At 54.4% G+C, this 115094-nt stretch carries 104 protein-coding genes and 10 pseudogenes (2 of these 114 only partly in view); 66 read left to right on the top strand and 48 right to left on the bottom strand.

All coding sequences use genetic code 11. The annotated features are described in order from the left end of the window. Both ACEN9A_RS14885 and ACEN9A_RS14890 read right to left on the bottom strand, forming a co-directional pair. On the bottom strand, nucleotides 1-1766 hold the 5' portion of the coding sequence (locus ACEN9A_RS14885) for an adenylate/guanylate cyclase domain-containing protein (RefSeq protein WP_413386416.1). It extends 1684 nt beyond the left edge of the window; the window shows 1766 of its 3450 coding nt (coding positions 1-1766); its start codon is at nucleotides 1764-1766; its stop codon lies off the left edge, out of view. A gap of 444 nt (nucleotides 1767-2210) precedes the next feature. After that, a pseudogene (locus tag ACEN9A_RS14890) lies at nucleotides 2211-2791 on the bottom strand (reverse transcriptase domain-containing protein); the annotation flags it as partial. A gap of 122 nt (nucleotides 2792-2913) precedes the next feature. Here ACEN9A_RS14890 and ACEN9A_RS14895 point away from each other — a divergent pair. Both ACEN9A_RS14895 and tnpB (ACEN9A_RS14900) read left to right on the top strand, forming a co-directional pair. Then, complete coding sequence (locus tag ACEN9A_RS14895; RefSeq protein WP_413386418.1) at nucleotides 2914-3099, top strand: transposase; 186 nt, start codon at nucleotides 2914-2916, stop codon at nucleotides 3097-3099. Between the two features lie 136 nt (nucleotides 3100-3235). Beyond that, nucleotides 3236-3898, top strand: a complete 663-nt coding sequence (tnpB, locus tag ACEN9A_RS14900; RefSeq protein WP_413386420.1) for an IS66 family insertion sequence element accessory protein TnpB — start codon at nucleotides 3236-3238, stop codon at nucleotides 3896-3898. Nucleotides 3899-3983: 85 nt separating this feature from the next. Here tnpB (ACEN9A_RS14900) and ACEN9A_RS14905 read toward each other — a convergent pair whose 3' ends face one another. The 13 genes and pseudogenes from ACEN9A_RS14905 to ACEN9A_RS14965 form a co-directional block, all read right to left on the bottom strand. Continuing rightward, the gene (locus tag ACEN9A_RS14905; RefSeq protein WP_413386519.1) at nucleotides 3984-4751 is read right to left on the bottom strand and encodes a methyl-accepting chemotaxis protein; all 768 of its coding nucleotides are present in this window, start codon (nucleotides 4749-4751) and stop codon (nucleotides 3984-3986) included. Between the two features lie 90 nt (nucleotides 4752-4841). After that, a pseudogene (locus ACEN9A_RS14910) lies at nucleotides 4842-5930 on the bottom strand (HAMP domain-containing protein); the annotation flags it as partial. 207 nt (nucleotides 5931-6137) lie between these two features. Next, a complete protein-coding gene (locus ACEN9A_RS14915) occupies nucleotides 6138-7151 on the bottom strand; it encodes a GlxA family transcriptional regulator (RefSeq protein WP_413386422.1) in 1014 nt (337 codons plus the stop codon). 182 nt (nucleotides 7152-7333) lie between these two features. After that, nucleotides 7334-8824, bottom strand: coding sequence for an aldehyde dehydrogenase (locus ACEN9A_RS14920; protein WP_413386424.1), 1491 nt, complete (start codon nucleotides 8822-8824; stop codon nucleotides 7334-7336). A gap of 1 nt (nucleotide 8825) precedes the next feature. Then, complete coding sequence (locus ACEN9A_RS14925) at nucleotides 8826-9728, bottom strand: dihydrodipicolinate synthase family protein (RefSeq protein WP_413386426.1); 903 nt, start codon at nucleotides 9726-9728, stop codon at nucleotides 8826-8828. 161 nt (nucleotides 9729-9889) lie between these two features. Further along, nucleotides 9890-10744 (bottom strand): ABC transporter permease, encoded by an 855-nt coding sequence (locus tag ACEN9A_RS14930; RefSeq protein ID WP_413386428.1) that lies wholly within the window; start codon nucleotides 10742-10744, stop codon nucleotides 9890-9892. After that, on the bottom strand, nucleotides 10741-11589 hold the full coding sequence (locus tag ACEN9A_RS14935) for an ABC transporter permease (RefSeq protein ID WP_413386430.1): 849 nt from the start codon (nucleotides 11587-11589) through the stop codon (nucleotides 10741-10743). The genes ACEN9A_RS14930 and ACEN9A_RS14935 overlap by 4 nt, the downstream gene beginning before the upstream one ends. Then, nucleotides 11586-12704: a quaternary amine ABC transporter ATP-binding protein gene (locus tag ACEN9A_RS14940; RefSeq protein WP_413386432.1), complete on the bottom strand. Its 1119-nt coding sequence runs from the start codon at nucleotides 12702-12704 to the stop codon at nucleotides 11586-11588. The genes ACEN9A_RS14935 and ACEN9A_RS14940 overlap by 4 nt, the downstream gene beginning before the upstream one ends. A 68-nt stretch (nucleotides 12705-12772) precedes the next feature. Continuing rightward, complete coding sequence (locus ACEN9A_RS14945; protein WP_413386434.1) at nucleotides 12773-13624, bottom strand: glycine betaine ABC transporter substrate-binding protein; 852 nt, start codon at nucleotides 13622-13624, stop codon at nucleotides 12773-12775. Nucleotides 13625-13634: 10 nt separating this feature from the next. Next, nucleotides 13635-13868, bottom strand: coding sequence for a hypothetical protein (locus ACEN9A_RS14950; RefSeq protein ID WP_413386436.1), 234 nt, complete (start codon nucleotides 13866-13868; stop codon nucleotides 13635-13637). 51 nt (nucleotides 13869-13919) lie between these two features. Then, nucleotides 13920-15245 carry an NAD(P)/FAD-dependent oxidoreductase gene (locus ACEN9A_RS14955; protein ID WP_413386438.1) on the bottom strand — a complete coding sequence of 442 codons (1326 nt, stop codon included), beginning with the start codon at nucleotides 15243-15245 and terminating at the stop codon, nucleotides 13920-13922. Nucleotides 15246-15264: 19 nt separating this feature from the next. Beyond that, on the bottom strand, nucleotides 15265-16158 hold the full coding sequence (locus ACEN9A_RS14960) for a dihydrodipicolinate synthase family protein (RefSeq protein WP_413386440.1): 894 nt from the start codon (nucleotides 16156-16158) through the stop codon (nucleotides 15265-15267). Nucleotides 16159-16591: 433 nt separating this feature from the next. Beyond that, complete coding sequence (locus tag ACEN9A_RS14965) at nucleotides 16592-17581, bottom strand: LysR substrate-binding domain-containing protein (protein WP_413386442.1); 990 nt, start codon at nucleotides 17579-17581, stop codon at nucleotides 16592-16594. Nucleotides 17582-17819: 238 nt separating this feature from the next. Between ACEN9A_RS14965 and ACEN9A_RS14970 the strand changes: the two genes are divergently transcribed. From ACEN9A_RS14970 to ACEN9A_RS14990, 5 genes are all read left to right on the top strand, one after another. Then, nucleotides 17820-19055: an aromatic ring-hydroxylating oxygenase subunit alpha gene (locus ACEN9A_RS14970; protein ID WP_413386444.1), complete on the top strand. Its 1236-nt coding sequence runs from the start codon at nucleotides 17820-17822 to the stop codon at nucleotides 19053-19055. Nucleotides 19056-19170: 115 nt separating this feature from the next. Then, nucleotides 19171-20157, top strand: coding sequence for a GlxA family transcriptional regulator (locus ACEN9A_RS14975; RefSeq protein ID WP_413386446.1), 987 nt, complete (start codon nucleotides 19171-19173; stop codon nucleotides 20155-20157). Between the two features lie 295 nt (nucleotides 20158-20452). Then, entirely contained in the window at nucleotides 20453-20920 is a 468-nt protein-coding gene (locus ACEN9A_RS14980) for a dimethylsulfonioproprionate lyase family protein (RefSeq protein WP_413386448.1), read from the top strand. A gap of 21 nt (nucleotides 20921-20941) precedes the next feature. Then, nucleotides 20942-22045, top strand: coding sequence for an alcohol dehydrogenase family protein (locus ACEN9A_RS14985; RefSeq protein WP_413386450.1), 1104 nt, complete (start codon nucleotides 20942-20944; stop codon nucleotides 22043-22045). Beyond that, nucleotides 22042-23145, top strand: coding sequence for a mandelate racemase/muconate lactonizing enzyme family protein (locus ACEN9A_RS14990; protein ID WP_413386452.1), 1104 nt, complete (start codon nucleotides 22042-22044; stop codon nucleotides 23143-23145). Before ACEN9A_RS14985 ends, ACEN9A_RS14990 begins: the two co-directional genes overlap by 4 nt. 113 nt (nucleotides 23146-23258) lie before the next feature. Here ACEN9A_RS14990 and ACEN9A_RS14995 read toward each other — a convergent pair whose 3' ends face one another. Genes ACEN9A_RS14995 through ACEN9A_RS15005 form a run of 3 tightly spaced genes read right to left on the bottom strand, consistent with a single transcriptional unit; the run spans nucleotide 23259 to nucleotide 26536 of the window. Further along, nucleotides 23259-24131: a DMT family transporter gene (locus ACEN9A_RS14995; protein WP_413386454.1), complete on the bottom strand. Its 873-nt coding sequence runs from the start codon at nucleotides 24129-24131 to the stop codon at nucleotides 23259-23261. A 25-nt stretch (nucleotides 24132-24156) separates the two neighbouring features. Continuing rightward, nucleotides 24157-25134: a dipeptidase gene (locus tag ACEN9A_RS15000; protein ID WP_413386456.1), complete on the bottom strand. Its 978-nt coding sequence runs from the start codon at nucleotides 25132-25134 to the stop codon at nucleotides 24157-24159. A 58-nt stretch (nucleotides 25135-25192) separates the two neighbouring features. Continuing rightward, on the bottom strand, nucleotides 25193-26536 hold the full coding sequence (locus ACEN9A_RS15005; protein ID WP_413386458.1) for an MFS transporter: 1344 nt from the start codon (nucleotides 26534-26536) through the stop codon (nucleotides 25193-25195). A 254-nt stretch (nucleotides 26537-26790) separates the two neighbouring features. On the opposite strand from ACEN9A_RS15005, the gene ACEN9A_RS15010 reads away from it, so the two are divergent. Then, nucleotides 26791-27354 (top strand): LuxR C-terminal-related transcriptional regulator, encoded by a 564-nt coding sequence (locus ACEN9A_RS15010; protein WP_111455224.1) that lies wholly within the window; start codon nucleotides 26791-26793, stop codon nucleotides 27352-27354. Nucleotides 27355-27634: 280 nt separating this feature from the next. Here ACEN9A_RS15010 and ACEN9A_RS15015 read toward each other — a convergent pair. Further along, nucleotides 27635-28389 (bottom strand): annotated as a pseudogene (locus tag ACEN9A_RS15015) (SDR family NAD(P)-dependent oxidoreductase). Beyond that, nucleotides 28389-28796 carry a DoxX family protein gene (locus ACEN9A_RS15020; RefSeq protein ID WP_413386460.1) on the bottom strand — a complete coding sequence of 136 codons (408 nt, stop codon included), beginning with the start codon at nucleotides 28794-28796 and terminating at the stop codon, nucleotides 28389-28391. The pseudogene ACEN9A_RS15015 and the gene ACEN9A_RS15020 overlap by 1 nt, the downstream one beginning before the upstream one ends. A gap of 96 nt (nucleotides 28797-28892) precedes the next feature. Here ACEN9A_RS15020 and ACEN9A_RS15025 point away from each other — a divergent pair, with 96 nt between their 5' ends. Next, a complete protein-coding gene (locus ACEN9A_RS15025) occupies nucleotides 28893-29294 on the top strand; it encodes a winged helix-turn-helix transcriptional regulator (RefSeq protein ID WP_413386462.1) in 402 nt (133 codons plus the stop codon). Between the two features lie 106 nt (nucleotides 29295-29400). Here ACEN9A_RS15025 and ACEN9A_RS15030 read toward each other — a convergent pair whose 3' ends face one another. After that, nucleotides 29401-30021, bottom strand: coding sequence for a TetR/AcrR family transcriptional regulator (locus ACEN9A_RS15030; RefSeq protein WP_111455230.1), 621 nt, complete (start codon nucleotides 30019-30021; stop codon nucleotides 29401-29403). Nucleotides 30022-30156: 135 nt separating this feature from the next. Between ACEN9A_RS15030 and ACEN9A_RS15035 the strand changes: the two genes are divergently transcribed. Further along, on the top strand, nucleotides 30157-30597 hold the full coding sequence (locus ACEN9A_RS15035) for a hotdog fold domain-containing protein (RefSeq protein ID WP_057005557.1): 441 nt from the start codon (nucleotides 30157-30159) through the stop codon (nucleotides 30595-30597). A gap of 1083 nt (nucleotides 30598-31680) precedes the next feature. Here the strand turns inward: ACEN9A_RS15035 and ACEN9A_RS15040 are convergent. Further along, a complete protein-coding gene (locus tag ACEN9A_RS15040; RefSeq protein ID WP_413386465.1) occupies nucleotides 31681-32586 on the bottom strand; it encodes a LysR family transcriptional regulator in 906 nt (301 codons plus the stop codon). 88 nt (nucleotides 32587-32674) lie between these two features. Here ACEN9A_RS15040 and ACEN9A_RS15045 point away from each other — a divergent pair, with 88 nt between their 5' ends. The 10 genes and pseudogenes from ACEN9A_RS15045 to ACEN9A_RS15090 all read left to right on the top strand — a co-directional run. Further along, nucleotides 32675-33691, top strand: coding sequence for a zinc-dependent alcohol dehydrogenase family protein (locus ACEN9A_RS15045; protein ID WP_256597256.1), 1017 nt, complete (start codon nucleotides 32675-32677; stop codon nucleotides 33689-33691). Nucleotides 33692-33732: 41 nt separating this feature from the next. After that, a complete protein-coding gene (locus ACEN9A_RS15050; protein ID WP_111455233.1) occupies nucleotides 33733-34023 on the top strand; it encodes a DUF1330 domain-containing protein in 291 nt (96 codons plus the stop codon). Between the two features lie 512 nt (nucleotides 34024-34535). After that, nucleotides 34536-35285: a hypothetical protein gene (locus ACEN9A_RS15055; protein WP_413386468.1), complete on the top strand. Its 750-nt coding sequence runs from the start codon at nucleotides 34536-34538 to the stop codon at nucleotides 35283-35285. Nucleotides 35286-35404: 119 nt separating this feature from the next. After that, a complete protein-coding gene (locus tag ACEN9A_RS15060) occupies nucleotides 35405-35641 on the top strand; it encodes an AlpA family phage regulatory protein (RefSeq protein WP_413386470.1) in 237 nt (78 codons plus the stop codon). A 4-nt stretch (nucleotides 35642-35645) separates the two neighbouring features. Next, entirely contained in the window at nucleotides 35646-36488 is an 843-nt protein-coding gene (locus ACEN9A_RS15065) for a ParA family protein (RefSeq protein ID WP_413386521.1), read from the top strand. Between the two features lie 82 nt (nucleotides 36489-36570). Further along, nucleotides 36571-36780, top strand: coding sequence for a hypothetical protein (locus ACEN9A_RS15070; protein WP_413386472.1), 210 nt, complete (start codon nucleotides 36571-36573; stop codon nucleotides 36778-36780). Between the two features lie 14 nt (nucleotides 36781-36794). Beyond that, nucleotides 36795-38381: a ParB family protein gene (locus tag ACEN9A_RS15075; protein WP_413386474.1), complete on the top strand. Its 1587-nt coding sequence runs from the start codon at nucleotides 36795-36797 to the stop codon at nucleotides 38379-38381. Beyond that, nucleotides 38378-38926 carry a DUF2857 domain-containing protein gene (locus ACEN9A_RS15080; RefSeq protein WP_413386476.1) on the top strand — a complete coding sequence of 183 codons (549 nt, stop codon included), beginning with the start codon at nucleotides 38378-38380 and terminating at the stop codon, nucleotides 38924-38926. Before ACEN9A_RS15075 ends, ACEN9A_RS15080 begins: the two co-directional genes overlap by 4 nt. Then, nucleotides 38923-40113, top strand: a complete 1191-nt coding sequence (locus ACEN9A_RS15085) for an STY4528 family pathogenicity island replication protein (RefSeq protein ID WP_413386478.1) — start codon at nucleotides 38923-38925, stop codon at nucleotides 40111-40113. The genes ACEN9A_RS15080 and ACEN9A_RS15085 overlap by 4 nt, the downstream gene beginning before the upstream one ends. Before the next feature lie 241 nt (nucleotides 40114-40354). After that, nucleotides 40355-40591, top strand: a pseudogene (locus tag ACEN9A_RS15090) (AcaB family transcriptional regulator); the annotation flags it as partial. 395 nt (nucleotides 40592-40986) lie between these two features. Here ACEN9A_RS15090 and ACEN9A_RS15095 read toward each other — a convergent pair. The 7 genes from ACEN9A_RS15095 to ACEN9A_RS15125 all read right to left on the bottom strand — a co-directional run bounded on the left by ACEN9A_RS15095 (nucleotide 40987) and on the right by ACEN9A_RS15125 (nucleotide 51305). Continuing rightward, on the bottom strand, nucleotides 40987-42393 hold the full coding sequence (locus ACEN9A_RS15095; protein WP_413386480.1) for a carbohydrate porin: 1407 nt from the start codon (nucleotides 42391-42393) through the stop codon (nucleotides 40987-40989). Between the two features lie 62 nt (nucleotides 42394-42455). Next, complete coding sequence (locus ACEN9A_RS15100) at nucleotides 42456-43715, bottom strand: MFS transporter (RefSeq protein WP_413386482.1); 1260 nt, start codon at nucleotides 43713-43715, stop codon at nucleotides 42456-42458. Nucleotides 43716-43803: 88 nt separating this feature from the next. After that, the gene (locus tag ACEN9A_RS15105) at nucleotides 43804-45930 is read right to left on the bottom strand and encodes an alpha-galactosidase (RefSeq protein ID WP_413386484.1); all 2127 of its coding nucleotides are present in this window, start codon (nucleotides 45928-45930) and stop codon (nucleotides 43804-43806) included. Between the two features lie 1309 nt (nucleotides 45931-47239). Beyond that, a complete protein-coding gene (gene istB, locus ACEN9A_RS15110) occupies nucleotides 47240-48043 on the bottom strand; it encodes an IS21-like element helper ATPase IstB (RefSeq protein WP_413386486.1) in 804 nt (267 codons plus the stop codon). After that, nucleotides 48036-49535 carry an IS21-like element ISPpu27 family transposase gene (gene istA / locus ACEN9A_RS15115; protein WP_413386523.1) on the bottom strand — a complete coding sequence of 500 codons (1500 nt, stop codon included), beginning with the start codon at nucleotides 49533-49535 and terminating at the stop codon, nucleotides 48036-48038. The genes istB and istA overlap by 8 nt, the downstream gene beginning before the upstream one ends. A gap of 276 nt (nucleotides 49536-49811) precedes the next feature. Further along, entirely contained in the window at nucleotides 49812-49964 is a 153-nt protein-coding gene (gene tnpB / locus ACEN9A_RS15120) for an IS66 family insertion sequence element accessory protein TnpB (protein WP_413386488.1), read from the bottom strand. A 330-nt stretch (nucleotides 49965-50294) separates the two neighbouring features. Further along, nucleotides 50295-51305, bottom strand: a complete 1011-nt coding sequence (locus tag ACEN9A_RS15125; RefSeq protein ID WP_413386490.1) for a substrate-binding domain-containing protein — start codon at nucleotides 51303-51305, stop codon at nucleotides 50295-50297. 185 nt (nucleotides 51306-51490) lie between these two features. On the opposite strand from ACEN9A_RS15125, the gene ACEN9A_RS15130 reads away from it, so the two are divergent. Next, nucleotides 51491-51622 (top strand): hypothetical protein, encoded by a 132-nt coding sequence (locus ACEN9A_RS15130; RefSeq protein WP_413386492.1) that lies wholly within the window; start codon nucleotides 51491-51493, stop codon nucleotides 51620-51622. Nucleotides 51623-51846: 224 nt separating this feature from the next. Here ACEN9A_RS15130 and ACEN9A_RS15135 read toward each other — a convergent pair. The 4 genes and pseudogenes from ACEN9A_RS15135 to ACEN9A_RS15150 all read right to left on the bottom strand — a co-directional run bounded on the left by ACEN9A_RS15135 (nucleotide 51847) and on the right by ACEN9A_RS15150 (nucleotide 55658). After that, nucleotides 51847-53311 (bottom strand): annotated as a pseudogene (locus ACEN9A_RS15135) (glycoside hydrolase family 32 protein). Nucleotides 53312-53811: 500 nt separating this feature from the next. After that, nucleotides 53812-54003: a helix-turn-helix domain-containing protein gene (locus ACEN9A_RS15140; protein WP_413386494.1), complete on the bottom strand. Its 192-nt coding sequence runs from the start codon at nucleotides 54001-54003 to the stop codon at nucleotides 53812-53814. A 260-nt stretch (nucleotides 54004-54263) separates the two neighbouring features. Continuing rightward, nucleotides 54264-55310, bottom strand: a complete 1047-nt coding sequence (locus ACEN9A_RS15145; protein ID WP_413386496.1) for an aldose epimerase family protein — start codon at nucleotides 55308-55310, stop codon at nucleotides 54264-54266. A 168-nt stretch (nucleotides 55311-55478) separates the two neighbouring features. Continuing rightward, nucleotides 55479-55658: an IclR family transcriptional regulator domain-containing protein gene (locus tag ACEN9A_RS15150; protein WP_413386498.1), complete on the bottom strand. Its 180-nt coding sequence runs from the start codon at nucleotides 55656-55658 to the stop codon at nucleotides 55479-55481. Nucleotides 55659-56312: 654 nt separating this feature from the next. Here ACEN9A_RS15150 and ACEN9A_RS15155 point away from each other — a divergent pair. The 13 genes and pseudogenes from ACEN9A_RS15155 to ACEN9A_RS15215 all read left to right on the top strand — a co-directional run bounded on the left by ACEN9A_RS15155 (nucleotide 56313) and on the right by ACEN9A_RS15215 (nucleotide 69024). Beyond that, on the top strand, nucleotides 56313-56624 hold the full coding sequence (locus ACEN9A_RS15155) for a hypothetical protein (protein ID WP_413386500.1): 312 nt from the start codon (nucleotides 56313-56315) through the stop codon (nucleotides 56622-56624). A gap of 88 nt (nucleotides 56625-56712) precedes the next feature. Beyond that, on the top strand, nucleotides 56713-57483 hold the full coding sequence (locus ACEN9A_RS15160; protein WP_413386502.1) for an SDR family NAD(P)-dependent oxidoreductase: 771 nt from the start codon (nucleotides 56713-56715) through the stop codon (nucleotides 57481-57483). A 548-nt stretch (nucleotides 57484-58031) separates the two neighbouring features. Continuing rightward, on the top strand, nucleotides 58032-58892 hold the full coding sequence (locus ACEN9A_RS15165) for an SMP-30/gluconolactonase/LRE family protein (RefSeq protein WP_413386504.1): 861 nt from the start codon (nucleotides 58032-58034) through the stop codon (nucleotides 58890-58892). A gap of 204 nt (nucleotides 58893-59096) precedes the next feature. Next, nucleotides 59097-60112, top strand: a pseudogene (locus ACEN9A_RS15170) (IS3 family transposase). 278 nt (nucleotides 60113-60390) lie between these two features. Beyond that, nucleotides 60391-61167 carry an SDR family NAD(P)-dependent oxidoreductase gene (locus ACEN9A_RS15175; RefSeq protein WP_413386506.1) on the top strand — a complete coding sequence of 259 codons (777 nt, stop codon included), beginning with the start codon at nucleotides 60391-60393 and terminating at the stop codon, nucleotides 61165-61167. Between the two features lie 3 nt (nucleotides 61168-61170). Beyond that, nucleotides 61171-61872 (top strand): FadR/GntR family transcriptional regulator, encoded by a 702-nt coding sequence (locus ACEN9A_RS15180; RefSeq protein ID WP_413386508.1) that lies wholly within the window; start codon nucleotides 61171-61173, stop codon nucleotides 61870-61872. Between the two features lie 210 nt (nucleotides 61873-62082). Continuing rightward, nucleotides 62083-62859 carry an SDR family NAD(P)-dependent oxidoreductase gene (locus ACEN9A_RS15185; RefSeq protein WP_413386510.1) on the top strand — a complete coding sequence of 259 codons (777 nt, stop codon included), beginning with the start codon at nucleotides 62083-62085 and terminating at the stop codon, nucleotides 62857-62859. 45 nt (nucleotides 62860-62904) lie between these two features. After that, on the top strand, nucleotides 62905-64377 hold the full coding sequence (locus ACEN9A_RS15190; RefSeq protein WP_413386512.1) for an amino acid permease: 1473 nt from the start codon (nucleotides 62905-62907) through the stop codon (nucleotides 64375-64377). A gap of 161 nt (nucleotides 64378-64538) precedes the next feature. Continuing rightward, a pseudogene (locus ACEN9A_RS15195) lies at nucleotides 64539-64856 on the top strand (STY4528 family pathogenicity island replication protein); the annotation flags it as partial. Between the two features lie 241 nt (nucleotides 64857-65097). Then, nucleotides 65098-65853 (top strand): PFL_4669 family integrating conjugative element protein, encoded by a 756-nt coding sequence (locus ACEN9A_RS15200; protein ID WP_413387957.1) that lies wholly within the window; start codon nucleotides 65098-65100, stop codon nucleotides 65851-65853. Continuing rightward, nucleotides 65850-66368 carry a DUF3158 family protein gene (locus tag ACEN9A_RS15205; protein ID WP_413387955.1) on the top strand — a complete coding sequence of 173 codons (519 nt, stop codon included), beginning with the start codon at nucleotides 65850-65852 and terminating at the stop codon, nucleotides 66366-66368. The genes ACEN9A_RS15200 and ACEN9A_RS15205 overlap by 4 nt, the downstream gene beginning before the upstream one ends. Continuing rightward, a complete protein-coding gene (locus ACEN9A_RS15210) occupies nucleotides 66365-66835 on the top strand; it encodes a single-stranded DNA-binding protein (RefSeq protein WP_413387953.1) in 471 nt (156 codons plus the stop codon). The genes ACEN9A_RS15205 and ACEN9A_RS15210 overlap by 4 nt, the downstream gene beginning before the upstream one ends. A gap of 221 nt (nucleotides 66836-67056) precedes the next feature. Beyond that, nucleotides 67057-69024: a DNA topoisomerase III gene (locus ACEN9A_RS15215; protein WP_413387951.1), complete on the top strand. Its 1968-nt coding sequence runs from the start codon at nucleotides 67057-67059 to the stop codon at nucleotides 69022-69024. Between the two features lie 44 nt (nucleotides 69025-69068). Here ACEN9A_RS15215 and ACEN9A_RS15220 read toward each other — a convergent pair whose 3' ends face one another. After that, the gene (locus tag ACEN9A_RS15220; RefSeq protein WP_413387949.1) at nucleotides 69069-69326 is read right to left on the bottom strand and encodes a hypothetical protein; all 258 of its coding nucleotides are present in this window, start codon (nucleotides 69324-69326) and stop codon (nucleotides 69069-69071) included. Nucleotides 69327-69534: 208 nt separating this feature from the next. Between ACEN9A_RS15220 and ACEN9A_RS15225 the strand changes: the two genes are divergently transcribed. The 12 genes from ACEN9A_RS15225 (at nucleotide 69535) to ACEN9A_RS15280 (ending at nucleotide 79107) form a co-directional block, all read left to right on the top strand. Next, nucleotides 69535-69876 (top strand): helix-turn-helix domain-containing protein, encoded by a 342-nt coding sequence (locus ACEN9A_RS15225; protein ID WP_413387947.1) that lies wholly within the window; start codon nucleotides 69535-69537, stop codon nucleotides 69874-69876. Between the two features lie 901 nt (nucleotides 69877-70777). Then, nucleotides 70778-71359 carry an STY4534 family ICE replication protein gene (locus ACEN9A_RS15230; RefSeq protein ID WP_413387945.1) on the top strand — a complete coding sequence of 194 codons (582 nt, stop codon included), beginning with the start codon at nucleotides 70778-70780 and terminating at the stop codon, nucleotides 71357-71359. 70 nt (nucleotides 71360-71429) lie between these two features. Continuing rightward, nucleotides 71430-71687 carry a hypothetical protein gene (locus ACEN9A_RS15235; RefSeq protein ID WP_413387943.1) on the top strand — a complete coding sequence of 86 codons (258 nt, stop codon included), beginning with the start codon at nucleotides 71430-71432 and terminating at the stop codon, nucleotides 71685-71687. A 101-nt stretch (nucleotides 71688-71788) separates the two neighbouring features. Further along, the gene (radC, locus tag ACEN9A_RS15240; RefSeq protein ID WP_413387941.1) at nucleotides 71789-72283 is read left to right on the top strand and encodes a RadC family protein; all 495 of its coding nucleotides are present in this window, start codon (nucleotides 71789-71791) and stop codon (nucleotides 72281-72283) included. A 52-nt stretch (nucleotides 72284-72335) separates the two neighbouring features. Then, a complete protein-coding gene (locus tag ACEN9A_RS15245; RefSeq protein ID WP_413387939.1) occupies nucleotides 72336-73082 on the top strand; it encodes a DUF5983 family protein in 747 nt (248 codons plus the stop codon). A gap of 106 nt (nucleotides 73083-73188) precedes the next feature. Further along, on the top strand, nucleotides 73189-73731 hold the full coding sequence (gene pilL2 / locus ACEN9A_RS15250) for a PFGI-1 class ICE element type IV pilus protein PilL2 (RefSeq protein WP_413387937.1): 543 nt from the start codon (nucleotides 73189-73191) through the stop codon (nucleotides 73729-73731). After that, complete coding sequence (locus tag ACEN9A_RS15255) at nucleotides 73728-74399, top strand: chemotaxis protein (protein WP_413387935.1); 672 nt, start codon at nucleotides 73728-73730, stop codon at nucleotides 74397-74399. Before pilL2 ends, ACEN9A_RS15255 begins: the two co-directional genes overlap by 4 nt. 9 nt (nucleotides 74400-74408) lie before the next feature. After that, complete coding sequence (locus ACEN9A_RS15260) at nucleotides 74409-75128, top strand: TIGR03759 family integrating conjugative element protein (protein ID WP_413387932.1); 720 nt, start codon at nucleotides 74409-74411, stop codon at nucleotides 75126-75128. Beyond that, nucleotides 75110-75658 (top strand): lysozyme family protein, encoded by a 549-nt coding sequence (locus tag ACEN9A_RS15265; RefSeq protein WP_413387930.1) that lies wholly within the window; start codon nucleotides 75110-75112, stop codon nucleotides 75656-75658. The genes ACEN9A_RS15260 and ACEN9A_RS15265 overlap by 19 nt, the downstream gene beginning before the upstream one ends. After that, the gene (locus tag ACEN9A_RS15270; RefSeq protein ID WP_413387928.1) at nucleotides 75655-76170 is read left to right on the top strand and encodes an integrating conjugative element protein; all 516 of its coding nucleotides are present in this window, start codon (nucleotides 75655-75657) and stop codon (nucleotides 76168-76170) included. The genes ACEN9A_RS15265 and ACEN9A_RS15270 overlap by 4 nt, the downstream gene beginning before the upstream one ends. A 9-nt stretch (nucleotides 76171-76179) precedes the next feature. Then, a complete protein-coding gene (gene traD, locus ACEN9A_RS15275; RefSeq protein ID WP_413387925.1) occupies nucleotides 76180-78285 on the top strand; it encodes a type IV conjugative transfer system coupling protein TraD in 2106 nt (701 codons plus the stop codon). A 90-nt stretch (nucleotides 78286-78375) separates the two neighbouring features. Continuing rightward, complete coding sequence (locus tag ACEN9A_RS15280; protein WP_413387923.1) at nucleotides 78376-79107, top strand: TIGR03747 family integrating conjugative element membrane protein; 732 nt, start codon at nucleotides 78376-78378, stop codon at nucleotides 79105-79107. A gap of 267 nt (nucleotides 79108-79374) precedes the next feature. Here ACEN9A_RS15280 and ACEN9A_RS15285 read toward each other — a convergent pair whose 3' ends face one another. Then, nucleotides 79375-79746: a histone-like nucleoid-structuring protein, MvaT/MvaU family gene (locus ACEN9A_RS15285; RefSeq protein ID WP_413387921.1), complete on the bottom strand. Its 372-nt coding sequence runs from the start codon at nucleotides 79744-79746 to the stop codon at nucleotides 79375-79377. 307 nt (nucleotides 79747-80053) lie between these two features. On the opposite strand from ACEN9A_RS15285, the gene ACEN9A_RS15290 reads away from it, so the two are divergent. Genes ACEN9A_RS15290 through ACEN9A_RS15330 form a run of 9 tightly spaced genes read left to right on the top strand, consistent with a single transcriptional unit; the run spans nucleotide 80054 to nucleotide 87527 of the window. Beyond that, on the top strand, nucleotides 80054-80389 hold the full coding sequence (locus ACEN9A_RS15290; protein WP_413387919.1) for an integrative conjugative element protein, RAQPRD family: 336 nt from the start codon (nucleotides 80054-80056) through the stop codon (nucleotides 80387-80389). Continuing rightward, entirely contained in the window at nucleotides 80386-80625 is a 240-nt protein-coding gene (locus ACEN9A_RS15295; protein WP_413387917.1) for a TIGR03758 family integrating conjugative element protein, read from the top strand. Before ACEN9A_RS15290 ends, ACEN9A_RS15295 begins: the two co-directional genes overlap by 4 nt. A gap of 23 nt (nucleotides 80626-80648) precedes the next feature. Then, nucleotides 80649-81020: a TIGR03745 family integrating conjugative element membrane protein gene (locus tag ACEN9A_RS15300; protein WP_046509162.1), complete on the top strand. Its 372-nt coding sequence runs from the start codon at nucleotides 80649-80651 to the stop codon at nucleotides 81018-81020. Nucleotides 81021-81027: 7 nt separating this feature from the next. Further along, nucleotides 81028-81441 (top strand): TIGR03750 family conjugal transfer protein, encoded by a 414-nt coding sequence (locus ACEN9A_RS15305; RefSeq protein ID WP_413387914.1) that lies wholly within the window; start codon nucleotides 81028-81030, stop codon nucleotides 81439-81441. Then, entirely contained in the window at nucleotides 81438-82079 is a 642-nt protein-coding gene (locus ACEN9A_RS15310; RefSeq protein WP_413387912.1) for a PFL_4703 family integrating conjugative element protein, read from the top strand. The genes ACEN9A_RS15305 and ACEN9A_RS15310 overlap by 4 nt, the downstream gene beginning before the upstream one ends. Then, complete coding sequence (locus ACEN9A_RS15315) at nucleotides 82076-82888, top strand: TIGR03749 family integrating conjugative element protein (protein ID WP_413387910.1); 813 nt, start codon at nucleotides 82076-82078, stop codon at nucleotides 82886-82888. Before ACEN9A_RS15310 ends, ACEN9A_RS15315 begins: the two co-directional genes overlap by 4 nt. After that, nucleotides 82878-84395, top strand: a complete 1518-nt coding sequence (locus ACEN9A_RS15320) for a TIGR03752 family integrating conjugative element protein (protein ID WP_413387908.1) — start codon at nucleotides 82878-82880, stop codon at nucleotides 84393-84395. The genes ACEN9A_RS15315 and ACEN9A_RS15320 overlap by 11 nt, the downstream gene beginning before the upstream one ends. Further along, nucleotides 84358-84774, top strand: coding sequence for a TIGR03751 family conjugal transfer lipoprotein (locus ACEN9A_RS15325; RefSeq protein WP_413387906.1), 417 nt, complete (start codon nucleotides 84358-84360; stop codon nucleotides 84772-84774). The genes ACEN9A_RS15320 and ACEN9A_RS15325 overlap by 38 nt, the downstream gene beginning before the upstream one ends. Then, the gene (locus tag ACEN9A_RS15330; protein ID WP_413387904.1) at nucleotides 84774-87527 is read left to right on the top strand and encodes a conjugative transfer ATPase; all 2754 of its coding nucleotides are present in this window, start codon (nucleotides 84774-84776) and stop codon (nucleotides 87525-87527) included. Before ACEN9A_RS15325 ends, ACEN9A_RS15330 begins: the two co-directional genes overlap by 1 nt. A 41-nt stretch (nucleotides 87528-87568) precedes the next feature. Here ACEN9A_RS15330 and ACEN9A_RS15335 read toward each other — a convergent pair whose 3' ends face one another. After that, nucleotides 87569-87826: a LasR-specific antiactivator QslA gene (locus tag ACEN9A_RS15335; RefSeq protein WP_413387902.1), complete on the bottom strand. Its 258-nt coding sequence runs from the start codon at nucleotides 87824-87826 to the stop codon at nucleotides 87569-87571. Nucleotides 87827-87982: 156 nt separating this feature from the next. On the opposite strand from ACEN9A_RS15335, the gene ACEN9A_RS15340 reads away from it, so the two are divergent. The 5 genes from ACEN9A_RS15340 to ACEN9A_RS15360 all read left to right on the top strand — a co-directional run bounded on the left by ACEN9A_RS15340 (nucleotide 87983) and on the right by ACEN9A_RS15360 (nucleotide 92569). Further along, nucleotides 87983-88237, top strand: coding sequence for a helix-turn-helix domain-containing protein (locus tag ACEN9A_RS15340; RefSeq protein ID WP_413387900.1), 255 nt, complete (start codon nucleotides 87983-87985; stop codon nucleotides 88235-88237). A 117-nt stretch (nucleotides 88238-88354) separates the two neighbouring features. Next, complete coding sequence (locus ACEN9A_RS15345) at nucleotides 88355-89311, top strand: TIGR03756 family integrating conjugative element protein (RefSeq protein WP_413387898.1); 957 nt, start codon at nucleotides 88355-88357, stop codon at nucleotides 89309-89311. Then, complete coding sequence (locus ACEN9A_RS15350) at nucleotides 89308-90690, top strand: integrating conjugative element protein (protein ID WP_413387895.1); 1383 nt, start codon at nucleotides 89308-89310, stop codon at nucleotides 90688-90690. Before ACEN9A_RS15345 ends, ACEN9A_RS15350 begins: the two co-directional genes overlap by 4 nt. 3 nt (nucleotides 90691-90693) lie before the next feature. Beyond that, entirely contained in the window at nucleotides 90694-91002 is a 309-nt protein-coding gene (locus ACEN9A_RS15355; protein ID WP_413387893.1) for a hypothetical protein, read from the top strand. Between the two features lie 10 nt (nucleotides 91003-91012). Then, the gene (locus ACEN9A_RS15360) at nucleotides 91013-92569 is read left to right on the top strand and encodes a conjugal transfer protein TraG N-terminal domain-containing protein (protein WP_413387891.1); all 1557 of its coding nucleotides are present in this window, start codon (nucleotides 91013-91015) and stop codon (nucleotides 92567-92569) included. An 8-nt stretch (nucleotides 92570-92577) separates the two neighbouring features. Here the strand turns inward: ACEN9A_RS15360 and ACEN9A_RS15365 are convergent, their stop codons facing one another. Next, a complete protein-coding gene (locus ACEN9A_RS15365; RefSeq protein WP_413387889.1) occupies nucleotides 92578-92943 on the bottom strand; it encodes a DUF3742 family protein in 366 nt (121 codons plus the stop codon). Between the two features lie 457 nt (nucleotides 92944-93400). Between ACEN9A_RS15365 and ACEN9A_RS15370 the strand changes: the two genes are divergently transcribed. Together ACEN9A_RS15370 and ACEN9A_RS15375 are read left to right on the top strand one after the other, a co-directional pair. Then, on the top strand, nucleotides 93401-93730 hold the full coding sequence (locus tag ACEN9A_RS15370) for a hypothetical protein (RefSeq protein WP_413387887.1): 330 nt from the start codon (nucleotides 93401-93403) through the stop codon (nucleotides 93728-93730). Nucleotides 93731-93865: 135 nt separating this feature from the next. Next, a complete protein-coding gene (locus ACEN9A_RS15375) occupies nucleotides 93866-94828 on the top strand; it encodes an ArdC family protein (RefSeq protein WP_413387885.1) in 963 nt (320 codons plus the stop codon). A gap of 138 nt (nucleotides 94829-94966) precedes the next feature. On the opposite strand, the gene ACEN9A_RS15380 is transcribed toward ACEN9A_RS15375, so the two are convergent. After that, nucleotides 94967-95161, bottom strand: coding sequence for a DUF7740 domain-containing protein (locus ACEN9A_RS15380; protein ID WP_020300924.1), 195 nt, complete (start codon nucleotides 95159-95161; stop codon nucleotides 94967-94969). Between the two features lie 223 nt (nucleotides 95162-95384). Here ACEN9A_RS15380 and mobH point away from each other — a divergent pair, with 223 nt between their 5' ends. From mobH to ACEN9A_RS15395, 3 genes and pseudogenes are all read left to right on the top strand, one after another. After that, nucleotides 95385-97109: a MobH family relaxase gene (gene mobH, locus ACEN9A_RS15385; RefSeq protein ID WP_413387883.1), complete on the top strand. Its 1725-nt coding sequence runs from the start codon at nucleotides 95385-95387 to the stop codon at nucleotides 97107-97109. 15 nt (nucleotides 97110-97124) lie between these two features. Continuing rightward, nucleotides 97125-97974, top strand: a pseudogene (locus tag ACEN9A_RS15390) (amino acid permease); the annotation flags it as partial. A gap of 223 nt (nucleotides 97975-98197) precedes the next feature. Then, a pseudogene (locus ACEN9A_RS15395) lies at nucleotides 98198-99258 on the top strand (helicase/relaxase domain-containing protein); the annotation flags it as partial. Here the strand turns inward: ACEN9A_RS15395 and ACEN9A_RS15400 are convergent. The 7 genes from ACEN9A_RS15400 to ACEN9A_RS15430 form a co-directional block, all read right to left on the bottom strand. Further along, nucleotides 99255-100175, bottom strand: coding sequence for a hypothetical protein (locus ACEN9A_RS15400; RefSeq protein WP_413387881.1), 921 nt, complete (start codon nucleotides 100173-100175; stop codon nucleotides 99255-99257). The pseudogene ACEN9A_RS15395 and the gene ACEN9A_RS15400 sit on opposite strands and share 4 nt — an antisense overlap. Before the next feature lie 2 nt (nucleotides 100176-100177). Continuing rightward, nucleotides 100178-102184: an ORC-CDC6 family AAA ATPase gene (locus ACEN9A_RS15405; RefSeq protein ID WP_413387879.1), complete on the bottom strand. Its 2007-nt coding sequence runs from the start codon at nucleotides 102182-102184 to the stop codon at nucleotides 100178-100180. 3 nt (nucleotides 102185-102187) lie between these two features. Next, on the bottom strand, nucleotides 102188-103105 hold the full coding sequence (locus tag ACEN9A_RS15410; RefSeq protein ID WP_413387877.1) for a phosphoribosyltransferase-like protein: 918 nt from the start codon (nucleotides 103103-103105) through the stop codon (nucleotides 102188-102190). A gap of 126 nt (nucleotides 103106-103231) precedes the next feature. After that, complete coding sequence (locus ACEN9A_RS15415; protein ID WP_413387875.1) at nucleotides 103232-104215, bottom strand: hypothetical protein; 984 nt, start codon at nucleotides 104213-104215, stop codon at nucleotides 103232-103234. Nucleotides 104216-104276: 61 nt separating this feature from the next. Continuing rightward, the gene (locus tag ACEN9A_RS15420) at nucleotides 104277-105998 is read right to left on the bottom strand and encodes an ORC-CDC6 family AAA ATPase (protein ID WP_413387873.1); all 1722 of its coding nucleotides are present in this window, start codon (nucleotides 105996-105998) and stop codon (nucleotides 104277-104279) included. After that, complete coding sequence (locus tag ACEN9A_RS15425) at nucleotides 105998-107221, bottom strand: HsdM family class I SAM-dependent methyltransferase (RefSeq protein ID WP_413387871.1); 1224 nt, start codon at nucleotides 107219-107221, stop codon at nucleotides 105998-106000. The genes ACEN9A_RS15420 and ACEN9A_RS15425 overlap by 1 nt, the downstream gene beginning before the upstream one ends. 787 nt (nucleotides 107222-108008) lie before the next feature. Continuing rightward, a complete protein-coding gene (locus ACEN9A_RS15430) occupies nucleotides 108009-109766 on the bottom strand; it encodes a hypothetical protein (protein ID WP_413387869.1) in 1758 nt (585 codons plus the stop codon). 212 nt (nucleotides 109767-109978) lie between these two features. On the opposite strand from ACEN9A_RS15430, the pseudogene ACEN9A_RS15435 reads away from it, so the two are divergent. Continuing rightward, nucleotides 109979-110163: pseudogene (locus ACEN9A_RS15435) on the top strand (hypothetical protein); the annotation flags it as partial. A 35-nt stretch (nucleotides 110164-110198) separates the two neighbouring features. Here ACEN9A_RS15435 and ACEN9A_RS15440 read toward each other — a convergent pair. From ACEN9A_RS15440 to ACEN9A_RS15450, 3 genes are all read right to left on the bottom strand, one after another. Further along, nucleotides 110199-111311: an NAD(P)/FAD-dependent oxidoreductase gene (locus tag ACEN9A_RS15440; protein ID WP_413387867.1), complete on the bottom strand. Its 1113-nt coding sequence runs from the start codon at nucleotides 111309-111311 to the stop codon at nucleotides 110199-110201. A gap of 38 nt (nucleotides 111312-111349) precedes the next feature. After that, nucleotides 111350-113203: a LodA/GoxA family CTQ-dependent oxidase gene (locus ACEN9A_RS15445; RefSeq protein WP_413387865.1), complete on the bottom strand. Its 1854-nt coding sequence runs from the start codon at nucleotides 113201-113203 to the stop codon at nucleotides 111350-111352. A 1318-nt stretch (nucleotides 113204-114521) separates the two neighbouring features. After that, a protein-coding gene (locus ACEN9A_RS15450; protein ID WP_413387863.1) for a hypothetical protein crosses the window boundary here: on the bottom strand, nucleotides 114522-115094 show its end. The gene runs 963 nt beyond the window's last position; 573 of the gene's 1536 nt are visible here — the last part of the coding sequence; the start codon falls outside the window, past its right edge; it ends in the stop codon at nucleotides 114522-114524.

Raw genomic sequence — 115094 nt, forward strand, 5'->3', positions numbered from 1 at the left:
GCAGCGAGCACACCTTGCACGGTGGTGGGAATATGCAGCGCAAAAGGAGTTTGCTCGATCCGGTAACGGCCGGGTTCACCGAGCAGCGAGTTCTCCTCGACCAGCGTTTGCACCACTTCCTCCATGAAGAAAGGGTTGCCCTCCGTCTTCTCCAGGATGAGTTGTTTGAGGGGGACGAGGGTGGGATCGTCCCCTAGCAGGGCCGCGAGCAGTCCCTGGGCTTCGGCCGGGCCCAGCGGCTCGAGCCGAAGCTGACTGCAATGACCCGCGCGCGTCCACGCAGGCTGATACTCGGGCCGGTAGTTCACGAGGAGCAGGATCGGAGCACTCGCCACGCGGTCGATGAGGCACGCGAGGAATGCTTCGGTCTCGCGGTCCAGCCATTGCAAGTCCTCGAACAGCAGTTCGATCGGCTGATCGCGACTCTCGCGCGCCAGAAGTTGCGTGATCGCGTCGAAGATGCGATCGCGCCGGATCTGAGGATCCATTTCCGCGAGCGCCGAACTGCCTTCGCCAATTCCCAGCAGATAGAGCAGGTAGGGCACAAGATCCTCGAAGCTGCGCTCGAGCGTCAGAGTCTTGCCCATGACCTTTTCCCGGCACCGCCGCTCGTCGTCCAGCGCAGTGATCTGAAAATAGCTTTTCAGAAGCTCGATGAGCGGAAAATAGGCAAAGGCCTTGCCGTGCGACACCGAGAAAGTCTCCAGCACCAGACAGCCGCGCCGCGAGCTTTCCTTGAACTCATGGAACAGCCGCGACTTCCCGACCCCCGCCTCGCCTGCCACCGCGACAACCTGCCCGTGGCCCGCTTTGGCCTTATCGAGTGCCTGATGCAGGTGATCCAGTTCGAGCTGGCGGCCGACGAACCTGGCCAGCCCGCGATGTGCCGCCAGTTGCAGGCGCGTGCGCAGCGCGCCGAGACCCTGCACCTCATACACGACAAGCGGATCGGGAATGCCTTTGACTTGGGTGGCCCCCAGAGTCCTGAACTCGAAATAGCCCTCCGCCAGCTTGTGGGTGGACTCGCTCACCAGGATTGACGATGGCGCGGCGATTCCCTCCATCCGGGATGCAATGTGGATAGTGTGCCCGACCGGATCGTAATCGGTGTGTAAACTGTCCGTGCGGATCGAACGCACGACGACCTCTCCAGTATGGATGCCGACGCGGATTTGCAACGGAATGCCTTTCTCCAGACGAATGCAGTCGCCATGTCGGTGTATCGCCTCCTGCATCCGTAGCGCCGCATACAGCGCCCGCTGCGGATGGTCCTCATGGGCGATGGGGGCACCGAATAGCGCGAGGATGCCATCGCCCAGCGTCTTGGCCACGTAGCCTTCGTAGTAGTGGACGGCTTCCATCATCATCGCGACGACAGGCTCGATCAGGCGCTGGGCCTGTTCCGGATCGAGGTCGTGGATCAGCGCCGTAGAGCCAGCCATGTCGGCAAACAGCGCCGTGATGGTCTTGCGTTCTCCGGCGGTCTCGCCCCGGGCTTCCATGGCGGCCTGTTCGGCGCGGATGCGCTCGGCAAGGTAGTGGGGTGTGTAATGAATGGGTGCTGGAGAAGGCTCTGAAACAGGCCGGGGGCGCGGTAATGGCGCAGCAGACGCATCGGTTAGCGGTGCGCCGCATTCACTGCAAAATTTATCGGAAAGGCCCGCCTCGTGGCCACAGCGCGGACAACTGCAAGACAACCTGGCGCCGCACGCTTCACAGAAGCTGGCCCCGGAGGGATTCTCGAATCCGCAGTTTGCACAGCGCATACGACCTCCTTTCTTCTAATCGTTAGGCGCCGGATCCGCCTGGCGGCAAGACGCGATCGGATGAGGCGATCTCCCCTGTCGTCGATATCCGCGTGACACATCATCGTTGCGCGGGCTACGCAGCGCATAAACAGCTGCTATACATCCGCGACTCGGTTACCGAAAGTCGACAGGAATCCTGGTAGGCGGCCACGCCTCAACACACAACTTGGGTACGATTCAGGATGATCTCTGCATAAGTGATCCGCAAGTGGCAGTTGGTGTGTCTCACCGGCGCTATCCCCCATCAGTAACGGACCTTGAAGGTTGGCGCATCTTCTTGCCTGGTATGGCGCCGATCGTAAAGTTTGGTCCTGCCGATCGTTGAGCACTGTGGAGAGTGTTGTACGGATACCGTGGAAAGCACGAGTTGAGTCATTGAAAAATATTTTCTGGACGGAGTGGTTCGCCAGCCCGCTGATTGCGCACAAAAATGTTCACATCATCGGCATAACGCGCGAAGCAATGACCCAGCCGCTCCAGCTCGCGGTCGAGATGGTTGAGCAGGAAATTCGACAGCAACGGCGAGAGCGGGCCGCCTTGCGGCGCCCCTTCCTGCCGGCGGCTGGTGATCCCGCCCGGCATCACCCCGGCTTCGTGATAACGGCGGATTAACTTGAGTACCGATTGTCTTCGACGTGAAGCTGCACATGGGCCATCAGGATGTCGTGGTTGATTCGATCAAAGAACTTTTCCAGGTCAAGTTCCACACCCGCCTCCACATGGCCGCGTGCGGTTTCGATCGCTTGGTGAGCGCTTCTGCCCGGACGAAAACCGTAGCTGTAGCCCGAGAACAGCGGATCGAAGAGCTGCGTGAGCTGTTGCAGCAGTGCCCGTTGGATCAGGCGATCCACGACGCTGGGAATGCCCAAATGCCGGGTTCCGCCTTTGAGTTCGGGGATTTCGACGTCGTGTACACCTTGCGGGGGGTATTCGCCGGCCAGCAATCGGTTCTTGAGAATCGGCCAATACTGTTTCACGTAGCCGTCAACTCGTCGACCGTCAGTGTCCGTCCGGCGAAGTCATCTACCCAGCCCTGCAAAGCCAAGACATGGTGTGCACTTAAATTTAAGTGGGCACCGGTTCTAGCCTTTTAAGCGGGTATTTCATGCAGCCACAACGCCGTTCCTACTCCAAATCCTTCAAAGTCCAAGTCATTCAAGAGTGCACCCAGCCCGGCACCTCGATTGCCAGCGACGCGCTGAGCCATAGCCTCAACACGAACCTCGTCCACAAATGGATTCGGCTGCAAACGCAAAAAAACACGGAGCTGCAACCTGCTTCTATTCCGTGACCCATTAGCTAGCCGGAGAAAACTCGCAAGCTGCATCATCGAATATCTGCGTTGAAATCCAGCACCCGTGTGGCGCTGTCAAAGTGACGACCGATAACGCGGCCGCCTGCGCGACCTTCCTTCGAGATCTGTGGCAATGATTCGCATCGACGCCATCTGGCTCGCCACCGAACCCATGGACATGCGCGCCGATACTGAAACCGCGCTGGCGCGGGTGGTCATCGTGTTCGGTGCGGCGCAGCTGCACTGCGCTCATCTGTTTGCCAACCCCCGCGCCAATCGCATTAAAGTGCTGATGCACGACGGGTTCGGTATTTGGCTGGCGGCGCGCCGCCTGCATCAAGGCCAGTTCTTCTGGCCGGGTTCTCGACACGGCTCTCAGATGGAATTAGGTGCCGAACAACTGCATGCCCTGGTGCTGGGCTTGCCCTTGGCAAAGAGTCGGGCCAGGCAGTGCGATTTCCATCGTAGAACGCCTGTCATGACCAGGCGCACTGCAAGCCTGCTCAACCAAAGCGACCATATCATTGAGCATCGGGTTGGCGAACTACTGTATGAGGGCTGTCTCAAACCCGAACTGATGACGGAGTCGCGCCGGAATCCCGACCAACTGCAGCGCTGGGCGTCCAGACGAAACAGCTCTGCGCGGAGTGTAATGGGTCAGATGTTAAGTACTTCCCTCCTGATGTCGGCGAGGCCGCTTTGCCACGGCCCCACCAACTCGCCACTGGCCTCCTCACCGCGCCACACAGGCTCGGGCAGTGCCCCCGTTCGTAGTGGATACTACGTCGTTGCTTGACCACACATATGTGACACCGGGTACGTGTAGCCGTTTAGCGAGGAATGAAGATCGCGCAAATCCCAGCTAAAGCCAGAACACGTCATCAGGTGCGGAACTTCCGCACCAGACCGTCCAGCTCATTGGATAGCGACGCCAGGCTTTGCGAGTCAGTACGCGACAATTGCGCCAGTTCGACCACCAGTTGTGCATCACCATGAATCTGACTGATGTGCCGGTTGATGTCTTCGGCCACCTGATGCTGCTCTTCGGCGGCGGTGGCAATCTGGGTGTTCATATCGCGGATGACGTCCACCGATTCGCGAATCTGGCCAAAGCTGGTGCGAGCTTGGCCAATCTTACTCACCGACTGCTGCGAGACCTCAAGGCTAGAATGCATCTGTTGCGCCACCGAGGCGGTGCGCCGGGCCAGATTGCCCAACAAGCTGTCGATCTCGGCAGTAGAGTCGGCGGTACGCTTCGCCAAGGCCCTGACCTCGTCAGCCACCACAGCAAAGCCACGCCCCTGCTCGCCCGCTCTCGCAGCTTCGATGGCGGCGTTGAGGGCCAGCAAATTGGTCTGCTCGGCGATAGAGCGGATGGTGTTGAGAATTGACTGGATGTCGTTACTGTCTCGCTCTAATTGCGTCATGTCCTGCGCGGAGCGGGATATTTCTTCGCTGAGCCGGTCAACGCTTTCTACTGCATCATCGATCTGCCGTTGACCATCGCGAGCCTGTTGCTGACTTGTGTCGGCGGACTCGGCAGCCTGACTGCAAGAACGGGCGACTTCGTTGGCAGTAGCGACCATTTCATGGAAGGCAGTGGACACCATGTCCACCGCTTCACGTTGGCGGTTGGCGGCCTTAGCCATATCACCCGAGACCTGAGTGGAGCTATGCGATGCTGCTAGGATACTGCTGGCGGCACTGGAGATATGTTGGATCAGCCTACGGATCGCGCCCAGAAATTGGTTGAACCACCCTGCTAGTTGCGCAGTTTCGTCGTTGCCGCGCACTGCCAGGGTGACGGTCAAGTCGCCTTCGCCTTGGGCGATGCCTTCCAGGCCGCTTGACACGCCCCTGATCGGGCGCACGATAAAACTGGCGAAAGTGGCGCCGACGAGTGCAAAGACGACAGCCAGTACCAAAGCGATGATACCTATCAGCCAAGTCAACTTATTGGCCGAAGCCATGACTTCGTCCTGCTTGATCAGCCCGATGAAACTCCATCCCAGTTTGTCAGCAGGATAGACGTTAGCCATGTAGCGCTCGCCATCAAGCTCTACTGCTGTCAGACCTTTAGGAGTTTTGGCCAGTTCACTGAAACCACCGCCCAGCTCACCAAGCTTCTTGAAATTATGCTCGGGCTGCTTGGGGTCGACCAACACGTTGCCGCTGTTTTCCATCAACATCAGGTAGCCGGTTTCACCAAGTTTGATCTGTTTGACAATGTTGGTCAGTTGTTTGAGTGTCACATCAATGCTCATCACCCCACCCGGGTTGCCCAGTGCATTGGGTATCGCGCGTACGGTCGCGATCATCACTGCATCATCGGCGGACCAGTAATAGGCATCGGTGCGCACCGTTCTGCCCAGGTTAGCCAGAGCGGTCGTATACCAAGGACGCACACGAGGATCATAGTTGCTCAACTTCTGCCCCGCAGGCCAAAACGCGTAACTGCCATTAGCCAGACCGTATGATATATAGGAATACGAGGGGTGGCTTTTCGCCATGCGATCAAACAGCGCAACGATCTTATTGCCCAATTCGGGCTCGGGCAGGTTTTCCTGTTCGGGCGTCAACGAACTTTTGAGATCGTTACCGGCGGTGGCTACCAGCGGATTGGACGCAAGGTAATCGATGTTCTGGCTGATACTATCGAAGAACAATTGCATGCCGTTCTCGACCTGACGTATTTCACGCCCACTGTTTTCGACAAAACTTTCCGTGGCCTCGTTGCGCAGATTAATGATTACAATGCTGGCGACAACAATGACGGGCAAACACGCGATGATCGCGAATGCCCCAGTTAGCTTTTGCTTGATGTTCATTTAAGCTCCGTAATTGTTTTCATACATCGCAAGTCACATTAGCTGCACCATGCTGCATGGCGCCCCCAGCCAGACCGTTATTACATAGTGGTTCATATAAAGTGTCGGCGCAGCCGGATTGCCATTCCAAGCACCGAGCCAGTTGTGTATTCGGATCTTTCAGCTGGAGTGCAGTCATAACAAGAACCTGATCAGGGGCTCCGGCATTCAAAATTCCATTCGTGTTTCTCGGGAAGGGGAATAACCAAAGTAAGCCGAATAGCACTTGCTGAAATGGCTCGGCGAGACGAATCCACAGGCCACAGCTACCTGAACTATGGTTAGACCGGAATGCTGCAGTAGGCGCCTCGCTTCAGTTATCCGAAGTTCGAGGTAGTAACGCTGTGGTGTAGTGCCCAACTGAGCTCTGAACAACCGTTCGATTTGGCGCCTGGACAGATTGACCCAGCGTGCCATTTGCTCTAAACCCAAAAGTTCTTCGAGATTCGCCTCCATCAATTTGACGATTTCTCTCAAAGGCGCTGCCATCTTGACGTGGAGCGTTGGATTCAGACGTCGATACCGTGAGGCTTCAAATGCCAGGATGTCCGAGATGCCATCTACCAGGCCTGCCCCATGAAACTGACCGATCCAATCCAATACCATATGAAACGCACCGCTCGGGCTAGCAGCCGTATAACGATCACGATCAGCAATAAAACTCTCGCTCGTAACTTGGCTGTGCTGTGCCGCCTCTGCAAGAGCTGGCCGGTGCTCGGGGTGAATGGCACAACGGTATGTATCCAGCAAACCTGCTTGCCCCAAGAACCAAGCTCCATTCCAGAGACCAGCTAAAGCTACTCCCTTCTCGGCGGCTTTCTTGAGCACAGCGCACAAGTGAGCATCAGCGCGTAGTGGTGTCCGAAGTCCGCCACACACGATCAATAGTTTTAGATCGCTCAGTGGATAGGATGAAAGCTGTTGATCAGGGCGGATAATGATTCCCAAGTCACTCATCACTTCCCGCGCATGAAGCGTAAACGTACAGGTACTGAAAAGTTCAGGCCGCAATAGATTCGCTGTTACAAGCGCGTCCAATGCGTTGGTAAATGATGGGAGGGAAAAGTGATCAAGAAGGATAAAACCCACCCCCGAACGGGGAACTGTCGTTGGGTTCTCATCCTTGAGATAGCGAAAATTTTCCCCTTTTATTGTTCCACAAAAAATTCGCGGTTCTATCACTTCGAGGCACCCTTTTATTGAAGATAAAACGATACAATCGAGCAAAAAAATTGCATGCCGCCGTTATCACCACAATCTTTTACGTATATGGCTTCGGGTCAGAAGGGCCACTCAGCTCAACGTAAAAATCGCCCCAACCAATGCAGTGGAGGCGACCTTTAACCAGATGCCGTTAATCTGAGTCAGGACGCATCGATCCAGATGGTTTTCAACTCAGTGTATTGATCATGTGCCCAAATGGACTTGTCTCGACCACCAAAACCAGACTCCTTGTACCCGCCGAAAGGTGTGGACGCATCGCCTTCGCCGAAGCAGTTGACGGTCACAATTCCTGCACGAATGCCGCGCGAAAGCTTCAATGCATTGCGCAGGTTACCGGTGTACGCAGAAGCCGCTAATCCATAAGCCGTGTCGTTAGCTAAATCGATAGCCTCATCCACAGTATTGAACGTTGTTACGCTCAGGACGGGGCCGAAGATTTCTTCCTGGAACAACCGGCTATCACGGCCTACTCCATCAACGATGGTGGGTTCCACAAAGATATTTTGCGTAGTATTCCCGCCCACCAGCACATCAAATTTTTCGGCTTTGGCGTATTCGATGTAAGAGCGCACTTTTTCAAAGTGAGCTGTGCTGATCATCGAGCCCAGGCGATTTTCAGGGTCGAGCGGATCCCCCATTTTCCAATCACCCAGGTGAACCTGGATACGCTTCAAAAGATCGTCCTTGATATCGCTATGAACGATCAAGCGAGAAGATGCAGAGCAGTTTTCGCCCATGTTCCAGAAGGCGCCATTCACCACGTGCTGCGCGACGAGATCAATGTCCTCGACATCGTCCATCACGACTGCAGGATTCTTGCCTCCGCACTCCAGAACGATGCGCTTCAGGTTTGACTCACTGGAATATTTTAGAAATAGCCGGCCAGTGTCAGTAGAGCCTGTAAAGCTGACCATCGCGACATCCGCGTGCCGGCCTAATGGTTCACCGGCCTCTTTGCCACTACCAGGCACCACGCTGAACACGCCCGCGGGGATACCCGCCTGATAAGCCAGTTCAGCCACGCGCAGCGTACTCAACGTGGTTTCCTTCGCGGGCTTGACCACGATCGAACAACCTGCTGCCAGCGATGGGCCAATTTTCCAGGCAAGCATCAATAGCGGGAAGTTCCACGGCAAAACAAGACCGACGACTCCGATGGGCTCACGCACGACCATCGTGACGGCTCCCGAACCCACTGGCGCGGTCGAATCGTAAATTTTGTCGATGAGTTCTGCGTGCCAACGCAGCGTATGAATTGTTTCGGGAACATCGATGTTCTGGCATTCACGAATCGGTTTGCCGCTGTCCAGACTTTCGAGTACCGCCAATTCGTGCGAATTCTCTTCAAGCAGTTGAGCGAAACGCAGCAATACAGACTTGCGAGCAGAAGGCGAGAGCGAATGCCAGCGGGCGTCCTCAAATGCCTCTTTGGCTGCTGCCACGGCCTCGTCGACATCTCGAGAGTCGCACGCGGCGATTTCAGCTAGAACGTCACCCGTTGCTGGGTTGGTCGTAGTGAACGTTTTGCCCGATATCGCATCACGAAACTTTCCGTTGATAAATGCCTGATTGCGCAACTCAAGCTTACCTGCAAGTTCGCGATATGCCTCTTTACTAAGAAGATCTGCCATTTCAAGCCTCCCCAATGATTTGGGCTACGTTTTGTTTGAGGGTTCGAATAATTTCTTTCAGTTGTTGTTTCTCGGACTCCTCCAATGGTTGCAATGGAGCCCGAACACCACCGGGATGTAATCCGCTTAATTCACTGCCATGCTTGATGGATTGAACGAACCTTCCGCCTTCGAGAAAAAACATCAATGGAAGCATTGCCGACATGATGCGGCGTCCTTTAGCGAAGTCTTTTTCAATGACACAGGCTTCGTAGAGCGCAACATGTTCGCGGGGGATGAAGTTTGAACCCGCGCAAACCCAGCTGCGAGCCCCCCAAGCAAAAAATTCCAAAGCTTGATCATCCCAACCACAAGATATTTGGATTGACGGATGCGATTGAGCCAGACGATGAAGACGATTCATCTCGCCTGAACTTTCCTTAATAGCGACGATATTCTTGCAGGGTGCAATGGCGTCGAAGAACTCTTCGTCCATCGCGACGCCCATCCGGGCCGGGTAGTTGTAAAGCATGATAGGAAGTCCAGCGGCTCTGTCCACTGCCAGGACATGAGCGCCAACTTCTTTTTGAGTGGGCAGCGCGTAAGGAGGAGAACCTACCATAAGAGCATCTGCCTCAAGCTCCTTTGCCCTCTCGGCAAAGTAGACAGAGTCTTCAGTTCGAATCCCTCCGGTACCCACAACGAGCGGCAAACGACCGTTGATAATATCTTTTGCACGGCCAGCAATCTTTACACGCTCAGCTACCGTGTGAGCGTAATACTCACCGGTCGACCCACCAACAACAATGCCATGAACCTTGGACTCGATCAGGTATTCAATAACCTCGCCAAAGGCCGAATAATTAATCTGGCCATCCGAAGACAACGGAGTGATGGCAGGCGTAAAAATGCCGTCAAAGTTCAAAGTATTGTCTCCAGTGCTCTAGGTAAATCAAGGGCTAAATATTTGTTAACTTAGTGATGTGGCTGGTTGGGTCTAGAGATCGAGTTTCTGTGCAACACGGCTATAGCACTGGACGTTTCATGAGATTTTCATTTAGACAAAATGAAAACCTCATGCCCTATTTAACGTGCAGCCAAAGGCCGATTATTTCGATTAAGTAATCCACGGCTAACGCGATCTAAAAGTAGCGCGACAGCTACGATGGCGAGTCCCGCTCGCAGACCGAGCCCCATCTCCATACGAGTGAGTCCTCGAGTGACCTCCGCGCCCAAGCCGCCTCCTCCTACCAACCCAGCAAGAACCACCATTGCGAGCGATAACAGGATGCATTGATTCAGCCCCACCAAAAGCGTAGGAGTGGCCAGAGGAATCTCGATCTTGAAAAGAATCGAGCGTTTTGTGGCACCCATGGCAATTCCCAGTTCGACCATTTCCTTTGGTACCTGGTTAAGCGCCAGTGTGGTCAACCGCAGCATGGGAGGAATCCCGTACACCACGGTGGCGATGATTGCGGGGACACGGCCGAGGCTGAAAATCATTACCGCAGGAATGAGATAGACCCACGGTGGAACAGTCTGCATTACGTCTAGCACCGGTCGCACTGCGGCGTCGAAACGCTTCACCCGTGAGGCGAGAATGCCAAGCGGAAACGCAATAGACACTGATATCAGTACGGCCACCGAGACCAGCGCAATGGTTTGCATGGAAGCAATCCAAAGTCCGGAGATCAGGCAATAACCCAGCATCACTGCCGCCAACACAGCGACACGTACTCGAACGATCAGCGCAACAGTGATAGCGACGATGGCGATCACTGCTAACGGCGGCAGGGCCAACAGTGCACCTTCAATTGCGCGCAGACTTATTTCAACCACCACACTTATGGCTTTAGAGACACCGTGAAGATTGGTGTTGAACCAATCTACGAACGGCGCAATATATTTGCCAGGGGAAAACTGGATTTCTGGTGCGCTCATGGTCGTTTCCCCTCATATGCAGCCGCGGCGCTCTGTGCCAAACGGTCGAGCACCATCGTGAGAATAACGATTGCGATAGCACCGTTAATTGATTTGGCGATATCGAGCGTGCGTATCGCGCCATATATGGTCTCACCCAAGCCACCAGAGCCGACGATGCCAGCAATCACTACCATGCCGAAAGCCATCATGAGACTTTGATTGATGCCGGCCATGATGCTTGGCATTGCGAAGGGCAACCGTATCTTCAAGAACATCTGCCAGCCAGTGACGCCACTGGCATTGCCAAGTTCGATGAACTCATTGGGCGTCATGCGAATGCCAAGCGATGTCAGGCGAAACGCCGGTGGCAACGCCACGATAAATGTCGCGATCAGCGCCGTGCCTGTGCCATAGCCTAAAAGCGCGATGGCAGGCAGGAGGTAAATGTAGGGCGGCATGGTCTGGATCATGTCGAGCGTGGGCTCGACCATGCGATCCAGCACCGGAAGCAACCCGGCAACCACACCCAGTGGAATGGCTACCAGCAGAGCCATCAACGTCGCTGCGACGACCAGTGCCAGCGTGCTCATGGTTTCTGGCCACAAGCCAATAAATGCGCAGAACAGCATTCCGATCAAAGCAGCAACAGCGAAGCGTGGCCCGGCGAGACGCCACCCCAGCAAAGCGATAAGCACTGCAACAACGTAATAAGGCGGAAGGTTGAATAGCCACAGAAGGCTTTCGTAAATACCTTTCAGAACGTCGTTTACCGCATCGAATAGTCCCGAACCATTGTCGGAAAGCCATTCAAGCCCCGCGTCGACGGTTGAGTCAAAGCTGCCAGGGAAATTTTCGACATTCATGAAGACACCTCCGCCAGCGCCTGATCAACCGGGTGTGCATATTCGTTAGCAGTACCTTGTACGCCTCTTAGCAAATCGCGCATGGTGATCACCCCTGTGATGACACCCGCGTCCATCACGGCGATCGCGTCGCGATCATTTGCTACCGCAAGGCCGATGATGTGATCAAGGTCGGCGTCTGGAGGCGTGGTTGGCAGTCGACTTACATCAACGTTGGGGTACGCCGCCTTGTAGAGCGCAACCGGCGTCATCACCGAGTTGGCTTTGACGAGGTGGAGCCTCGATATACCCGCGACGAACTCTGCTACGTAATCATCGGCCGGATTTAGAACTATTTCCTCGGCGGTTCCCACCTGGATGATCATTCCGTCTTTCATGATCGCGATGCGATCTCCTAGCCGGATCGCCTCGTCCAGGTCGTGAGTAATGAAGACAGCTGACTTGCCCAGTTCCTTTGTAAGCTGGCGGAATTCGTCCTGTAACTGACGCCGTATTAGCGGATCAAGTGCGCTGAAAGGCTCGTCCATGAGGATAATTTCCGGGTCTGCAGCAAGCGCGCGAGCCAGGCCCACCCGCTGCTGCATTCCCCCGGATAGTTCGTCCGGGTAACGCTTAGTCCAGTCGGCCAGGCCAACCTTGGTTAATGCCGCCTCAGCGACCTTCAACCGCTCGGCTTTTGGAACGCCCTGTACTTCCAACCCGAACGCGGTGTTTTCAAGCACAGTACGATGCGGCAACAGGGCCACACTCTGAAATACCATCCCGATCTGCCGTGCCCGTACCGCACGTAATTCGGCGGCGCTGAGCGACGACAGCTCACGGCCCTTGACCAGCACCTTGCCGGAGCTTGGCGTGATCAATTTGTTAAGCAATCGGATCAGTGTCGATTTACCGCTGCCGGACAGGCCCATGATGCAAAAGATCTCACCACGGCGAACCTCTAGGTTGACGTCAGACACACCTACGACGCAGCTATAGTCTTGAAGAATCTGCTTTTTTGTCAGCCCTCTTTCGACAACGGCTTTCATTGCTTCAGCCGAGTTCTCGCCGAAAATCTTCCAGACCGACTCGCAGCTCACCAACACATTATTTACGTCTAAACTTGTAGTAGCCATAGCAAATCCTATCGAACCTTTTTTTAAATATTGTTCGTTAAAGTTCGGCAGCTAAATAAATACCGGTCTTAATTTTTTTTGTTGTTTTCCCAACGCTGAATCAAATCGCCATTCTTGGCAATCCAGGCTTTGACTGCTTCGTCTACCGACTTTCCGTCCTTTATATCGCCGTTAATTGCCTTGATATCAGTGATCGGAACAAAAATACTGGCAATCACTTCTCTGGCGCGAGGGTGCTTCTCAGAAAAGCCTTTCTGACCAATCCAGTAATAGGTTTGCGATGGGGGATAGATTCCCTTTGAGTCAGCCAAATACTTGAGGTCAAATTTCTGAGTCATCCAGGATGGATCCCACATGGTGACAGCGACCCACTCCTTGCGATCCACTGCGGACTTAAGTGCAGCCGTCATCGCTGCGGTACTGCCTTCAACCAGTTGAAGTTTTACGCCATAGGCTTTTATGGCTTCGCTGGTACTACGCATCAGGCCAGCACCAGGCTCAATACCAATAACCTTATCGCCGAATTTGGCGGAGCTCTCATTCAACTGCTCGATCGTGTCAATGTTTACGTATTTGGGAACCGCAATCCCCTGATACAAACCGTCGGAAACAGGTGAAATTTTTTCGTAACGATTCTTACCACGATCCCAATAGTCTTGAGCAAGATAGTTCACTGGGGAAACTAACATTTCGATGTCACCTTTACCCAGCGCTGCGAAGGCTATCCCCCACTCGGAAAATTCAGTGAGCTTGACCGTGTAACCCTGATCCTCCAAAACCTTTTTGGTGATAAGTGAAGTCGGCGACAAATCCTCCCAAGCCATGGTACCCATCGTGATGGTCTTCTCTTCTGCCTGTGCTGGCAAAACAGTTCCTATCACCATCAGCAAAGCGAACACCGCTTTCCAAATCGTTTTCATGGTATTTCCCCTACAGAGGTTGAGTGGTCGCCTTTTCTCGGGCGACATTGCGTTCGTGATTTTTAAACTTCTTTTCCAACACGCAATTCTTGCCAACGGATATCCGAGTTATCGCCCTGCCAAGTGTTTGGCGCTGGCGGTACACGATTAGGCTTTGGGCTTTAAAACCTGGCGTTCTTTCGATCCCGTAGGGAACCGTCGCTGGGTTTTGCGCATATTCAGCTCCCTTTAAAAGATCACTCATGGTCGAGCTCCTTAATGGAAGTGTAGTTAGCTTACCCAACGTCCAAGGGACTTATTCTCGCCCTGCACGCCATTCACGGAGCCTTAAGTCAGCCTTCGCACCGATACTAAGAAACGGCTGAGGCGGCAGATTTTTCGGTGGGTCATAGCTGGAGAAAATCTCAACCAACTCAGATTTCATTCCCAGGGCCGCTTCTGCAGCAGCGATACCGGCGGCTGTAGACTTCGACGCACCTAAACCGTTGCACGCGCAGGCCGCAAACAGGCCTTGTTCAATTTCCCCGAATATCGGCACGCTGTTCCAGGTCAACGCCATAGGCCCGCCCCATCGATACTGCATTTTCAGCCCTACAAGGTCAGGAAAACGATCGGCGAACTTACGGTCATGCACCCGACCGGCGCTTTGCACATGACCATCGTTGATCTCCAACCCCGCGTGATATGAATAACGTGAGCGAATCAAGATCCGGTCACCCTCAGCACCACTCACACGACGCACTGTAGTTCCCATCGGTAAGGCCGGTGTCGCTGCCCAGTCGCGTTTTCCGCCGAGACGTTTCGAATCGAAAGGTTCAGTCATGGAAGCATAGGTGAAGACATGCAACATCTGCCCGCGAAACAAGCCAAAGCTCTGGGCGTGGCCATTGTTTGCCAGGATGACTCGTTTGGCCGTGACCGAACCTGCGGAAGTCTTCAGCAACCAACGACCAGACTGCTTTTCAAAGGACTGTACCGGCGAATTCTCGTACAAGGTCACTGGCTTTCTCAGGCAATCTGCAACGGCACGAATATAGGCTGCAGGTTGCACCATCACAGTTCCCGGCATGTACAGCCCGGAGGTGTAGATACGGCTGCCAGTCACCTCATAAATGCCCTTGGCATCAAGGATCTGATGGGACTCACCCAAACCCTGCAGCTGGCGTGCATAAGTAACGATGTGGGCGTCGCCCTTCTGGCTAATCGCTACGCTGTAGCGGCCACAGGGATCAATGATTTCAGGCCCCCAGCCGTTTTCTTCCGCCATGTCCGTAGCCAAGCTAATAGCAGTGCGATAGATCTTGATATCCCGCAGAGCCCGCTCTGTTGATGTGCCACCAAAATCTTCCGAGCTGACTTCATGGGGCAAATCAATAATGAATCCTGAGTTACGCCCCGTGGCCCCCTCCCCGACAACGCCCGCCTCCAGGACGGCAACTCGCAATGTCGGATCAAGCTGAGATAGCCGTCGCGCGGCAGACAGACCAGCGAAGCCAGCGCCAATGATTGCAACATCAGCAATTACATCGCCATGAAGCGATGTGGTCGGTGCCCGTGGAGCGAGCATCTCAACCCAAGCTGAACGACTGCTGTTCTTCGGAAATTTAGTGGCCACGTACATGACTTCTACTCCCAAGACGTCAAGCGAGTTTGGACTCGAGAACGATCAATGGTTCAAGAGCGGCCTTGAGCGCATCTATTTTGTCAGCAGATAGGCGTGCCAATGGTCGACGAGGATTTCCCGCCCCGTAACCAGTGATCTCGGAACCTGCATAAACGGACTGGACATAGTCGCCTTGCCAGATCAACGACATGACGGGCTCGAGCGAGCGCCAGATCTCCCGAGCACGACCCCAATCCTGTTCCAGAGCGGCTTTTACCACCGCTACGCAAGAACGTGGCGCCATGTTCGCCCCCCCCCAAATCAAGCCTGCAGCACCGGCGAAAAGCGCGTATGGCACCAGCGGGTCGGCGCCATTCATCGTCGGCAAACCGGTACGGATCAGTGATGCCTGCGCCGCAAGATCACCGCTGCTGTCTTTGACCGATACAAAGTTTGGAATTTCGCTCAATTGGCGAAACAGCGATGGCGTGACTTCTACGCCGACGGCCTGAGGCACGTTGTAGCCGATGATTGGCAGCCCGGCTTCAGAGACGGTGGAATAGAAGTCGATAATCCCTTGGTCATCAGTTGGGCCTTCGAAAAATGGCGGCAACACCATGACGCCATCCGCCCCGCATTCCGCTGCATGACGGGTGCGCTCCACTACTTCATCTGCAAGCAAGGCGGACGTTTGCACAATCACTCGAGCACGGCCATTGATAACTTTGGAACCAAAGGCCACGAGTTGCTTGGACTCTTCCTTGCTGAGGTAAACATGCATGCCCGTGCCGGAGCTCAGGACAAACCCATGTACACCAGCGGAGATGTAGCGTTCAATCAAACTTTCAAAACGCGGGTAATCAATTTTTCCCTGCGCATCAAATGGAGTCGTGATTGCCAGATTGACACCGGAAAAAGCGAATGCGGACATCGATTAAAACCTCACTTGTTCTTTTCTGGAAAGTCCAGCCAGATAGCTCTCAGCTGGAAGTAATGATTCGCGTGCACCAAGCAAATTATCTCTGCACCTGCAACCAAATAGCTTGGTATAAATTTATTCGGACACTTTTTCACACGACCAAGCGCCGGCGACATTTGCCAAATCAAATGCGAGAATGCGAGCTTCTACTTTCCGCTTGTTAAGCGCTCAACAAATGGCAGATTTATCTTTTCTATTCCACGAGAGCTCACGGAACAACAGGTACGAGAACCCGCCTCTGGAACAACAACTAAATAATCAGGAAATAAACTTCATCTCATCACCTTGAAACATTCATTTCGTATTCACTTTTCATGGTGAAAGAATAATGACAAGAGAGATTGGGACATAGCGACTTATACGCCGATCAATTGATGAGCTGACCTCATGCATTTGAGTCGTCGGGATCCTGCCGCAATCCGCTACCGAACTGTTCTTCGAGCCAGTCGCGCAGCTTGCAGCAGCTGGGATCACGGGCTTTGTCCTCATTGAAATTCAAATAATGAAGGGTTTCTCTATGCACCAGTTTTTCTTTGACTGGTCGGATCAGGAGCCCTTTTTCGATCAGGGGAGCGACAAGGTAATGCCACCCTAAGGCAACACCTTGGTGGGCCAATGCGAGCTGGATGAGAACGTTGTAGTCGTTAGCATTAAAGAAATGCGGAGCATGACTGGGTCGAGCTTTGAGATCGATATCGTGATGAGCAAACCAAACGCTCCAATCCACATGCTCAGCCACCTGTGAACGGCCAAAGGGACTGAGGTTCAGCAATGCTCCATCTCGAAGATCTTGAATGGATTGCAGCTCTGGATGCTGCGCCAGATACTGAGGAGTGCAGACCGGATAAATGACGTCGCATACGAGTGGCTGGCTGTGATAACCGTCGTGGCTTTTCATCATTTTGCAAATGATGAAATCTGGATGAACACCGCTCTCCATCGATAGAAAGTTTTGGGTAACGACTAGGTTTAGATCGATCTCTGGGTAGGATTCGAAGAAAGAAGGTAATCGGGGGCCAAGCCAAAAATTGGTGAACGCAGGCGAGCAGCACAGGGTTACCACATGCTTAGAGGTGGTATTACTGCGCATTCGCTCAGCCGCTTGAGCAATGCTGGTAAATGAAAGCTGAACCACGTCATAGAAATTAGAACCCGCATCCGTGAGCTTTACCGCCCGGCCTGCCCGGTCGAAAAGCTCCGTTCCGAGATGAACCTCTAGCTCACGTATTTGGCGGCTGATAGCACCCTGGGTAACGCAAAGAGCCTCAGCAGCGCGCGTAAAGTTTTGATACCTGGCCGCCGCTACGAAGGCTTTGACGGCACGTAGAGACGGCATCTTGATCAGCGTTTGATCAGGTTCATTTTGCTTAATCATTACTGTAGATCATCAGTAGCCCCTTTAAAAAATCGATTCTTCCCGCCACGGGCCTCGCTCTAGACTGATTACAAGCCCCAGCGATCTGTAGGGGGAGGCTCTCCAGCAAAAGATTATCTGAATTGGCTGGGGCGTAATAGCCCTTGCGAGCCAATGGTACATCTGTAATCAGTTCTCTCCGAACGGCTACGGTCGATGCAAAAAAAGCCCGATTTTAGATTTGAGAGTGCACATAAAAATGCAGAAATACACTGCCGTATTAGACCTTATCAAACAACGTAAACCCCAGCATGGGTTGCCGGGCGCGACCTATGCCGACCCGGAAGTTTATCGCCAAGATTTAGAACAGATTTGGCATAAGGAGTGGATCTTCGCGGGTCACACCTTCGAGCTGGAAAAGCCGGGACAGTATTTGACACTGCAAATCGGCGATTTCCCTGTCGCCGTGGTGCGAGGGAAAGACGGCAACATTCGTGCGTTTCATAACGCGTGCCGCCATCGTGGATCAAAGGTCTGTACCGAGGATAAGGGAAAGGTGGCAAAGCTAGTGTGCCCCTACCACAAATGGACATTCGAGTTAGACGGGAAGCTACTGTTCGCCGGCAACATGGGCCCCGATTTCAACACAGCGGGCCACGATCTGTTGCCCGCTCATTGCGAGGTGGTGCATAGCTACATTTACGTCTGTGTGGCAAAGCTTGCACCTGATTTCGAAAAATTCCGAAGCGCGGTATCTCCGTTTATTGGCCCTCACCACCTGGAGGATTGCAAAGTTGCGTTCGAAGCCAACCTGGTGGAGAAAGGCAATTGGAAACTGGTGTTTGAGAATAACCGAGAGTGTTACCACTGCGACGGTACGCACCCGGAACTACTCCAATCTTATACCGAGCTTGCATCGGTACAAGGGATCGGCGGCGAGGAACCCCCTGAGCTGACGGCCTATTGGAACACTTGCGAAGCTGGTGGCTTGGCTAGTCGGCTCGCTATGGATCCGGCGGGACAGTTTCGTATGACGCGTATTCCGCTCGACCATGGCGCCAGTAGTTACACCATGGACGGTAAACCTGCCGTCAATCGACGCCTGGATCGCAGCGGAGTAGAGAATATCGGCGCGCTGCTGTACTTCAACTATCCATCGACTTGGAACCACTTTCTTGGCGATCACGCTCTGAGCTTCCGGGTTTTGCCACGAGGCCCTGGAGAAACGGTGGTAACTACCAAATGGTTGGTGCCCAAGGACGCTCAAGAGGGGGTGGATTACGATGTCGAACGCCTCACGAAAGTGTGGATGGCGACCAACGATCAAGATCGACGTCTGGTAGAAGGCGCCCAAGTTGGCGTGACCTCACCAGCCTATCAACCCGGTCCCTACTCACCGTTGGTGGAGAACGGCGTTTGTCAATTCATCGATTGGTACTGCGAGCTGATGGAAAAGCGTGTCACTGAAACAGCTGCCGCTTCAAAGGCGCTTTGATAAGCATCATTCAGCGGTGTTCGCCATATAAGGAGCACTCTGACAACTTTAATGCAGGTCAAATCCGCACGAGTCAGCAGAAGTACCGTTCGACAAAAACAAGAGGAATTTGAGTGTGCATTCCCAGAACGCCGGCTCCAAGCTCATAGGTTCCCGCCTGGATACTCGTAAAGTGTCAAGCATAGGATTTCTATTGCTGGATAACTTTTCCCTCACCTGCTTTACGCAGTGCCTGGACGTATTGGTGACGGCAAATCAAATTCGGCCAGGCGCTGTAAAAATTTCTACTTTCAGTCGAAACGACTCTGAAGTCTTGAGCGACGTGGGAATACCCATCAGACCGGACACCCCATTGACCGACATCCGAATCTCAGACCTGGATTTAATGGTGGTGTGCGGCGGCTCACGGACACCGAGAACGGTTCCACATTGGCTAATCAGACTTTTGCACAAGCTTGCCAGCCTGCCTATCGCACTGGGCGGCCTGTGGAATGGCGCCTGGTATCTTGGAAAGGCAGGTCTTTTGGATGGGTACCGCTGCGCCATTCATGCAGAGCAACGAATAGCGCTGGCCGAGTACGTCCCCAACACGACTGTGACACTGGACACCGTAGTAGTCGATCGAGACCGCCTCACAGCTTCGACGCCCGCAGGCGCATTTCAAGTCATGATCAAGTGGCTCCATAAGTCTGTTGATCACGAGGTGGCTGCTGCTGTGTCCGATGTGCTGGATTCTGAGCAGTCGCGATTTCGTACTACCGCTAAAACCCAAAACCTTAAAGTAACTGCGCCGGTGCGAGAAGTGATCACGCTGATGGAGTCTAATCTGGAAGAACCCTTAGACCTCGATCAACTTGCACACTGCGTTAAACTTTCCAGACGCCAGATCCAACGCTTTTTTCAAAGTCAGATAGGTACGCCTCCTCAAAAGTACTATCTGGAGTTGAGGCTCACCGAAGCCAAACGCCTGATACAGAACTCAAGCTTTGCAATGATTGATGTTGCGATCGCATGCGGATTCGTCTCCGCGGGTCATTTCAGCAGACGTTATAGCGCCCTCTTCGGTCATCCGCCTTCAAAAGAGAGTCGTTATGAAATCTAGTTCACCATAAACCGGCCAGGAGCGAATCACGCTACACCAGTAGCGTAATCTGTCAGGCGCGTTTACGAGGTAAAGGATCATGCGATCCAAGTGTGATTTATCAGAGCAAGAACTCTTGATGCATGGGGTGATTCTGCGCGAAGCACTCATGCGAATTCTGGTCCGTTACTCACCCGCGTGTGGCATCGGTGTTGAGGATACTGGGGCGTGTATTCGAGCCTTAGGTAATGCTCGTTTGGACATCGGCCTCGGTCCTTTATCAGGCGGTCCACTGCCCTCGTCCCTGGAGTCCACGGTGACTGAGGCGTTGTCAAATGCCCCCAGGATGAAGCCCAACTTCGCAATTCTGCTTTCTGCTATTGAGATGCTGCTACCCAGCAGCCGCTGGATAAAGCGATTCGCTACCGAAAAGGATGATGCCGACTTTGAAGAAAGTCACCGGCATGCGTTGATTTTTGGCAAGGGTGGCCTTTTTCAATGCTCGACAATGACCTTGGGATTGGCAGTCATGGAGCCAGAACTTAATTACCCGCTCCACAGGCATCCCCCCGCCGAGTTCTACCTCGCTTTATCGGAGGGTGAATGGTACCGAGAAGACGCCGGATGGTGGAGTCCCGGGGCCGGTAGTGTCGTGTTCAATCCCCCATCGGCTGTCCATTCAATGAGGTCAACCGACAAACCGCTGCTGGCGCTTTGGGGATTGATAGAAAACGCGCAAGAGGCCGTTCCAGATCATCAAGGTGTTTCCAATAACTCCAATTAAACCACCACACCAGAGGGATATATGTCATACCCATTACCGACAAAAATGCATGCAGTGTTACTCAACGGACTCGGCGGGTTGGAGCAACTGGAATACCGGACGGATGTACCCGTCCCACAACCCGGTGCCGGAGAAGTACTGATTCAGGTACGCGCCTCCGCTGTTAACAATACGGATATCAACACCAGGATCGGCTGGTACTCTAAATCGATCAGCAGCGATACGGCATCCGGTGGCGCGACAGGGTTCGACAGTGTAAACAGCGATGATTCTTCCTGGTCGGGTACTGCGCTGAAGTTCCCGCGAATTCAAGGTGCCGACTGCTGTGGGTACGTTGTTGCTGTTGGGCAAGGCGTTGCGGCTTCACGCATTGGCGAGCGCGTGATCGTCAGCAATCTGCTCCGTACCTATGTTGACTATAGGCCGTATGAGTGTTGGACATTCGGCAGCGAATGTGACGGCGGGTTTGCCCAGTTTGCCGTTGCACCCTCTAAAGAGACGATCAAGGTGGAGTGCGATTGGACTGATGCGGAACTCGCATCGCTACCTTGCGCCTATTCCACTGCAGAAAACATGTTGCACCGACTGAAGCTAGGTACCGAAGTCGTCTTGATAACGGGCGCTTCGGGAGGTGTAGGATCTGCCGCCGTTCAGCTCGCCAAGCGACGTGGCGCCGTGGTTATTGCGCAATGCTCTGCCGCCAAAGCATCAGAGGTAAAGGCTTTAGGCGCCGACCGCGTTATTGATCGCAAGGCCGATCTGCTCTCGGTGCTTGGAGAAAATTCTGTGGATGTAGTTGTAGACGTGGTCGGGGGTGAGGACTGGCCGGATCTCTTACGTGTTCTGCGTCTAGGAGGCCGATATGCCATTGCTGGCGCAATTGCCGGCCCAATGGCAGAAATTGATCTTCGAACGCTTTACCTGAAAGATCTCACTCTTTATGGCTGCACTTTTCAAGACGACGAGGTTTTTACCAATCTCATTTCCTATGTAGAGTCGGGAGAAATACGTCCTGTTGTAGCTAAAACGTATCCGCTAAATGAAATTCATCAGGCACAGGAAGATTTCTTGAGCAAGGCGCACATGGGCAAGTTGGTCTTAATCATTCCAGAGGTAAATCAATGAAAATTGCCAGCATTCATATTTACACCCATGAGCTACCTGTCCTTGATGGGCCGTATACCATGGCCAACCAGATCGTCTATTCATTGACGACCACGCTGGTCAAACTCGTAGCGGATAACGGATTGTTTGGGTGGGGAGAAACATGCCCTGTCGGCCCAACTTTCTCCGAGTCACATTCGAGAGGTGCTGCGGCGGCTCTGACTGAAATGGCCAAGGGACTCATCGGCACTGAGGTGCTTCCTGTCCCTTTGCACCGACGCATGGATGGATTACTCAAAGGTCATAATTACGCCAAAGCAGCGATCGACATCGCCTTGCATGACCTTTTAGGAAAGCATCTGGGACTTAGCGTTGCAGATCTTCTGGGCGGTGCCCTGGCAGATCGTCTCCCCTCCTATTCTGTTGTCGGGATCAGCGATCCCGACGAGTCAGCCCGCCTTGCAATCGATAAGCGCGACCAGGGTTATCCCCGCCTGCAGATAAAGGTAGGTGGCAGGCCAATCGAGGAAGATATCGCGGCCGTTCAAAAGGTCTGGGAAGCAGTAGGCACTTCGCGTATCAAGCTCGCCGTAGATGCCAATCGAGGCCTGAATACACGCGACGCCTTACGACTTTGCCGCGAATGCGCAAACGTCCCTTTTATCCTCGAGCAACCTTGTAACACCGTCGAAGACTTCCAGAAAATCCGTTCGCAAATTAGCCATGCGATGTACATGGACGAGAGCTGCACCAGCATTAATACTGCAGTCACTGTGGCGGGAACCGGTCTGGTCGACGGTTTCGGAATGAAGGTCACCGCGCTGGGGGGCTTGCATCCAATGCGCGCGTTCCGTGACATCTGTGCAGCACGGAATTTACCCCATACGTGTGATGACGCTTGGGGTGGAGATCTCATTGCGGCCGCCTGCACCCACATCGGCGCAACCGTCGCGCCTGAACTGCTGGAGGGCGTCTGGATCGCAGCCCCGATGATCGGCGGTCACTACGACCAGAAAAATGGAATACGCGTAGAAGGTGGTCACATCAATCGCCCACAAGGAGTTGGCCTGGGTGTCGTACCTGAAGAGGGCATCTTTGGCGAACCACTGGCGTCCTTCTAAATCATCAGCCTGGCGGCGCTTTATGGCGCGTCCAGGCGTTTGGTCAATCGGCGACATCTGGGCGTGACACCTGGACTCAAGGCCGGCGTGAAAACACGTCGGCCTCGGCTGATTTAGCGTCTCAACGAATACAGCCCCCCCAACACCACCAGCAGCGCACCCACCACCAGGGTGGTCTCCAGCGCCTCGCCGAACCACACCACGCCCAGCACCGAAGCGAACACCAACAGGGAATAGTTGAACGGCTGCAGGGTTACCGCCGCCGTGTATTTCAAGGCCTGCAGCAACAACAACTGCGCCATTACGCCGGTCAATGACAACACCAGCATCAACACCAGCTCAAGCGACGTGGGCGTCACCCATTGCGGCAGTCCGATCGCAGTCGCAGCGACCGCACCCCAAAAACCCATGTACAACATATTGGTGCCGAAGCTGTCGGTGCTACTGATCTTGCGCGTGAGTACGTTGAAGCAGGCGAACATCAGGGCTGCCACCAGGGGAATCAACGACGCGGGGCTGAACACGCCCATGCCGGGTTTGATAATGATTAGTGTGCCGACAAAACCAATCACCGCCGCCATGCACTTGCGCAGGCTGAGCTGCTCACGCAGCGCCAGGGCAGCCATGGCCATGGTCAGCAGAGGAAAGATGGCGTAGATCGCATGGGTTTCGGCCAACCCCAAATAGCGCAGCGCCATGCCGAACACGAAAATTTCGAACACCCCCAACAGCGAGCGAGCCATCTGCATCCAGGGATGGGCGGTTTTCCGAGCATTGGCCATCCCACCCTTCATCCTCACAAAACACACCGCGAACACGAGAAACACCCAATAGCGCACCATCACCAGTTGCGCCACCGGCAAGTCCTTGACCAGAATCTTGGTGATCCCGTCCTGGGCCGCGAAGATGAACATCGACAGCAGGCAAAGCATGATGCCGATACGCGTTCCCCTCGCCCGTCCTGCTTCGCTTGTTGACTCGACCACTGTGGATGGCACTCCCCGGCCGGAATCATTCACCCCACACCTCCTCGAACACCCGCACCCAGTTTGCCCCCATGATCTTGCGCACCACCCGCTCGGGATGACCGCGTCTGAGCAGGGTCTCGGTGAGGTTAGGAAACTCGCCGACGGTACGGATGCCCAGCGGATTGATGATCTTGCCAAAGCGTGTCAGACGCCGTGCGTAGCCCTTGTCGTGGGTCAGATACTCAAAGAAGTCCTGGCCATGCCCTTGAGTGAAATCAGTGCCAATACCAATGGCATCTTCACCGACGATGTTCATGATGTATTCGATGGCCTCAGCGAAATCATCAATGGTCGCGTCCACGCCCTTGGCCAAGAACGGGGTAAACATGGTCACGCCAACGAAGCCGCCGTGGTCGGCGATGAACTTCAATTCCGCGTCGGTCTTGTTGCGCGGATGCTCCTTGAGTCCCATGGGCAAGCAGTGCGAATAGGTCACTGGTTTGCTCGAAGCCAGGATGACCTCCTCACTGGTACGCGAACCGACGTGGGACAAATCGCACATGATGCCAACGCGGTTCATCTCAGCAACGATCTCCCGGCCGAAACCCGACAGCCCGCCATCACGCTCGTAGCTACCCGTCCCCACCAGATTCTGAGTGTTGTAGCACAACTGTACGATCCCCACGCCCAACTGCTTGAAGATCTCCACATAGGCGATCTGGTCCTCGAACGCGTGGGCGTTCTGAAAGCCAAGAAGAATACCGGTCTTGCCGAGCTCCTTGGCCTTGCGTATATCCGCGGTGGTACGCACCTGCATCACCAGATCACTGTTCTCGCGGATCAGTTTCTGGCTGGCGGCAATGGTATCCATCGTCTTTTGGAAGCCTTCCCACACCGAAACCGTACAATTAGCGGTAGTCAAGCCGCCTTTGCGCATGTCCTCAAACAGCTCACGGTTCCATTTGGCGATGACCAGACCATCGATCACGATACTGTCGTCATGTACTTCGCGCGCATTCATGCCGCGTCTCCCTTTTCAATAGATGCGTGAGCCAGTCCCGCGCATCGTCGCTCAAGCATCAACCCGGATGGCGAATATCTTTTAAACCACGCGCCGGTTCCACGCCTGGCCCATCGTGCAGAGAAATTCGCGAGGTCTCTGACAAGCCCAGACCTCCCGCCAGTGCCAGCAAGGCGATCACCACCAGGTAGAAGGCTGGCGCCAGGCTGCTGCCAGTCTGGTTAATCAGCCATGTTGCAACCAGCGGCGCGGTACCACCAAACAACGTGTAGGCAATGTTGTAGGTGATCGCCGATGCGGTGTAACGGGTGCGGGTGGGGAAAACTTCGGAGAGCAGCGCGGCCGTAACCACGCCCGACAGCACAGCGCCCACCGCGAGCAACAAGACCCCGAATATTGCCGCTGGTACTTGACCGGCGCTAGCCAGCCAGTAGGCCGGAAAAACCGTCAGGATCACCCACGAACAAGTCGTGGCGACTGTCCTGCGCCGGCCGAATCGATCCGAGAAAGCCCCTGCCGCCGGGCAGACACCGGCCGCGAACAGCAACGCCACCGTCGAGACCATCAGTGACTGCTCACGGCTAAGATGCCCAACCACCTGCAGGTAGGTGGCGAAGTACGTGGTGAACATATAGAAGGACAGTGCAGTCAACGAAATGAAGGCGCCAAGCCGCAGGATAGAGCCCCTCTGCTGCTGCAAAGTTTCGCGAAGCGGTGAATGGGCATGGGTTTTATCTTCGGCCATGGAGTGCCGGAAAGCCGGGGTTTCCTCCATCTTCCAACGCAGGTAGAGGCCCACTAACCCGAGCGGTGCAGCCACCAGAAACGGCACCCGCCAGCCCCATGCGCCCATTGCTTCGGCCGACAGGCTGGCTTCCAGCAGGTAAGCCATGATTGCTGCACCCGCGAAGGCCGAGAAAGTCGAGACGGGAATGAAACTGCCATACCAGGCACGCTTGTGATTCGGCGCATGTTCCATCAGATAGGCGCAGGCACCGGCGTACTCGCCACCAGCGGAAAATCCTTGGACACAGCGGGTAAGCGTCAGCAGTACGGGCGCCATCAGCCCTATGCTCGCGTAGGTCGGCAGCAGACCGATCACCGTGGTGGCACCAGCCATCATCAGCACCGTGACCGACAATACGCGTTTGCGTCCCAAGCGATCACCGAGCGTGCCGAATACGATGCCACCCAGTGGCCGCAAGGCGAAGGCAACCGCGAAGATGGCGAAGGTTTGGAGCAAGGCGGCGCTGGGGTCCGCACTGGAAAAGAATTGTTTGGCGATGGTGGTGGCGAGAAATCCGTAAACCGCGAAATCGAACCACTCTACAAAGTTACCCACTGCGGCTGCCACGATGACCTTACGCAGTGTGGCCGGTGAAACATGGCCTGTTTCGCTCATTGGGGTGCTCTCCTGGATTATTCTAATTAAATAAGATGGGCAGCCAATAATTGGGAACAAACTAGGTGCAGAATTCTTGTTGTGGTGGTACTTGTTGCGCTACTGCAGTCAGCCATTGTCGACCGGCAAGGCGAGCGCTTGTGGTGATAAACTTGGTGCCATCATATGCAGACTGCCCCGGGGCGACCAGACTTCCTGATCACCTAGGTAATCTGCGTTATTGCATTCATCAATTTGCGAGAGAAGCTGTCGTTATGCGTGAAGAAGATTGTCTGAATCCCGAATATCTTCTTCATCATTTGCCGGTCGCTGTGATCATTGCCCGCAATCGGGTGATCCTGAACTGCAATGCCTTGGCGCGGACAATGTTTCGCGCCAGTGATGTACAAATCATTGGGGCCTCGTTCGCGATGCTGTACCCCAAACAGAAAGACTTCGAAACCGCGGCGGAACATTTCGGCCCCCTGCTTTCGCGACATGCCGACTTTCATGATGACCGTTTAATGCGCCGTCTGGACGGCACGCATTTCTGGGTGACCGTTCGGGGTTACGGCTTCAACGAAAGTAATCCGTATGAACTGGCTGCTTGGGTATTCACTGAAGTGGATACCCGGAAACAAGAGGACCTGAAGGAGAAAGTGATCCTCACCTCTCGAGAACGCGAAGTGGCTGCGCTGCTGGTAGACGGACTGACCAGCAAGGAAGCTGCGAAAAGCCTGGGCATCAGTCCCAGAACCGTAGACATCCATCGCGGCAGCCTGCTTCGCAAATACGCGGTAAATTCCACACCTGATCTGATTCGACAGATCGTCAACTAGCCTGCGCCGACAGTCATTGCATTACGTACCGGCAAACCGTTGGATCCAGATGCGCAACGCCGACATTTCTTGTAAAGCGTGATGTAAGACATCGAGCAGCAGAACAAGAGCCCACTATGCCAACCAATTTCGACAGTCCTTTCACACTGCTCATTATCGTTTGCCCTCATTACAATCTCGCCTCGACGACCGCATTCATAGACCCGTTCCGGGCGGCAAATTACCTCAGGCGCTTCTTGTGGTTCCGGTGGAGCAATCGTTCACAGGCTGGATGGTAAAATCAGCGTGCGCTGTCGATGATTTGACCGCCGTCAGGCGTGAGGCTGTATCCCGTCAAGAACTGCCCATCCTTGCTGGCAAGGAACAGTACCACCGGCGCAATATCTTCTTCCGGTGATCCATAACGGCCAAGTACGTTAGTGGGCGCAGGCACATCAACCACTGTCCCCCAAGTATCAGCGACCGGTATGACATTGTTGACCGTGATCTTGTCAGCGCCCCACTCCCTGGCAGCCGAGCGAGTCAAGGCCCGTACCGCCTCCTTGGCCATGTTGTAAGGCGCATAACCCCGCATGCCAATGACACCGGCCAAGGAAGCAAAGTTGATCACCTGCCCTCACCGCTAGCTTTGAGATGTGGATAACACGCCTGCATCGTTCGCAGATAAGCAATCGGGCCCATTTCAAAATTCCGCTGCAACTGCTCGGCGGACAGCTCGATCATCGATGAAAAAACCACCGAAGGATCGAAAGCATTGTTCACCAGAATGTCGATCCGTCCATAGGTCTCCATCACCTTGTCGACAGTGGCGTTAATCTGATCAGGATCAGCGATATCGCAAACGATTCCGAGCGCGGCGCCGCCTGTGGACTGAATATCAGAAACGACCTGATCGACATTTACAGCCGTACGCGAAACGACCGCGACTTTCGCGCCCTGCATCGCAATAAGCTTGGCGGTGGCTCGGCCGATCCCACGACCGGCGCCGGTGACAATGGCCACTTTTCCACTGAGTCGAGTCATGGCATTCCCCATTATTCAAGAGTCGTTTGGATGATCGCCGCCGGTGCGTAAGGCGACGGAAACTCGCGAACGGCGTTTTGTGTCATGAAGGAGGCGACCAAGAGGATGAGTGCTACGACTGCCGGGAAAGAACCTTTGGGCTTGCGAACACCCAGGTGTGCTAGGGCGGAGAGCAGCAGGTGATAAAACATGCCGGCATAGGCAAGATCACTGAGCGCCACGTTAAAGCGCCACAGAATCGCGGCAGGACCCAGTACCTTGACCACGATCATGAAAGGCACCAGGTGGGAGGCTGAATAACCCAACTCCGCCTGTGCATTTCGAACATAGTCACCTTTGGCTATGTACATAGAGGCAGAAGCGAAATAGAGCAGCGACAGTAGCGCCGTGCTGATCCAGTAAACGTAATTTTCGATCATGAGGTTTTCCTAAGCAGGCAATTTTTGCGTCGACTTAGGTCAAAGATGTCGCCTAACATGAAAGCCCACAAGTAGGATGAAAAAGTGGTGCTTAGTATGGAAAACCAGACTAATGATGACGCTCAGATCAACATGCACGAGGAAATGCGCCGCGCATTTGCGCTGCTTTCAGGCAAGTGGAAACTGGAAATCATGTGGTTGTTGAACCAGCGAATCTATCGTTTCGGAGAACTGCGCAAGGCGATTAGCGGCATCACACAACACATGCTGACGGCGCAACTCCGAGAGCTTGAAAACGATGGCCTGATCTCGCGAACAGTCTTCGCGGAAGTACCACCACGCGTCGAATATGAGATGACAGCCAAGGCGCGTGCACTCGGGCCGACGATGGTGGCACTCGCCACCTGGTGGCGCGAGTACGGGAAAAGCGTCCCCGTGAAACCAAATCCACGTGGCCGAAAAGCTAACAGCACCCGCAAAGGTGATGGGGTGGTTTAAACCTGCGCGATTCACTGCAGCCGAGGTGATGTGCGACGTGCCTCCTGCGCCTTGAAAGCCAGCTGATTCAGAACCTCCGACGCTTACTCCAAGGTCAGTTAGCTATCTAGTCTATTTGCGTAATCGAATTCCAAGCAGCCTTCGCGAGAAAGTCCTGATACTGCTTCGGGCTTTTTTTGACCCTCCCGGAAAGCCAGGCACGCGAATAGCTTTCAGTCGCTCCGATGATGAGTGACGGTAAGAGCTCTGCAGGAAGATGACTGAACTGCTCCTTGCGGCCCTCGACACTCATCCAGTCCAACAACTGTCTGTTGCGTTGTTTATTGCGTTCAAGCAATTCACCGTTGAAAGGCCCATTTGAGACGGCGTAGCGACTTTGGAAAACAAAGCGAGCCCAATCCGGTTGTTCATCGACCCATTCAGCATAGCTATAGATCAGAGCCGCTACACCCGCTTGAGCCGTCTGTGCTTTCTGCAAATAGCTATCTCGGAGCGCTGCCTGATCTTCTAGCGCAGCGAAAAAAAGAGCGGCCACCAGTCCCTCTTTACTGCCGAAGTGATGATAGATAGCGCCTACGCTCGTTTCGCATTGAGCCCGAATGGTTTCGATGTTTGTGGCTTCGATGCCTACCTCGTTAAAGCAGGCAAGTGCTCGGCGCAGGATAGTGCGCTTGAGCTCGCTACGCCTTCCCGGATAGATACGCTCGATCAGATCAGTTGAATGCATGAGGGGAAACGCCAAATGAAGCGGAGTCTATAGGGTGAATGCACCGTAAAGAAAGCTTGGCTTGACAGCTTCCAGACATACAGAATATTGTTCCGTTACAGAATATTATTCTGTTATCAGCCAAGAGGGTATCTCATGAGTCAAGCTCTAAGCATGTTCAATAGCGTAGGCCCCGCTGCGTTCAGCAATATGGCCTGCCAAATGGCACCTTACTTCAGCACGATCGCCCCTGAGATTTCAGAGCTCAGCCCAGGCCATGCAGTCGTTAACGTGCCGTTTCGCAAGGAAATCACCAACCATCTGGCATCTGTGCACGCGATAGCCCTGTGCAACGCAGCCGAGCTCGCGGGCGGAATGATGACTGACGCATCTATTCCTTCAGGCGCCAAATGGATTCCGAAAGGCATGACTGTTGAATATCTCGCGAAAGCAAAATCGAGCATTCGAGCTGTAGCTGATGGCAGCGGTATTGACTGGAAAACCGGCGGCGACAAGTTCGTTCCGGTTGATATCTTCGACGAGGGTGGCGTGAAAGTTTTCACTGCCAGAATCACGATGAATGTGAAAATCGCTTAGGCCTTTTCTATAGGCTCGGCGTTATGCCGAGCCAAATCGCTCCTGCTGCGTACATGAAAAATTCGTCATAGTTTCCACAATTAGCTGTCACCGGTAGAGTTTGAAAAGCGCTACACAGCGAGCTTGGGCAGTGTCTAGAAAACCCGGGGCGATTCAGGGCGTTACACGCCCCCCTAATCATGGGGATGAAGGCGGACTCTGGATCTGCATTACAGAGGCACCTCCCGCCTTCGGCAGAAAATGTCGGCGCGTCATGCACAGATTCGACCGGGCAAAGACTTTCACCAACTGTGTCGTTTTCTTGGGCAGCCCATGGAAGCGCACCTTCACTTCATCCAACTCGCTATTGCGTCTGGCGCACCGTTGGCGGGCTAGTCTTCGACTCGAGCGGCTATAAAGCGACCTTCGATTTGAGCGCCATGTCTTGCGGTTTCGGTGGGGATACCTTCGGAAATTGGACGTGACCGTCAGCGTGCGCGGTCATTACGGAGACAACGGAATCAAGGCGGGTTTCACAGATGGCATATGCATTCTCCCCCGTGCAGATACAAAACGTGCTTTGCTAAAACATCGGGAGCATGAGGGGGCAACCGATACACCTCAACTCCATCCACGATTCGATGTTCACCTGGACGTTCCCCATCATTAGATGTGTAAGCCTGGCCGGGCCCATCTTGCGCACTTTTAAATACCTTCGAACAATGCTTCGAGAGAACCGCAAATTCGTTTTCGCCGGGTCATGCGTAGGAGCGCAACAATCACCCGAATTTGAAAGCTAGGCACTTAGTGATCGGCGCTGATGTTTATCTTCGCCCATGCTACGTGATTGCAACCCAGAATATTGTCAGGTACGCGACAGTCAGCAGGAACCTCCGCACAAGGTCGCAGTGTATTTTCCGCTTTAGGTCCATCGTGTATAAAACACCGGGCAACCCCTTACCACCATTTCGGAAGCTTCATCTCAGGGATCACCTATGGCGCTCAGCGCCTCGCTCACTCTTGCACACTACAAAAGGAGGAGCCCTGCAATGCGAGGTGCATTTCACTTCCTGGCTCGCATACCGAGCAACCGCAATGCCCTTATCAAGGTCTGCCGACTAAAACATAGTCGATGAATGCGCGAAGTTTGGGCAGCACATTTCGCCGACTGGGATAATAAAGCGCCAATCCGGGAAAGGTCACCGAGAAGCTTTCGAGTAAGACTTCAAGTGTCCCAGCGTGGATATTGCGCGCAACGAGAGATCGCGGAAGCATGAACAATCCGACCCCTCGCTCCGCGGCGTGAATACAAGCGGCCACATCATCCAGTATCAACGGACCACGAACGCGCACTACGTGCCTTTCGCCCGAGACACTGAATGTCCAGCTGTCCAGCACAATACCCGCCTGCCGATAGGTGACGCACGGCAGGCTTAAGAGATCATCAGGCAGCAGAGGCCGCGCATAGCGCGCAATCAGGGACGGTGAGCCGACAACAATGCTGGGTTCCTCAGCGGTCAGAGGTACCGCAACCATATCAGCGTGTACATATGAACGCGGTCGTACTCCGGCATCGCAACCTTCATCAATGATGTCCACCAGGTGATCATCACCGACAAATTCAAGCTGTATTCCCGGGTTCGCGCTAAGGAACCCAGGCACGAAGCGTTCTGTCAGCATAGGAACACTTGCCCTGGGAACACTGATTCGAAGCAGCCCGGTTACAGACTCACCGAAGTTACGCGCGGACTCAATTCCCAGAAGTACCTGCTGAGCAGCAGGCCGCACTTGAAGCAGCAGTCTTTCGCCAGCCTCAGTCAGTCCGACGCTTCTGGTAGTTCGTGCCAGCAGTGGCACTCCCACTCGCTGCTCGAATGCGCGTATCGCCTGACTAACAGCTGATGGCGTAATGCCAAGGCGGCGCGCAGCCGCCCGGAAGCCGCGTTCTTCGGCGACCGCCAAGAACACGAGAACCCCATCTAACTCACCGCGTCCGATTGTGTAGTTCATCTAAACAGTATGAGTAGGTGGCAGTGGATTATCAACCACGGCATTCAAGGGGAAAATAATGTATCAACCCCCTAGAAAGGATTGCTTCATGAATGCTGAAACCAAACAAAACCGCGCCTATCACCTCGAAAAATTTGGCGGGCTCGATGGCCTTGTCAACGGTGCCATAGCGATTCCGACTCCGGCCTCAGGCGAAGTCGTCGTCCGCGTACGCGCCTCCTCGTTGAATTTCCGAGACATCCTCATTCTGCAAGGACACTACACAGCGCCCGTACCGTCGGGCACCATCCCTCTTTCCGATGGTGCAGGTGAGGTGGTCGCCGTTGGCGAGGGAGTGACTCGCTTCGTCACTGGGGATCGAGTCGTGAACTCATTCTTCCCTGAATGGATCGACGGGCCGTTCACCGGAAAGTATTCCCAGTACTCATATGATGTCGACGGCTGGCTGGCAGATTACCGCGTCACGTCAGAAAACGCTCTGGCACACATTCCTGACAGTCTGAGCTTTGAAGAGGCCGCTACCCTACCTTGTGCTGCGGTCACTGCGTGGTCTGCGGTCAAAGGAGTAAGCGCAGGCGACACGGTACTGACACAGGGAACGGGAGGCGTCTCGTTGTTCGCCATCCAGTTTGCGAGAGCGCTGGGCGCGCGCGTCATTGCCACGACATCCAGCGATGAAAAGTCCGAACAGCTCAAGCTGTTGGGCGTAGCCGACATCATCAACTACAAAACCCATCCCGCATGGTCGCAACAGGTCCGGGCGCTTACCAACGGCAATGGCGTCAATCGCATCGTTGAGGTGGGTGGCTCGGGCACTTTCCAGGAATCGGTCAAAGCCATTGCGGTGGGTGGCCAGGTTTCGATGGTTGGTGTACTCGCGGGCTTGGAAGGCACCGTAGACTTCATGTCCATGTTCATGAGCCAGGCGCGATACCAACCCATCGCTCTGGGCAGTCGACAAGATCTGGAAGATTTGATCGCAGGCATCGCCGCGCATGGAATCAGCCCTGTAATCGACAGTCGTTTTGAGTTTGGGGACGCCAAGCTGGCGTACGAAAAACTCATGACACGCGACGTCTTCGGTAAGGTCGTTATCAGCCACTGATGTGATGACCACCCAGTCAACGATTACTAGGGGGACCGATCATGACTGCTTATGTAATCTTCATCCGAGAAAAAACGGTCGATCAGCACGAGCTTGATATCTATGCACAAAAAGCGACCATTGCTCTTGCTGGCCTGCAGTTCAAGATGCTTTCAGCCTATCAACGGATTGAGGCGTTTGAAGGGGACTTACCAGAAGGCGTTGTACTTTTCTCGTTCCCGACATTCGAAGAGGCCACGGCCTGGTATCACGGCGACGCGTATCAGTCCATCGTTGGACACAGGCTCAAGGGTGCAGTCTATCGAGGGTTTGTCGTAGACGGCGTAAGTTAAAACGCCTACCGAGGATATCCAGAACCCTGCGTCGGCCATCGAAGGACACTTACCTAGGCTTACTAATCAGGAAATGAAGCGCGCAGCGAAACCTGCGAGCTTTTTCGCTAGGTCACGTGGCAGTCCCGATCACCTGATCACCTGGTCGCCCATCAGCACACGCCGAGGCACTCGGCAAAATGGTGATGGGCTATGCGTCAGGCAGGCTCAGACGACGACGCAATTGGCGAGCAGTAAGCTGTGCTCGCCAACCCGGCCCACCCTGCTGAAAGGCCATGGCCGAGGCCAAATTACCCGTCTCGACCGGATCGCAACCCGCGTCGCTGACCAGTCCAGCAGCAATCTGCATAGCCTGCGGGTCATTACTGGCGATCGGCATGCCGATCCGCCAGGGTGCAGCTTTCCACTAGACCAGTTTAATGAAGAGACAGCCACCGCAAGGAAGCTAAGGCCTGTACAAGCCTCTAACACGTACCTAGCGGATCTGCTCCCTCAGGCATGAGGCCGCTAATATGTACACATCCCAAAGCTATAATCAGTTGGAGAAATTGTTTTACCGCCCAATTGATGCCGCCATTCGCTGGTGTGACCTTATGGTTTACGAGGCTCAGATTCTTGATGCCGCATGGGATTGTTCTACCTCGCTTTCCAAAACATTCCCCCAATGGCCGTGTCTCCCTGCCAACATCGAAAGGATATTCGATGCTGTTCGTAACCATGAGCTCCCGTTTGGCCTTTTTGGCGTGACTGTAGCTCCAGGAACCCCCATCGATTGTAGGCTGCTCACGGTCAGGCATACTGACCTCAAATGGTGGATGCTTCATCATTATCCCGATCAGCGTCCGGCGTTTCTATTTGGAAAACTGCCCGCTGAGAACGAACAAATCAGTTTTGGTACTTACCTGACATTGCGAGCTGACCGGGAGGCGCTGGAGGTACAGCTCAAAGCGAGTGACGCCGCCCTTCGTGAGCTCCTTGAGGAGCTCAAGGCTATCGGTTTGGAACGGGAAGGCTTACGTGCACTCGTTAAAGCACAAGGTAAGCTCAGCGAGCGCAGCGAAACTGGATATCAGCATGTGATCGGTGCCTTACTCGAAACCCTCCTCGGATCCTCACCAGCTGGAAAACCCAACTCCGTGTTCGATAGCCAAGCCGCTATCGTTGATTCAATAACTGCGCACTATGAAGGTACTCCAGGTTTGAGCAAACGCTCTCTCGATGAGAAGTTCGCCGCCGCCCGGCGGAGCCTTTCCCGGACGTAAGTCCGGCAGTCATTGCACTGCAATAGGTACTATTGCAGTGCAATGACTGCCGGACTTTTCTGTTTTTGAATTCAGGTCTTTTCCCAATTTGCGCTATCCGGCGCCAAGGAATGACGACCATGCAATCCCAAATAACCATCGACACTTCTCAGACTCAGACTCAGCCATCACCCGAACGCCACATCATGCGGCGCGAAGAAGTCGAACGAAAAACCGGCTTCAAGCGGGCTCACATCTACAATCTGATGAAGGAGGGGAAATTCCCTCAGGCTAAACGCATTGGATTGCGTGCAGTCGGCTGGGACTCGCGGGAGATCGAACGGTGGATCGTTGAACGCCTGGACCAGCAGGCCTGATGCCATGCGAGTGGTATCGGTGGTTTCTACCAAAGGTGGGGTGGGGAAAACCACAGTCGCTGCGAACCTCGGCGGTCTGCTGGCGGATGCTGGCCTACGCGTCCTGCTGCTCGATCTGGATAGCCAACCCACCCTCTCCAGCTATTACGCCTTGAACCACGAGGCCATCGCGGGTGCGTACGAACTCATTGCGCTCAACCAGACAGATCCCGCGCAGATAATTTCCACGACGGAGGTCGTCGGTCTCCACCTGATCCTCTCCAACGACGACCAAAGCCGACTGAGCACCTTGCTGCTGCACGTTCCTGACGGGCGATTACGGCTGCGCAACTTGCTCGACCATTTCCGTTCCAGTTATGACCTGCTTTTGATCGACACCCAAGGCGCACGTAGCGTGCTGCTTGAGATGGCCATCCTCGCCTCCGATCTCGCCCTTTCTCCCATCACGCCGGAAATGCTCGCCGCCCGCGAACTGCGGCGCGGCACTTTGAAGCTGCTCAGCGAACTCGAACCGTTCAGCCACCTGGGCATTCCACCACCATCCTTGCGACTGCTACTAAACCAGGTGAACGCCATTCGGGTGGATACCCGGATGATCATCCAAGGCCTGCGCGAGACCGTCGCTGGGGCTACCCACATCTTGGTCCTAAATACCGTAATTCCCGATCGAGTCGCGTATCTCAATGCCGCCTCCCTCGGCCTACCGGTCCACCGAATCGAAACGCGTCGGTCACGTGAACGAGGCTCGCCCTCAGCGTTGGAAATCATGCAGGCGTTGGCCATCGAGTTGTTTCCGGAATGGCGCGAAGCGATCGCTACGGTCAGCAGGTGCGCGGAGGATCAATGAGACGAATCACCAAGCCACCATTTCTCGCCAAGTCATTTTTTATCGACCTTGAGGCCAACAGCGTTTGGCAAGGAGTCTTTTGATGTTGGATCAACTTCCCATTATCGTTCTACCCTCCATTCGACCGCACCACCCACCTTGCGAGGAGTACTGCACTGTGGTCTTTCGTCTGCAGGGTGGGAGCTTGGCCATGGGTTGGTTTCTCGCAGAACTGTCCCACCATTTCGACGGTTCGGGGACTGCCGAGATCGTCAAGTTTGAGGTCGGCGACCATCTGCGTAACCGGCGGTAACTGAGGTTGTTCCGATGAAAAAGCTCAGCCCGGAGGAGATCACTGACAAGCTGCACCAGGACCACTTCCCTCGGGGCCCAGAACTGGAGCGGCTGTCCGATCCACTCATCGACACACCTATGCTGGTCACGCTGGAGCAGTTGCGGCCCTACGAACTCAACCCACGCTTCATCCGCAATCCGCTGTATGACGATATCAAGGCGTCCATCCGTGAACGCGGGCTGGATCAACCGCCGCCGATTACTCGCCGCCCGGGAGAAACCTATTTCATCATCCGCAACGGCGGTAATACGCGTTTGGCGATTCTCGGCGAGCTATGGCAGGAAACTCGCGACGAGCGCTTCTTCCGCATTCATTGCCTGTTCCGACCCTGGACCAATGAAATCACCACCCTACTCGGCCATCTAGCCGAAAGCGATCTACACGGCCAACTCACCTTCATCGAACGTGCATTGGCGGTAGCCAAACTCAAAACCATGCTCGAACCAGATGGAGCAGTACTCTCGCAACGTGAGCTGGCACGACGTCTTGCCGCTGGAGGCTATCCAATTTCACAGTCGCACATCAGCCGGATGCTCGACACCCTCGAACACCTACTGCCGGCCATTCCGCAAACCCTGTATGCCGGGCTGGGTAAACCCCAGATAGAACGCCTGATCGCTCTGCGTAGTCAGGCAGAGCGAACCTGGAACCGTTATCCAACCGCCACCGTTGCGTTCACCGAGTTTTGGCTCGATACCCTGGGCTACTTCGATACTGACCCCGAGTCCTTCGATCTTGAGCAAATCCAGGATGAACTGCTCGAACGCATGAGCCGCTTGCTCGGATCGTCCTATCGTATGTTGGCCCTGGAGCTGAGCGATACCCATCGGGTCATCTCGACGCCTGGCGTTGTCGTCGCCGCACCCTCAGAGAGCAGTCATCTGCCGAGCGTTGATGAAGCCGCGGCAGGATCGCCCTCCTCCGAGTCCCGTCCCCAATCAGCTGAGATCAGAACCCAGACCGAAACCGCTCGAGAGGAGCTGCTCACACCACCCGAAACGAAAGTCATATCAGCAGTTTGCCCTGCGTCGCGAGTTCAACAGATTCGCGAGCAGATCGATCGAGAGACATCCGCCGAAGCAGAATCGACCGTCGAAATGTGCACGATCGCCGACATCTGGATCATCGCACCAACACTGGATAGCCCCGAACAACTGCGTTTAGCCATTGCCGGACTGGCTCGGGAAATGGCGACCTATGCCGGACATCCCGAGAGCATCATCGATCAGCAGCATGGCTTGGGCTTCGCCCTGAACATCGAGCGACTGGATCTTGCAGCGCCTCGCGCGACCGGCGTTCACCTGCTGCTCCTAGCCCTGTCGCGCGCTCAAGACGACGTGGACTGGGAAGATCGCAAGCAACTGCCCTCCGCCCTGTTCGGGCAACTGTTATTGGGGGTCTATCAACTCCCGCTGACCGATCGTCCCGCCGTGGACGTAGGGCTGGAGCGACTGCCCGACGGTCTGTTAATCAAACTGTATCGCCTGATCCGCCTGGCCCGACGCCTGATCGACTTAACGCTTCCGCCTGAAGACGACTCACCGCAGGAGCTGCCATGAACCTCTCCTTCAATGTGCTCAACCAGGCCATGCTGACCCAGGTGCTGCATGAACTGCGCCTGGGTAATTTGCAACGCTGCAAGGCACTCGGACTGGGTGAGGACGACATCAACCTGTTGCAATCCTTACCGCCCACCACGCTGTCGCGTCTGGCCCATGCCTCCGTCCCCTGGGTTGAGGTCAAGATTGACTCGCCGGTGCTGCATCGGTTGATTGAGCAAGTCGAACGCGACGAACAGAACGAGCGCTTGATCAACCGGGCGCTCAAGCTCGGCGCCAGCAGCACTATCATGTATCAGTGCTTCGGCCTGGCGCATTCGGAAACCGCCCTGCGTCGCCGCCTGCTCAAGATAGAAACCCGAAAAGGCCGTCCCCAAAATTTGAGCGAAGCGCAGGAACATGCGCTCTGGCAGCGATGGTGCCAGCTACGCTCTCAGGACGGTTCCGAGGATCAGCTCGATGCCATGATGATGCTGGCCGAAGAACAGCAGATCAGCTTGACCATCGTTTGGCAGCAGATCGACCAGTACAGCAATGGAGCATGAACACCGCCCCTTCCAGTCGCTGGCAGCGTGTCCTGCAGCAATGTACCCAGCAGCTGAGTGAACGCTGGCCCCCACGCCCGACCACTGAACAACCCTCCAGCCAGGCTCTACAGGCTGGTTTTCTATTCAGTGGCCAATCACACGAAGTCGTACCGCGTCGGCTGCTGTTAGATACTCGGCTGACGCCATTGGAACGGAATGCCTGGCAGGTGTTTCGACTAATGCTGCAAGGGCAAGGCATGGTCACTCCGCGCTATGAGGATTTGCAACCTTATCTGTCGAGCGTGCCCTATGGCGCGTCAGCCTCCCGTGAAACCATTGCTCGCGTGTTGACGATGCTCAGGCTCACCCGCTGGCTCAGCTTGGTGAGTCGTGGCCGCGATCAGCTCAGCGGGCGCCTACAAGGTTCTCTATACGTCCTGCACGATGAACCGTTAACCCCCGCCGAAGCTATGGAGCTGGATCAGGACTACCTGGAACTGGTCGGACATGCCCTCTGTCATGCGACCAAGGCTGTGCGCATTGTTGCTCAGCATGTTCTGGAAGAAATCCGCCAAGACACGGATATCGATCAGGGTCGACTACCGACGCGGCTCGACAGCTGGGGCGAACACTGGACGCAGCAAGGATTGGATCTCGCAACTGAGGACGCCTTACACGATTCCGAACTGGGTGGCGATCACCGCGTTCGGAATCGTGCAGGCCCTCGTTCGGAATCCGAACCAAGCTTGAACGCCATTGTTTCCGGCCCCGTTCGGAATCCGAACGCCGCCTGTACTGTACTAAAAGAAAGTACTTGTACTGTACCGCGCGCGACCCCAGCGGTGGATAACCTTCACTGGCCCGAGCCGCTGCACCTGAGTCCAAGCGAGCGTCAGGCCGTCGCCGTGGCGCTGACCAAGCTCAAACCAGCGGATCGTCAGGCGGTGCTCAACGAAGCGGGTGCACGCTGTACGGCAGGAGGTATTCGCAAGCCAGCGGCCTATCTGATGGGCCTGATACAGCGCGCACTGAAAGGCGACTTTCGTCCTTGGGCAGCTCAGACAAAGCCTTCACCCGTTGCAGAACCGCCCCCAACAGCACCGTCACGCCCGTCCCGACAACAGGGCGAACCCGCTTCCGCCCTCGCCCAAGCGTGCCTGAATGAGCTACGCCAACTGAGCGGCAAACGCTCTGGACGTCAGTAGATTTGATGCCAGTGGCACCAAATCTACTGACGTCTAATGTGAGATCGCAAAAGTCTGAACCTGCGCAATCCGAGCGATACGGCCATCGCCATCCATGGAGATGATTCACCAGCGTCACTCGCGAACGCCTCCGAAATTAACCCTCTCACACCAAACCGAACAGACCGCATTCAGCTTTTTGGCTGCTCTTGACCTTCATCTGTCGCAACGTTTCCGTCGAAGCCTATGCGAGGACAACACCGTGGCCGATCACTATCAACTCAACTTTGGTTCATTGCGCAGCAGCATCACCCTGACCCTGCACACTCACCACGCCGCCCGTATCTGGCAAGGTCGAACCGCACGCGAAGGCGTCCACTCGATCATGGGTATGGCCGGCTACATCAGCGTCACCAACCTGATCAAACAAATCGCGGCCCAGGACGATCCTTATGCCGACTGGGCCATCGTGCAACTCGAAGAAAAACTGATGCAGGCTTCCGGCTCGACGATCCCGCGGTCGGGGTTTCAATGGCCCAGATGATGCCTAAGTACACGCCGGTGGCCACTTGCAGGCTGGTGGCCGTGTTCAATGCAGGCGGGTGTTACTTAGAGTACAGTTTTGTAAGGCATTCCAGTTGCGTTCGCTTTCGCCAGCATTGAGTGTCCAGGGATGCGCCTAATCTCTCCAACGATAAAGATATCTATGCATAGTATTAGATGTTGATTTCATACTATGCACAGATATCCAGATCAATGCACCTCTCATTACCACTATCAAAAGGAACCCAACATAACCTTTACATATCTTATGCTAAGAGCACTAAAATCCAACATCACTACAGGCGACCACACTTTCGACCGAAAGGGCACTCTGTAGAAATATAAAACATACTAAAACATGTACTTAAATCTTGCCCGCAGACCAAATCGCTCATCATTGCTTCCATTTACGAGTTGCCCCTTGCTTTCCTTCTGCAGATACGAGACATATCCTCCCAGGTACAAATTGAAATTCTCCATGTCAAAAACATTAGGAACAAGATAAGACGCATGAACTGTATGTATATCGTATCTTCCCGGACTCGTCAGAGAATCACTCAAAGCATCGTTATTTACTTCCGCATTGAATTTGTTGATCTCGTTGTGGGCAAATATATACCCCAGCTCGAATTTACGCCATAGGCCGTTAGTTCCAATGGTAAAATCCTGCTCGTCCGTCGCATCCATATATGCGGTATTAATATTAATTTGAACGCCATTCTCAGGATCATTGTTTTTTGTATTCCAGCCCAGGGTAGCACCATAGCCTGTACGCCTCGACTGGTCTTTCCACTCTCCACTAGAATTAGTGTATCCATAGGCATTACTGATAATATTGTGCTCGATGCCTATGGCAGCAGAAAAAGCATCTGCTTTCCAAGCAACAACTGGCCTTACATAGATAGCGTTTTTCTTATTCTCCAAAATATTTCCATGGTATTCACCTTCAGAGTAAAGCGAAGTTCCATCTTCGAATAAGGCATTGACTTCTAAATACCATTTCCCAAGATACTTACTCAACATAATGTTGCCACCATCACTGCTACGTCCCCGCCCTTCCTTCATCATGTAAATATAACCGTATCCATCAGCATACAAATCGTTAGCTGTGTTCCCCGAATATTCAACAAAGGTATCCTGGTTAAGCGGAAATAAATCATAGGCCTCGAAGCGCCCAATCTTAGCCTGCCAGTCCTTTTCGGCACCGAAGAAGAAAGCTGCGTCATCGACTCCCATTTTGCCATTCACATTTGCTAAAGGCTGGACGCTGAATCCAGCATAACGACCGTTATCTTGGCGTCGATAACCGTCAAGGCCAATAAGAACACGACCATTGACGTCCCAGCGCTCGGTAGAACCAGGTCGCCAAGCCTTACCGTCTGAGCGGTTTTTTAATGATGTCAACTGGCCAGATTGACTGGCGGCATCGACGTTGAACTCGACGTCGCCATATAGTTTCAAATCACCGTATCCGCGCAATCTGATTTCCGGCATTTTCTCATTCGCTGTCGTTTCTGAGTTAACAACATCACCAGCCGTTAACGACGGAACCATTCCAGATACTAATCTCTCCTGTGGAATCATGGTGATGTTTTTTTTCAGCTGCAATACCTCACTCTCAGCTAGGGTAGCTCTTTTTTCTGCTGTTTTGACACGCTGCTCCAAGGACATAAGCCTGTCCTCAACGCTCATTACCTGCGCTTGGGCCACGCCGCTCACCAACAGGACGACACTAATGAATAACGGGAAAAGTCTCATTATCTTGTTCCTTTATATGACAATACCCTATATGACAATTAACACTATAAAGACTTTCTGAATTAGGTCGCCAGCGCACACGCTGCTTTCTTTTTTGTGTTTCCTGTAAGTGTAAATGCTGACAACACCGTAAAGGTCAGTGCAATAAACCCAAGAATCATATAGGTATTATTGAAACCGATGCGGTCGTACATATTGCCGGTCATTGAAGATAAAAAAATTGACATGAGTTGTTTTGAAAACTGGAATCCAACCAGATAAATTGTCGCCGAAAGACGTGAATCAAAGACATTGGATATGTATTTAAATATTCCAATCAACAGAAACGGCACTTCAAATGCATGCAGCATTTTAAGAAAAACAACCTCCGCAACGGTCGTTGCAATTGATGACCCAAGGATTCGAATTGACATAATCCCACCGGCCACCAGCAAGGCGTTTTTTGCTCCGATTCGACTAATGATCCATGGAGAAAAAAACATGATTAATGCATTTGCTGCTTCACCGCCAGTAGTGACAAACCCATACACAACATTGCCTCTTTCTGGCGAATCAAAAAAAGATTTAAAAAAACTGGCAAACTGCTGATCGAACACATCATAAATGCATGCCACACCCACCGCATACAGTACCAGCAGCCAAAACTCGCGCTGTTTGAAAAGATCACTTACCAGTTTTATCTTGAATTTAGATGCATTGGCTCCCAGCACATTATTAATAGCAACCATCTGACTTTTATCAGTTTTCGCTATTAACAGCAGGACAACAAGAAGAACTGCCGCGCCAGACCCCATCCAGAACACAATATCTGGATTTACACTAAATAAGATCCCAGCAGTTGACGCACAGACCCCCCAACCGAAACACCCAAACATTCTAGCCTTACCATATTCAAAAGCGCTTTGGCGACTGATACGTTCGACATAAGCTTCGATAGCTCCAGCCCCGGAGTTAAAGGCAAATCCAATATACAAACCGCCCAACAACGCACCAAGGACGACGTTAACCTTTAATACGGGGGCAAAAACATAAAGAAAGAACGGGGCAAAAAATAACAACAAAACCGTTATAACCCACAACAGATATTTTTTCACACCCAGCTTGTCAGACAGAACGCCAAGAACTGGCTGAAAAATTATTGCAAAAAAAGACAAACTTGAAAAAACAATCCCGGTCTCTGTTTTGTTTAGCCCAACAACTTCATGCAACCATATCGGCAAGAATGGAAAGCAGGTGGCCATAATAAAAAAATAAATAAAGAAAAATGCACCAAATACCCAGAAATTGCGATTACTTCTATAGTGACAAGATGCTGCATTCATGTTCATTACACCCTTTCTTATAATTGTCTTATATTAAACGATCGCCAAAGCCATCGTTTAACATCGTGAGTACCTGAGAACCTAATGGTTAGACTTTAATTATGTTGATCAACAATGCACTTTCCGGCATTAGTACCGGGAGGGCCAGACCCGCTTGCATCAGCCAGTCACCAGAAACTACAATTGGCTGTCGCAACCAAGATGGCAGTTCTCGCATCGCGCCTCCGCCCTCGCGTACAGTTTTTATTTCCGGACCATCCAGTAGGCTGACCTGATATTGCGTGTCCGGCAAAAGTCCAGGAAAACGCACATTGCCAGCCAGCGAATAATTCAGCATTTGTAACTGAGCCATTAAAAACACAGCACACGTCTGGTCCTGGCTAACGACACCACTGATCTGAACCGTATTATCGGGCATATCTAATCGCCACGTGGTACCACTATGTAATAAAGGACGGAGTGCTTTATGCAGTTTGATATAATGACGATAACCTTCTAACTCTTCATCATCGGATTGAATAGGGTCAAGTTCGATACCCATATGACCGAACAATGCGGTCAGCCCCCGAAACCCGATGGAATGTTGCCTTTGCGTTGCGTGACAACGACGGTGACCAATGTGCTGACCCATTACTTCAGGGGGGAAGAAGTAACTCATGCCACGTTGAATAGCCTGTCGTTCGAGTGCGTCGTTGTTGTCGGAAACCCAGAAACGCTGAGTTCGCGCCAACACGCCATAATCAATACGCCCGCCGCCAGAAGCACAAGATTCGATTTCAACATGCGGAAAACGCCAGTTTAACTCATCAAGCAGGCGGTAGAATTGATGGGTTTGCGCATCAGCGGACAGCTTACCTTCATGACCCGGCTGTACTAGCTCGCGATTCATATCCCATTTTACGTACTCAACGGGATGTTCGCTTAACAACCAGCTCAACCGCTCTAAGAGATAATCAAACACTTCGGGATGACTTAGATCCAGCACATACTGATACCGCCCAGTAGGTTGCTGATAACCCGGCAGTTGCAACACCCAGTCGGGATGCGCGCGAAATAGATCAGAGTCCGGGTTTATCATTTCCGGCTCTACCCAGATACCGAAAGACATGCCCAGCGCATGTACATGCTCGATAACAGGCATTAAACCCTGAGGGTATTTTTCTTCATCCAGGTACCAGTCACCTAAACCCGCTTGGTCATGATTGCGTCCACGAAACCAGCCATCATCAATAATGAAACGTTCTACACCGATCTCAGCAGCTTTGCTGGCCATTTGCATAATGTAAGCTGGATCATGATCAAAATAGATCCCTTCCCAGGTATTGAGATGTACGGGCCGTGCTTGACTCCCAGAAAAACGGATCAGGGACTGACGCAGATAAGTATGATAAGCCTGACTCATACCGTTTAATCCATTCTGAGAGAATGCGGCATACACCCAGGGCGTCGAACATGTCTCTCCCTCCCCCAGGCTAATCTCACCTGGTAAATAGAGCGCCTCAGCCTGCACTACCCTGCGTCCGTCAGTTTTTACATCTGCCCGCAAACGGTGATTGCCACTCCAGCCGAGATGAACTCCCCATACCGTGCCGTGCTGTTCGCTGAAACCGGCCTCTCCGACCACAAAAGCTGGAAAGTATTCGTGCGAGCTTCGTCCTCGCCGGCTCTCTTGGATGAAGCCGCCATGTTCCAACTTAACCCGGTGCGGCTGAAACTCTCTCAACCAGCGTCCATGAAATGCCATGACCTCAACGGCACGTTCTGGTACAGGCAGTGTTACCGCCAGGCGCTCAAGCTCCCATGCCTGATGGTGGAGGTTTTTCAGCGTATGACGTATCTGCAGTACACCCGTTTGCGGTTCTAGTCGAAGCTCGCTGATCAGCTGCAATGATGCCTGTTCATCTTCACTGATCACGATCAGCGAGCTATCGCTGGCTTCAACTTTTAGTGTTGTAAACACTGGTGAAGCATTGCGCCCACCCCGGTGACCTTCAATCCCCGGCGAACCAAATTGGCCACGCCCGTATTCCATTGCAAAGGTTAAAGGAAGGTCAACGTCCAGTTTTCCATTAGCCACAGGTCGTTGTAATGAAACGACATCTTCGGGAGAGAATCTCCTGAGTTTGGGCCCCCAATAGAGTATTTCAGTATAAGGGCGGCAACGGACTACCAGATCGGCATCTGCGCTGCTCAGTCGAACGATATCAGCGGTCATCTTAGGCTCCATCATGCAGTTGACGAAGCCATGCTAGCACTTAAACGTTTAAGTGCACCATCTGGACAATACGTATTTACGACGCCGTCGCCTCAGGCGAAGGTGGACACCTAAATTTTGAGCGACACCATTTTTTGCCTTTTTAAGCGGACACAATCCAATTCCGAGTCCTTCAATGCCCAGGTCATTGCCGAATGTACGGAGCCTGACACCTTGATTGCCACCGTCGCTCCAATGCACAATCTGAGCGCCACCGTCGTTTGTGAATGGACTCGGGCACATACGCCGGCTGACACTTCAAACCACTTTCATCCCGGTTAGGGCGGCGGCACTAAAGTCGATGCATCAAGCCCTTCCTACCGAGATCCGAATCGAAGTGCCACATTCAAAGGCGTAATCCCTGTGAGTTGGCCGGCAGAAAATGCAGCGGCGCGTAGCGCTTTTCTGCAAGAACTCGTGCGTTGATGCGCATCGACTCCATTTGGCGTGCGACCGAGCCTATTGGCGTGCGAGCCGGCACCGACACCGCACTGGCGCGGGTCAAGGCGGTGCTCGGTTGTGCTTAAACGCTACATGAGTGGATTCAGGCCCAGCGTGATCATGTGCCCAACGGATCAGCCACGGCCAAAGCCCTGGATTACGGCCCCATCGACAACAACCTGGTCGAAGTGCGACACGAAGTCGCTTACAGAAGTTGTTCCCCTTGAAGGGAACCGCCCGTGTCACCGGGTGAATCTAGAAGGCTGAATCAAGAGCGCCTTTGACAATGTAACGAGGCGCCGCAAGGTGCGGGGTACCAATCGTGAGAGGCGTACCCTTCTGGCAGCCATAGCCGGACAAGTGCTAGATAGTCGGTATGGTGAACGCACGTGAATCTGCGCAACGATCGTTAAGTTGAACGAGCGGAAATGGCTTACACGCTCGAACCAAAAGGTGCTGGAGGTGGGAACTGCGTCTTTCTACTACGCAGTCGTGACCCACATACCTCCCGGTCGATAGCAGGCACCTAACCCGACGCACTTCAGTAGGCGGAACGTGGAAATCCCGTATCGCTCCCGTCAGGGAAAGCCGTTTGTAAAAACTGCCCATGGCGGTGCGGGCGAAGGAACGAGGAAAAAGCGAACGCCATCCTGTAATGGTGTCGGCGCTGATTGAAAACTGACCCACCCTGCCGATTGAAAATTGACCCAGGGCGGATTGCTGATTTTGGCATCAGCAATTGTGGATAAGCTTAGCAGTCGTGTCCCGGAGGAAGAGGCATTAAAGCCCCACCGCATGTGGGCATGCGGCAGGGTATTTTTGGTGCAGATCAAAACAGCTCATCGTCCTCGGCACCATCATTGTCTTTGCGCTTTCGTTCACGTGATTTGATCTTGGTCTGGGCGACCAAGCTGCTGTGCTGCAGGCGGTAGGACTCGTTGCCCGTTTCGACGATGTGGCAGTGGTGTGTCAGCCGATCCAGCAACGCCGTTGTCATCTTGGCGTCACCAAACACGCTCGACCATTCCGAGAAGCTGAGGTTGGTGGTGATCACCACGCTGGTGTGCTCGTACAGCTTGGATAGCAGGTGAAATAACAGGGCACCACCGCTCTGGCTGAAGGGCAAATACCCCAGTTCATCGAGTATCACCAGGTCTGTTCGTAGCAGCCCTTGAGCGATGCGGCCCGTCTTGCCGTCGTACTTTTCGCGTTCCAGCAGATTGACCAGATCCACTGTGGAGTAGAAGCGCACGCGTTTGTGATGCGTCGTGATCCCGGACACAGCCAAGGCGGTGGCGAGGTGTGTTTTGCCTGTTCCAGGCCCGCCGATGAACACGACATTCTGCGCGGTATCGGTGAACTCCAGGTTGGACAGATCCCTGATCAGGCGGGCATCTGCGCTGGAAGCGCTGAAGTCGAAGCTGGCCAAATCACGATGCATGGGGAGTTTGGCCATGTTCATCTGGTGGTTCACTGAGCGCACCGCTCGATCCGCATGTTCTTGTTGGAGAAGATGCTCAAGTAGCCATTTCGAGGATGCCGTCGAAGCTTCTCCTTGCGAGGCTAGTTCTTCCCAGGCGCTGGCCATGCCATGCAGACGCAGTTCTTTGAGTTCCGCCATAAGATCACGCATTGCGAGTCTCCTCATCGGTGGTACGGAGCCGGTCGTAGCGTGCCGTATTGGCGACAGGCGCTATCTTGAGTTGAAGGCTGGTTTCGGCGGACGGAGGGGCTGCTGTCGATGTCAGTCGAGCCAGGACATTCAGGATGTGCTCAGCACTCAAGCTGCCTGATTCAAGTACCAACTCCACAGCCACCAATATGGCGTCGAGCCCGGCGATGGGAACAGCCGCCAGTACCTGCGTCATGACTCGATCACCATTGGCGTGACGCCTCAGACCGCGTTTTAGCAGCTGCAACGGCTTCGGCAGATCAGCAAACGGAGCGCCATTGCGCAGCGCTCCAGGCTTGCGTTCGATAAGCGGGAGGTAATGCTGCCAGTCAAAACTGACCTGATCTCGATCAAACAGACGCTCGTGGCTGGCAATCGTCGTTTCATCGGCGATGACCACCACCCGGGAAGGATACAAACGGCTGCTGACCCGCTGGCCGACCCGCTCACACGGCACCGAATAGCGATTTCGCGCCACGCTGATCAGGCAGGTGCTGGAGACACGTACGGTGCGCTCGACGTAGCCATCAAAGGCAGTCGGCATCGGCATCAATTCAGCGCGTTCCAGCTCCAGGACGTCCGCCACGGTCAGCCCGTTGTACTGCGGGTGTAGCAGTTCGCCCCAGAGCGCACGGCAGCGTTGGCCGAGCCAGGCATTCAATTCCTCGAAGGTGTGGAACATGCAGTTTTGAGCATCGAGCCAGATGCGCCGTCGGCTGTCTTGGACGTTCTTTTCAACGATGCCTTTTTTCCAGCCGGAAGCGACGTTGCAGAAGTCCGGGTCGAACAGGTAGTGCGCACACATCACGGCAAACCGAGCATTGACCGTGCGGCCCTTACCCTTGTTGACCTTGTCGACAGCGGTCTTCATGTTGTCGTAGATGCCGCGACGCGGCACCCCACCTAACGCGCCAAACGAGCGGGTATGGGCATCGAACAACATCTCGTGGCCTTGGCTGGGATACGCAACCAACCAAAATGCGCGACTGGCGCACAGCTTCATATGGGAGACCTGGATGCGTCGGAACAGTCCGCCGATCAGCAGACCTTCTTCGCTCCAGTCGAATTGAAAGGCCTCCCCGAGTGCAAAGGTCAGCGGCACAAAGGCTCGTAAAGACTTGCCTTGCTCGCCGCGCCACGAGCGTATAAAGGCGGTGAGTTGGCTGTAGCCGCCGTCGTACCCCTCGGCCTTGATCTGTTCGAAGAGTGCTTTGGCACTCCTGCGGTTGTGCTTTGCCCGAAACGAATCGGCCTTGAGCGCCTGCTCCAGCGTCTCGTGAAATGGACTGAGTTTGTTGAAGGTTGCGCACCGTTGGTACGCCGGCTGGGTGGCTTCGGGTGCTCTGACCCATTTTCGAATGGTGTTTCTCGACAGTCCGGTACGCTTGGCTATCTGATGCAGCGAGAGCTTGTCGCGGAAGTACATCCGCCGGATTTTTCCCAACATTTCCATGCTGATCACCCTGTGTTCTCCTGCTCGAAAAGTGAGCAGAAGCAGTTGAACACCTGGGTCAGTTTTCAGTCGGCAGAACAGCCTTTACTGGGTCAGTTTTCGGTCAGCGGCAACACGCTCATCTTCTTAATACGTACCCGTCGTCGTTATCGGCGCCTTTTCCAACGACCGCTCACCCCCACGCCTTTTGAATGCAGCAGAACCGGGCGGCTTGAGCCAGCTCCTGCAAGCAGACTCCGGGAGACCTACTCCCATCTTTGATACAGCATCACTGGCTTACCCCAGCGTTCGTGACACACCCCAATATAGTATCTTCACGCGGTTGCGGGGTTTGTTAAGGAAGACGAAAAGCACGAGATCCAACACGGCGACGTTGATATTCAGCTCGACCAGGGCGACCAGATCGTCGATGGATTTTCGGAAGTCCACCGGCTTGGGTAGAGATAGTCTTTTTCGACTTTGGCGTCGGGTCGCATCATAAGGTGCTGGCTCCTGAAAGGATTCGGGGGCAAAGCATCCGGGATCAGCTACGCGCTTTAAATATGAGACTCATGGAGCGCTTACCTACAAACACCGTAATTCCCGAGTCTTGAATAGCTTTTATTCCACTCAGAAAGGTGTCTTGACGCTCACCTTTAAATAATCAACTTAGTTTTATGAGATGTATGATTTGGCATCTAAAAAAATCACTAATTATCGCAGCCAATTCGAATAAAAAACAATGACCGCATTTGAAGGGATGAAAACATCGATACAATATCAGTGTGTCAGCGCAAAAGTTGTCGTCCCCTGACGCAGAGTGGGTTCCCATAACATCTGGAGCTTATCAACAGGCTGACCAGCCATTAGCGCTAATGTCATTTGTGCAATTTGATTGCCGACAACTTCGCGAGTTGCTTGGATAATTGCTGTGGCATCGATCCCCGTTAGGCAATCCTCAGGCAAACCGTCGTAAACGATTATTGCCACAGCATCGGGCCCGGTCAGACGCCCCGCATCATGCAGCGCAGCTACTGCTCCTTCACCATGAACGTTACCGTCACTAATAATCGCTGTTGGCGGATCAGGTAATGCCAGCAAATCCAGTGTCGCTCGGTACCCAGCACGACGCGTCACATCTACAGCCTTCAAAAATATGGAAGAAGGCAAGTTGTGCCGCTTAAGCGTATCGCAATAACCCTGACGTCGCTGCATAACAAAGGCTTGTTGACAGTCTTGACTTAACAACGAGATACGTCGATGCCCCAAAGAAATAAGGTGTTCAGTCGCCATCTCAAGACCAAGCCTATTATCAAAATCAAACCAGGCGTAAGGCTGGGGCAATTGGCTACGCCCCAGTGCGAGAAATGGCATCTTTTTTTGCTGCAACAACGCGAGCCTTGGATCCTGCTCAAGGGTATGCGCAACAATGAGCGCATCAATGCGTCCCCCTTCGATCAGACGAATAAATGGTTGGTAATCATCCTGCTGATCGTCTGTTATCAGAAGAAGATCAACACCTTGTTTTGCAAGATGATGACCTATGGCGCCAACCATCGCAAAAAAAAAGTCACTACTCAACGAAGAGGCATAAGGATAAATCAAACCGACAGCATCACTTTTTCCTTTTTTCAGACGTTGCGCATTGGTGTTGGGCTGATAACTAATTCGTTCGGCTTCTGCCTTGATAATATTACGTGTTTCTTCAGAAATATCACTGTAACCATTGAGCGCTCGACTGACGGCCGTGATAGACAACCCGAGGTTTTTCGCTATTACTTTCAGAGACATATATACTACCAAACAACCATTAAATAAATTAACTTACACCATCGCGACATTGTATCACAAAATAATGAAGTAAAAATAAAACAAAGTAGAACCGTACTACCTTTTTAGCCTCCAAGCAACTTTCTACAATCGTTCGGCAAGCTGAAAACCTCACGACGACTCACGCTAAAGAGCTGGCCAAGGTGATGCTCAAGATCACCGGTTACGTCATGGTCTTTGTTTCCATTGGCGTGCTTGGTGCAATCGCTTCGGCGACCACTATTCAAGGGATCGGCTTGCTGGTCTATTACGGAAAGCTGGGCGACATCTGGGTCTAATCTTATGCTATTACTCAGTAGCAGCGGCAGGCTGCACAGTACCTGGGGAATTTCGACCGTGCGAAACTGGACGCCAGTGACGATGGCCCCGCCAGCCTTGCGACCTCTTTAACTGAAGCCATTCGCGGGCACCCTTGCTTGTCTGAAGGGGCATCATGTCATGCTTGATAAAAGCATGACATGATGCCTGGCAGCAGACTGCACAGGTGACACGTCATGTATCTTCAGAGTTGGAGATCGGCGAGGTTCCAGACAGAAGTCTCCCCGAATCCCCCTACCCCATTGATTGCGAAAGCGCTGACCTCGAGGCTGTCGGGCCGTGGATAAATCCGGCTGGTAAGGCTATAGGCGCCGTCGTCGACGAACACCTCGATGGATGAGCGATCGAGAAAAATCCGCAGCGCGATCCGGGTTTGCTCCGAGGTGACCGGCACGCTACGAACGCCGCTCACGCCAGCGCCCGAGTATTACCGGTCGAGCACCAGGCGTCGGGCCATGGCATCGAAGTACAGCAAAGTGCGCTCCTGTCGGTCCTCGCTACAGCGCAGCGCCAGGCCAAAGCGCTCAGCGGTGCTGCCAGCCAGATCCAGTTCAAGCTCAAACTCCAGCAGGGCACCCCACACATCAAGCGTGCAACTGCGAGACTCAATCGCCCCGATCTGCAGCACTCGTCGTGACTGGCGTAGCGCTGTCAGCTCGCGGGCTGGACGCATGCGTAGCCGTTCGCCGTCACGGCTCAACTCACGTGGCAACGTCAGCGCGCCACACCAGTGTTGCGCTTGGCTTGGCATCGGGCTGTCCCACATATCCATCCATGCCCAAAGCAGGCGGCGCCCGTCGGGCGCCAGCAGGGTCTGCGCAGCATAAAAGTCGTGACCGTTATCGAGTTCGCGTTGCTTGCCGCACTCGATGAAGCAACCGCTGTCGTCTAATTGACCCATTCGATAACTGTTCTGGAATTTGTTCCAATTATCGTAACCACAGGGCTTCAGACCTTGCGGCGAATAAAGAAAAACCTCGCAACCATCGAGCTCGAACAGGTCCGGACACTCCCACATGTAGCCGTCTGGTTCACGTAGACCTTGCAGGGCACAGCCCAGGTATTCCCAGTGATGCAAGTCCTCGGAGCGATAGAGTAAGAGTTGTGGGTCGTCTCCTTGACGAGCGCCAAGTGCCATCCACCATCGCCCGTCTCGCTTCCAGACTTTTGGGTCGCGAAAATGCATGACGTGTGGATCCGGCGGTGTTTCGAGGACTGACCCATGTTTAGTGAAGTTGATGCCATCCGTACTGCTGGCCAGGCATTGGACCTGGTGAATCCTCTGGTCATCACCCGGCTCCCCCAGCCAGACATGTCCGGTGTAGATCAGATACAGCGTATCGTCCGCGACCACCGCCGATCCTGAAAAACACCCGCCCCGGTCATAGGCATCGCTGGGTGCCAGCGCTATGGGCAGATGCTCCCAATGCACCAGGTCGCGACTCTTGGCATGCCCCCAGTACATCGGCCCCCACTGCGCCGAGTAAGGATGGTGTTGGTAGAACACATGGTACTCACCGCGAAAGCAGACCAGTCCTCATCCATCCTGCCGGAGGTGACAGGTGATAACCGAGGCGATAGTCGCTGCCGCGTTCGGGTAGTTTTTTTTCGATGGCGCGATGCGCTTCGCCCAGTAGTGCAGCTTGCATAGTTTGATCCTTTCTAGGGTTCGTAACGAGTGGCGGATTGAGCAACGACAGGAAGCTCCCTTGAATCAGCGACGTTGGGGGCGCAGGGTTTACGAGCCGGGGCCGAGCGAAGTAACGTCCAGGACAGCAGCAGGCAACCTCCGACCAGGCCAGCCATCAGCACATAAACGCTTGAGAAATCAAAATGGTCATAGCCGTATCCGTCGTGTAAACGCTCAACATTTCGATCCAGAACTCGTAGAAGCCCTCATGAATTGCCTTTCCGCAATTCTCGAGATACGTAAGTGCTGGACGGAGTCAAAATTGCGAAGAAATGACCACCCTTAAGGGCGGGGCTTGCTAACACAGGCGTTTGCGGGGCACTTCCCGCCCCCGTACTGCCATGGTCTATTTAAATACAACAGTCCAAAAGCTTCTGTTTGTAGCGCCTGCTTTAAGCTTACGAAACATCGCATCTCACTCCGTTGCACACCCAGGTACAAGGCTATCAAGTCATCCATCTAGTTCAGACCCATTTCGGTGATCACTGAAATCCTCTCCATCCGAAAACGCCGCGTGTTTCGATGCAAACCCAGCGTACCTGCGCATGTTTGAATTTGCTCATAACGCTCACACCAGCTTCGTAGCGCCGGCGTCAACTGACCACTCCTGCCCTTGACACGCGCCCTATCGGCAACGGACAGACGGTTCATCTTTCACACATTCTTCGCGGTGAGCCCATAACATTGCCGGCAGCCGCAAGCTCTTAAGCAGCGGCGCCGATCAGAGTTCAACACCACATGACCGTAGGCCGCTAGCAACGTCTTGTGCACAACGATCCATGCCCAGGACAGGAACACGGAAGGCCACACGAACAATTTCGAGCTGAGCGCAACCGGAGACGTCGTAGTGACCCGCACTGCTGATAAATGGCCTAAACCAATACCTAGCTAATTTAGCCCCCCATAAATAACTAAGTTCTAGTTCGTTCACTACATTGCTTGAGAATAGTAGGTTGCTCAAATATCCAGCGATTTTTTTGCCGATATACGCCACCACGCTCAAGAAGGGTGGTTGGAAAGCCGGGATGATGAACTGCATCGGGCCAATCCTGTGGTTCGAGTGCGATACCCGCAAAAGAACCATAAGCCGTATCACTTAAAGTTTTAGCTGAACCCGTTTCGATGTGCTGCCCATCATATATTTGCAGTCCTGGAGCGGTAGTCTCCAGATGCATGGTGACTCCAGATTTCGGACTTCTAAGGCTTGCTACACGCCGAACTGTTTGAGGTGCGCGAGACAAACAGAGATTTTGATCATAACCAAGATGTGGAGCCCCGTTACGTATCGGGCGAATTGTATTAAAATCAAAACGCGTTTCACGTACAACAGCAATCTCACCCGTCGGGATCAGTTCCCCATCAACGGGCAAGTAATGCTTGGCACTTACCTGCAACTCATGGTCCAGAATATTTTCAGAACCGTCCAAATTGTAATAACTATGATGAGCAAAATTACATAGCGTGTTCGCATCCGAGCACACCTCAACATCCAGCTCTAGCGTATCCGACCCAACGATCCGATAAGTAAGGCATGCATCAATAGCTCCAGGAAAACCCATATGCCCATCTGCCATACTTAGTCGTAAAGTCACATGTTCGTGATCAGCCTCAGTGATACACCATATTTTTTTATGACAACCGTCAGAACCGCCGTGAAGTAGATGCTTACCAAGATTGTTTTGATCAAGTTGATAGCTATTCCCGTTTATCGTTGCACGCCCTTGTGCAATACGATTGGCGACACGTCCAACGGTAGCACCAAAATACTCCATCACCCCCTGATAGGGTTCGATATTCGTCGCCCCCAAAACCAAAGAGTGCCCAACACCCTCTAGCCGCAAATCTTGCAACGTCGCCCCATAAGAAAGAACAGCAACACGCAATTTTCCGCGCTTTAACCAGTGACGCTGAATAGCTTCACCTGTTGGTAGGTGGTCAAAAATCTCTATTTCAGGCACAGCTCAATACCTGCATTTAAATTATATTAGGTGGGAGGTCACTTACAGCCCGGCACTCAAAGTGCTCGGATTGTAAGGCTATATCCTTGGCGGTCTAGATTATATCTGGCTTGAAATACTCTAACACTTCAAACGCGAAATATTGTATCGACGTTGTGATCGACAGCCCTACGAGTACACGGTACGTGGTCTATAGGCGGGGGCAGCAATGCAAATGATACCGGACTCGTACTCTTCACGATTAAAGGACACCCCGTCGGCACGGATCTGCGCCAGCTCTTTACACAGAGAGCCCACAGTGGCAAGTGGTTCTGGTGTGAATACGTGAAGAACCTGCTGCATGATCATTTACTCGCGCCTTTAATAAACATCTAAAAAGGCCAACATAACCTTGCCTATTCCGGCGCAGTAAGCCAGCCCCACTTTCCCTGCATCCTAGAACATGTGACAGAAGAAGCCAGATTGCGTTTATCAACATATAGAACCTGCCCATGGTCGAGTTGGGCCAGATGCATTGTTTCTCCGACGTTCAGTGAGAGCTTCTCCAGCAACGACCAAGCGATTGGCACCAGAGACGACTGGTGCCACGCAGCATGAACCATGCGGAACTAACCATACGTTCAAACTATAAGATTGACGGTCTCGGTCACAGGCCAACACCTCCTGACTCGCTGAGTTTTTCAGCAATCGGTAAAGGGTTGCCTTAGGGGGTTCACTTCCGGCTCGCAGCCCTATAAATCGTACAGGTCGGCCGACAAAAACACTGCCGAGCAAGCTCAATGCTTTATCTACGGTTTCGTCACTGTTTTTACTGATCATTGCCACCCTTTACGACTTGTCGAGACTGCCTGGGCCGAAGCTGTTGACAACCATAGGGGTTGTCGCGCATATTTTCAATAGTTGAACATGCATCCCACTATATGGGAGATGACAAAATTACGATTGGTCATATTCGACCAACAAATCCACTCTGCTCTTGGTGAGTAGCTCAAGGAAAGCCTCATGAAAAACAACAACAAGATACTCAAGGATGGTACGGCTACGTTGCTGGCTGTTCCGTTCCTCAGCTCGAACACATCTGGTATAAAGCTTGCCATCAATAACGATATATCGGATACAGCGCCCAAAGCCGCTCTCGAGATTTTCATCAAGGGGTATGAGCCAGAGAACCTGAAGATTAATGCCAAGTTTTATTTGTTCGCCCCTGAGGATTATAAGACATCAAACTACAACTTCCTTACCGTTGATGCACTTGATCTGGAGACATGGCACTTCGGCAATCGCGAAAATCACAGTACAGCTGCGACCATGTAAAGTTGTATATAAAGCAGGTTGGCAGGGCTCATGATCTGGGCATTCAGGCTCGCAAAGAGTCCTACCTAAATCCTCCGGAGATTTATTAATGACTAAATTTGTCACGTTTCATGATTTAAAGGCCGCCAGCGTATTCATCACCGGTGGTGGCTCAGGTATCGGGGCCTCATTAACCGAAGGTTTTATTGAGCAAGGTGCCAAAGTTGCCTTCGTACAGCGTTCGGATGCGTCCGCCTTTGTCGCTGATATCCTAGATAAGTACGGTGTAGCGCCCTTGTTCATCCAGTGCGACATATCCGATATTAGCGCGCTACAAGATGCAATGGCTCAAGCGGCGGCAGTCAATGGGCCAATCTCGGTGCTGGTCAATAATGCGGCCAATGATATGCGTCATACGCTGCAGGATTACACCCCCGAGGCATGGGAAATGGGCATGTCCGTCAATCTGCGTCCTCACTTCTTCACGGCCCAGGCCGTAGCTCCAGGCATGAAGCGGTTGGGCTGCGGCTCGATCATCAACTTCTCATCTATTTCCTACATGATGGGCAATGCCGGATATCCAGGTTATGTCGCCTCGAAAGCAGCCATTACCGGGCTTACTCGGGGGTTGGCTCGTGAGCTCGGGCCTGATGGGATACGCGTCAACACTTTGTTACCCGGCTGGGTGCTGACTCAGAAACAACTTGATATGTGGGCAACACCTGAGGACCTAGTAGCGCATCTGGAGCGTCAGTGCTTAAAAGATCATCTTGCTCCGCGCGATATCGTCGACGCCACCTTATTTTTGGCCTCTCAGGCGAGCCGAATGATCACCGCGCAAGCAATGGTTGTAGACGGCGGAGTGGTAGTGACCGGATGACAATCGCAGACTGCATAACTGTTGATTGAGGAACTAGCCAGTTTCGCGCTTGGGCCCTGTCGGATAATGGACAGGTCTTTGATTCTATCGCCAGTGACGAACGGGTGGTCAATCTGACGCCAGAGCAATATTGGGTGCCAGTAACACCCTGACAACTGACGAAGTAGAGATTTTAACACAAATAGGCGCCCGTATGATTATCCATTCCAATTGTGAACCTGCTGTCATTGGCGCGATTAAAGCGAAAAAATGCATTCATCTCTTGGGGTCATGAGACAACGATTGCTCCACGGCTCTGGCCAATGGTGTTGACGGGCTGAATAACTTCCTGCCCCCATCATTGGTCAACGCCGCCCTACGTACGGTAATCCCGCCGGCCTTTCAAAATTTTCCACCGGCAGTACCAATACTGAGGACTCTACCGAATGGATTGTCGTAGGAACTCAAGGATTCGGCGTCACTTCAGCACTTTACACACTTGGCCGTAGCAACGCAGCTGGATAGCACTGCATTAGCGATGGTGGCCGTATATAAGAAGGTACAGCTTGATGTTGCAGGTTTTTGATAATACACCGTGTGCCTTGGGCGAGGGTCCGCTGTGGCATCCACAGCGTGAGCAACTGTTTTGGTTCGACATAATAGGCAAGGCACTCTATACCCGCCAAACAAACACTCTGCGACGCTGGTCTTTTGATGAATGCGTCTCGGCAGCTGGCTGGATCGACCGAGATACCCTATTGATTGCCAGCGAATCGAACCTTTTAAGATTTGACATATTGAGCGGCAAGACAAAAATCATCCACCCTCTGGAGTCGAACAACCCAAGCACTCGCTCCAACGATGGTCGAGCTGATCCTTGGGGTGGTTTCTGGGTGGGCACAATGGGCAAACAAGCAGAACCCAACGCAGGATCGATTTATCGCTATTACCAAGGAAAATTACGGCTGCTTACAGGGGGCGTCACAATCCCCAATGCCCTTTGTTTTGCACCCGATCGCAGTTGTGCATACTACGCAGATACCGCGCATCGAATCATTTGGCGGCAACCCTTAGAGACACTGCACGGCTGGCCAAAGGGGAGGCCTGAGGTATTTGTCGACCTTCGTGACGAAGAGCTGAATCCCGACGGCGCAGTCTGTGATGCTGACGGCAACCTATGGAATGCCCAATGGGGGGCCTCGCGAATTGCACAGTACTCTCCTCATGGCGATTTCATCACCGCCATTGTAGCCCCGACGCAACAGGTAAGCTGTCCGGCGTTTGGTGGTGTCAACTTCTCTACGCTATTTGTAACTACCGCACAGCAGATTATCTCAAATCAGCAACCGGCCCATGAGTTTGCGGGGCGAACATTTTTTATCGAGACTGAAATTAAGGGCCATCCCGAATATCGAGTCATTCTGGATTAACCCTTTGAAACGTGCACTCGACAAGATGATTGATCAAAGTCTCAGCCGCATCGAAAGTATGTTCACTTCATACAAAAACTGAGATACCCGCGACCAAATGAAATTAGTTTCACCGCGTTACGCCTGGAAAACAAATGGAGGAACCCCGTGAAAGACAGGACACCGTTTCCCCTTGACATAAGGGATAGGCAAACGACTGTGTATATGACTAATAGAAACGATAAGAGTGGGGAGCTTTTGGGTCAAGAGCGGCGGCGTCGCTGGAGCTCGGAGCAAAACTGGCGATGGTTCGCGAAAGCCTGCAACCGGCACAAAGCGTCTCGGTGATGGCTCGCCAGCATGGAGGTAACGCCAACCAGCTGTTTCGGTGGCACAACTCTATCAGAGCGGCAATCTTTCCGGCCGTCAGTACGGGGAGAGAGCATGGTGCCGGCTTCTGAGTCGGCTGATACGCTCAAACAGATTCGCGAGCTACAGCGGATGCTATGCCTGGCTGGCGGTCAAAGAGATTCTAACTGAGATCAGTGAGTTGCCGAGCTATGGTTACCGCAGTGTGTGGGGTTTGCTGCACTGTCGGCGAGAATCACAAAGCCAAGCGCCGAGCAACGTAAAGCGGGTCTATCGCGTGATGCGCGATCACCAGTTGCTGCTGGAGTGACGGATTAAACAGCCCGGTGTGGCACGCCGCCACGAAGGTAGAATTGCTGTCGCAACCAGCAATACCCGCTGGTGCTCTGACGGCTTTGAGTTTCATTGTGGGGGCGGCGCCAAACTGCGCGTGATTTTCGCCCTGGACTGCTGCGACCGCGAAGCCATCGGTTGGGTGGCCAGCCCGACAGGCTACAGCGGCGATGATATTCACGACCTGATGCTGGAGGTCATTGAAAAGCGCTTTGGTGAGCAACCGCCCGTCACACCAGTGCAATGGCTGAGCGTTAACGGCTCGGCCTACATCGCCGAACAGACACGACTGTTTGCCCGACAGATCGGCTTGCAGCCGGTGACCACACAGTTGCGCAGCCCTCAGAACAACGGCATGGCCGAAAACTTCGTTAAAACGATCAAGCGGGATTACGTCGCACAAATGCCCAAACCTGACAGGGAAATGGCACTGCGCAACCTGACGATTGCCTTTGAGCATTACAGCAAGGAGTATCCACACAGCGCTGAAATTCCGCTCACCCCGGGAGTTTAGGCGCTTGGCAGTGGCATTAATTTAACGGGGGTGTAGGTGTCCGGTTTTGTAGGGGCCAGTCCACCCGATTACTTCATCCTCAATACTGAGATTGGAGAAACACCATCCCCCGCAGCCTTATTGAGGTAGCAATCTCTAAGCAGTCTACTGGAAGTAGATTTTGGATTTTTTCAAGGGGGCCGGCCCATGAGGAATGGAGGCCCCATATGCCTACCTATGTTTTTCGGGGTAACCCCACCTTTTATTGATCGGCCATCAGCCCGCGAGTACCATGGCTCGCTCCACCCTCCAAGGCTGTGATGCATGACCAATTCTCAAGGTCGACTCGCCGGTCGCGTAGCAATTATCTCTGGCGGCGCCAACGGCGCAGGAGCAGCCTCTGCCCGATTGTTCGCGCGCGAATCAGCCAAGGTGTCCATTGTCGATCGCGATGTAGAAGCCGGTCGGAAGCTGGAACAGGAACTTAACGAGCAAGGGTTTAGTGCGTTCTTCGTTTGCGCCGATGTTTCCAAAGCCGATGAAGCCGAGTTCGCCGTAAAAGCCACGATCGAGAAGTTCGGCTGCATCGACATTCTGTTCAATCATGCCGGCATCATCATCGTGAAACCTTTCCTTGAATTCAGTATCGAGGAATGGGATGAGATGATGGAGAACAACGCCAAGAGCGCATTCCTCATGACCAGGCTTGTTCTGCCGGGAATGCTCAAACGGGGTTACGGTGTTCTTATCAGCACCAGTTCCTCTGCCGTGCGCGCTGCCACTCCCCTTGAATCCCTGTACTGCGCTTCGAAGTCCGCCATGCATCAATTGGCCCGAGCGATTGCGGTCGAATACCGCGACAAGGGCATTCGCAGCAACACCATTTGCCCAAGCTTTGTGCGCACGCGCCATGGCGAGCATGAAATTTCTCAATTGCGCGCTTATGGCATTTTTGCCTCCGAACAGGATGTGAACATCATGCAGGGCAGAATCTGCGAACCTGAAGAGGTTGCTAATGTCGCCTTGTTCCTGGCCAGTGAAGAATCCAGCTTCATCAACGGCGCTGAAATTTTCGTGGACAACACGTTTACGGCGGTTTGACAGATGCTTTGGGGTCTTCAACCAGTCCAACAGCAATCAGCCTACGGATTGACCGTCGAGGCACTGCGCCGCCATGTTCATCTCGGGCAGCTGCTCCCGGGTGAGCAGCTGCCACCCGAACGGGCTCTCGCCATTCAGTTGGGTGTGTCTCGGGTAACGTTGCGCGAAGCGCTGCGGGTCATGGAAACCGAAGACTACTTTGTGGTGCGCCGAGGCGCGCGCGGGGGAGTATTCCTAAACGAGATCGACGCGCTACGAGAGTTGTCCTCTCGACGCATCAGTCGCGATCCGTCCATGGTCATGCGGGTTATGGAGTTTCGAGAAGCCAACGAGCCCCAAGCCGCTCGCCATGCTGCCGCTCGCCGCACCCCCACCGATATTGCAGCACTTGAATCGGCCTTCAACTCGATAAAGTGTGCAGACAACTCCGCCACCCTGCGCTGTGCCGAGTCGAGGTTTTATCTCGCGCTTGGCGCCGCATCGCACAACCCGCTTTTGTACAAGTCAATCGAAGACGCCCTGGTTGCGCTTTTCGTGCTTCCGGACTTGACGCAGGATCGCAGCAAACGCAACTTGAGCATCGAAGCTGCTCAGCTGTTGCTTGAATCCATCCGAAATCGGCAAGGTGATGAAGCCGAACGAGCAGCACGAGAACTCCTCACAGCGGATCGAATCCGCATTCGTGACATTGTCGGTTTTGCCTGAGTGGCAACGACGCACTTTCAATATCTGCCCATAAATTCTTTTGATATTCAGCCTCTTGCGCTACCGCACCAGATAGGTGCTGCAGCGGCGGATGCCTGATCGCGACATGCCGATTGCCGCCGATTGACAAGCCTTTTTTCATCATGGTCTATTGGTATTTAATAAATACCAATAGACCAGTACTTAACAACAAGCAGAGGCGTGCGCCAGATGGCAAACAAACCCAGATTGGACAATCAAAACGTACTTATCACCGGGGGCGCAGGGGGCATTGGCCGAGCAGCAGCCATACTGTTCGCTAAACAAGGGGCGAATCTCGCCATCATCGACAGGGATCCGGTTGCAGGCATTGAAGTGGTCGAAACGATCATCGCATTGGGCGGACGGGCAACGTTTTTCCAGGCAGACGTGAGTGATGCGCCGAAACTCATTGTAGCCATCGAGGCGGCTACAGCGGTTTTGGGCTGGATCGACGCCCTCTTCAATCATGCGGGCACCATCGTCGTCAAAGCACTTCATGAAACCACCCTCGAAGAATATGACAGCTTGATGGCGATCAATACCCGATCCGCCTTTGTCACCTGTAAAGCGGTGCTGCCAGGGATGCTGAAAAGAGGCAAAGGCAGCATCGTGATTACGTCGTCGATCGGAGGGGAAAAGGGCTTCGCTCTGGAGAGTGCGTACTGCATGACGAAGGGCGCCGTGCTGCAATTGGCCCGCTCGATCTCTGCTGAATACCGCGAACACGGCATTCGCTGCAATGCCATTTGCCCAGGCTTTGTGCGCACCGCCCATGGCTTGCGTGAACTCAATCAACTCGATACCCAAGGTCAAACTTGGGAAGAAGCCGGCTTGTCAGCCACCCAGGTCCGAATCTGCGAAGCCGAAGAAGCGGCCGCTGCAGCACTGTTTTTATTGTCCGATGAAGCCAGCTTCGTCAACGGCGCCGCTCTCTATGTCGACAACGGTTGGGCCTCGAAAGGCTGAATCGGCTTCGCCCACGGCATTATCAAAAAATGAGGGGAGTTCCAAATGTCAAAACACACTCAAACCAATTCAAGGAAGGACGAAAGCGAAGACGCGCGCCTTCTGGCCCTGGGTTACCGTCCCGAATTCAATCGCGTACTTGGGCTGTTTGCCGACTTTTCACTTGGCTATTCCTACATGAGCCCCATGGCGGGGATGTTTGCGCTCTTTGCCACCGCATTGGTCGCCGTGGGCCCGCCCTTCTTCTGGACCATGCTTATCGTTTTGCTGGGCCAACTGTTTGTCTGTCTCGTTTTCGCCGAGGCCGCCTCCGCTTATCCAATCGCAGGCGGCATCTACCAATGGGCCCGACGCTTGGGCGGACAACGCTGGGGATTCCTGACGGCTTGGATCTACCTGTTTGCGCTGATCGGCACAGGCGCCGGCATCTCGGCCGGCGGTGCGCCGTTTCTGTCAGTACTTCTGGGCGTACAGCCATCACCGGAATTCAACGCACTGGCCGGTATTTCCATTGCGCTGCTCGCTATTCTGGCCAACTTCGCAGGCACTAACATACTGGCTCGCACCACCGAAATCGGAGTGTGGGCAGGTTTGATCGGGCTGGCCATCTGTGGCGGATACATGCTGGTATTTGGTCACGTGCAGCCGGTGTCGGTGCTGTGGGACAGCTTCGGCCGTGGCGAAGGCAACTACACCTCTGCACTGTTCTTCGCGAGCCTGATCGGGGTATGGATTTTCTACGGATTTGAAGCCTGCGGAGACTTGGCCGAAGAAGTCAGCGGCGCCTCTAAAGCAGTACCTCGGGCAATGTTGATGACCATCATCTGCGGCGGTGGTTCTGCGCTGTTGATGACCCTGGGCCTGCTGTTCGCACTACCGGACATGCAAAGCGCAGTGGACGGAACCTTGGCCGACCCGGCAGGCGCTGCAGTGCTGCAAGTCATGGGGCCGATGGGAATGAAGCTGACACTGGTCTGCCTGCTGGCCGTGGTCATCAGTGCGGTCACCTCGGTGATTGCGTCTACCAGCCGGCTGCTTTTCTCTCTGGGTCGGGACAAGCTGATTGTCGGGGCAAGTCTGTTGGGTACACTCAAAGGTTCTCGTCGCCTGCCTATCACCGCCCTCTGGGTCACCGCCACATTGACCATCCTGATATTGTCGATTGGTTTCGTGTCCAGTAACGCAGCGACTCAAATCATCAGCTTCGCGACAACCGGCGTCTATGTGTCCTTCCAGATGGTGGTGATAGCTTCTTTGCTGGCCAGTCTTCGTGGGTGGCGTGCTGATGGGGAATTCAAGCTGGGGTCTGCGGGTCTTGTGGTTAAAGTGATTGCGTTGGTTTTCGGCATTGCGTCCATCATCAACCTGATGTGGCCGCGCACGCCGGAAGCAGGATGGCTGAACAACTGGCTGATCCTGATCTCGATAGTCATCATCGTTGCATTGGGGTTGATTCAAATGGTGATGCTCAACATGTCCAAAGAGCCCATGCAGGGGCAGTCCAGCCCGGGGATTTGAGGCCACAACGCAGGTATTGCGTCGATTGACAGCGCTGGGGCTCGGCCAACCGACCCCAGCTTTATTTTTTAGCAGCCTCAGCAGCAACCTTCCTGCCTTCAAGCGTTGGGATATGGCCAAGCGAGCATCCACCCAAGCCAGCGCTAGCCTGTCAGCACTTCGAGCGTCAGGCCTTGACCGGGGCGCTGAACAAGCTCCAACCAACGGATCGTCAGGCAGTGCTCAACGAAGCGGGTGCGCGCTGTACAGCCGGTGGTATCCGCAAGCCGGCGGCCTATGTGATGGGCCTGATCCAACGCGCACTGAACGGCGACTTTCGTCCTTGGGCAGCTCAGGCCGAACCGCCACCCATTGCAGAACCACCCCCACCAGCACCGCCACGCCCGTCCCGACAACAAGGCGAGCCCGCTTCCGCCCTCGCCCAAGCGTGCCTGAATGAACTACGCCAACTGCGCCGCGGACGCCCTGGACGTCAGTAGATTTGATGCCAGTGGCATCAAATCTACTGACGTCTAATGTGAGATCGCAAAAGTCTGAACCTGCGCAATCCGAGCGATACGGCCATCGCCATCCATGGAGATGATTCACCAGCGTCACTCGCGAACGCCTCCGAAATTAACCCTCTCACACCAAACCGAACAGACCGCATTCAGCTTTTTGGCTGCCCTTGCCCCTCATCTGTCGCAACGTTTCCGTCCAAGCTTATGCGAGGACAACACCGTGGCCGATCACTATCAACTCAACCTGGGTTCATTGCGCAGCAGCATCACCCTGACCCTGCACACTCACCACGCCGCCCGCATCTGGCAAGGTCGAACCGCACGTGAAGGCGTCCACTCGATCATGGGCATGGCCGGCTACATCAGTGTCACCAACCTGATCAAACAAACCGCGGGTCAGGACGATCCCTATGCCGACTGGGCAATCGTGCAACTCGAAGAAAAACTGATGCAGGCCAAGGCAGGGATGCTGGAACTGACCCAACAGCTGGATCGGATCAGGCAGGACCTGCCGACACAGATCGACATGAGCGACAACCTCAACATCCACCCCGTCACCTTGCCGTTGTACATCGGCAGCCAGCTGGGTTTTCTGGCGGTCTACCTGCTGACCGACTACGACACCTTGGTGCGTCGTACCCTATTGGCCCATCACACCGCCTTGATCGGTCGCAGAGACATGGAAGCCTGGATCGACGATGGCGCCCATCTGCTGCGCAGCCTGTTCGGCCAGGCGCAGCGCTATCGGCATGCCGGCGTCACCCGTGATGACATGGCGGCGAACAACGCTCGTGCTCTGGCGGCCATCGAGAAAATGGGTTTGCCCCCGATGGACATCCTTGAGGGGCATCGCCGCTCCCAATTCGCGCCGCCGATCATTCGTCGTGGTGCGGTGGCAGTGGATGACGCTGACGCGTTGGCAGGGAACGCGGGAGAACCCTCTGCGACAGTGGATGAACCGGAGGACGAAGCATGAATCCGATGATCCCGGTTCAACCGATGCCCCTCGAAGCGTTGACACCGGATGCCTATCGACGGCTCGAACACGCTGCCTCCCTAAAAGGCCTTTTAAAGCCCTTTAAGGGTAAGGGGGAGTTGGAGCACTTGGCGCAGGTGGCGAGGGAAATCGAGGCGCAGTTATGTCACCTGATGGAGGCTGTTGTGCAGCAAGCCGGACAGTCCCCTTACTCACTGCTGGACATTCGATTGGTGCTGCAGAACACCAGTGCCGGCAGCACCTTTTTGCGTTGGCGCACCCGTGACTTCGCCCATATGGGGGTAGCGGTCTGGGAACGCCAGGTCTGCAACAAAGCCCTGCCGCAGATCGTACGCGAGGGATTGCACCGTTTCGAACGCGATCGCATTGCACTGAACCTACAAATGAGCGTGGTGCATTCGCTCTACCGCCAGGCCTCGACCTGCGCGATCAAAATGGCCAGTGCCGAACGGTTACTGCACCAACTCACAACCGCAGTGGAGGTATCAGGATGAGTACTTTTTTTGTCGGCGAAGGCAATATCGGCAGTGCGCCAGAGTTCCAGGAGTTCCCATCAGGCAATGACGAGCCACGGCGTTTGCTACGGCTGAATGTGTACTTCGACAACCCCGTGCCACGCGAGGGCAGTTATGAAGATCGAGGCGGCTATTGGGCGCCGGTTGAGCTCTGGCACCGCGAGGCTGAACACTGGAGCACGCTGTACCAAAAAGGCATGCGCGTGTTGGTCGAAGGCCGCACCGTGCGCGATGAGTGGGAGGACAGCGATGACAATGCGCGGGTGACCTTCAAAATCGAGGCCCGTCGAGTCGGCATCCTGCCTCACCGAGTGCAAAGCGTGGTCATGCGGGAACGATTCAGTGAGCCGGCGGCATCTGCGGCACACGACGCGCAAAGTACAGGGCAAACCAGTTCACCTGCGTCTAAACCCAGAAAGCGCAGAGGACAGCCATCTACGGACTGACTTCAGGCATAAAAATTGCGCCTTTGCGCGAAGTTACTGGCGTGTTCCTACACGCTGCTCGTGAAGATCCGCCCTGTCGCCCACGCTTAAACGGGATAGCAGCCTCGGATCTTCAAGGCTGCCTTCACCGACTAACATGAGGTACCTGCAAGTCAGGTTTCTCATATCTCGCAACAGCTGTTTCCAACCACGCTGCTCCGAACTCAATCCGGAGCAGTTTTATGCGTCTCTTCCTCTGCGAGAAGCCTTCCCAAGGTCGTGACATCGCCAAGGTTCTCGGAGCCAGCCGACGCAGTGATGGCTGCCTGATCGGATCTGAGATAACTGTCACCTGGTGTATCGGCCATCTGCTGGAGACGGCTCCACCTGAAGCCTATGGCACACAGTACAAGAACTGGTCGTTGGATCACCTACCGATCATTCCAGCGCAGTGGCAGGTTGAGGTCAAACCCAAGACTGCGGCGCAGTTCAAAGTCATCAAGCGCCTGCTCAGTGAGGCCTCCACCGTCGTGATCGCGACCGACGCCGATCGCGAAGGTGAACTGATTGCCCGGGAGTTATTGGAGCTCTGCAAGTATCGAGGTCCTGTTGAGCGCCTCTGGTTGTCCGCACTCAACGAGGCCTCGATTCGCAAGGCACTGTCCTCGCTGAAGTCCGGTCAGGAGACCTTCCCACTCTATCACTCAGCCCTCGCCCGCAGCCGCGCCGACTGGCTGATCGGCATGAACCTCAGTCGCTTGTTTACTCTCCTCGGACGGCGGGCGGGCTACGATGGCGTACTGTCGGTTGGACGCGTCCAGACACCCACTTTACGCCTGGTGGTCGATCGGGATCGTGCGATTGCCAGCTTCGTCTCGGTGCCCTACTGGGAAGTGGATGTGCACCTGTCCTCAATGGGGCAACCATTCATCGCGTCGTGGCAACCACCAAGCTCAGGACGAGATGAGGCCGGTCGTTGCCTACAGCAGGCGCTTGCCAGTAAAACGGTCCAAGCGATCTCTTGCAGTAAGACCGCCACGGTACTCACGCTGCAGACTGAGCATTCCCGTGAAGCGCCACCCCTGCCCTTCGACCTGAGCACATTGCAAGAAGTCTGCTCGCGCAAGTTGGGGCTCGGAGTCCAAGAAGTCCTGAACATCGCCCAGGCGCTGTATGAAACCCACAAAGCCACCACCTACCCGCGCAGCGATTGCCGCTATTTGCCAGAGAGTATGTTCAACGAGGTACCCGCGGTATTCGATGCCCTGCTCAAAACGGATCCCGCGCTGCAGCCCGCATTGGGAAGACTCGATCGATCACTGCACTCCCGCGTGTGGAACGATGCCAAGGTCACCGCGCACCACGCCATCATCCCCACCACCGAGCCGGCGAACCTTGCGCGGATGTCCGAACAAGAACGCCAAGTCTACGAACTGATTCGCAGCCACTACCTTGTGCAATTTCTTCCGCATCATGAGTTTGATCGGACCCAGGTCGAACTGGAGTGTGGCGAAGAACGATTGACCGCTGTGGGCAAACAGATCCTGGTCCAGGGCTGGAAAGGCTTGCTCTACGAAAACACCGAAGAAGATGAGGCCAGTCACAAGTCCCAAGTCTTACCAGTCTTGCAACTGGGTACTCAGTGCGCAGTGGACGACGTCGAACTCAAGTCCTTGCGCACCGCCGCTCCCAAACCACTCACTGAGGGCGATCTGATCAAGGCCATGAAAAATGTGGCCAAGCTGGTCAACGACCCACGCCTGAAACAGAAGCTTCGGGACACCACCGGTATCGGCACCGAAGCCACGCGAGCCGGTATCATCAAGGGGTTGATTGATCGCGGTTATTTGCTGAAGAGAAAACGCGCCTTGATGGCCTCCGCAGCGGCCCATACCCTGATCGAGGCGGTACCCGCTGCAATCGCAGATCCAGGTATGACCGCGATCTGGGAACAGGCTTTGGACGAAATCGAAGCGGGACGTCTGACTCTTGATGCGTTCGTCGCCAAGCAGGCGAACTGGATTGCACAATTGGTCGAACACTGTGGCGCACTCACCTTGGCGGTACCTGTCGAAGCCGGCCCGACCTGCCCCGTTTGCAACACCTCGATGTTCAGGCGAAAGGGGAAATCAGGGCCGTTCTGGTCATGCTCCCACTACCCCGACTGCAAGGGCACCGTGCCTATCAGAAAAGATACGCGTCGCCCATGACGCGCCATTGGAGATCCAACATAGTATTGGGGGCGATGTACTGGTCAGTGCATCATCAACGGCGGCTGATCCCTCTCCAAGTCACTTAGCGGTTGTCCGATTTCACGCGCCAAGGCGATGCCTGTCGAAATCCATATCTGCCCCAGTTCGTTAAACGCTTTCAGGTGAGCAGGATTTTCGTTGAGCCAATGAACCAGGCTGTCGAAGTGTTCGGGGTTATCCGGGCAATCATGGATCTTGATGAACAGCTCCAGTGTTCGATCCCAAATCAGATCCATAACGTTCTCGCTCTCCTCTTCCATGCTCAACCTTCCTCATCTTGGCCCTATCAGACCGTTCATTCTCACTGACCACCACGGACTTTGATTCCTGGAGGAATAGAAGCCATGTCGCAATACATAGCGATTTCAGCCAATATAACAACCTAACAAGTCGATACTCAACCGTTAAGGATGTTCATGTCAATGGGTCTTTGCTCAACCATTCGGGTTGAACTGGAGAACTCATCACTTGGCACATAAACATCCAACCCAAGCCCAAATCGGGCGCATGATCGCGAAGCACCGGACCGAGCGTAATCTGACCCAGGAAGAGGTGGCTGAACGCATGGGGATCGGCAGCGAAGCCATATCGCGCCTGGAGCGGGGTATGGTGGAGCTTTCCGTGGTCAAGCTGATGCAGTTAGCAGATATTTTCGACTGCCGGATGGATGAACTGCTGACGGAGTCGAGCAATCGTCCCAATGATCAGGGCCAGATGATCGCGGGTCTGCTGAGTGGTCTGAAAGAAAGCGACCGTGCCTTTATCCTGGCTACCGTCGAACAATTGGCTGCTCATCTCGGCAGTAAGTAACCTCTTTCATCGCGCTCAATGTAGTGTCCCATGAGGGATCGCCCACTGGCTTGACGTCATCCCGCCCTCTCTGCTGTAGTGCCTCAGGATCATCGCCAACGGCGACCCAAGACCGATTCGCTCCGGGCAGCTCGGTCGAACTCATTGAGTTCGGCGCCTTCTCTTCGGTGGGATTTCGCTCCCGTTTTGTGCTCGACCTGATCGTGGTGGCGGATGACCACTGTTGCCTCTAGGGCAACAGCGGTCATCCGCTTCGGCGATCGTATTCAGTCCCGGAGCCCGCCGGGGAAACACTGGGCACCCTTTGTGCGCGGATGCGTGCCAGCATGTTCCGACCCAGGCCACGACAAGGGTCGGTTGGCGAATCATGGCGCAGTCAAACCAAGTTTTGCGAGGAGCTTGTCGACTGCGTCAGACCGCCAAAGGTGGCTTTTCTCTTCCTCGCCTGGCACCCCGCCAGGCCCACTCTTCACTTTCTTCAGTCCAGTGACTGCCACTGTATTCCGGCCATGAAAAATTGGGTTGCAGCGTCTTGACGCTCCCCTGTGACAGGCTTATACAAAGGGCGTGGTTCGCTGTCGTTGACAGCCCAGCCCAGGTAGCTTGAACCTTCAAGGCTACGCCACGTTTGTGGTGGTTTACCCAAGTGCGATCAGCGTTCGGAAGCTCGCACGATTGCCGCTTCAGCGGCGATGAATGCCTACTACCCCAAGCCCGCAAACCACTGCCGCGGACTCTCTTCTGCTGCACCGCTATTCCTCAGGCGCATCGTTTTGATCGTCATCGGCTTGCCGGTGGCGAGTCGTTCATTGCTCGCCTTCACCTTACCCACTCTGACGGGGGCTCACTTCCCCGTCAGGGACTGTGCGTCGCCGTTTTCCCTTGAAACAGGAGAACCACCATGGCCCACGCCAACCAACCCCAAGAAGCGATCACTTACTTCAACCTGCACACCGTCGGTATCGGCTACCTCAACCGTGTTCGTGAAGTACAAGTCCGCCGCGGCCAGCCGTTCATGGCCTGCGATATCGCCGCCCTGCACGGTGCCACCGATGCGGTCGAGTACACCCGCTTCGACTGCAAGGTCGCTGGGGGTGAAGCTGAACGCTTGATTCGTCTTTATATGGACGCCGTCAACGCCGAGAAAAAGGTCTTGCTGTCGTTCCGTATCGGCGATCTGTGGATCGATCCGTTTCTCTACGAGAAAGGCGATAAACAAGGTCAACCAGGCGCTAGCCTGAAAGGTCGTCTGCTGTTCATCGACTGGATCAAGGTCAATGGCATGTTCGAGTACAAAGCGCCCGCCAGGCAGGAGGCAACAGCACCTGCTGAGCCAGCGCCGATCAATGAGCCCTCTCCAATGTCGGCTGATGCCGAAGCTGAGGAGACCGAAAACCCAACAGAGGCTCGGGTCGAACCTGAATCTCCACCCGTTCCCCGCACGGCCCGCCGTGATGCCACCCGTACCGTTCAGTCCACCTGAACAGTCCACGATGCTCCACATCAAGGCGCTCCCTCGAGCGCCTTTTCTTCAATCAGCACAGGAGAACCTTATGGAATCCTTCTGGCTTTGCGACGAGTGCCTGTTCGCTACGGTTTACGAGGACTACGGCACGTTGTCGCTCTACTACACGACGGATGAAATCGAGAAACGCATCGCCGCGCTGCAACGTGGGCTGGTTCGGATGATGCCCATCAGTGCCGACTTCGATCCCGACGCCGGCTGGGGAATAAAAGCCTTTTCCTCGTTGCCCTGCGACGGCTGTGGTTCACACTTGCACGGTCAACGCCACCGATTCACTCGGCTGTAAACGGCGCGTCATCGGCTAACACCCGCGCCTCGTTATCCACCTCGGGGACATCACTCCCCCTGGGACGTGTACCCCTGATTGCTCCTTTCGGAGGTACCACCATGAGCACCCAACTCACACTGATTGAAACCTCGGATTTCGAAGCTGATCGTATCGTCCAAGAAAACCAGGTGATCGACGAAGCGCTGCATATTCTGGATCGTCGGCTGTTCGCCCGCGGCCCTAACCTAACATCGCCTGACACCGTGGCTTCATACCTAAAACTGCATCTTACGCAACAAGAGCATGAAGTCTTCGGTGTGATTTTTCTCGATGCCAAGCACCGGGTGCTGGCGTTCGAAGTCCTCTTTCACGGCAGCATTGATGGCGCCAGCGTTTACCCCCGCCAGGTCGTTAAGCGCTCCCTTGCGCATAACGCTGCGGCCGCCATTTTTGTTCACAACCACCCCTCAGGTTGTACGGAACCCAGCCAGGGGGATCGCGTCTTGACCGCACGGTTGAAAGAGGCCTTGGCCTTGATCGAAGTGCGCGTACTGGATCACTTCATCGTGGGTGAAGGTCGTCCGCTCTCCCTTGCCGAACATGGCTGGCTCTAACCCTCACAGGCGTCTTCGGGCGCCTTGTTCATTTTCATTCTGGAGAACCCTCATGAACCCCGCACACCAAGCCCCAGCCCTGCTAACAGCCTCAAACCCATTTGCTCGCGGTTACGACAACCTTCATATCGAACGGCTGCTACTGATCACCTACGATAACGACTGCCCTCCCTGCTTTCGACCCGTGCACGACTCACAAGCCCATCTGCCCGACGATGAGCTGCAACTGTTCCCCTGCCTGTTCAATGACGATTTCTCCTTGATCAGAGAAGGCCAATCCATTCCGGATGAGTTGGATGAACGCTGTCCGTCCACCGGGCTGGTGCGCCAAGTGATCTACGCCGTGATGGGCGAAGTGCTCAACGAGCGGCATCACCTCGGTGACCTGTACTCCCTGGAAGAGGCACAAGCCATGGTCCATCGCTTGAGCTTCGAAACGGGACACTACAGTCGAGCCTGGGAAATCAGCACCGCACACCTTCCCGAAGAAGGGATGCTTTATCTGGAAGAGTGGGACAGTCACTTCGCTCCGCGGCAAACCGGCCTCTTGTTCGAGCTTTTTACGCTGCCAGATTGCTGCGGTATCGGTTGCAAGCTGATCGGCACGCCCTGGACGGACGAGAACTTGCTGAACATTGAGGGCAATCGTTATTCGAGCTTGAGACAAGAACAACTCGACGCAGGCACACCGGAAGCCTTGGTCAACGTACTGTATCTGGCGGCATTGGCGGATGTGCGATTGTTGATCTTCGACCCCGACGCTGCCGTCTTGGATGGGCTCGCCATTTTTGATGAATAGCAACGCGTTCAGCGTTAACACGACCCGCCATGAATCAACTTTCTCACTGAATCGCGCCTTCACCTCATGTCAGGTTCTGCACTGAATCTGACATGAGGTTTTCTCCATGGAGCGTTTTTTCACGCCTGTCTGCCTGCTGGGTTTGTTAAGCGCCTGCACCGCACAAATCCCCAACCCTTTGCCGACCAATCCAGCGATCGACAGTGGCTCCAATCGCGCCCAGCACTCGAGGGGCATAGCCGAAGAAAGCCATCCGGCAGAGCTTCGTTATGGCCGCTATACACTGGTCAGCACCGAGCCCACCACGGCACAACGCGATCTTCTCGCCCAAATCATCGACGTAAGCATCCCGTCCAACCTGAATCCTTCGGTACAGGAGGCGATGCACTACGTGCTGCAGCGCTCGGGTTATTCGCTCTGCCCTGCTGCCGACCCTGTGAAGGTACTTTTTACCCGGTCTCTACCCGCAGCCCATTACCGGCTCGGCCCGATCTCTTTGCGCCGCGCGCTGCAAGTGCTCGCTGGCCCCGCCTGGCAACTCACGACCGATGACGTCAGCCGTTCGGTCTGCTTCGAACAGCAGAAAACGGAGGCCGCCGTCGCGCTGATCACACTCGTCTCGCCCCATCTGTTGGAGGCACGCCCATGAGAGCCTCGACGTTTCAAACCCTCATCATTGGGCTGCTTTGCTTGGCGATCGCCGGCCTGAGCGGTGGTTTGTATAACCAGTATCAACGCGTGGCCGAACTGCAGAGCACGAACACGCAATACCGACAAACCCTGGACACCCTGCAACATGATTCAAGCGCCCTCAAGGACGCCCAGGAGAAGCTGCAGTACGCGCTGAAAGACCTGAAGCAGATGGTCGATACCGGTGAGCAACAGGCCAATACCCTCGATCCGATGTTGGATCAGTGGGCGCAAGAGATACAGGAGTTACGCGACGGTCTGGCAGCCCGCGCCACCATGGCTGACATGACAGCGCTACGCGCACGCCTTGAGCAGGTCGAGCAACAGCTCCTAGACCTCAAGGCTCAGCCTTCCCGCCCACCGCTGACGCCTTCCGCGACCAAACCGAAACAGACCGCTCGCCCCAAACCCGTCCCGCTCTCACCACCGTTCTCAGTGTTGAGTGTCGAGTCCCGTGGGGGTGAGCGCTTTCTGGCGGTCGCTCCTCATGACAGTCGCTCGCTCATGGATGTTCGGCTGCTGCATACCGACGAGCAACTCGGAACTTGGCACCTGAAAGTGCTGGAACCGAACTCAGCCATCTTCGCAGTGGCCGCTCAGCCAGACCAGACCGTGCACCTCCCTTGAGAAGCGATCATGAATAGAGCGCTACTGCCCACCGTTGTCTGTCTCGCTTCGCTACTGGCCATGGGCGCTGCGATGGGCAACCCCGTCACGACACAGTCACGGATCCAGGACACGCGGTCTGCTCCCCTAGGGCGCTCTCACTCTGAACAGGCTGCAAGCTGGGGTCTGACGGAGCAGGAGTGGACGCGCTTCGAACAGATCCAAGCCGGCCCGCGCGGTTTCTGGAGCCCGAACCTCGATCCGTTGACCGCGCTTGGGGTCGAGGCCCAGACCGACCAGGAACGCCAGCGTTATGCCGAATTACAGGTAGCGCTGGAAGCCAAGCGCGCCGAGCGCGAATTGGCCTACCAAAACGCTTACACCGCCGCCTGGGCCAAGCTGTTTCCCGGGCTGCTGCCGATCCAGGGCATGGCATCCCCACCCCCTTTCAGCTCAGCGGCCGTGCCGCGTCAGGCTCTATTTGTGGAGGACCACTGCTCAGCGTGTACCGCCGAAGCGCAGCGTCTGCAAAACAGCGACACGGCGTTCGATATCTACCTGGTGGGCAGCCATGGCGAGGATGAACGCGTCCGTAGCTGGGCTCGGCAAGCCGGCATCGATCCGACCAAGGTGCAACATCGGCAGATCACCCTGAACCATGACCGTGGCCGCTGGTTCAGCCTGGGTGCCCCGGGACCATTGCCTGCCACATTCCAACAGGTGAATGGACAATGGCAACGCCTCGACTGAGTGCTATTGCGCTCCTGCTCACGCTGCTCGCCGTCCAGGCTGACGAACTGCCGCCTCCGGCCTACCAACTGGCGGCGCATGATGCCGACATCCCTTCGACGGTGCTGTTCGCGATTGCCTTGCAGGAGAGTGGTATCCGCGTCCGGGGTCGACTGCGGCCCTGGCCTTGGACCCTGAACATCGCCGGAACACCCTACCGCTTCGCCACTCGCCAGGCCGCCTGTCACGCCTTGCTTCAGGCACTCGCCCGACATGACGCCAAACGGGTCGATGCCGGTCTCGGCCAAACCAACCTGGGTTACCACGGACAACGCTTTTCCAGCCCTTGCGAAGCCCTTGATCCCTATCGAAATCTCGCCGTAACCGCCGCATTGCTGCAGGAGCATCACGCTGCCACCGGTGATTGGGTGTTGGCTGCCGGGCGCTATCACCGTCCGGCAGGGGGCACGCCGGCCGCGCGCTACCGTGCTGGCTTTTCCCAGAGACTCGAACAGCTGCTGATTTCCTTTGAACAGGGCACACCACCATGAAGCGAATCCCCATTGTCTGTTATTGCATCCTGTTCTTGACACCTTTCGCCCAGCCGGAACTGACCGTTGCCGAGGATCAGCCTAGCGACTTCACCCGACTCCATTTTCAAGTTTCCAGGCCGCCAATAAACAACAAGACTCAGCCTGATCGGGCCATGCATGCGGACCTGTCCACGTTTGCCGATGAAGCCTGGATACTGCCCATCCGCAGCTCCCACTTGAGCCCCGGCCAGATCACGTCTCGCGCCCTGAACATGCCGGGCTTGCGGCCATTTTTTCTGCTCGGTGACGATCCCCAGTCGCTGACTTGGCTGCGTCAACGCGCGGCGGAACTGCAGGAAATGGGCGCGGCTGGCCTCGCCGTCGAAGTGGCCGATAATGAAGCCCTGGCCCGGATTCGAGCAGCCGCTCCGGGCATCACCATCCTGCCGGTCAACGGCAACGACATCGCCACCCGCCTGCAGATTGAGCACTACCCCGTCTTGATCACTGCCACCTCACTGGAACAGTGAGTCCAGGTCATGGCCGAGCATGCGATGGAGTCCAAGCTCCGGCCAGCGGTGGAGCTGTATACCGTAGCAATCTGTATCGCGGCCGCGGTGTTGTGCGTGTACTCGCCCTGGGCGGTGGCCCTGTCACCCGAGATCGGTCTGGTGGCGGCGCTGGCCTATGCCTTGTTCGGCCTGATCCGACTGCGACAAGCCTGGGACGTGCTGCGGTATCGGCGCAATATCCGCCGGCTGCCTCGCTACGAGCTGACCAGTCGGCAGATTCCGGTCAGCCGCAAGCGTCTGTTCATGGGGCGTGGCTTTCGCTGGACCCGCCTGCACACCCAGCGCTTGGTCGAAGCCCAAGACCCGGCGGTCGCCCACTATGTCGACCAACCGACCAGCTACCGTCTGGCCCGTGGACTCGAACGGCGCCTGGAGCATGCGCCGTTTCCGCTCTCGTCATTGGCCCGTGTCACGGCCTGGGACAGTGCCTTCAATCCGTTGCGCCCTTTACCTCCAGTAGGTGGCTCGCCACTATTGCATGGGGTCGAGCCCAACGAAACGGAAGTCAGTCTGCCGCTGGGCGAACGGGTAGGACACACCCTGGTGCTCGGCACTACCCGTGTCGGCAAGACGCGACTCGCCGAGGCGTACATCACCCAGGACATTCATCGCGTCGCACATGAGGTAGTCATCGTCTTCGATCCGAAGGGCGATGCCGACTTGCTCAAGCGGATGTACGTCGAAGCCAAACGCGCTGGTCGGGATAAGGAGTTTTATGTTTTCCATCTAGGCTGGCCGGAGATCTCCGCTCGATACAATGCGGTGGGACGCTTCGGGCGTATCTCGGAAGTGGCGTCACGCATCGCCGGGCAGCTCAGCGGCGAAGGTAACTCCGCGGCCTTTCGTGAGTTTGCCTGGCGTTTCGTCAACATCATCGCCCGCGCCCTGATCGAGCTGGGCCGGCGTCCGGACTACCTGCAGATCCAGCGACACGTGGTCAATATCGACGCGCTGTTCATCGAATACGCCCAGCAGTTTTTCGCCAAGACCGATCCGAAAGCATGGGAAGTGATCGTCCAGCTTGAAGGCAAACTCACTGAGAAGAACATTCCCCGGCATATGGTTGGACGCGAAAAGCGCGTGGTGGCCATCGAGCAGTACCTGGCGGTGAAGCGGGTATTTGATCCGGTCATGGACGGACTGCGTTCGGCGGTACGATATGACCGTACTTACTTCGACAAAATAGTCGCCTCGCTACTGCCGCTGCTGGAGAAACTCACCACCGGCAAGACCGCCCAACTGCTGGCCCCCAACTACACCGACCTAGGTGACCCGCGTCCGATCTTCGACTGGATGCAGATCATCCGAAAACGCGGCATCGTCTACGTCGGCCTGGATGCGCTGACCGACGCCGAGGTGGCCGCCGCGGTGGGCAACTCCATGTTCGCTGACTTGGTCTCGGTCGCGGGCCACATCTACAAACATGGTATCGACCACGGCCTGCCTCTGTCGGGCAGGAGCAGTGACAAGCTGCCGATCAACCTGCACGCCGATGAGTTCAACGAGTTGATGGGCGATGAATTCATCCCGTTGATCAATAAGGGCGGCGGTGCCGGTATCCAGGTAACCGCCTACACCCAGACCCTCAGCGATATCGAAGCACGTATCGGCAACCGCGCCAAAGCTGGCCAGGTGATTGGCAACTTCAACACCCTGCAGATGCTACGGGTGCGCGAAACCGCGACCGCTGAACTACTCACCCAGCAGTTGCCGAAGGTTAACGTGCTAACCAAGACCCTGGTGTCGGGTGCCACCGACACCTCCGATCCTGAGGCCAACACGGACTTCACCTCGTCCTCACAGGACCGTGTCAGCAGCACCAGTGTGCCGCTGATCGAGCCTGCTCATATCGTCAGTTTGCCCAAAGGGCAAATGTTCTCCTTCCAAGCCGGTGGGCAGCTCTGGAAAGTCCGCATGCCATTGCCAAAACCCTCCAACGACGATGCCATGCCCAAGGACCTGCAGGAGCTCACCCAGCGGATGCGGGCCACCTACAACGAGCAGCCAGGGCAATGGTGGAGCGCGAGCGGTGGCGGCCCAACAACAAACTTCGATTGGGATCAGGTGGGGTAGTCCGCCCCTGCCACAGGTTTCGATTCAGCAGAAAACTATCCAGAAGGCGTCGTGACGGCATCAACACTGCAGCGCGCAATGGAGTGAACGATGGCAACTTCCGCCCAGAACACGCCGCCACGGCCGATCCAGCGTCCGGGAATGATCGTCTCAGCCATCAGCCTGGTCCTGCGCATCATCGGTTTGCTGATCGCCTCGTTGCTGTTCTCGATTCTGGTTGAGTTCGCCGGCTTGCTGCTGTTCTGGGGTGATCAGGGCTGGCGTCATAGTCAGGCCATGCTGAGCAGCGAATTGGTCTGGCTGAGTGAGCACTTCAAATCGTCACTCATCCTCCAACAGCCCGGACAAACGATTGGCCAGTGGCTGGCATTCCTCAATCAGTGGCTGGTGGTCAAGACCGGTTTTGCGGATTTTACCCAACAGGCGCGAGTGGCGAGTCAGGGCAACGGTTTCTGGAGTGGGATCAACCAGTTCTACGTTAATATCGAGGACTTCGTACTGTCGGCGGTGTATGTCACTTTCACCTTCGTAGTGCGCCTAACCATTTTGGTCCTGGCCACACCGCTATTTTTGCTGGCCACGCTCACCGGTTTTGTCGATGGTTTGATACACCGCGACCTGCGCAAATTTGGAGCAGGACGGGAGAGTAGCTTCGTCTATCACCGTGCTAAACGAGCAGTAATACCACTGCTGATCGTGCCCTGGGTTATTTACCTGTCCCTACCCTTTTCGCTCAATCCTATGGTCGTATTTTTGCCTTGTGCTGTAATGCTTGGCATCACAATGGCAATCACGGCAACTACTTTTAAGAAATATCTCTGACTCGGAAAAATTATATTTTTCCTTTAGATTTTCCCCGGTGTCAGGATCGTTGTTCAGCGACTGCAGAACTGACACAGAGCACGAGTTGACCTGCCCGTATTCGACTTCGATTCCCCACTTCGAGCAGAGCGGCGAATGAAAGGCAAGCTTCCACAGTTTGGGGATGTGCCTCAAGGGTGCAGAAGTGGGACCAAGATTCGCATTCAGGACTCAGCATCCTCACTAACAAAAAAGGGCCCTTGCAGAGCCCTAGTAGTCAAACCGCGCTTACTGAGTACGCCACGACTCGACAACGTCCGCGCCAAACTCGATTTTCCATTCTTTCAACTGCCGATGGTTACCTCCCTTGGTTTCGATCAGCTCACCAGAGTTCGGATTTTTGTAAATTTTTACATCGCGAGCTTTACGGGCTGCCTTTACAGGTGCTGCTATTGGTGCCGAGGAACGACGGCCAGCCTCTGGATCCAGGATGCTAATGATGTTCTTCAAGCTGAAGCCGTACTCGCCAAGCAACGCCCGCAATTTACTCTCAAATTCCATTTCTTTTTTCAGGCCGGAATCACTTTTCATCGACTCAAGCTCTGCGAGCTGTTCGGCCAGTTGTTGCTCAAGCTTGCGAAATTCCGCCAAACGAGACATGTGAAACTTCCTTCAGGTTAGGGTAATGAGGAATGAACATTCCAATGCTAAGCGATGATTAGCTCTTCGTCACCCATGCAGCCTTCAAGCATGAGCTAATCCACTCATTGCCGCATGAACAACACATTACTATTGGGCTAAGAGTGCTGTCTGAGTTTTCTTTATCGACAAATCGATTGTTGATGTATATGTGAGTAATCCTTTTCCGCGCTCCCAAAAAAAAAGCGATATATCCCATCTCGCGTTTACTACTGATTAATTGAACCTCTAACTTGATTCTCTTCCCATATCCATATGGGCCAGCATCATGCCAACTACCGTCTTTCGCTGCTTGTTACTACTCTCGCTGGCTATCGTCCATGGCAGTAGCTATGCCGCTTCCGCCCATGAACAGAGTCAGCTCAGTCTGATTCTGCAGCAACTCGACATTATCGAACGCCTTGCGACGCAAGCTGAGGCAGCCAGCACGTCTGAACCCGACGATCGCTATCGCTTCGACTATCCCCGCCTGTCTCAGGACATCCAACGTATTCGCCAGGGCGTGCAGAGCTATCTGTCCCCCTCTCGCGCTCAACCCCGCGACCCCACTGAATTGGTCGGCGATTACCGCCTCGACACTCCGTCCGCGGAGTCCTCGCCATGAGCATGACTGACGCTCAGATCGCAGCGTTCCAAAACGCCTCCGGCTTCGCACCGCAGAGCAGTTCGACGCTGTGGCTTTCCCTTGTTCTCGTTCTGGCTTTGCTTTGGTGCGCCTGGGTGATGTGGACGGCCTACCGAGGTTGGGCTGTCGGCAGCGTGCGCTTCGGTGCCTTCGGTGGCAGCGCCGTGCGCGCGCTGCTCGCATTGTTGGTTCTGATGTTCTTCACCCTGTCCTAGTCCTAGTCCAGGAGATCGCCGTCATGCTCAAGTGCTTTGCCCCCCTGAAAAACAACCTGCGTGATCGTGCGAGCCAGCGCTTGATCGGTCTGCTGTTGGTACTCGGTCCAAGTTTGGCTTTTGCCGAACTTCCCACCATGGAGGCTCCCTCACGCGGTGAAGGTTCCGGGTTGATCGAAACGATCAAAAACTACGCCTACGACGGCGGCATCCTCCTCGGCCTGCTGATCGCCCTGCTCGCTTTCTTGGGTGTGGCCTGGCATTCCCTGACCGTTTATGCCGACGTGCAGAACCAGCGCAAGACCTGGAAGGACTTGGGTGCTGTAGTAGGCATCGGGGCCCTGTTGGTGGTGATCATCATCTGGTTCCTGACCAAGGCTGCCGCGATTCTGTGAGGTCGACATGAACGACACTATCGAACGCCTTGCCGACGGCACCTTGGTTTTTCTGCCCGAGCGACTCAATCGCGATCCTGCCGTACTGCGCGGTTTGACCAATGATGAGATGTGGGTAGCGCTCGGCACCGGTGCCGTCATTGGTCTGCTGCTGGGCGTTCCTCTGGCGATCGCCACCGCCTCCATTGCCGTGGCGCCGACCGGCATGATCGCAGGCATGACGGTGGTGTTATTGGCCGGTGGAACGCTACTGCGTCGGGCCAAACGGGCCCGCCCCGAGACCTGGTTGTACCGCAAGCTCGAATGGGTACTGGCCAGCCGTTGGCGTCTAGGTATCGGGAGTTTGATCCTGCACTCCGGTGCCTGGACGGTTCGCCGTTCTCGTCGACTTTGCCCTGCCCTGTCTCGGTGGCAGTCATGAGCCGTTTTCGGAACAAGGTCGATGCCCAACAGGCTCATATCTTCAGCCTGCGTCTGGCGGTAGCGATCCTCGCCCTGGTCTGTGCCGGACTCTGGTATGGCTGGCGCTCGGCACCGACCGATATGACCGTGCATGTTCCCCCAGATCTGCGCTCGGGTAGCACTCGCAAGTGGTGGGATATTCCCTCAGAGAATGTCTATGCCTTTGCCCTGTACATCTTTGGCCAACTCAACCGCTGGCCCTCGGATGGCGAGCAAGATTATCGCCGCGCCATCTATGGCTTGCAGTCCTACCTGACACCCGCCTGCAAAGCCTTCCTCGACGGTGATTATGAGTACCGTAAGGCCGCCGGCGAGCTGCGCCAGCGGGTGCGTGGCGTCTACGAAATTCTGGGCCGAGGCTACAGCGAAGATCCGGAACTCAGGGTCAAGCAACTCGACCGCGACAGCTGGTTGGTCAAGCTCGACCTCAATGCCGATGAGTATTACGCCGCCGAACCGGTGAAGCGGGTGGTGGTGCGTTATCCCTTGCGCGTGGTGCGTTTTGATCTGGACCCCGAACGCAATAAGTGGGGGCTGGCACTGGATTGTTATCAGGGCACGCCGCAAAAAATCTCCCTGCCTGGAGGTGAGCCATGAAGCGGATTTCTATCCTGGCACTGACCGTCGTACTGATGTTATGGGGAGCTGCAGCGCAGGCCGTCGAGTTGATGCACTGGGAACGCCTCCCCCTCGCGGTTCCGCTGGTGATCAACCAAGAACGGGTGGTCTTTGTCGATGAGGCTGTTCGAGTTGGCGTGCCCTCAACCCTGACGGGCAAGCTGCGCGTGCAATCAGCCGGCAGCACGCTGTACCTGCGTGCATCGGAAGCTATTGCCCCTACCCGACTGCAACTGCAATCGGTCACGACGGGCGAGATCATCCTGCTGGATATCGCAGCCACTGCTGGCGATCAACCGCTAGAGCCCGTGCGTATTCTCAAGAATGCTCCGGTGCAAGCTACCGAGACGGCATCTAGTACCATCCCTATTCCAGAGCGTACGCCGATCCCGGTCGCTTTGACGCGCTATGCCGCACAGAGCCTGTACGCACCGCTACGCACCGTAGAACCCCTACCCGGCGTACGCCGCGTACCGCTCAAGCTACGCACCGAACTGCCAACCCTGCTGCCGACCGAAAACGTGTCCAGCATACCTGTCGCCGCCTGGCGACTCGGGGATTACTGGGTGACGGCGGTGAAATTGCGCAATCGTGGTTCAGAGACGGTGCAACTCGATCCGCGTCGGCTTCAGGCCAAGCTGTTCGCCGCGACCTTCCAGCATGCTTTCCTCGGGCCTGTCGGCAGTGCTGAAGACACCACGATCGCCTACCTCGTCACTCGCGGTACCGGCCTCGAACAAGCCGTGCTGCTCCCGCCCGTTGCGCGAGGTGCTGACTATGAAAGCTAACGCCCTGCTCAAATGGCTGGTACCGGCTGCGCTGCTGGCCGTGGTGTTGATCATGCTGAAAACCTGGGTCGCGGGTGGCAACAAGCCTTCTCCAGAAAACCCAGTTGATCAGGGCAACCTTCAGTTATCCGCCGAGCAAGCCAAGTCGCTCGGCATTGCGGGCGACACTCCACGCGACACGGTCGCCACCCTGGTCGGCCAGGTGAAGGCCATGCGCAGCGACATGCTCGGTTTGAAGAAACACAACGATTCGCTGCAGACAGAGAACAACCGTCTGCGCGAGCGAGAAAACAGTGTCGACTCACGTATCCAAACCGCCCTTGGTAGTGTGACCCAGCAGGTCGACGAAGGCCGACGCCAAGCCAACGAGGCCCGGCTCAAAGCAGAACAAGACAGTCGCCATGCTCGCGGTCTGCTGACGCAATTGCAGGAGCAGTTGTCGGGGCTGACCAGCAAAGGCAAGGATATGCCGATCGGATTGGGGCTTGAGCCGGGCGACGGGGCTCAATTCGACGGGCAGTATTCTGCCAATGATGCACTGCAGTGGATTGAACCCTCGGATGCTCCACCCACCGGCGCCCGAGGCAAAACCAAGACCGCCTCCGCACTGAGTCTGCCTACTGCCTTCAACTCACTGGAAGGCGTGAAAGATAACGCTATTAATCGCAGCCAGAAACAGCTAGGTGCCGTCACCAAGGGTGAGCGTGACCTGACACGATCCGTTGATCGTACCGAAGGGGCGAAGCCGGTCTACACGATCCCCGAAAACGCCACGCTGATGGGCTCGGTCGCCATGACCGCGCTGATCGGCCGAGTCCCGGTGGACGGCACCGTGAATGATCCCTACCCCTTCAAAGTACTGGTCGGCCCGGAGAACTTGACCGCCAACGGCATCGACCTGCCGGACGTCGCGGGTGCCGTGATGAGCGGCACGGCGTCCGGAGACTGGACCCTGTCTTGCGTACGCGGGCAGGTCGAGTCAATCACCTTTGTGTTTACCGATGGCACCATCCGCACGGTGCCTCAGCCGAAAGCGGTAGCCAGCCGGAATGCCTCCACCACCCAGAGTTCGAGCACCGACAAGATCCGTGGCGGACTCGGTTACCTGTCCGATCCGTATGGCATTCCTTGCATTGCCGGCGAGCGCCGCTCGAACGCCCAGCAGTACCTCGGCAGCCAGAGCCTGATCACCGCGGCCGGCGCCGGTGTCGCCGCCTTGCTTGGGGATGAGCAGAACAACAGCAGCGTGATCAGTTCGGGCGGCAGTACGCTCGGGGTCACCAATAGCAGTGGCAATAGCGCACTGAATTCAATCCTCAGCAGTGGAGTCAGCGACATCCGCGAGTGGGTTAACAAACTCTATGGCGAGGCCTTTGCGGCCGTTTACGTACCGCCTGCAGCACAAGTCGCACTGCACCTCGACCATGAGATCACCATCGACTACGAGCCCAAGGGCCGGAGCGTTCGCCATGAAAAAGACCATGCCTCTCTGCCTGACCTGGATTAGCGTGCTCTGCTGGGTCCTGGCGGGGTGTTCGACCGACAAGGAAACGCTTCTACCCCATGGCGAGCAAACCATGCTGGACATCTGGAACGGCGCCGGTTCACAGGGTGCTCAGCAGCAACTGCTGGATGCTCGGCAGCAGTTACGTCGCCCGCTGGCTCAAGCAGATTTCTCTACCTCTCTCCAAGAACCGTACACTCGCACCGCGGCGAACGAGATCCACAATCTGTTCCCACGCTTGCCCAATCCCGATCTGGTGCTGTACGTGTATCCGCATTTGAGTGGTACCGAGCAGGCACCGGTCCCGGGTTACTCGACCGTCTTTCCGTTCTACCAGCGTGTGCAGTACGCATTGCCGGGTGAACGTCAGGAAGACTTGTAGTGCGTACCGGCGACTCGGGCAACCGCATTCCCGCGTGGAAAGCCTGGCGCCACCCAGTACGTCCTCGCGCCACCTTGGCCGATGAAGCTGCACTCTATGCGCACAATCCCAGCTTCACCGATCATCTGCCTTGGGTCGAATACCTCGACACCGAGCAGTGCTTTCTACTGGATGACAATCGCTCGGTGGGCGCGGTGTTCGAGTTGCTGCCTATCGGTACCGAAGGGCGCGAACCCGATTGGCTGATGGCGGCCCGCGATGCCCTTGAGGATGCCCTGCAGGATAGCTTTGACGAGCTGGATCAGGCGCCTTGGGTGGCGCAGTTTTTCTGCCAGGCCGACAACGACTTCACCCCCTACCTGACCCGGCTCACCGATTATATTCAGGACAGCGCGCGAGGCACGGTCTTCACCGAGGCGTATTTGGAACTCAGCCGCCGTCATCTAAAGGCCATCGCCAAGCCCGGTGGTCTGTTTGAGGATAAAGCAGTCACGCACCTGCCCTGGCGTGGTAATAACCGACGGGTGCGCCTGGTGGTCTATCGCTGGCTTGAGTCTGACGCTGAGGAGACGGGACTCACCTCAGTGCAATCCCTGCAACAGGCTTGCGAACGTATCGCGGCTTCATTGCAGGCATGCGGGGTGCAATCGACGCGAGTCGATGGCCGCGGTCTGTATGCCTGGTTAGTGCCCTGGTTCAATCCAGCCCCCAAGCTCACCGATGAAGCGCCCGAGGAGTTCTACCGCCGCGTGGCCTATCCGGAGTCTGGCGAGGGCGAGTCGCTGGAACTGCCCTTCGATCATGACTTTGCCGAGCGGCTGTTCTTCAACGAACCGCGTTCGGATGTGCAGCACGGACTCTGGTTTTTTGACGATCAGCCCCATCGGGTCATGGTAGTGGACAAGCTGCGCCGAGCACCCTTGATTGGTCAACTCACCGGAGAAACCCGCAAGGGCGACGCGATGAATGCGCTGTTCGACCAGTTACCCGAAGGTACCGTGATGAGTCTGACCCTGGTGGTCAAACCGCAGGATGTGCTTGAGGATCAGTTGAACCGCCTGGCCCGCAAAGCCATCGGTGAAAACCTGGCCTCGACCCAGACCCGTCAGGATGTCGAAGAGGCTCGCGCGATCATCGGCCGCCAGCACAAGCTGTACCGGGGCACCCTGGCGTTTTACGTGCGCGGTCACGATGAACAGCAGTTGCACCAGCGCTCGGTCAGCCTGGCTAACGCACTGCTGGGTGCGGGGCTGCAACCGGTACGTGAAGGCGATGAGGTCGCCGCCTGCAACAGCTACCTGCGTTGGTTACCGATGACTTACAACCCGGCCCGCGACACGCGTAACTGGTACACCCGCCTGATGTTCGCCCAACACCTGGCGAATTTGGCGCCCGTCTGGGGCCGCAGCACGGGAACGGGGAACCCGGGCATCAGCCTGTTCAATCGTGGTGGTTCACCGTTGAGCTTTGATCCTTTGTCACGTCTGGACCGGGCCATGAACGGCCATCTGCTGTTGTTCGGCCCGACCGGCGCAGGCAAGTCGGCCACCCTGGTCACCCTACTGATGCAAGTCATGGCCGTGTACCGCCCTCGCCTATTTATCGTCGAAGCCGGCAATTCATTCGGCTTGCAGGGCGACTACTTCGCGACACAAGGTCTCTCGGTCAACAAGGTCCAATTGAAACCTGGCGCCTCGGTCAGCCTCGCGCCCTTTGTCGACGCCTGGCGTCTGGTTGAGCAGCCGGATCAGGTCGCGAGTCTGTCGATCGATGAGTGGGACGATGAGGTCGTAAGCAGTCGCGAAGACCAGCGCGATGTACTTGGCGAATTGGAAATCACCGCTCGACTGATGATCACCGGCGGCGAAGCCAAGGAAGAAGCCCGCCTAAGTCGAGCCGATCGCAGCTTGATCCGCGAGTGCATCCTGGATGCGTCACAGACCTGTGTCGCAGCGGACCGCCAGGTACTGACCCGCGACGTGCGCGACGCCTTGCTGCGAGTCGCCACTGACACGCACTTACCGGAGAAGCGTCGTGAGCGTGCCCAGGAAATGGGCGAGTCCATCGACCTGTTTTGCCAGGGTTTCGAGGGCGAACTGTTCGATCGCGAGGGCACGTCCTGGCCCGAGAGCGATGTGACCATTGTCGATCTTGCCACTTACGCTCGCGAAGGCTACGAGACACAGATGTCCATCAGCTACATCAGCCTGATGAACACCGTGAACAATCTCGCCGAGCGCGATCAGTACCTGGGCCGACCGATTATCATGGTCACCGACGAGGGCCATATCATCACCAAGAACCCGTTGCTGGCACCGTTCGTGGTCAAGGGCACGAAGATGTGGCGCAAGCTTGGCGCCTGGTTCTGGCTCGCTACGCAGAACCTTGCCGACTTCCCCACTGCCGCGCAGACCATGCTCAACATGATCGAGTGGTGGATTTGCTTGAACATGCCACCGGCGGAAATCGAAGAAATCGCTCGCTTCAAGAAACTCACATCGGCACAGAAAGTCTTGTTGCTCTCCGCCAGCAAGGAGCCGGGTAAATACACCGAGGGGGTCGTGCTGTCGAAGAAGCTCGAAACGCTATTTCGGGCCGTGCCACCCAGCCTCTATCTCGCCCTGGCCATGACAGAACCCGAGGAAAAAGCCGAGCGCTGGACACTGATGCAGGAGAATGGCTGCTCAGAGTTGGAAGCTGCTTACCGGATAGCTAAACGGATCGATAGAGCGCGAGGAATAGAGCCCCCATAGGGAAATCTGTTCGAGTATCGCGCTCTACAGCGAGCGACCGGTTATTGCGATGCGCCTCGAAGCCGCTGCTGAATCCTCAACAAGAATCCGGCTTCAAAGGCATCTTGGCAGTCACCGACAGGAAAGGTCTTGCGTGTTTGCGCCAGCTCCCACCACAGTGGAATCTCGCCGGGCGTATCAAGCCAAGCCTGGGCGCATTGCACGCCACGTTCGATCATCGGAGCAAATTCGTTGCCCCAAGGTGTCAGAAGACTTGGGCAACCATCCGCCGCAGGAATTGAAATGTAGTTTTCGTCCATACACACCCTAGATGTCTGATTTTATTGTTAGATGCTGGACCCAGCCTGAAAATCATAACGAAACAAAATGAACGTTCGGCACCAAATGGCCTAGATCAATACCAATGTAGACTATATCCCGTGGATTGAGAGTCCCTCAAGGCGCAATTTGCGCGCATGACTCAAGACTACGAACAGCTGCGTCTGCAACTGGCGGAAAACATCCGCTTGATGCGACGTATAAAGAACCTTACCCAAGAGCAGTTGGCGCTCATGGCCGAGGTCGATCGTACCTACGTCAGTCAAATCGAACGATGCACGGGCAATCCGTCGCTGATGGTCCTGTGCAAACTCGCCAATATTCTCGAAATCACAACGGCTCAGCTACTCATCGAGCCAGACGCCCTTCGCCGCGCGCTGAGCATCGAATAGCCACCTCGTCGCCCTGCAAATCCTTGTAAACCGACAACGCCAGCTTCAGCTTTATCACTGACGGTGTACGTTCAATCATTGAACGTGTCCAGGCCATTAGCCCAAAGAGCCTGGATCATGCCTGTCGTATGCCCGTCAATTGCGCTTCAAAAGCTACGACCTTTGGCGCTGAGCATTCTGCTGGCATCCGGCCCAAGCATGGCGCTGGACACCGGCAGCATCACGTCCTCGGTGTTGTCGCCAAATTGCCTCGCCTACAGGGTCGTCGGCATCTGTTACTGGCTGCTCTGCACGCCCTTCGGCTGCACAGTCAAAACCTCGACCAAGGTGCGTCATTTCATTCCTGAACTCGTGGTCTCGAGCTACGCCACCACCGGCAATAACCCATGGACCGAGATGGCCTCCCTCTCCTCTCCCATCAGCGGTGCGGAAGGTGGCGGCAACCTGATCACGCCGAACACCCAGCGCAACAACCTGCCCCGTTTCAAGAACGTCGATGGCATCGGCCACCCCGGTGGCTGGGCCGCCACGCAACTGGCCTCGCAATCCGGTTACGCCTGCGCCAGCGGCGCTACTGCGTTCATGCCCTACTACCTGAGCACCCTGGACTCGCTGGCCTGGCGCCATGGCATACCCGAAAGCCTTTACCCCGAGTCGCTCATGCCAGGGATCCGTGAAATCGGTCAGCAGGCTTCGGGAAACATGTGGGGCAGCGTTTATCCCCGGCAGGGCTTTCTGGTACATCCCGACGATTTCAAGGCGGCCGCCGTCATGGCGCAACGGGCCGGCGATGTGATTACCCGTAACGGGCAGCCGCATGTGTACGTACCACTCACGCCCGCCAAACGCGACGGCTACTGGCCACCTGGCCCGATCGTTGAAAAAGACGCTTCCACCCACAAATGGCAATTGCTCTCCCCCCAAATTCAACCCACGTGCGCCATCTTCCCCAGCGATCCGGTACAGAGCGCGGATGGCGGCTACGCCTGGTCGTTGTGGCGCCCCTATAGCTGCTGCAAACGTGAAGGACAGACCTTCCTGTTCAGCATCAACTTCGAAGGCGATGCATCATGAGCCGGTTGCGCGCGCGACCATGGCGTGCCGTTAAGAGCCTGCTGCTCTGTGGACTGCTCGCCATGGCCATGCATGCCCACGCCGCCGAGGGCGATTACCGCCTGGGCACTCAAGGCGAAGTGCTCGACGATCGAGTGATGTACACCATCGGTGGCGGTTCGGCAGTGGGCTCACCGAGCTCGCTTTACCGACCCAGCGGTCTCGGTGTCGGCGGGTCCTGGCGAGCAAACATGATGTGCGGAAACATGAGCCTCACCAACACCTTGCAAAACCAGCTGAACGGCGCCACCGAAGGTTTCCAGCAGATCATGGGCAGCATCGTGCAGAACGCGACCCAGGCGGTGATGTCGCTGCCAGCGTTGATCATCCAGCGCGCCAATCCCGGCCTCTATGAGTTGTTGAGCAACGGCGTCATGCAGGGCCGTATCGACTTCGACCGTTCCAAGCTGACCTGCCAAGCCATGGCCGAAAAAATGGCGGACAAGGTCGGTCAAGCTAGCTGGGGTGCGCTGGCCAAGAACCAGGAGATGCAGGGCAATCTGGAGCAAACCGGCGGTGATGCGGTGGCCGCGCTAAAAAACACCGAGGCCCATAACGGCAACAACGGGGTCTCCTGGGTCGGCGGCCAGAAGGCTGGAGGTAGCGGGCAGCCCCCCATCCGTGTGACCTCCGACGTAGTGCGAGCAGGCTACAACCTGCTGCATAACCGGACGGTGGATGACAGTGCCTCGATCAATAGCAGCGATTGCCTCGGTGGGGCTATTTGCCAGACCTGGACCTCGCCCCAGGAGGAATCCGAATGGGCCGTCCGCGTGCTGGGCGAGAGCGAAGTCTCGACCTGCGACAGCTGCGAAACCCTGCGTGCGACCGCGGGCAGCGGATTGACGCCGCTGATCCAGGAGGCCTACAGCGAACGCCTCAAGGCCCTGCAAGGATTACTGTCGGGCTCACTGCCGCCTACCCCTGACAATCTGGCGAAAGCCTCCAGCCCGATGCTGCCGGTAACCCGTGGAGTGGTCGAAGCCCTGCGCGACGATCCCGACCAGGATCTGTTGGCACGGCGCCTGGCCAGCGAGACAGCCTTGTCCAGCGTACTCGACAAGGCGCTCCTGCTACTGCGTACGCTACTGGCGGGCAGCCACGAACCCAATATCGCCTCAGCTGAGCCGGCACAGAGCGCCTTGACGAAAAACATCGACGCCCTAGAGCGCGAAATACGCCTGCTACAAACCGAGCTGCAGGTCCGGCAGATGCTCGCCACCAATACCGCCAGCCTGGTGCTCGATCGACATGCGGGTGGTGCCGATGCTTCGCGTACCGTCGAGCAAGGCGACCCTGAGCCGGGCCGACTCAATGATGCTGACGCTAGGCGCAAATGAGCCATGAAACACTCACCGCTATTCACTCTGCTTTCAGGTCTGGGGATTGCCGCAGTGATGATCCTGACCGCGGCACTGGTCGCCTGGATCGGCCGCACTGCGCTGGGGAGTTTCGAGGCCTGGCAGCAGGCATTCGAATCCGCACGACCTTATCTGCGGTGGTGGCGCGCCCTGCTCTACGCCGCCCTCTTTGCGCTCTGGTGGGACCTGCTTCGGCGCTACCGACATCGACCACAGGATCGACTGCGCGTGAAACGCATCGGGGCATTAGGGCTCGTGCTCCTTACCTGCGTCGAACTCACCCGACTGTGAGGTCACCACCATGCTCATGAGCACCAACAGCTACCTGGAGTTTTACCTCTCTCTGCTGGCCTGGATCATCAACAACGGCCTCTGGAGTGTCCTGTCCGACACCGGGCTATTCGCCGCGCCCTTCGGCGCAATCATCCTGCAAGAATGGCTGTCGGCCCGTCAGCAAGGCGCGGATGAAGGCAACAAGGGACTGCTCTCGGTGCCGCGGATCGAGAACCGGTTGTGGCTGGCCTACATCGTCGTATTGTTCGGCTGCGCGCCGGTCTTTCCGTTGAGCCTCTCGTCAATGGCGTTCGATGATGCGGCGAGCCAACGTTGCGGCGTCAGTGTGGCCAGGCCAGCAGAAACCGCCTGGGGGGCCACCTTCAATACCATCGGCGAACGCTCCGCCAATGTGCCGATCTGGTGGTTTCTGGTGCATGCCTTGAGTAAAGGGGTAACCGCGGCGGCCACCGCCTCCATCCCCTGCGCACCGGATATCCGGCAGATGCGCATGGAGATCGACAGTTCGCGCATCGGCAGTCAGGTACTGCTGCAAGAAGTCGCCGACTTCACTCGCGACTGCTACGGCTATTCCCGTTCTCGGCTGTTCACCAACCGCCCGCAGTTAGACAAAGCACAAAGTCACGACGCAGCCTGGATCGGCTCAAGCTATTTTCTCGACATGCCCGGCTACTACGACACCGATCGCTCACGCACGCCGCGCGTCAATTGGCCCTATGACGAAAGCCGCGATATGTCCCTACCTCGGCTAGAGAATGGCGCGGGCTATCCCACCTGCAAGCAGTGGTGGAGCGATAGCGGTGTCGGGTTGCGCGAGCGCTTGATCCAACAGGTCGATCCTTCGCTGCTGACTCAGTTGAAAGGTTGGTTGACTGGTCGTTCGAGCAACGAGATCGAGGATGCCACCCTGCGCGAGCTGGTCAGCCCGCGCCAGCAATCGATGTCCATGTCGCCCGGACAGGTGTACCAGGACTATGGCTCCAGTGCTCGCGGCGGGTCGATCAATCAGGGACTCAATAACCTCGCCACCAACACCGGCCTGGCCCTCGGTTCCTTCAGTAACTTCCCAGCGATGAATGCACTGCGCGCCGCCCTGCCGATGGTGCAGGCTTTTCTGATCATGGGCGTCATCATCAGCTTGCCGCTGATTCTGTTGGTCAGTACCTACCAGTTGAAGACCGTCATGACGGTGACGTTCGCGCTGTTCACCTTGCACATCCTGACCTTCTGGTGGGAGTTAGCACGCTGGGTCGACTCCAGCATGCTCGATACCTTGTACAACCAAGTTTCGGCTTCCAATCAAGTGCTGTTATCGCTGCCCACATCCGGCTTCATGGAGGGAACCGTCACGGCACAGGTGATCGAGTATGTGATGGGGGCGATGTTCATCGTGCTGCCGATGGTTTTTCTAGCCGCAATGAGCTGGGCTGGGTATAGCGTAGGTTCAGGTGTAGAAGGAATGCTCAGCAGGGGAACCCACGCAGCACAGACAGCGAGCTCTAACGGAACCTCTCAGTTGATGAGCGGTGCAAGAATTGTTTCGGGTAAATCGAGCTCAAAATAACCAAGAGTCTACTTCAGAGAACCCCATTTATCGTACCGCTCAGGCCAAGACGTTCTATGCATTGGATCATCGAGATCGTCAATACCTGGAGTGTCTGAATCTTGAATTGGGATAGCTGCTAATACGACGATTGTGCACATCAGCACAAACAACCAGAAGCTAACAAAAAGAAATGCTCCGAGCAGAGCCAACTTGGCAGTCAGAAAACTCCCGCGTACAAGAAATTTACCTGCGGGCATTCCTGCCATCTCCGCACGCTCAGCGATGCGGGACTCAAACGCTTTTAACTTGCGATACCCGCGCTTTATCGACATACCACAGGTATATGCCCAGCGGTGGGCACGTGAATTCTGAACAGGGTTCTGAGTCGGCATGGTCTCGCCCTCTTCTGAGCGTTTTCATGGTTGAGACAGGAGTAACAGCCTACTACTGAAAACTGTCCGTGCTTGACCGTTTATCAGCTTGCCCAGCCAAAAAATCTTCACTGGAAGACAGAAGACAAGCCCCGTGAAACAGCTTCTCTACAGTCATTGACCCAGATAAATCGTCCGGCTAAATACTAGGTACGGATCGCTGTTACCGACAGCACCCTGCCCAGGTAGCCAGAGCCTTCAAGGCTACGTCACTTCGGTGATGGTTCTTTCCCAAGTGCGATTAGCGTTCGGTAGCTCGCACGATGACCGTTTCTACGGTGATGAACGCCTACTGCTCTCCTGAGCGTCTTTCGAGCGCTGCTCGCCAGGCGAACCTTCTTGTTTTTCTTCAACCCACCGCGGGGAAATTCTTTCCCCCACGGGACAGGTTTCTTCGCACGTTCAACGGAGGCACACCATGTCCGACTCACTGACACCGGAAGCACTGAACACCCTTCGATTGCCCATCGTGTTCACACCTGGCGCATGGCAACGCGCAGTACAGCTCGAGCGTTCCGATCACGCTGGGAAGCTGCAGATCGATCGGCTGAGCAACGTATTACACGCAGCCTTCAAAGCTCACCTGACCTATCCACAAAAGCCCTATGTGCTGTTCGAGGTAGTCCACATTGAACCAACAGATCACTTCGACCACGACCCGTTGCTGCAACTGAGCCTCAACCTACTCCAAGAGCCGGGCCAGCCCAGCGCATTACTGATAGCGCTTGTAGGAGAGCACCAACGCTAAACGTAGACGGTCGTACACGGTCCCCAGACCCACACTCAGACCGCATGCAAGTCCTGCATCAATCCAACCTCCACCCACCGGGGAACCCTCCCCGACGGGCAAGGCGTTCCTCCGGTTTTTCTCGAGGAAAATGCCATGCGTGATATCTACCAAGACGTGACTGACAAGATCGTTACCGCGTTAGACCAAGGCGTTGTCCCCTGGATCAAACCCTGGTCCTCAAGTGGCTCAGCTGACGTCGGTCATCATCAACCCTTCCCAATCAACGCCATCACGCTGCGTCCCTATTCGGGGATCAATTTACCGTTGCTCTGGGCCGAGGCCAGGTTGCAGGGATTCACTCAAGATCGTTGGTTGACCTTCAACCAAGCCAAAAAGGCCGGTGGGCACATCCGTAAGGGTGAACACAGCACTCTGGCGGTGCTCTACAAGCCGATGGAGCGCGAGGAACAGACCGAGTCAGGCCAACCCGTACTTGATGAACATGGTCAGCCCAAGGTCGCTCACTTTGGCATTCTCAGGACGCATTTTCTATTCAACGTCGAGCAAACGGAGGGGCTCGAAGCGCTCAATGACACCCTGCTCGAGACAGAACCGACCGGCCCCTTCCTGGCCAACAGCGCTGCGGAAAATCTGCTGTTACGTTCGGGGGCAAACATCGTGCATCGCTCTGCCGACGAAGCCTTTTACCACCCGATCAGGGATCTCATCCAACTGCCGACAAAAGCGCAATTTCACGATGAAGGTGGGTACTACGCCACCGCACTGCACGAGCTGACACACTGGACCGGGCATCACTCGCGGTTGCAGCGCGAGGGGGTGACTTCATCCTGCTCGTTCGGCTCGCCAGGCTATGCTTTTGAGGAGTTAATCGCCGAGATGGGCGCTGCGTTTTTATGTTCTTACGCCGGCATTCAGGGAGCGCTGAGACACGAGAGCTACATCGACTACTGGCTCAGCCTGCTCAAGGCTGACAAGCGCGCAATCTTTCGTGCCAGTGGCCACGCCCGCAGCGCCTCGGAGTATGTGCTCAACCTGGAGCAGCAACTGGGGCAAGTAGTCTTGGATGACGCGCTTTGCATGAACTATGGAGCCTAATCGTTACCTCACCGCCGCAATCGCTGCACAGGGCCCAACGCGAGTTGAGCCCTTTTTTTCTACGCCCAGAAAAAATCCCATGCCGCGGGACTCTGATGCAAAAAAAAAAGAGAGGCGGCGCACACGCGCAGCATGCCGTTACGTATCCAGGTTCTGCGCCAGAAAATCCACCAGTTCAAGCGGACTCCGGCTGTCGATCACCTTGTAGATCAGATCGCGTTTACTGCGCGGCAACTTCTTGACCACGCTCTTCGCCGAGGCTCGGACGGCTTCGTCGGTCCCATGGATACGTGCCGCGAGCAGCAGCACGAGCGTGGCGTCAGTGAGGTTCATGGCAAAACCCAAAAAATAGGCACCGCAGTGTACCGACTCTTTTCTTTTTCGTACCAGCCCCCTAACAAAACGATGCCTAGCAGTATCAACATCCCGATTGCCGCACAAAGGGACACGAGCCAAAAGGACGGGTAAGGGTTGGAAGGGAATGGGGACTCAAGGGTAAGAGTTCTATCCGGAAAGGCTAAAAGGCCACTGACCCAGCCACTTCCCGGAGGTCACGATGCTCAGTCTGTTTCGCAGCAAAAGGCAGAAGCCCTCTCCGCCACCGACCGTGAGCGTCGCCGAAGGCTACCTGCCCATTGAGTCGGCCCACAGCTTGTTAGCAGCGGAACACCGCCGTCAGTTGCTCGATCGCATCTGGCAGTACACCGCCCTCTCCCACGCACAGTTCATCCAGCTCTATTTAAATCCGATCCATCGCTACGCCGAACAGGTCCAGCAACTCCCGGCCAGCGAGACGCACCACCATGCGTATCTCGGCGGCATGCTCGACCATGGCCTGGAGCTGGTCGCTTGCAGTTTGAAACTGCGTCAGTCGTATCTACTGCCCACCGGCGCCGCGCCCGAAGATCAAGCCGCTCAGGCCGATGCCTGGTCGGCTGGCATCGCCTATGGCGCCCTGCTGCATGACGTCGGCAAGATCGCCGTGGACCTGCTGGTCGAACGCCAAGATGGCCGTGTTTGGCATCCTTGGCACGGCCCCCTGGATCAGCCCTACCGTTTTCGCTACCTCAAAGGCCGCGACTACCACCTGCACGGCGCCGCCGCAGGCTTGCTCTACACCCAAATTCTCGACCGACCTATCTTGGACTGGCTCAGTGGATTTCCGTCGCTGTGGGCCTGCCTGCTGTATGTCCTGGCGGGCCAATATGAACGTGCCGGCGTGCTGGGCGAATTGGTGATGCAGGCCGACCGCGTCTCCACCGCGCAGAACATCGGCGGCAACCCGAGCAAGGCGCTGCAAGCGCCGATTCATTCACTGCAACACCACTTGATCAGCGGACTGCGTCATCTGGTTCAGCACGAACTGAAACTCAACCAACCAGGTGCCGAGGGGTGGTTGACTCAAGACGCCCTGTGGCTGGTCAGCAAGGCGGTCACGGATAAGCTACGAGCCTATCTGCTGTCGCAAGCGATTGAGGGCATTCCTTCATCCAACATCGCCGTGTTCGACGAGCTGCAATCACATGGGCTGGTCGAGTCCACCCCGGAAGGCAAAGCCATCTGGACCGCGCTAGTGGCACAGGGAAACTGGCAGCAGACCTTTACCTTTCTGCGCATTCAACCGGCGTTGATCTGGGGGAATGAAGACCGGCCTGAGGCTTTCAGCGGAACGGTGAGCGTGGGCGCCGATGACCACTCGACTGACGCTTCGGCATCACCACCAGCGCCTAAGACTGTCAGTACAGGATCGCCTCAAAGCCAATCGCAGCCAGATCCCAGGGCTATGGACGACGCTGACTATCTCGGCACGCTGTTGGATATGTTCGATTTGGAAAAGTCTGAGCTCAGTGACACATCGTCACCAAGCACTTCCGAAATTTCAAATCCCTCATCGAAAGACCCCGGTCAGGCATTCCTGAATTGGGTCAAAGAAGGCATCCAGAGCCACAAGCTGAACATCAATGACAGCAAGGCCAAAATCCACACGGTGAGTAGCAGTGTATTTCTGGTCACGCCAGGCCTTTTTCAGCGCTACGCGCAGGAGTTTCCGGGCATCTCAATGGGGGCCGATTCCGAAGGTGAAGAATGGCGATGGGTGCAGAAACAGTTCGAGAGGCTGAGGATCCACAAAAAGCGCGACGATGGTTTGAATATCTGGATCTGTCAGGTCGAAGGCCCCCGGAAAAAGGCAATACTCAAAGGCTATCTGCTAGAAAAACCAGCACTATTGTTCGAAGCTGGGTCGGTGCCTGTCGATAATCCCTTTCTTAAAATCGCATAAAATTAAATGCCCATAGCAACCCTGAACCACCTGCTGGATAAACAGGCAGCCTTCCCCAATGGCCTGTTCGGTTTCTTTGCCGGTTTTCAGATGGCCATCTTTTCCTTTGCCGGCACCGAGCTGATCGGCACTGCAGCCGCCGAAACCCGCTCCCCCGAGAAGACCCTGCCTAAAGCCATCAACTCGATTCCGCTGAGAATCATCCTGTTTTATGTGCTGGCACTGGCCTGTATTATTGCAGTGACTTCCTGGCAACAGGTTTCGCCCAACAAGAGCCCTTTCGTCGAACTGTTTCTGGTAGCAGGGTTTCCCGCAGCCGCCGGTATCGTGAACTTTGTGGTGCTGACGTCTGCCGCCTCATCGGCCAACAGCGGCGTATTTTCATCCAGCCGCATGCTGTTTGGGTTGGCCAGTCATGACAACGCTCCAGGGATTTTTCGGCGTTTGTCGGGCAATAGCGTGCCTCTGCTGAGCCTCGCGTTCACCACACTATTGATGCTGGTGGGTGTACTGTAGCTGTTCATCGTTCCGGAAGTCATGACAGCGTTCACCATCGTCTCGACCGTATCGGCGATCCTGGTGATTTTCACTTGGTCGACCATCCTCGCGTCGTACATTGCCTATCGCAGATAGCCGGCCCGACCTGCATGCGCAATCGACCTACAAGATGCCTGGCGGCGTGCCGATGGCCTGGTTCTCTTTGGCATTCCTGGGCTTTGTTCTCTGTTTGCTGGCATTAAGACCTGACACCCGCATTGCCTTGATGGTCATGCCGGGGTGGTTCATATGGTTGGCAATTGCTTATCAGCTGACCCATTCCAGGAAGCTGAAATCCGCTGCTGGTTCGGCAAGTCAGTACAGCTGATTTTTATCTGGAGCCTTTGGGTGCCGATGCAGTGAAACGCCCTTGAGTAACGTGGCATTTGTGGGGCACCTGCGGGTCGAAAAGCTGCAAGCGAAGGCCGTCAAATATCACTGACGGCCAACTCTTTGGATGAACGTTTCGGCTCTCGCTTCGACAACTAGAAGGAGCGAAAGCGGAAATGGCCCAGGCGGTGAACGCCTACAACCTCAAGCGAACGATTAGCGTGCTGGGCGAATTGGTGATGCAGGCCGACCGCGTCTCCACCGCGCAGAACATCGGCGGCAACCCGAGCAAGGCGCTGCAAGCGCCGATTCATTCACTGCAACACCACTTGATCAGCGGACTACGTCATCTGGTTCAGAACAAACTGAAACTCAACCAACCAGGTGCCGCGGGGTGGTTGGCTCAAGACGCCCTGTGGCTGGTCAGCAAGGCGGTCACGGATAAGCTGCGAGCCTATCTGCTGTCGCAAGCGATTGAGGGCATTCCTTCATCCAACATTGCCGTGTTCGACGAGCTGCAATCACATGGGCTGGTCGAGTCCACCCCGGAAGGCAAAGCCATCTGGACCGCGCTAGTGGCACAGGGAAACTGGCAGCAGACCTTTACCTTTCTGCGCCTGCAACCGGCACTGATCTGGGGGAACGAAGACCGGCCTGAGGCTTTCTGCGGAACGTTGAGCGTGGCCGCCGATGACCACTCGACTGACGCTCCGGCATCACCACCAGCGCCTAAGACTGTCAGTACAGGATCGCCTCAAAGCCAATCGCAGCCAGATCCCAGGGCTATGGACGACGCTGACTATCTCGGCACGCTGTTGGATATGTTCGAGTTAGAGAAGCCTGATGCCAGCGATGCACCGTCCGCTAGTGCTCTCGAAACCTCAAATCCCCTTCCGGATAACCCTGCAAGGCATTTCTGAATTGGGTTAAGGAAGGCATCCTAAGCCACAAGCTGATCATCAACGACAGCAAAGCAAAGGTGCACATAGTGACGGGCGCTGTGTTTCTCGTGACCCCAGGCATTTTTCAACGCTATGTTCAGGAGTTTCCTGGGATCTCACAGGGTACCTGTCAGGAAAATGAAGAATGGCGCTGGGTACAGAAGCAATTCTAAAGTTTAAAAATACATAACAGACTCGATACCGGACTAAATATCTGGAGCTGTAAAATTCAAGGATCCAGAAAATCCTCAAAACTTAAAGGTTATTTGATAGAAGACACAAAAATAATTTTTGATGAGCTTCCTAGCGACAACTCATATCTGTCATTTGAATATAACTAGCACCCCACATCACCATCACACCACGCAGTAAAAAGATGTACTTTCCCTACACCGCTGGATCGTCCCTGAGAACGACGTGGATAATCATATCTAACGGAAACGCCACGATGTTCAGCTGCAAATAAAGCGGATGCGATTGCTGCAGGTTTAGTGCCAAGCGGAGCAACTTCAAATGAAGAGCTATAATCCCTAGCCTTATAAAGCATCAACAATACTTCATAGCATGAGTATGGATTATTAGCGCCTGCATAAAGAATCTCTTCGACCTGCTGATCCAACAGGATTGACGCATTTCCCATCAAAGAATGAGTTTCCCATTCCGTTTTAAATGGTGGAATACCAAAAACAACATTAAACCGCTTCAAAACCTCAGGCTCTGAATCAGCGATTAAATTGCGCAAACGTGCACCTTCAAAACCGACAAATACAGTGACACTCCCCACACTATTAGGATTTGTTTGTAAATTTATAAACCCCGGAATAGGATAGTAATCCGACGCATAGCTATCACTCAACTGAAATTCATGCCTAGTTTTAGAGCCAGTAGCGCTGTTATAAGTGTGAGGCTCGGCATAGAGAAAATAGAACCTAACCGCTTCCCCTTGCAACAGGTACCCTCGAATTATCAGTAGCAGATCAGGAAAATCTAAAGTAGTGGCATCAAAAAGAATATTTTTAGCCGGGAACTCTAGCGCAATATTTTCGACCTCATTCGCTCTCCAGCTTCTCCCATCAATGTGAATTTTATACTCCGAAGGGACATAGCTAACACTTAGTGTCTTAGTCGCAGCTCTAGTCGCTATCGACAGACAGTGAGCTCCTCGATCATCCACGACCGCACCGACAAATGCCACATCGTATGATGCACTTTTGAAAGCATCATCTGCACACACTGACACCCAACTAAAATTCATCATAATTAAAACAACTTATAGTTTATTCCGACCTCTGTCTCAGTCGACTCTTCCCATTTATCCACGTAATCTTTGAGAAGGGCCTTAAACTGCTCCCCAGAGCCAACATATAAAGTGTTAACCTCGCTGGCAGAAAGTGAAAGCTTGCGCTTCTTTCTATAACTTATTCCAAAATAGGGAGCAAAAATTGGATTCGGAACATAATCATTTTGCATTATATCATAATCACTTTTATTTTTAGTATCAGATGTCTCATACAATACAGACCACATAAGCCCGTCTTTAATTAGTGAAACCACCTCACTATCTAATGCAACTCGCTGGCTATCGTTAATGGAAAAGTGATTTATCTCGGGCTCGCTCTGACTAGGTCGTCGCTGAGCAGATTCAAATATACTGCCGAGACGCATAATCATACTGTGTAGCTTTTTCCCACTTGCCCCTGCTCGCTCCACCTCATCAAGCAATTTGCTACTCACCGCAAATGCCGCTGACGCTTGAGTTTTTGACGTTATGACCAGAGTTGATGAGTCTGACATCTCACCATTTGCGTTTGCCTCTAGCAAGGTCTTATGACAAAGTTCTTGAAAATACCGCAAATTAGGTTTTGAAAGCCCACAAAACCTCCCGAATCCGGCATACAAAAGACAGTCTTTTTGTGGGAGACCTTTATACAAATAGAGCAACGACCCAAACAATGTATTTTCAACCCAGCCACCTTCTTTACAAAAAAGACTTAACCCTCTAGTTTCATCACTTTTCGTTTTTTGTAATTCCTCCAGAATAACCGCAGTCGATGCAGAGTTGCGACTTAGGATGCTAGCGGATACAACAGAAACATCTGGAGTTACACCATCAAAGAACAGCTCTATAGGAACACCTTCATCCCCTCGCTTTACTAGAGCCTTTCTTATAGTAGTGACAATCCTATTTTTCAATGCTTTGTCTGAAACAGAAAGATTAGCCACATCTCGAACAGACAGTTGAGGAAATATTTGCTTGGCTCGCCCCAAAACCGCAGCCTTGTAAGCATCTGTATTTCTGGCTTCAATATGCCCTGGATCAAACAAAGATTCTTTATTGAAATCGCCAAGTGACAATTCATATCCTTCGTTCTGTAACCGCAGCAGCATCACCTCTGCAGCTAGCAAATCAAAGCCTTGATCACTTCGACCCAACTCTAGTTCAATGTTAATAGTTCTGTAGTCATGCGGCTCTATTAACTGCTCTTGCGTACTAGTCAAAAACTCTGAAATTGCGTGAGAGCGCACAGAAAAATTAATGCAATATTGATCATCTGGCTGCTTGACATAATCGTTAATAATTACTTGTTGCGCATCCTGAAGATTTTCAAACTCATCAACAAAAACCCTAAAAAAACATCCTTCAAGCCGGGGATCGCTTGAGGAAACAGCACTTATCAAGCTCTTAAATACGTTCTTGAAATTAAACATCATCGGCCGACTAAGGGAGGGATTTTGAACCCACAACTCAAACTCGGCGAGTTTCTCTTCTACAAACTCGCGGACATCATAAAAAGTTTCAACACCATTGCCTAAGTACCGCTTTGCGGCGACTGGAATCTTTGTACCTCTCACATCCAACACACCCGACTCTAGCGAAGCACGGGAAATACTCAGCAAGCTCTTTTCCAGCTCTCCCAAAACACACAGGGCAAAATAATAAGAAAAAACAATATCTGCATCATCATCTAACCAAGCACTTGTTAACAACTTACAAAATCTGATGTCAGGCTTCCAGTAAAGACCTATGAACTTCAGCGACTGATCAGGAACACTGGCTCTATTTGCACTAAACACACTAGGATGACACAAATAACGCATTAACATGGTCTTTCCGCAACCACGTCCACCTTCAATCTTCACTGCTTTTTTTTCTTTAAAAATACTTAACGATGAAAAAAAATGTGGAACAATGAACTGTCCCCAAACATCATCTGGTAATAATTCAGCTCTATTACGCAGAAAAGCATCAACAATATTTTTGTCCATTACTTAGCCCCGATTAATCAGCGGACACCATTGTCCCTTGGATGTCCAGTAGGCAGCCAGAGTATTGTTCGGTATAGTTCTATTGAAAGCTACTGTCAAATCCAGATCAAACTCAGATTGTTTTAAAACCACATCCTTTGACAACAATACTTCATTATAATAAAAATCTTTCACGTCCTTAATAGTATTATACTCATCCCTACCCCACATCATGCCACCCGACATTGATGCAAAAAAACCATGAGATGCGGATAAAATCTCTGCACAGTCAAAATCAACATAAGAACAATCTTTTGCAATTTTACTTACACCCGTTGAATGCGCCATAAATGAAAGCAAAATCACGTTACGACTTACAGCCCACTGCTCTACACCATAATATTTAAAAAACTTTTCTGCTTGCTTTCCAGTACCTACAAAATCATCGACCAGCACCAACCACTCGACATGTTTCGGTAACTTAACCACATCTTCTGGTCGAATCGTTATACCTTTGTTTATCAATCCATCTTCCCTGAAGTTCCTAAGCAGAGCCGCGCCGCTTTTACCAGGAGTTTTATCAAATCCACCATCTACAGAAACAAACCTGATTGGCAACTTATGGTTACCTTCCCGTAACCCTTTTAGAAAGTCATCTACGGTTACAGGCACTTTATATCCGGAACGCTGTAACGCAGATGCCAACTGCATTTCTAGCATATGCCGCCTCATGCTTTTTAGCATGTCAGGAGATCTATATATGAATGCATCAAGAAGGTGTGCTGCTAGATAAAGCGCGCGTTGGTTTGAGAAATTGTTTAACCAGCCCTGCAGCTCATAGTGTTTTATTCCAGAAAGAATATTCTTACGGATAAGCGACTCAATTTTTTGCTTTGTATCACTGAAAAACCGCTCTTTCCCTGGGGGAATTTCGAATGACATTGCCTCTCCCTCTCTTGAGACACTTTTGAATGCAAGTCAGACCTATAGTAGACCCACACTTAGAAAGCAAGAGCTTTTATCTAAACCGCAAAGCTTGATGCTCACAACGGGCAACCCATTTATACATTACCGAGCGCCTTGCGCAGGATTTTTTTTCTGCACTTTTGGTTTGCGTTCGGGTAGATTCGGAATTTCGGGCTTCAATGCGGAACAAAATTTTTCGTAGGCCGCCCGGAGCGTCATTGACTTGTAAACATCTTCTTTAGAACTGAATATTTTATAATATTTGTTGAACCTTTTCTTATCTTTCGCATACACCCAAAGCCATTCAACTTCATAGCATACGCCACCTGAGTCATCTTTATTTTTCACAGACCGCTCAAGTAAGAACTTAAACACATAGTTATTAATTGATCGCACAAAGTTATCAACTATAAATGCGATTTTATCCACATCCTCCGCCAACAATAAAATCGGCTTCTCTAGCGACTTAGTATGTGCCGCCAATCCGAGACGTATTGCATTCTTTGACCCTAATTTGCCAAATCGATGCACGCAACAGTGGCGAAGCTCACAAACCTTCTTAAACTCTTGAGATGGGAGAATCAACGGGTTTGGGCGATTACCCTTCATCCCTATGAGTTCTTTTAGCGTTTCAAAAACATTATAAGGACTCGCCAGAGAAAAATCCTCGAGAAGAGCTTCTGGCAGAATTTCTTTTTTATGATGTAAAGCTGCCGCATACGATACGCTTTTTTCAGAGACAAGTGCCGATATATACTCATCACAGTGAATCAATTTTCGTATCAGCGCTCGAATATAACTTTCAGCGGCGGAAACATAGCCAAGTAAAATTAAATTACCCAGCACAGGACTATAGTCACCAGTAACCAACTTATTCAGCTGCTTAGTATTCGTTATAAATAGGTCAATGGGCGATAAATTATTATCACTATGTCCGACATCAAACTTACTACTCGTCTCAAATGGTGACGTTATGGCTTCTAGCTTACATAGTTCAAAAAATTCTTTTGACGCTATTTCTGTTGCACTTTCCGACGCGGTTGCCCCTTCTAGCAACACACCTCCTGCCTTTCTTCGCAGACTCATCGCTCATTCCTTCGGGTGCAAATCCATAACCATCACAACAGCCAGCCTAAGGCTCTCACGATCACGACAAAAACTCATCAACGTAAAGGAGTACATTACTAATGATTTTATCGGCGGTTTTACGCCCAACCCTGCGTAGTTTCCTTAATTCAGTTCCAGGATCTTGCATAGAAAGAATATCCCCAACAGTTTTAGCCCCATCTAAACCAGTGATAACTTTACTTTGCCATGATGTGAGCCTTGGAAGATTCGACAGCTCTAATGCCATACACTTATTAAATGTTGATTCATCAACAAGCAAACTACCACACTGATGACAAAAGCGTTGCGTGTCAGTCAATCGGATAGCATTACACTTTCGACAAGGTGGTAACGTAAGCTGGAGCCTCTGAAGTAAATCTTCTCCGAGAAGAGTTTTGGAGGTCCGCCGAACAGGGTGCTTAACATTTTTTCGCCCTATGAAGTCAATCATATATTGAGGGGAGAACCCATGTAAGCCTTGGCTGAATACGCGATTTCTTATCAATAGAGCTAAATGGGGAATATACCGCTCATATGACCTATCCTCTCCGTGAGAGACATTTGGGAGCTTTAAAAGTAGACCAACCTCGACAAGCAGGCTAATCATTCTATTGAATAGAGGGTTCTCCTCCTCCTCTATCCCGACAATAATCTGCTTTTGAATAGTTTTTTTAGCCGGCGAGTTAGCATCTTTTATTAATTCAACGATCTTATTAAGCGTCGCCTCGCCTGTATCAATAATACTTTCCAACCGAGGCAGCTTACTTACTAGAGACCTATACTCACTCAACCGAACACTTGTATATTTTTCAATGAGCTTATTAAATTTCTGCTGTGAGCTTCGCGAACTGTCAGAATGATACTCTCGGAGCATCATCAAATAAGCTCGAGGTATTCCAAAAGCCGCATATTTTAGGAGCTGAGAAATATCATCCGGTATTTTCTCATACTCATTGAATCGTTTTTGTGCAATCGCACCCAACACTAATGCGTAATTATCTGCCTCAATTGAAAGCCAAGCGTCAACACTTTCGGCTTCATGTGCCACGTGAAACTTTGGGCCATACTCAGTAGTTCCTGGATACACCGATGCCTTTGGGGATATACGGGACGTTTTTAGTGTCCTAACGATATCAAAAAACTCGTAAAGATATTCGGGCGTTAAGGTTATTGCAGCATCATCAAGTAAAACAACTATCCGCTTTCTCTCTAGCCACTCCGTCAAAGAATGGAGCGCGCTTGTTACTCCTGAAACACTTATTTTCTCTACTAGAAATTCCAAGTCAGATGTGGGTGACAAGCTTTGCTCTAGCCGTTCAACAATGCTTTCTAGATCTTGCTTTGTTGCAAACAGGATTGAGCTCAAATCGAGCTCTTGATCATCCTCGATATCACATGCCACTTCATGAGCTGCAATAAGTATTTTGGCTAGCACCCAAGTATTAAAGAGTGCAATTGCGTTAGGCTTCGATTTCAGCAAGGGCTCGAGCCGAAAATACTTATTGAACGATACATAAATAGCTAAGGGTAACGACTCATCCCCCTTACATTTAGTCCACGCATAACGCATTAAATGCGTTTTTCCACAACCTCGAGGACCTACAATCAATTTCGTCCCCCGAGAAATCAGGGCGGCATAAATACTCTTGTAAAAATCGCCATCCTGCACAGTACACGCTAAAAGCTCATCCTCTTCGAGATAATCCGCACGCTCTTCTAAAAAAGACGTAAGCTCTTCAACTTCCACTTGTTGTTTTGCCATTATTTCAAATCCATTTTTAGATGAGCAAGTTGTTTCATGGACATTTGAGCTGCAGCGACACCATAGCTCAACTCAGATACTTTTAACTGTCCGTCTTTCGAACTCATATGTTTGAATATTTTTTTTGAATATTTCTTATCAGACCGAATTATAAATAAACAATCACTAACAACTGCATACCCTGAGACTACGTTAGCTATTTTTTTAAAAAAATCCCGTCCTACACGCGCAATGAGTATATCTCCAGGGCGCGCCACTAAAAACTTAGTAGGGTCCAAACTCAAAAGCTCAACGTCACCCAAGAGCTCATATTTCGAATGTACGCCGCTTAAATCTGTGGTGTGAACAGTCGCGCACTCCAAATCTCTGACTTGTACGGAGGAGTGCTTTCCTCTCTTGATTTCCGCAATAGCTTGCAACTCAAGGCTACGAGATGAAGAGCTTGCCTTATATCGTTGCATCCGCGAGTGATAGCTATAGTCCAACCGATGAACACCATCATCCGAGGAAATCGATATAGCCGGAGATAGCTTTCCGGTTTCCAGAATGGTACGAAGCTCTATTTCTTCACTTTTTCTTTCAAAAGAAGTTTTATTAAAAATCAATATGTGCGTTTGAGCTTCAGTTCGCTTAAAAATTTTTCGAGGCAGTTGTATTATTTTTTTTACACAATGTTCTTTTAAAAGAAATTCTCTAAAACTTGAAAACTTCTCTGCTGTAAATATTCCATCTGGCAGTATAACACCTGCCTCACCTCCATTTTTCAACATTCTTATCATCTGTGCCAGAAACAACACTTCGGATGAACAAATTTTTGTAATCGAGGAGTATTTGCAAATTCCAATCTGCTCAGAAACCTGCTGAAATTCATCCCGCCAATCAGGTTTTATATATGGAGGATTACATACTGCAAGGTCTATTGACCCCTCCTTCATCCCAAGCGTGCTTGGGAGGTTAAATAGCAATGCATCTCCGACTACATGATGCCTATTCTGATTTTCAGAATTAATAACCTGATGTCTGCTTTCAATATCAAGAGAGAATATTTTTGCATCATTCCAACGCTGAGAAGCAGCGAATGATAGACTGCCCAAACCACAGCCCAAATCCAATATATTTGTGGCTTTAGCAGTATCCATCAAGGACACTAGCAAACTACTTATGTCGTTTTCTGTATAATACCGACCCAGGCTATCTCTAGAAGTAAATGGAACTATATTCATACTTTTCTAACATCTCTAGAGTATTTTAACGATTGCCGCCATTCGAAACATTGGTTAGACATTGCCTAGGTCGTCTCGCAGGCATTGTCTCATTACAGGAGACCGCCCTCTAAAACCTGGGCACTCAATCGTCAGCGCCAGAAGGCAGGATACATCCTGAACGTTACACTCATCGTCCAGCTGAAGGACTCTCCCCTCGAGGCTAATCATCCCACATCCCTCGCTCGACTAACAAAATATCTCCAATTCGAACCGACTGCTCGTCTGCCCAACGAACCTCATAAGATCAAACGAATATACGTATCCGGCAGGCTCGGATCCTCACACCTCAAGCCGTTCCCTGGCCCACAGCAGGCGGGAGACAGAGACCAGATTAAAACAGGCGCATTACTTAGCATGCTAACTATATTTGAAATGATACTTTTCCCCTACGCCTCACGCGCGAACCTGCCTGGGGCTGAGGCACGGGCGGTTACGGGTAGCGGGCATGTAGCGCTATTCGCCAAGGAGGACTGCGCACCGTGCGACGCCCTGTCCCGTGAGCTTCAGGCGGCCGAAACACCCTTCGATGTGTAAATGGTTGGCAGCCGGCAGGATGACGCGAGCGTCCTGAGTTGGGCGACGCACGTCGACATTATCCGGGGAAAGTGTGCGCCCCGCACGATCACCCTGAACCATGACGGAGGCCGCTGGCTATCTCTTGGTCTACCCGGTGAACTACCCGTTGCGGTTCGCGACGTTGATCGAGCATGGTAGCGGCAATGAAGGCGCCCTGGAGCCTCTGCCTTCAACCTCTAGCAAGAATGCGTTGTAATGGGCCATTGATTGCCGCGAAAGAATCGACCACGCCATCCATGACGAAATCAAGCGCCCGACCATAGCCGTGATGCAAGCTCGCGATATCGAATCCTTGATCCTGCAGCTTCTGCAGGGAATCACCCACGGAATCGTGGGCGTCAGCAATTCGAAGATCGTTGGTAACGAAGAGCATTGCAACCCTTGGGTTCCTGGCATCCCACTCTTCAGGCTCCTGATCGCTCTTGAATGCATCCGTCGCCTCTTCATCTGCGTCCAAGCGGTCCAAGATGTTCTGTAGCGTCTGCAGCAACTTCAAGCTAGCCCGGTCAGCAATCTGCTTTCGTGGGACACCGGCTGCTTGGAGAATTTGCTTAAGGATGCCATTGGGTAGTTTCTGCCAGATTTCATGAATGGATTTGCACCGAGCAAGGAATGCTTGCTGGCTCATCGCTAAGGGCGCGACCTGAGCAAGCTTTCCCAGCTGTGGGTAACGCAACCAACCATTGGCCTTTACTTCGCCGCGAGAGAATCCAATCAGATCTTCGGCCGACTTCTCTATACCTAGGGCACCCGCGAGCTTGGACAGGTTTTCTCCCAAGGCCAGCAGTTGATCAAGTAGCCTGTCCACCTTGGAGACGATGTGCTCTTCGTTCAGATCAAGCTGAGCGACGATCCCTGAATCCAATGCATGCGTATAGGCATGCATAATTTCTCGGCCGGGCTTGCCCTTGTACAGCTCACGCAACTGCACCTTGATCAGGTTGCGACCAACTCGCCCGCAGCCTGTAAAGGCCCACTGTCCCAGGTAGGAAGGATTGCAGCACCAGAAACCATGCAGATTGACCGGTGTAGTGGAGTAGAAGCTGTTCTGCTCATATCGTTCAAGAAATCTGTCGTCGAGATAGACGCTGGTCCCATCGATCATGCTGTTGGCGCGGTCGTGCGTGACTGCGCCTACAACACCTGGCCAATGGAGGCCCTCGGCACTCTGTCCCGGGGATAGCTCGCAGGAAACTGCTTCTACCGTCGCCCATACCTGGAGCAGCAAACCGTCACGGTCTTCACGAATATCGCCCTCGAGCCAATCCCCCGGCTTTCCAAGCTCGACAAACGTACAGCCCTTCATCCAAGCGCGTAACTCCGGTCCGTCCAAAAGCATCGCCTTGTAGTAGAAGTGGCGGACACCGCGTCCGCCTCGTAGCCACAGGTACTTGCGCAAGTACTCATTGGACATGAACCATTGGATGTTCCGAGACGCCGTAAAGTGGTAATGGGCTGAAATCTCGCCCTCCGCAACGCCAAACTCCGGCAGTTCTAAATCATCGTATACCAGGCGCTGCTGTTCATTGCCCAAGCAACGAGGGGTGAGCCCCAGCGCCATCCATACCTTCTCTGCCAAGTGATAGGTATAGAACGCACCACTACCCCAGGAAGCGACGATATAGTCATTCCCGCTCACACTGGGTGCGAAGTCTCTTTCACTACCCTTACCACGCAGCACCGGGGTCGAATGTGCAACCTGCCCTTGGTCGCTGTGAAGGATGGGAATTGAGTTTTGGCCGTCGTCGGGAACGACAGCCATTAGCATATACACTGCCTCGCTCTTTGGTCCGTAGGGGTCATCTTCTGTGAAACAACTGACCTCCACCCGAAGCGCAGGATCGGTAGCGATTGGTTGTAGCAGCGAACGCAATCGCTCCGGCAGCAGATTGGATGGAATGGGGAATGCTGCGAGGTAGTCGATCATCTGTATGCGTCCTTGCTATGTCGAAGCCAACTCCATCGTCTCGCCAAGGTTCAACCAAAGCCAGAAGTGGAAGTAGGTGTGAGTCAATGTGCTTGAGCTCAAGTTGATCAGCCGTCAGGAGCTGCTCGCTCCACCCAGCATGTTAACGATATCGCCGTGTATTCAGGTAGCTGCGAATACTTCTCTACCCAATCTTGTATTGAGCGATTCCAATGGAAATCGCCGCAGAAATCCTTCGAGAGCACCATATGAGGCCTGGCTACTGGCGATTGGACGTTATCACCGACCGGCTAGAGGCCCTCCTGCCGCACGCTATCGGTACAGAATCTCCCGTCACCTCGCGCGACAGGCTGGGCCGTGCTTACGGACCTTGCGTAGCAACACCCAGGGTGTCTAGCGGACTAAGGGCTGCCACCTCGCACGTGTGGCGGTTCATCCCGTCCCCATCCAATCAACCTGATCGCGCCGTTGCGCCCAGAACGGGCGGTCGCAGTAGCGCACCGGCCTGGCGTAGGTTGCAGCGAGATGCTTGTAATAGCGCGCCTGCACATGGCGCATCTCCAAAAAGTAGTGCTGGCCGGCGCTGAGATCGCCCTCAAACTCACGGGCAATCGCTGTGGCAGCTCTTTCTGCCGAAGCCAACGCATGGAACAACCCCTGCGACGAAAGCGGATCGAAAGCAAGAACCGAATCGCCCACTGCGTAAAACCCCGGTCCTGGCACACCGTCGGCTATATTTAAGACCGCGCTGCCGGCTGGCCGCACCTGTGTCGAAATATGCGAAACGCTCTCAGGCAACACTGGCGCTAACAATGGAAGGCGTCTTGCATGAAGGAGCAAAGCCTGCGCACTGCGCAACCCGCGTAGCGCCGGATCTCCCGCATCCAGATGGTAGGCCAGCACCCGCTCCCCCGAAGGCACACGCACGCTGTACCACCACCCGTCCACATCAGCACTGGTTCGTGTGCAACGATCCTGGTCATGTTCCTTAGCTGGAAGTAGCGCATGTACGCAGACCAGACGGTCCTGCGCGTGCCTGGGCAGGCCCAGACTTCGACACAATGCGGCACTGCGACCAGTGGCGTCCACCACTACCCGAGCCCTATATTGCCGCCCTGCCCGATCATCTCTCACATACCATTGCGCCCCCTCGCGCAGCACCTGAACACGACCGGACACGGCCGAGAAGACCACGCCAACATCACGCGCGGCGTTTCGCAGCATCGCGTCGAATCGAACACGATCCAGGTGCCAACCAGGACCATTGGGGTCGCGCAGGGCATCGAACCATACCGGTACCGGGCTTTCCCACACCGAAACGCTAGCACCGCGCTCAACATGGCCATCAGCCAAGAAGCGATCGAATAGCCCCTGCCTGCGTAACAAAACCGCAGCAGCACCAGGCAATGATTCACCGATGCGCCATCCCTCTGAAGATCTCGGAGGGTTTGTTGGCAGCTCACGTTCCAGCAATAGCACACGATGCCGCTCCGCCAACTTACGCCCCAGTGCCGAGCCCGCAGGCCCGGAGCCGAACACGATCACATCCCAATGGCTCCCCAAATTTTGCCGAGCCATTGCTGTCACTGCTTGATCGTCCCTGTAATGAGTGCTTTACGCATGCCACTATCGGTTAGTTGTCGCTCTTCGAGACTCAAGTCGTCTCCCCCGCGATCCTCGACTTGCATCAGCGGTGGGAAGTCCGGATCGTCAGGAATGCCATCGCGCACCTCCACAATACCCTGTCGATCGAAGTGCTCCACCATCACCTCCAATTGATGACCGGCCCCCACCCCCAGAGTACGGTCCCATTCAGAACGCATGTGGAAGGCCGTTAAACGCTCATTTCGACCCAGCAAGGTATCCATCACTTTACGATAGTTCTCGTCGCTTAAGACCTGATTCGGCACTCGAGCAGGCCAGAAAGTCGGCAAATACGGATCGTACTGCTTGTCATAACCAGAACGACAACTGGCGGTATCGGTCTGCCAGGGGATCGCCATCCAGCGCGTGATCGCTCCCGGAAACTGGGCATACAGCGGCCCGTCATAGGACATCGCCTCCGCTATCGTCAAAGTCCTTCCGTAATCCGGTTCCGGATTTTCGGCAGCGCGGTGGCGCCAGCGGTACGGTTCCATGTACATCGTCGCATGACGTACCGGCCAGGTCATTTCACAGCCGGGATGGAAGGCGTCAGCCAAGCAAAACTCTAGCGCGGCGCGGTTGAGCATCGCCGGCTGCTCCTGCAAAGGTACCTCCTCGAGGCTGTGTGGTGGCTCCCAGGCGGGGTCATGATCCGCCACAAAATCGCCCCTTGCCCAGCGCTCTAACATCACCAACTGGGTGGTGGTCAATGCATTCATCGCGCGTGGTGACGCCGGCATGGGGATGTCCATAGCATCGCCGTACACCCAAGGCCAGGGTTTCTGCGAAACATCGCTGTCCTCTGGATTGCGGAAACCATTGGCCACAGTACGACGCAACTCGGCATATGCCTTACCCGGCTGAGCGAGCTTATTCAGGTAGTCCGGCGCCAGAAAATGCTGCGGCATGCCATAGCCAAAACCTGCCGCGAACCCCGCGTTCATCCACTGCAGGTCGCACATGGCCTTGAGGATTGGCAAAATGTCATCTCGAAACGAAGGTCTTAGCGGCGTTGGTAATTGCCCTGCCTGGATAGCCAGGTCAGTCATCAACGCGTACAGGGTACGCACAGACTTCTGCAGAGGCCCGTAGTTGGGTGGTGCGACCACCACCCACGCCGGAGCTACCGTCAACTCACGTCCGCTGAGGTGTACACGGGCAGTCACGGGGCCGTCGCCGGTATCGTCGTACCATCCATCGTTGTTGGCGAAATCCGTAGGTGCCTTGCCTTCGCAGGAGGCGGACTTTCCATGGCCGCCGAACACCCACAATCGCCCAGCGGCGTCGGTGCGCAGCTCGCCCAGCGGCACCTCAATGCCGAAGCACTTGCCGCCATCAAAACGGAACTGAGCACCCTGTGCATTGGGGGCATCGATACTACGCATTCCGGGCAATATCGACAGCGATCTTCGGTCGCTCACCGAGGCATTACGGCGCGTCGACGGCGGTGCCGCGACAGCCTCGGGAATATCCATCGCCAGTTGGAAGGTATACCAAGCAGCCTTGTGGTTAGCGAGCTCCACCGACCAGGTAATCTGCACGCCCTCATCCATGCGCAGCTCGCGAACCACATTCCCATAGGCGTCATAGCCGTAGATGCGAAACTCCGCGACCTCACGCTTCAACGCTCCCGTGGCGTCCCGGTAGAACCCCGGCGGCCTAGGAGCTGGGTCTGATACCTGAGGGCCGATGTAAAAGCCATCGTCCTCCATGGAATTTCCAACCCGCGCAACGCCTATGGACGGGTGAATTTTTGCGTAGACAATATCTTCATCCCCAAGCCTTTTGCCCATATCATTCCCCTTCCCGTGGAAAAAACACAATCCTCTGTATGTCTAGGCATCGCAGGTGAAGCATAGCGAAGTTCAAAAAAGTGCCCCCCCTTTTTCAGCGCGCCCCTAGGGAATTTAGGAATATGCGGTGCACAACAAGCCGGGCAAGCTCCACTTGAAGCCACTCGACAAAATTTCGCACATCCGGCTGAACGTGTGTGTGCTCATGTCATTCGTACTCAATGGACGGGAGTGGCAAATCTATCGGGCATTCCCCCTGGAATCATGAAATTGCTGAAATTCGCGACACCTTTGAGTGGTGATATGACACGGATGCGAAGGACCAGAGCTTCTTTTCCTCTCGCCAATCCTGTCTTTGAATGCACTCCATTGCCACATGCCGCTGCCTCCGCATTTCGCCAGGCTGGGTTGCGTGTTCGCCGATCGTTCGGCAACGCCCAGGCAGTTTAGGTCTTCACAGCTGCGCCGCACTTCTCTGTGCCTCGACCTTTCTCTGTCCCTCGCATCATCAAACGGACTCTGCCAATTGATGATTCCAGTCTATCGGCGCTTCGCGATGCCACTGAGCCCACGACCGTTGAACAGTGTAAGGTCAGGCCTTTCACTTCAAGCACCGGGCGATGCGTCCGGCGTTCGCATTGGCCACGTCGCCCGGTTGCGTAGGCTGCTGACGTCCCTTGAGGTCGCGCAACTGCCTCAACACATGGATCGCCCGGGCAACCGACTGCACCCGCTCTAAGGCCCGTATACGGCTTACTGGTCGGTCAGCGTGTTCCGTTTCGAAGGTACCGGCGTCGATCTGCTCAATTACCTTGACCATCACTAAGGAGGCGACGGATGCCGATGCATACGCATTGGGAAAGTTTCGAGAGCGAGTGAGCAACGCTCGTTCGTACCCAAAGCCGGGGCACGAACAACAAAGTTTTATCCGTGCAAAACCACCACCAGCAGATCAGGCATGACATCATGCCCTGCCGACCCGCTCGGCAACATGGAGCGCCCGATTGAGGTGTCCAAGATCATTAGGCCAGCTCACCATAGCTGCAGCATGGTCATGCACCAACACCTTGAGACGATCGACGCGGCGGCTGGCAAATAGATAAGCGTTTCGCTGGCGCATTCACCGCCCACTTATCAAGCGATCAGCGTTGTGCATAAAACACAGTCCAGCCGCCATCCCATAGCAGATCTGTCAGTCTTGGCATCAAAGGAGAGATTACTAGGTGTTCAATGGCATTGGCACGCCGGACTGGGATGAGCCTGAAAAGGCTCAATCCCGGCGCGTCAACAAATATTAGTTAAGCGTTGCGGCAGATCTTTAGCTGCTCGTTACTTTCTCTGTGAAATTGGTCGGACGCAACGCTGAAATTACTGGATCGGAATTTGCAAATACCAGGTCATAAACAAGCCGCATTGTTTCCGTCATTTTTTCCTCTTCTTCGGCACTGTGCGGATGCATCATGTGCATTGGACCTATCCATGGATCGGCAACTGCAACCCAGTCGCCTTGTTGAAACCAAGGCGTGCCCATGTAGTCCATCGGTAACACTTTGCCTGGACGGACACTTTCCTGGGCGCGATACCAATCATCTATACGATTATCGACCCATCCATGTAAGCGCCAAAAAACAGGGTGCACATGAGAGGAAAACGTATCGTTCAGATCGTCATAATAATGATCCTGGCCATTAAGCTGGGTCCTAATCCACTTCTGTGATCGGTCATTTGTAGGTCTCCCCGCCGGAATTGAGATCAGTGTTTCAGGATCTTTTTGTTGAGAGCTCCAACGGATGTGCATTAAGTTGTGAATAAGCCACTCTATTTTGGCGCCGAGCTGATCGAGGGTGAGCGTTGACAGATAGGCCGGATCCTTCAAGCGGCGCTCAATAAA

This window comes from Pseudomonas sp. Pseusp18 (genome assembly GCF_059506005.1).

What these genes read in the sequence shown, in the direction of transcription:
- ACEN9A_RS15425 (WP_413387871.1), bottom strand. Translation starts at nt 107,221, where the DNA reads ATGAATATAGTTCCATTTACTTCTAGAGATAGCCTGGGTCGGTATTAT.
- ACEN9A_RS15205 (WP_413387955.1), top strand. Translation starts at nt 65,850, where the DNA reads ATGAATCCGATGATCCCGGTTCAACCGATGCCCCTCGAAGCGTTGACA.
- ACEN9A_RS15290 (WP_413387919.1), top strand. Translation starts at nt 80,054, where the DNA reads ATGCCAACTACCGTCTTTCGCTGCTTGTTACTACTCTCGCTGGCTATC.
- ACEN9A_RS15025 (WP_413386462.1), top strand. Translation starts at nt 28,893, where the DNA reads ATGGAAAACCAGACTAATGATGACGCTCAGATCAACATGCACGAGGAA.
- ACEN9A_RS14905 (WP_413386519.1), bottom strand. Translation starts at nt 4,751, where the DNA reads ATGGCTAAGGCCGCCAACCGCCAACGTGAAGCGGTGGACATGGTGTCC.
- ACEN9A_RS15000 (WP_413386456.1), bottom strand. Translation starts at nt 25,134, where the DNA reads ATGAATGCGCGCGAAGTACATGACGACAGTATCGTGATCGATGGTCTG.
- ACEN9A_RS15295 (WP_413387917.1), top strand. Translation starts at nt 80,386, where the DNA reads ATGAGCATGACTGACGCTCAGATCGCAGCGTTCCAAAACGCCTCCGGC.
- ACEN9A_RS14985 (WP_413386450.1), top strand. Translation starts at nt 20,942, where the DNA reads ATGTCATACCCATTACCGACAAAAATGCATGCAGTGTTACTCAACGGA.
- ACEN9A_RS15420 (WP_413387873.1), bottom strand. Translation starts at nt 105,998, where the DNA reads ATGGCAAAACAACAAGTGGAAGTTGAAGAGCTTACGTCTTTTTTAGAA.
- ACEN9A_RS15020 (WP_413386460.1), bottom strand. Translation starts at nt 28,796, where the DNA reads ATGATCGAAAATTACGTTTACTGGATCAGCACGGCGCTACTGTCGCTG.
- ACEN9A_RS14945 (WP_413386434.1), bottom strand. Translation starts at nt 13,624, where the DNA reads ATGAAAACGATTTGGAAAGCGGTGTTCGCTTTGCTGATGGTGATAGGA.
- ACEN9A_RS15365 (WP_413387889.1), bottom strand. Translation starts at nt 92,943, where the DNA reads ATGCCGACTCAGAACCCTGTTCAGAATTCACGTGCCCACCGCTGGGCA.
- ACEN9A_RS15325 (WP_413387906.1), top strand. Translation starts at nt 84,358, where the DNA reads ATGAAAAAGACCATGCCTCTCTGCCTGACCTGGATTAGCGTGCTCTGC.
- ACEN9A_RS15285 (WP_413387921.1), bottom strand. Translation starts at nt 79,746, where the DNA reads ATGTCTCGTTTGGCGGAATTTCGCAAGCTTGAGCAACAACTGGCCGAA.
- ACEN9A_RS15080 (WP_413386476.1), top strand. Translation starts at nt 38,378, where the DNA reads ATGAACCTCTCCTTCAATGTGCTCAACCAGGCCATGCTGACCCAGGTG.
- ACEN9A_RS15220 (WP_413387949.1), bottom strand. Translation starts at nt 69,326, where the DNA reads ATGGAAGAGGAGAGCGAGAACGTTATGGATCTGATTTGGGATCGAACA.
- ACEN9A_RS15260 (WP_413387932.1), top strand. Translation starts at nt 74,409, where the DNA reads ATGAATAGAGCGCTACTGCCCACCGTTGTCTGTCTCGCTTCGCTACTG.
- ACEN9A_RS15165 (WP_413386504.1), top strand. Translation starts at nt 58,032, where the DNA reads ATGTTGCAGGTTTTTGATAATACACCGTGTGCCTTGGGCGAGGGTCCG.
- pilL2 (WP_413387937.1), top strand. Translation starts at nt 73,189, where the DNA reads ATGGAGCGTTTTTTCACGCCTGTCTGCCTGCTGGGTTTGTTAAGCGCC.
- ACEN9A_RS15300 (WP_046509162.1), top strand. Translation starts at nt 80,649, where the DNA reads ATGCTCAAGTGCTTTGCCCCCCTGAAAAACAACCTGCGTGATCGTGCG.
- radC (WP_413387941.1), top strand. Translation starts at nt 71,789, where the DNA reads ATGAGCACCCAACTCACACTGATTGAAACCTCGGATTTCGAAGCTGAT.
- tnpB (WP_413386420.1), top strand. Translation starts at nt 3,236, where the DNA reads ATGATTCGCATCGACGCCATCTGGCTCGCCACCGAACCCATGGACATG.
- ACEN9A_RS15010 (WP_111455224.1), top strand. Translation starts at nt 26,791, where the DNA reads ATGCGTGAAGAAGATTGTCTGAATCCCGAATATCTTCTTCATCATTTG.
- ACEN9A_RS15040 (WP_413386465.1), bottom strand. Translation starts at nt 32,586, where the DNA reads ATGAACTACACAATCGGACGCGGTGAGTTAGATGGGGTTCTCGTGTTC.
- ACEN9A_RS15410 (WP_413387877.1), bottom strand. Translation starts at nt 103,105, where the DNA reads ATGTCATTCGAAATTCCCCCAGGGAAAGAGCGGTTTTTCAGTGATACA.
- ACEN9A_RS14960 (WP_413386440.1), bottom strand. Translation starts at nt 16,158, where the DNA reads ATGTCCGCATTCGCTTTTTCCGGTGTCAATCTGGCAATCACGACTCCA.
- ACEN9A_RS15185 (WP_413386510.1), top strand. Translation starts at nt 62,083, where the DNA reads ATGGCAAACAAACCCAGATTGGACAATCAAAACGTACTTATCACCGGG.
- ACEN9A_RS15085 (WP_413386478.1), top strand. Translation starts at nt 38,923, where the DNA reads ATGAACACCGCCCCTTCCAGTCGCTGGCAGCGTGTCCTGCAGCAATGT.
- ACEN9A_RS15310 (WP_413387912.1), top strand. Translation starts at nt 81,438, where the DNA reads ATGAGCCGTTTTCGGAACAAGGTCGATGCCCAACAGGCTCATATCTTC.
- ACEN9A_RS15155 (WP_413386500.1), top strand. Translation starts at nt 56,313, where the DNA reads ATGAAAAACAACAACAAGATACTCAAGGATGGTACGGCTACGTTGCTG.
- ACEN9A_RS15100 (WP_413386482.1), bottom strand. Translation starts at nt 43,715, where the DNA reads ATGAATGCAGCATCTTGTCACTATAGAAGTAATCGCAATTTCTGGGTA.
- ACEN9A_RS15125 (WP_413386490.1), bottom strand. Translation starts at nt 51,305, where the DNA reads ATGTCTCTGAAAGTAATAGCGAAAAACCTCGGGTTGTCTATCACGGCC.
- ACEN9A_RS14965 (WP_413386442.1), bottom strand. Translation starts at nt 17,581, where the DNA reads ATGATTAAGCAAAATGAACCTGATCAAACGCTGATCAAGATGCCGTCT.
- ACEN9A_RS15210 (WP_413387953.1), top strand. Translation starts at nt 66,365, where the DNA reads ATGAGTACTTTTTTTGTCGGCGAAGGCAATATCGGCAGTGCGCCAGAG.
- ACEN9A_RS15355 (WP_413387893.1), top strand. Translation starts at nt 90,694, where the DNA reads ATGAAACACTCACCGCTATTCACTCTGCTTTCAGGTCTGGGGATTGCC.
- ACEN9A_RS14895 (WP_413386418.1), top strand. Translation starts at nt 2,914, where the DNA reads ATGCAGCCACAACGCCGTTCCTACTCCAAATCCTTCAAAGTCCAAGTC.
- ACEN9A_RS15130 (WP_413386492.1), top strand. Translation starts at nt 51,491, where the DNA reads ATGCTCAAGATCACCGGTTACGTCATGGTCTTTGTTTCCATTGGCGTG.
- ACEN9A_RS15430 (WP_413387869.1), bottom strand. Translation starts at nt 109,766, where the DNA reads ATGATCGACTACCTCGCAGCATTCCCCATTCCATCCAATCTGCTGCCG.
- ACEN9A_RS15265 (WP_413387930.1), top strand. Translation starts at nt 75,110, where the DNA reads ATGGCAACGCCTCGACTGAGTGCTATTGCGCTCCTGCTCACGCTGCTC.
- ACEN9A_RS15370 (WP_413387887.1), top strand. Translation starts at nt 93,401, where the DNA reads ATGTCCGACTCACTGACACCGGAAGCACTGAACACCCTTCGATTGCCC.
- ACEN9A_RS15230 (WP_413387945.1), top strand. Translation starts at nt 70,778, where the DNA reads ATGGCCCACGCCAACCAACCCCAAGAAGCGATCACTTACTTCAACCTG.
- ACEN9A_RS15305 (WP_413387914.1), top strand. Translation starts at nt 81,028, where the DNA reads ATGAACGACACTATCGAACGCCTTGCCGACGGCACCTTGGTTTTTCTG.
- ACEN9A_RS15075 (WP_413386474.1), top strand. Translation starts at nt 36,795, where the DNA reads ATGAAAAAGCTCAGCCCGGAGGAGATCACTGACAAGCTGCACCAGGAC.
- ACEN9A_RS15350 (WP_413387895.1), top strand. Translation starts at nt 89,308, where the DNA reads ATGAGCCGGTTGCGCGCGCGACCATGGCGTGCCGTTAAGAGCCTGCTG.
- ACEN9A_RS14990 (WP_413386452.1), top strand. Translation starts at nt 22,042, where the DNA reads ATGAAAATTGCCAGCATTCATATTTACACCCATGAGCTACCTGTCCTT.
- ACEN9A_RS15405 (WP_413387879.1), bottom strand. Translation starts at nt 102,184, where the DNA reads ATGGACAAAAATATTGTTGATGCTTTTCTGCGTAATAGAGCTGAATTA.
- ACEN9A_RS15030 (WP_111455230.1), bottom strand. Translation starts at nt 30,021, where the DNA reads ATGCATTCAACTGATCTGATCGAGCGTATCTATCCGGGAAGGCGTAGC.
- ACEN9A_RS15375 (WP_413387885.1), top strand. Translation starts at nt 93,866, where the DNA reads ATGCGTGATATCTACCAAGACGTGACTGACAAGATCGTTACCGCGTTA.
- ACEN9A_RS15360 (WP_413387891.1), top strand. Translation starts at nt 91,013, where the DNA reads ATGCTCATGAGCACCAACAGCTACCTGGAGTTTTACCTCTCTCTGCTG.
- ACEN9A_RS15175 (WP_413386506.1), top strand. Translation starts at nt 60,391, where the DNA reads ATGACCAATTCTCAAGGTCGACTCGCCGGTCGCGTAGCAATTATCTCT.
- traD (WP_413387925.1), top strand. Translation starts at nt 76,180, where the DNA reads ATGGCCGAGCATGCGATGGAGTCCAAGCTCCGGCCAGCGGTGGAGCTG.
- ACEN9A_RS14940 (WP_413386432.1), bottom strand. Translation starts at nt 12,704, where the DNA reads ATGGCTACTACAAGTTTAGACGTAAATAATGTGTTGGTGAGCTGCGAG.
- ACEN9A_RS15315 (WP_413387910.1), top strand. Translation starts at nt 82,076, where the DNA reads ATGAAGCGGATTTCTATCCTGGCACTGACCGTCGTACTGATGTTATGG.
- ACEN9A_RS15415 (WP_413387875.1), bottom strand. Translation starts at nt 104,215, where the DNA reads ATGAGTCTGCGAAGAAAGGCAGGAGGTGTGTTGCTAGAAGGGGCAACC.
- ACEN9A_RS15340 (WP_413387900.1), top strand. Translation starts at nt 87,983, where the DNA reads ATGACTCAAGACTACGAACAGCTGCGTCTGCAACTGGCGGAAAACATC.
- ACEN9A_RS15345 (WP_413387898.1), top strand. Translation starts at nt 88,355, where the DNA reads ATGCCTGTCGTATGCCCGTCAATTGCGCTTCAAAAGCTACGACCTTTG.
- ACEN9A_RS15235 (WP_413387943.1), top strand. Translation starts at nt 71,430, where the DNA reads ATGGAATCCTTCTGGCTTTGCGACGAGTGCCTGTTCGCTACGGTTTAC.
- ACEN9A_RS14955 (WP_413386438.1), bottom strand. Translation starts at nt 15,245, where the DNA reads ATGTACGTGGCCACTAAATTTCCGAAGAACAGCAGTCGTTCAGCTTGG.
- istA (WP_413386523.1), bottom strand. Translation starts at nt 49,535, where the DNA reads ATGGAAATGTTGGGAAAAATCCGGCGGATGTACTTCCGCGACAAGCTC.
- ACEN9A_RS15255 (WP_413387935.1), top strand. Translation starts at nt 73,728, where the DNA reads ATGAGAGCCTCGACGTTTCAAACCCTCATCATTGGGCTGCTTTGCTTG.
- ACEN9A_RS15070 (WP_413386472.1), top strand. Translation starts at nt 36,571, where the DNA reads ATGTTGGATCAACTTCCCATTATCGTTCTACCCTCCATTCGACCGCAC.
- ACEN9A_RS15190 (WP_413386512.1), top strand. Translation starts at nt 62,905, where the DNA reads ATGTCAAAACACACTCAAACCAATTCAAGGAAGGACGAAAGCGAAGAC.
- ACEN9A_RS15445 (WP_413387865.1), bottom strand. Translation starts at nt 113,203, where the DNA reads ATGGGCAAAAGGCTTGGGGATGAAGATATTGTCTACGCAAAAATTCAC.
- ACEN9A_RS15105 (WP_413386484.1), bottom strand. Translation starts at nt 45,930, where the DNA reads ATGACCGCTGATATCGTTCGACTGAGCAGCGCAGATGCCGATCTGGTA.
- ACEN9A_RS15005 (WP_413386458.1), bottom strand. Translation starts at nt 26,536, where the DNA reads ATGAGCGAAACAGGCCATGTTTCACCGGCCACACTGCGTAAGGTCATC.
- ACEN9A_RS15180 (WP_413386508.1), top strand. Translation starts at nt 61,171, where the DNA reads ATGCTTTGGGGTCTTCAACCAGTCCAACAGCAATCAGCCTACGGATTG.
- ACEN9A_RS15150 (WP_413386498.1), bottom strand. Translation starts at nt 55,658, where the DNA reads ATGATCATGCAGCAGGTTCTTCACGTATTCACACCAGAACCACTTGCC.
- ACEN9A_RS15270 (WP_413387928.1), top strand. Translation starts at nt 75,655, where the DNA reads ATGAAGCGAATCCCCATTGTCTGTTATTGCATCCTGTTCTTGACACCT.
- ACEN9A_RS15045 (WP_256597256.1), top strand. Translation starts at nt 32,675, where the DNA reads ATGAATGCTGAAACCAAACAAAACCGCGCCTATCACCTCGAAAAATTT.
- ACEN9A_RS15335 (WP_413387902.1), bottom strand. Translation starts at nt 87,826, where the DNA reads ATGGACGAAAACTACATTTCAATTCCTGCGGCGGATGGTTGCCCAAGT.
- ACEN9A_RS15095 (WP_413386480.1), bottom strand. Translation starts at nt 42,393, where the DNA reads ATGAGACTTTTCCCGTTATTCATTAGTGTCGTCCTGTTGGTGAGCGGC.
- ACEN9A_RS15400 (WP_413387881.1), bottom strand. Translation starts at nt 100,175, where the DNA reads ATGATGAATTTTAGTTGGGTGTCAGTGTGTGCAGATGATGCTTTCAAA.
- ACEN9A_RS15065 (WP_413386521.1), top strand. Translation starts at nt 35,646, where the DNA reads ATGCGAGTGGTATCGGTGGTTTCTACCAAAGGTGGGGTGGGGAAAACC.
- ACEN9A_RS14930 (WP_413386428.1), bottom strand. Translation starts at nt 10,744, where the DNA reads ATGAGCGCACCAGAAATCCAGTTTTCCCCTGGCAAATATATTGCGCCG.
- ACEN9A_RS14970 (WP_413386444.1), top strand. Translation starts at nt 17,820, where the DNA reads ATGCAGAAATACACTGCCGTATTAGACCTTATCAAACAACGTAAACCC.
- ACEN9A_RS15245 (WP_413387939.1), top strand. Translation starts at nt 72,336, where the DNA reads ATGAACCCCGCACACCAAGCCCCAGCCCTGCTAACAGCCTCAAACCCA.
- ACEN9A_RS15035 (WP_057005557.1), top strand. Translation starts at nt 30,157, where the DNA reads ATGAGTCAAGCTCTAAGCATGTTCAATAGCGTAGGCCCCGCTGCGTTC.
- ACEN9A_RS15050 (WP_111455233.1), top strand. Translation starts at nt 33,733, where the DNA reads ATGACTGCTTATGTAATCTTCATCCGAGAAAAAACGGTCGATCAGCAC.
- ACEN9A_RS14935 (WP_413386430.1), bottom strand. Translation starts at nt 11,589, where the DNA reads ATGAATGTCGAAAATTTCCCTGGCAGCTTTGACTCAACCGTCGACGCG.
- ACEN9A_RS15140 (WP_413386494.1), bottom strand. Translation starts at nt 54,003, where the DNA reads ATGAACCGTCTGTCCGTTGCCGATAGGGCGCGTGTCAAGGGCAGGAGT.
- ACEN9A_RS15215 (WP_413387951.1), top strand. Translation starts at nt 67,057, where the DNA reads ATGCGTCTCTTCCTCTGCGAGAAGCCTTCCCAAGGTCGTGACATCGCC.
- ACEN9A_RS14950 (WP_413386436.1), bottom strand. Translation starts at nt 13,868, where the DNA reads ATGAGTGATCTTTTAAAGGGAGCTGAATATGCGCAAAACCCAGCGACG.
- ACEN9A_RS14920 (WP_413386424.1), bottom strand. Translation starts at nt 8,824, where the DNA reads ATGGCAGATCTTCTTAGTAAAGAGGCATATCGCGAACTTGCAGGTAAG.
- ACEN9A_RS15060 (WP_413386470.1), top strand. Translation starts at nt 35,405, where the DNA reads ATGCAATCCCAAATAACCATCGACACTTCTCAGACTCAGACTCAGCCA.
- ACEN9A_RS15280 (WP_413387923.1), top strand. Translation starts at nt 78,376, where the DNA reads ATGGCAACTTCCGCCCAGAACACGCCGCCACGGCCGATCCAGCGTCCG.
- ACEN9A_RS15055 (WP_413386468.1), top strand. Translation starts at nt 34,536, where the DNA reads ATGTACACATCCCAAAGCTATAATCAGTTGGAGAAATTGTTTTACCGC.
- ACEN9A_RS15380 (WP_020300924.1), bottom strand. Translation starts at nt 95,161, where the DNA reads ATGAACCTCACTGACGCCACGCTCGTGCTGCTGCTCGCGGCACGTATC.
- ACEN9A_RS15320 (WP_413387908.1), top strand. Translation starts at nt 82,878, where the DNA reads ATGAAAGCTAACGCCCTGCTCAAATGGCTGGTACCGGCTGCGCTGCTG.
- mobH (WP_413387883.1), top strand. Translation starts at nt 95,385, where the DNA reads ATGCTCAGTCTGTTTCGCAGCAAAAGGCAGAAGCCCTCTCCGCCACCG.
- ACEN9A_RS15160 (WP_413386502.1), top strand. Translation starts at nt 56,713, where the DNA reads ATGACTAAATTTGTCACGTTTCATGATTTAAAGGCCGCCAGCGTATTC.
- istB (WP_413386486.1), bottom strand. Translation starts at nt 48,043, where the DNA reads ATGCGTGATCTTATGGCGGAACTCAAAGAACTGCGTCTGCATGGCATG.